The organism is Lysobacter brunescens (assembly GCF_042677005.1).
In the GTDB taxonomy this organism is placed as follows: Bacteria; Pseudomonadota; Gammaproteobacteria; order Xanthomonadales; family Xanthomonadaceae; genus Lysobacter_I; species Lysobacter_I brunescens.
On sequence record NZ_JBHTIF010000005.1, the window covers coordinates 110801 to 223081 of the forward strand.

Sequence of the window (112281 nt, forward strand, 5' to 3'; positions counted from 1 at the left end):
AACCGGGCCTCGCCGAGTTCGCGGCGGGCGATGCGCACGATCCACCACGGCAGCAGGGCGACGATCAGCAGGAACGGCAGGCGCAACGCGAACTCCGAATGCCCGGCCACGGTCTGACCGACGCGCGCCAGCCAGGCGGTGAAGCCCGGCAGGTCGGAATAGGCCCAGGCCGGATGCCGGCTTTCCTGCCAGTAGAAGGCTTCGTCGACGAAGAGCGGCAGGCGCGCGGCGAGCACGCATTTGGCGAGCAGCACGCAGGTCCAGAGTGCGATGAAGGTCCGCCTGCTGCGCATCCCGCCCGAATCCGTTCGCTGCGTCATCCCGTAGTCTCGCTACACTGCCGATTCATTTCCGTTTCTCTCCATCCAGACTGCCGGAGCACGCCTTGTCGACAGCCCTCGAGTGCCGCACATGCTAAACGACGACCTGCACGACGCCCTCAAGCGCGCACAGGCGCAGGTCAACCAGTGGGTACTGGGCAAGCCCCACGAGGTGCGGCTGGCATTCGTGGCCCTGCTGTCCGACGGCCACGTGCTGATCGAGGACCTGCCGGGGCTGGGCAAGACGACCCTGGCGCATGCACTCGCGGCCAGCCTCGGCCTGGGATTCCAGCGCGTGCAGTTCACCTCGGACCTGCTGCCGTCGGACATCGTCGGCGTGTCGGTCTACGACGCGCAGGCGCGCCAGTTCCAGTTCCATCCCGGCCCGGTGTTCACCCAGGTGCTGCTGGCGGACGAGATCAACCGCGCGCCGCCGCGCACGCAGAGCGCGCTGCTGGAGGCGATGGCCGAGCACCAGGTCACCATCGACGGCGTGACCCGCGCCCTGCCCGATCCCTTCTTCGTGATCGCCACCCAGAACCCGGTGGACCTGTCGGGTACCTACCCGCTGCCGGATTCGCAGCTCGACCGCTTCCTGCTGCGCCTGCACCTGGGCTACCCGCCGGAGGACGCCGAACGCGCCCTGCTCGCCGGCAGCGACCGCCGCGACCTGATCGCCAACAGCGAGGCCGTGCTCGATCCCGATCGCGTGCGCGCCCTGCGCCACGCGGTCACCGACGTGCACGCCAGCGAGGCGCTGGTCGCCTACGTGCAGCGCCTGCTCGCACGCAGCCGCCACCACCCGGGCGTGCGCGTCGGGCTGTCGCCGCGCGCGGGCATCGCGCTGCTGCGTGCGGCGCGCGCGCATGCGTTGCTGCTCGGTCGCAGCCACGCGCTCCCGGACGACGTGCAGGCGCTCTTCATCCAGGTGGCCGCGCACCGGCTGGTGGCCGATGCCGATGGCGGCGATGGCGCGACCCTGGCGAAGTCGATCCTGCATGCGGTAGCGGTGGATTGATCCGCCCACGGTCGCCGCGCCGATGAGCCGCCTCCTCGCCCGCATCCGCAGCCGCATCGAAGCCCGCACCGCGACCTGGGCCCGCCCGCGCGCGCCGGAAGTGCTGCCGGTGCGCTTCAACCGCCGGCGCATCTACGTGCTGCCCACCGGTTTCGGCCTGTTCTTCGCTGCGCTGCTGGCCGCGATGCTGCTGGGCGCGCTGAACTACAACAACAATCCGGCCCTGCTGTTGGCGCTGCTGCTCGCCGGCGCGGCGCACACCGGACTGTTCGCCGCGCACCTGCAGCTGTCGGGGCTGAGCATCACCGCGATCGGCGCCGAACCGGTGAGCGCCGGCAAGCCGCTGCAGCTGCGCGTGCATGCGCGCGCCGAGCCCGGGCGCGAACGCCGCGGCCTGCGCCTGGCCTGCGGCGAGCATCGTGCGTCGCTGTCGCTGGACCAGGGCAGCGGCGAAGCGGTCATCGAACTGCCGACCCAGTGTCGCGGCTGGCTGGAACCCGGCCGCCTGCGCATCTGGACCACGCGTCCGCTCGGCCTGGTCGTGGCATGGGGCTATGTCTGGCCCGACGCGCCGCTGCTGGTCTACCCGGCGCCGGAAACGCATGGCCCACCGCTGCCCGAAGGCGGTGGCGACCGCGCGATCGCCCGCGTGCATCCCAGCGGCGACGACGTGCATCACCTGCGCGCCTACCGGCGCGGCGATTCGCGACGGGCGATCGCCTGGAAACCGTCGGCGCGGCGCAACGAACTGCTGGTGCGCGAATACGAACAGCCGATGGGCGCCGATATCGACCTGGACTGGAGCCTGCTGGGCCACCTGCCCTACGAGCAGCGCATCCGCCGGCTCGCGCGCTGGGTGGACGATGCCGAACGCGGCGGTCGTCGCTATCGGCTGATGCTGCCGGGGCAGCCCGCGCTGGGCCCGGCGCAGGGCGCGTCCCACCGCCACGCCTGCCTGAAGGCGCTGGCCTTGCTGCCCGAGGGAGGCGGCCATGGCTGAGACCGCCGCGTCCCGCAGCGCCCCGGCACTGGCCGTGCCTCCTCTGGACCCGCTGTCGCGCCGCTGGGCCCTGGCGGCGGCCCTGCTCTGCCTGCTGCCGCTGCTGCTGCAGATGCCGGGCAGCCTGACCCTCGGCATCGGCGCGGTCGCGCTGGCGGTGCCGCTGCTGGCCCGCGATGGCCATGCGCCGGGCTGGCTGCGCTTCGTGCTGATCGCCGCCCTGCTCGGCACGGTGATGACGCTGTACGGCTTCCGTTTCGGCCGCGACACCGGCTGCGCGATGCTGGCGACGATGCTCGCGCTCAAGCCCGTGGAGATGCGCTCGCTGCGCGACGCGCGCAGCCTGCTGGGCTTCGCGCTGTTCGCGCCGTTTGCGACCTTCCTCCTCGACCAGGGACCGCTGTCGCTGTCGCTGGGCCTGGCCGGCGCGGTGGCGGCGCTGACCGCGCTGCACACGCTGTCGGAGATCGAAAGCGATGCGCGCGCGCCGGCACGCCGGCCGTGGTCGCGGCTGGCGATGGTCGCGCGGATGATCGCGATCGGCCTGCCGCTGGCGATGGTGGTGTTCTGGCTGTTCCCGCGCTTCACCTCGCCGCTGTGGGGCGTGCCCGAACGCGCGCTGGCGAAGCCCGGTCTGTCCGACCGCATGTCGCCGGGCGACTGGATCGACCTGATCGCCGACGACACCCCGGCGCTGCGCGTGACGTTCTTCGGCGAAGCGCCGGCGCAGTCGCAGATGTACTGGCGCGGGCATGTGCTGTGGGATTTCGACGGCCGTACCTGGACCTCGGTGGGCTGGTCGCGCGCGATCAGCCGCGCACGCACGCGCCCCGGCCCGCCGCCGGTGGTCTACGACTACGAAATGGAGATCGAGCCGACCGACCGCAGCCAGCTGGTCGCGCTGGAGATGCCCCTGGCCGCGCCGGAAGGCGCGCATCTGTACGGCGACTACACGCTGGTCAGCCGGCAGACGCTCAATGCCCTCACCCGCTGGCGCCTGCGCTCCGCGCCACAGACCGCGCTGGCCGAAACCGATCTGCACCCGACGCTGCGCAGCCTCGCGCTGCGCCTGCCGCCGGGCTACAACCCGCGCACGCTGGACCTGGCCGAGCGCTGGCGGCGCGAAGCCGGTCCGAGCAACCGCACGAGCGATGACGCCATCGTCCGCCGCGCGCTCGACTGGATCCGCGCGGAGTTCGTCTACACCCTCGAAACCCCGCTGCTCGGCCGCAACAGCGTCGACGAATTCCTGTTCGACCAGAAGGCCGGTTTCTGCGAGCACTACAGCAGCGCCTTCGTCGTGCTGATGCGCGGCGCCGGCATCCCGGCACGCGTGGTCACCGGCTATGTCGGCGGCTACCGCAACCCGGTGGGCGGGTACTGGCTCGTCCGCCGCTCGGATGCCCATGCCTGGGCTGAAGTCTGGATCGAAGGCCGCGGCTGGGTGCGCGTGGACCCCACTGCCGCGATCGCGCCGGAGCGCATCTACGACACCATCGACGACCGCCGCCCGGGCGCGCTCGGCGGGTTCTCGGGGCTCAGCCCGGTGTTCGACGTCGGCGACTGGCTGCGGCGCAGCTGGAACGACTTCGTGCTCGGCTACGACGCGCGCCGACAGCGCAACCTGCTGCAATCCTTCGGTATCCCCGATCTCGACACCGGTGCGCTGGTGCGCCTGTTCGTGATCGCCACGGTGCTGGCGATGGCGGGCATGCTCTGGCTGACCACGCGGCAGGAGCGCGAGCGCGATCCGCTGCTGCGTGCCTGGCGGCGGATGGAGCGCCGCTACCGCAAGCTCGGACTGGGACGGCCGTCGCACGAACCGGTCGGCGCCTGGGTCGAGCGCATCGCCGGCGCGCGTCCGGACGCCACCGCACTGAAGGAACTCAGCGCACGTTTCGTGGAATGGCGGTACGCTCGCCATCATGGCGGCGCCGCCAACCTGCGGGCCCTGCTCCGCGACCTGCGCAGGCACCGCCCTTAGCGCATCGAACAAGCTCGCAACGCATTCCTTCAGGAGATCCGCCATGTCCGCCCGCAGTACCGCCTTCGCAGCAGCCGTCACCGCCCTGGCCCTGTCCGGGTGCGCCACCGTCTCCAAGCCGCTCCAGGGCGAATTCACCGCCATCAGCCCGCACCAGGCCATCGAACAGGACAGCACCGGCACCGCCGTGCGCTGGGGTGGCCGGATCGTCCGCACCGAACCGCTCGCCGACCGCACCTGCTTCGAAGTGCTGTCCTCGCGCCTCGACGCCAGCGGCCGCCCCGCCTGGGCCGGCGCCGACGACACCCACGGCCGCTTCATCGCCTGCCGGACCGGCTTCTACGACCCGGCGCTGTTCACCGACAAGCGCGAAGTCACCTTCACGGGCCGCATCGAAGGCTACGAGAACCGCCGCATCGGCGAGTATTCCTACCGCTTCCCGCGCGTCACCGCCGACGTGGTCTACCTGTGGCCCGAGGAAAGCCGCACGCGCGTGATCACCACGCCGTCGCCGTGGCCCTGGTGGGGCTGGTGGTGAACCACGCCGCCGGAACCGGCGCATGAAAAAAGCGGGCTTCGGCCCGCTTTTTTCATGTCCGCATCGCGCAGCCGTCAGGCCTTGGGCGCGTGCTTGTCGCGGTAGCGGAAAGTCAGCCACAGGCCGACCGCGATCGCGTACGACAGGTTCGGCACGAAGGCCTTGTCCAGCGTGGTGACCTTGGACTGCAGCGCGACATAATTGGTGTATGCGGCCTGCGACAGCGTGAACGCGGCGATCATCAGCACCAGCCGGATCGGCACCGGCATGCCCATCCGCAGCGCGATGATGGTGCCTTCCGAGATCAGCACACCGACCAGGAACGGGAACACCGCGCCGATCACGATCAGCGCCACCGGGCTGTCGGCGGCATGCGTGGCCAGCATCATGTCCGCGAAGGTGACGCCCAGCGCGCGGGTGATCAGGAAGGCGAGGAATCCGGTCGAGAACGACATGATCCGCACGTACTGCTCGGCGCCCTCGGATTTCAGGATCACGGTGATCGCGATCCAGATCTGGCTCGCGATGGTGAGCAGGATCAGGATCTGCTCGAGGATGGTGAAGGCGTCCCACTTCATGCGCGATCGTTCTTCCAGGCCCGCCCGGGGGCGGGCACCGGGCGGGAACATAACACAGCCGCCGCGCCGGCCGTCCCGGCGATCATTTGACGATGCGCAGGTGCGTGCGCTTGCGGTCGCCCTGCGACGGCGGACGCGGCCTGGAGGCGCGGCGCCAGTAGAGGATCGTCAGCCAGCCGAACACCATGCCACCGAGGTGCGCGAAGTGCGCCACGCCCGGTTGCAGGCCGGTGAATCCCAGCAGCAGGGTGATCACGCCGAACAGCAGGACCAGCGTGCGCGCCTTCATCGGCACCGGCGGGATCAACAGCATCACGCGCTGGTTCGGGAACAGCATGCCGTAGCCCAGCAGCAGGCCGAACACGCCGCCGGACGCGCCCACGGTCGGATACGGCGGCTCTCCGGACGACACCGACCAGCTCGCCAGCGCCAGCTGGATCAGTCCGGCACCGGCGACGCAGATCAGGAAGTAAGCGGTGAAACGTCGCGTGCCCCAGGTGTGCTCGAGCTGCGCACCGAACATCACCAGCGCCAGCATGTTCATCAGCAGGTGCGCCAGGTCGGCGTGCAGGAATCCGTAGGTCAGCAACTGCCACGGCATGAAGCCCGGCACTGCGGCCTCGGCCCAGGCCTGCGACAGCCAGGGCCACAGCGCGAGATGTTCGTCGAGGAACGGGCGGAACAGGACGTGTTGCGCGACGAACACCAGCACGTTCGCGATCAACAGCACCTTGGTGGCCGGGGGAAGCCTGGACAACATCCGTGATCCTGCGGGGGAATGGGGGGAGAGACACGCGGACAGCGCGAAGGAAGGCGCTTGCCGGGCGTGCCGCCTATGATACCGGGATGCATTCGCTTCCTTCCCTGAATGCGCAGGATGTCGCGGCCGATGGCGAACGTCTCGCCGACGCGCTGCGCGACCATGGCGCCTGCTGGATCGCCGACTGGCCGCCCCCCGCGCTCCGCGATGCGCTGCGCGACGACCTGCGTCGCCTGCTGGCCGACGGCGGGCTCGCACCGGCTGCAGTGGGCCGCGCCGAGGGCCGCGCGCGTCGAGAGGACATCCGCGCCGACAGCACCTGCTGGCTCGACGATCCGCGCTGCGGCGAGCCTGCGCGCCGCTTCCTCGCCGTCCTCGACGAGGTACGCACGCAGCTCAACCGCCAGCTCTTCCTCGGGCTGCGCAGCGTCGAGGCGCATTACGCCGCCTACCCGCCCGGCGGCGGCTATGCGCGGCACCGCGACCGCTTCCGCGACAGCGACGCGCGACGGGTGTCCTGGGTGACCTACCTCAATGCCGGCTGGAACGACGGGGACGGCGGCGCACTGCGCATCTGGCGCGAGGATGGCGACACCGTCGACCTGCCGCCCGTGGGCGGCAGCGTGTGTTTCCTCAGCGAGCTCGAACACGAAGTCCTGCCCGCAGGGCGCGAACGCCTGTCGATCGCCTGCTGGATGCGCCGCGACTGACCGCGTCGCGCTGTCTGCGGCGATGGATCAGCGGTTCCGGGCGTAGGTCACTTCGACCGCGCGGGCCTCGCGCCCGTCGGGCGCGATGTTGGTCATCACGATGATCAACGCGTCGTCGTCGGGCTGCGTGATCTCGGTTCGCCAGCCCCAGCGCGGACCCGGCGGGGTCTGGCCGTCGCCGTAGCTGCCCAGCACCGAGAAATGCGGCTCGGCGTCCGACCCGGACGAGGTCGAGAACATCATGGCGCTGCCGTTGTGGAAGCTGTCGATCCAGGCGCATTCCCAGCGGCGCTCGTCGACGTGAAAGCCGTACAGCGCCACGCCGGCATGGCTGCGACCGTCGAAGTCCCAAGTGTATTCGTGCAGCAGGAAACGCCCGCCCAGCACCGCGCGCAAGCTGCCCCGTTGCGGGGACTCGGCCGCCAGCATGTCGGGCTCGAACCAGAGGCGGTAGGTGCCTGCCCAATCTCCGGCCATGCGCACCAGACGCTGGTGCGGGCCAGGCCCGGCCTGCGTGCCCGCATCCTCTCGGCTTCCGTCTTCCGTTCCCATGGCGCGCCCTCCCCTCCGGTTTCGGCCAGCGTACTCCACAAGGGCGCTCTGGCGGCAGCGTCGCCCTGCGCATGCGTACGGGTCCGACAAGGCTCGAACCGGGCCGCCGGCCCGGGTCCGGTCGCTAAAAAAATGTTATGAATGCGCCCGGATCGTCTGTACGCACACACGGCGTCCGGGGCGCCAAGGGGAGGCGCTCCTCCGCGGAACACCCATCACAGCTCATTCACGGAAAAGAATTCGGAGGCTCCATGTTCCAATCGAAACTGTCCGCCCGCCGCCCGCGCGTCGGTCCGGTCCCGCGCGTCACCGCGCTCGCCCTCGCCATGGCCCTGACGCTGCCTGCGTTCGCCCAGGACGCGTCGTCGACGGAGGAAGCCTCCGGCGATCTCGACGCCATCACCGTGCTGGGCAGCCGCGCCAAGAACCGCACCGCCGCCGATACGGCCGCACCGGTCGACGTGATCGACAGCGTGCAGCTGGAGCGCACCGGCGCCCGCGAACTGGGCCAGCTCCTGCAGATGCTCGAACCCAGCTTCAACTTCTCGCGCACCACCATCAGCGACGGCACCGACATCCTGCGCCCGGCCACCCTGCGCGCGCTCGGTCCCGACCAGGTACTGGTGCTGGTCAACGGCAAGCGCCGCCACCAGCAGGCGCTGGTCAACGTGCAGCAGACCGTCGCGCGCGGTTCGGCCGGTACCGACATCAACGCGATTCCGATCACCGCGATCCAGCGCATCGAAGTGCTGCGCGACGGCGCCGCGGCGCAGTACGGCTCCGACGCCATCGCCGGCGTGATCAACGTCGTGCTGAAGAAGCAGACCAAGGAGACCCAGGTCTTCTTCGAGGCCGGCCAGACACGCGAAGGCGACGGCACCGTGCTGCACGGCGGCCTCAACCACGGCTTCGAACTCGGCGACGACGGCTTCATCAACCTCAGCGTCGAATACCGCGACCGCGAGGAAACCAACCGCGCCGGCAAGGACACGCTGCGCGTGAGCCCGCCGCGCGTGACCCAGCGCATCGGCGACGCCGATTCCACCGACGCCTACCTGTGGATGAACGGCGGCGTCGGCGTCGGCAGCGGCGAGCTGTACTGGTTCGGCGGCCTCTCCCGCCGCGAAGGCGATTCCTCGGGCTTCTTCCGCAGCGCCGGCGACGGCCGCACGGTGCCCGACCTCTATCCGAACGGCTTCCTGCCCAACCTGATCACCACCGTCGAGGACGGTTCGCTGGCCGTCGGTTACCGCGCCGCGTTCAACGACACCTGGGACTGGGATCTGTCGGTCAACCACGGCCGCAGCCGCTTCGGCTTCCACGAGCGCAACTCGGTCAACGTCAGCTGGTGGTACGAGCCGCTGAACCCGGCCAACCCCGCCGGCCCGCGCTACAACGCCTCGCCCACCTCGGCCGATACCGGCACCTTGAAGTTCCAGCAGACCACGCTGAACTTCGACGTGCGCGGCAGCGTCGACATCGGCGCCAGCGAGCCGCTCAGCCTCGCCACCGGCGTGGAATACCGCCGCGAGGATTACGCCATCGAAGCCGGCGACCCGGTGTCCTACACCTACGGCCGCACCAACAACCCGGCGATCCAGATCCTCAACCAGAACGGCGGTTTCGCCGCGCCGGGCATCCAGGGCTTCCCGGGCTTCTCGCCGAACGAGGAAGTCGACGACGGCCGCAGCAACTACGCGCTCTACGTCGACGCCGAAACCCGCTTCGGCGGCAAGTTCCTGCTCGGCGGCGCGCTGCGCTTCGAGGACTACTCCGACTTCGGCAACACCCTGACCGGCAAGCTGTCGGCGCGTTGGGACATCACCGACACCTTCGCGCTGCGCAGCACGATCGCCACCGGCTTCCGCGCACCGGGCGTGCAGCAGCTGTTCTACAGCCAGCGCTCGACCAACATCGATCCGACGACCGGCCTGCTCGCCGACACCCTGACCGCGCGCCAGGACAGCGCCGTCACCCGCGCCTTCGGCATCGAACCGCTGAAGGAAGAGGAATCGCTGAGCAAGACGATCGGCTTCTCCTGGCGACCGAGCGACAACTTCACGCTCACCGTGGACGCGTTCTGGATCGACATCGACGACCGCATCATCTTCTCCAGCAACATCGCGCCCGAAAGCATCGGCACCAACGGCCTGCCGTGCACGCCGACCAACACCAACTGCCCGATCCGCGCGATCCTGGCGCCGTTCGGCGTGGCCCAGGCGCAGTTCTTCACCAACGCGATCGACACCAAGACCCGCGGCATCGACATCGTCGCCGAGTACAGCACCGAAGCCATCGGCGGCACCCTCGACCTCACCGCGCTGCTGCACTGGAACCAGACCGAAGTCACCGCCCGTCGCTCGCAGTCGGCGATCCTCTCGCCGACCCAGCTGTTCGACGACAGCCAGGTCACGCTGGTCGAGGAAGGACAGCCCGGCGCACGCCACGTGCTGCAGGCGGTGTGGACCCGTGGTGTCTTCGACGGCACGCTGCGCGCGAACTACTACGGCTCGGTCGCCGGCGAAGGCTTCACCCCGGGCTTCAAGCAGACCTGGGACGGCGCCACGCTGTTCGACTTCGCGCTGGGCTTCCAGATCGGCGAAAAGGTCCGCCTGACCCTGGGCAGCAACAACTTCCTCGACACCTACCCCGACAAGTGGGACGAGAACCAGGCGTTCCCGTTCCCGCAGCTGGGCTTCACCTACGGCTGGGAAACGCTGCCGTTCGGCATCAACGGCGCGTACTACTACGCGAAGGTGGACTGGAAGTTCTGACGTCGACGACATCGGTCCCTCCGGATCGAATCGGATCGGAATGTCACGGAAACGGGCGGCGCAAGCCGCCCGTTTCCTTTTGCGGATCCACCATTCGCGCGCCTCCCCCCCGGATCTGCACGACCAGCGGCAACCCCACCCCACGGCATGGCCCGTTCGACCGTGCGCCCACCACGGAGACCGCCCATGCGCCGCATCGCCCGCCCGACACCGCAGCTGCTCGCCGCCGCCATCCTCGCCACGCTCGCGCTGTCCGCCTGCGGCGGACGCCAGGTCTCGGAAGCGCCCCCGGCCGGATCCCGCGCAGGCCAGCTCGCACCGCAGTCCGCCGAAGCCGAATCGGACAAGGCGCTCGACAGCATCGTCGTCACCGGCGCGCGCGTCCGGGAAGGGAATGTCTCCCGACACGCGCGTCGCGTCGCAGCGATCGCACCACCATCGCCGCCCCCGCCTCCGTCCGCACCGCCCCCGGCGCCAATCGTCGCGCAGCACCGGATGGCCTCGCCGATGATCGCCCTCCCGACCGAATCGACCAACACCGAGACCTACGCGGAACGCGAGGACAATCCTGTGAAGCGCGCCAGCGAGGAACCGGTCTCCACCTTCTCCATCGACGTCGATACCGGCAGCTACAGCAACGTGCGCCGGATGCTGCGCAACGGCACGCGGCCGCCTGCGGATGCGGTGCGCGCCGAGGAAATGATCAACTACTTCGACCATGGCCATCCCGGCCCGGCCTCGCTGGCGACGCCGTTCCGCGTCACCACCGAACTGGCTGCCGCGCCGTGGAACGGCAAGCGCCAGCTGCTGATGGTCGGCATCAAGGGCTACGACGTGCCGAAGGCCGAACTGCCGCCGGCGAACCTGGTGTTCCTGATCGACACCTCCGGCTCGATGAACTCGGAAGACAAGCTGCCGCTGCTCAAGCACTCGTTCGCGCAGCTGGTCGAACAGCTGCGTCCGCAGGATCGCGTGAGCATGGTGGTCTACGCCGGCTCCGCAGGCGTGGTGCTCGAACCCACGCCGGGCAGCGAGAAGGACCGCATTCTCGCCGCGCTCGATCGCCTCCAGGCCGGCGGCAGCACCAATGGCGGCCAAGGCATCGAACTCGCCTACGCGATGGCGAAACAGGCCTTCATGAAGGACGGCGTGAATCGCGTCATCCTCGCCACCGACGGCGATTTCAACGTCGGCATCACCGATCGCAAGGCGCTCGAAACGCTGGTCGGCGACCAGCGCAAGCATGGCATCGCGCTGACCACGCTCGGCTTCGGCCAGGGCAACTACAACGACGCCATGGCCGAACGCCTGGCCGATGTCGGTGACGGCAACCATGCCTACATCGACACCCTGCAGGAAGCGCGCAAGGTGCTGGTGCAGGAAATGCAGTCCACGCTGCTGACCATCGCCAAGGACGTGAAGATCCAGATCGAGTTCAACCCGGCCGTGGTCGCCGAATACCGCCTGATCGGCTACGAGAACCGCATGCTGCGCCGCGAGGACTTCGCCAACGATCGCGTCGATGCCGGCGACATCGGTGCCGGCCACGAAGTCACCGCGCTGTACGAACTCACCCTGGTCGGCTCCGACGCCGCGCGCCTGCCGGCGCTGCGCTATGCCGACGCACCGGCGACGAAAGCAGGCACCGCCGGCGAACTTGGACACCTGCGCCTGCGCTACAAGCGCCCCGGCGAGGACACCAGCCGGCTGATCGAACGTCCGGTGTCGCGCCGCGACCTGCGCGCCACGCCCAGTCCCGCGCTGCGCTTCGCCGCCACCGTGGCCGCCTATGCGGACGCCCTGCGCGGCGGGAAGAACATCGACGGCTGGAGCTGGGACGAGATCGCGCGCAGCGCACGGCAGAGCGTCGGCGACGACCCGTGGGCGCTGCGCCGCGAGTTCGTCGAGCTGGTGGACGCCGCGCGCCGCGTCACCGCCGGCGACACGCCGCAGGTCGGCATGATCGCCGACTGACGCGCACCGACCGACCAGACCGAGCATCGCCATGTCCGCCGTCGCCGCTGCCATCGCACCCGCCGCCCGTCGTCGCCTTCGCAGCGCGACGGGCGGCATCGCGTTCGTCTGCGCGGACAACGGCGCGAATGGCTTCACGAATGCCGTCGCACCCCTTAACCTGACCGACATGAACGATGTCGGGGTCGAAATCAGCGACGAACAGCTCATGCTCGCGTACGGCGCGGGCGACGTCGCTGCCTTCGAACAGCTCTACCAGCGGCATCGCGGCAAGCTCTACCGCTTCCTGGCGCGCCAGCTGCACGGCAACGGCGCGCTGGCCGACGAGATGTTCCAGGACGTGTGGCAGCGCGTGGTGTCGGCGCGGCAGAGCTGGAAGCCGGAAGCGCTGTTCACCACCTGGCTGTACCGGATCGCGCACAACCGCCTGGCGGACCACTGGCGGGCGCTGCAGCACCGGCCGCCGGCCCCGGACGATGCCGACGAACGCACCGAACGCGTGCCCGACCACGACACACCGGAACGGCACTTGTCGGAATTCGAGGAAAGGCGAAGGCTTCACCTCGCACTGGAAGAACTGCCGGCGGAACAGCGCGAAGTCGTGCTGCTCCGCCTCGAACAGGACCTGAGTCTGGAGGAAATCGGCGAAGTGACCGGCGTCGGCCGGGAAACGGTCAAATCGCGGTTGCGCTACGCGATGGACAAACTGCGCGCGAGACTGAACCCATGAACCGCCCGAGCGAACCTTTCACCGCGGAAGAACGCGATCTTGCCGAGCGCCTCGCGCGCCTCGGCGGTCCGCGCGAGCCCGCGCCCACGCTCGACGCGAAGATCCTGGCGATGGCGCGCGCGGCGGTCGTCGAGCCCGCAACCGGGCCGGCTGCCGAACCCATCGCCGCGACGACCGCGACGACTGGGGCCGGCGACGACAGCCCGGTGCCGGCGACACCAGCCCCCAGCGATCCCAAGGTCACCCCGCTCACGCCCCGCCCGCGCAAGCCGACGCCACGCTGGCCGCTCGGGCTGAGCCTCGCCGCGTCGCTGGTGCTAGCCGCCGGCATCGGCTGGAAACTGCACGACAACGGTGCCGGCATCGGCGAAGGCGCAGCCGAAACAGCGGTCGCCGCAGCCGAGAGCCCGGAAGCGACGCAGGTCATCATGGTCGAGCCGCCGCTCCAGCGCGAATCGCCGCCGCCCCCGCCACCGATGGAGGCGCCATTCGACAGCGCGATGTCGGCCGATGCCGCCGCGCCGCCTGCGCCCGCCGCACCGGCCGCCCCGCCGCCTCCGGTCGCCAAGCCGGCGCGCGCGCAGGACGCCCCGCAGAACATGGTCTATTCCGCCGAAGCGGCGGCGGACACCCAGCCGCCGGCCGCCATGGCCGCGCCGGCACCGGTCGCCCAGGCGAAGGAAGCGGCGGAGCAGGACAGCTACGACCGCATCGACGTCAGCGGCTCGCGCATCCGCCGCACCGAACGCGAGATCGGCGCCGCCGAGTACACCCGCCGCGAACAGGAGCAGCGCCGTCGCCAGGCCGTGGCGGAACGCGCCGCAGGCGTGGCCGCACCGGTCGTGGCCCCGCCGCCGCCACCGGCGCCCCCGCCGCCGCCCGTCGCGTCGGCACGCGGCAACAGCGGTTTCGTCGGCGATACCGCCGCCACCCGCGACACGCCCAAGACCACGGGCGAGTACGATGATCGCCCGCCGGTTTCCGCAGACTCGCCGGAATTCCGCCAGGCCTGGCTGCAGCGCATCCGCGAACTCCTGGCCAGGGGCGAACAGGCCTGGGCGCGCGAGAGCCTGCGCGAATTCAAGCGTCGCTACCCCGATGCGGAACTGCCGGAAGACCTCAAGCCGCTGGCGGCGACGCTGACCGCGCCCTGAGTCGGGCATACGACACACACCTCGATGCCGCTCGATACCCTGTCCGGCCCGGCCTCGCACCTGCTGGAGGTCAAGCACAGCCGCTTCCTCGCCCAGGCCATGCCCGTGGCCTCGGCCGAAGAGGCACAGGCCGGACTGGCCGCGCTGGGCGATCCGGACGCCACCCACAACTGCTGGGCATGGCGGGTCGGCGGGCAATACCGCTCCAGCGACGACGGCGAACCCGCCGGCACCGCCGGACGCCCGATCCTCGCCGCGATCGACGGCCAGGGCTGCGACCAGGTGCTGGTCGTGGTCACCCGCTGGTACGGCGGCATCAAGCTCGGCGCCGGCGGCCTGGTCCGCGCCTACGGCGGCGCGGCGGCGGAATGCCTGCGCCGCGCCGGGCGCCGGCCGCTGATCGTCCTCTCGGAGTTCGACATCGCCTGCCCCTTCGCCGATCTCGGCGCCGTGCATGCCGCGCTCATCGCCATCGATGCCGCCCGGCTGGACGAGCGCTTCGACGCCGACGGCGCGATCCTGCGCGTGCGCCTGCCTGCGGAACACGCCGACGCGCTGGCGCTGCGTCTGCGCGACGCCACCCGCGACCGCGCACGCCTGTCGCCGGTCATGCCGCCGGCGTAGGATCATTCGCTGCCCCTTCCCCGAGGATTCGACGATGAAACCGTCTTCGCTGCTGCCGCTCGTGCTAGTGCTCGGCCTGACCGCCTGCCAGCAGGCAGAAGAGGCCCAGCCCTCCACCGCCGACACCGCCGCGCCTGCAAACGCGCCGGCCGCACCGGCCACGCCCGCGACCGCGCCGGCGCCCGCGAAGACCGCCGTCGACGTCAAACCCTCGTTCGACTGCGCCGCAGCCGCCAGCGAGGCCGAGAAACTCGTCTGCAAGGATCCGGAACTCGCCGTGCTCGATCGCCGCCTCGCTGAAGTCTTCGCCCGCGCCAAGGCCGCACCGGGCGCCGACCAGGCGCGCCTCGCCGCCGAGCAGCGCGGCTGGGTGAAGGGTCGCGACGACTGCTGGAAGTCCGTCGAACGCAGCCGCTGCGTGTCCGAGGCCTACCTGACCCGCACCGTGCAACTGCAGCTCGACAACGGCGAAACCACCACGCCGGAAGCGACCGCCTACGACTGCGACGACAAGAGCAAGCGCTTCACGGTCGTCTACTACAACGACCTCGACCCGAAGTCCGCCGTCGTCACCTGGGGCGACGACCAGGCCATCGCATTCCCGATGATGGCCGCCAGCGGCGCGCGCTACGGCCGGGAAGGCATGGAGATCTGGGAGCACCAAGGCGAACTGTCGGTCGATTTCTACGGCAACCGCTTCACCTGCCGCGCCGCCGGCAGCACCGCGCCCTGAGTCCTACGGCTTGAATCCGGGTCTCCGCGTCGCCATCCCGCAGACGGCGACGCGAAGACACCTGCGCTCGCAGGCGCCCCCGAGCGGACAGCAGCCCGGACCCTCTCCCCGGGTGGCGAAGGCATCGATCGAATCCTGCCCGTCGGCGCGGATTGGCCGACAATAGCCTGCCCCGCCCTCCCCAACCGCAAGCGTCAAAGGACGCCGCCCCGCTCATGTCCGAACCCGTTCCGTCCTCGGCCAACGCCCCCATCGGCAGCCTGCGCGCGCTGTGGCCCTTCGTCCTCCACCATCGCGCCCTGTTCCTCGGCTGGCTGTGCGCGCTGGCGGTCTCGTCGACGGCCGCCCTGAGCCTGCCGGTGGCGTTCCGGACGATGATCGACGACGGTTTCGTCAAGGGCGCGGCCTCGGACATCGACCGCAGCTTCGTGCTGCTCTTCCTGGTGGCGGTGGCGCTCGCCGTGGGCACGGCCCTGCGCTTCTTCTTCGTCTCGCTACTGGGCGAACGCGTGGTCGCCGACCTGCGCACGCGGCTGTACGGCCATCTCATCAGTCTCGACGCCGGCTTTCACGAGCGCAATCGCAGCGGCGAGCTGGTCTCGCGCCTCACCGCGGACGTCGAGCTGATCCGCAACCTCGTCGGCAGCGCGATGTCGGTCGCCCTGCGCAGTTCGATCACCGTGCTCGGCTCGCTGGTGATGCTGTTCGTGACCAGCCCGCGACTGGCGACCTGGGCGCTGGTCGGCATTCCCGCGACCGTGCTGCCGGTCATGTTCGCCGCACGCTGGGTGCAGAACGCCTCGCGCGGCAGCCAGGACCGCGTCGCCGACGCCAACGCGCTGGCCACCGAAACCCTCGGCGCGGTGCGCACCGTGCAGGCCCACGGCCGCGAAGCCTACGAACGCGGACGCTTCGGCGACGCCGTGATGCGCGCCATAGACGCCGCGCGCCGCCGCATCGGCCTGCAGGCCGGCATCACCGCCGTGATCATCGTGCTGTTCTTCGCCGCGATCACCGTCGTGCTGTGGATGGGCGCGCACGACGTCAACGCCGGGCGGATGAGCCTGGGCACGCTCGCGCAGTTCGTGCTGTACGCGATGTTCGCGGGCGGCTCGGTCGCCGCGCTGGCAGAAACCTGGAACGAACTGCAGCGCGCCGCCGGCGGCATGAGCCGCATCGACGAGCTGCTGGCCGAACGCAACGGCATCCAGCCGCCCGCCTCGCCGGTGACGCTGCCGCCGGCGCTGCGCGGCGACATCCATCTCGATGCGGTGTCCTTCCGCTACCCGCAACGCCCGGACAGGGCTGCGCTGGACGGCTTCACGCTGCACGTGAAACCCGGCGAAACCGTCGCCCTGGTCGGCCCCTCCGGCGCCGGCAAGAGCACGGTATTCTCGCTGCTGCTGCGCTTCCACGACCCGCAGTCCGGTCGCGTGTCGGTCGACGGCATCGACGTGCGCGACTGCGATCCGGTCGCCCTGCGCGAACACATCGCCCTGGTCCCGCAGCAGCCCACGCTGTTCGCGACCAGCGCGCGCGAGAACATCCGCTATGGCCGTCTCGACGCCACCGACGCGGAAATCGAAGCCGCCGCGCGCTCGGCCGAGGCCCACGAGTTCATCGCCGCCCTGCCCAAGGGCTACGAGGAGCAGCTCGGCGAACGCGGCACCACGCTCTCCGGCGGTCAGCAGCAGCGCCTCGCGATCGCCCGCGCGCTGATCAAGGACGCCCCCGTGCTGCTACTCGACGAAGCCACCTCCGCGCTCGACGCACAGAGCGAACGCGCCGTGCAGCACGCGCTGGAGAACCTCATGCGCGGCCGCACCACGCTAGTGATCGCGCACCGGCTCGCCACGATCCTCAAGGCCGACCGTATCGTGGTGATGGACCACGGCCGCATCGTCGCCGAAGGCACGCATGAAGAACTACTCGCGCAGGACGGCCTGTACGCGGAACTGGCGCGGCTGCAGTTCCTGGACTGAAACGCCCTGCATCGCACACGCCCTGTCCACGCACGGAGACCGCTCATGACGCCGGACGACGACAGCACCCGCTACCAAGTCGTGGTGAACCACGAAGAGCAGTATTCGATCTGGCCCGCCGACCGCGCACTGCCCATCGGCTGGCAAGCCGATGGCTTCAGCGGCACCAAGACGGAATGCCTCGCGCACATCGAAGCGGTCTGGACCGACATGCGACCGCTCTCGCTGCGTCGACACATGGAAGAGAACGGCGGACGGTCCTGAGCCCACGCTCGCTGTCTTCGGACATGCAACGCGGCGCCACAACAAACCCGATCTCCGAGGGCATGCAAAGGAAAAAGCCAACCTGCGAAGGCTGGCTTTTCTGTTGCGGGTGGCGCACCCAGAAGGGTGAGGCCACGCTGCTTGCGAAGCGAAGCTTCGCGCGTGGGCGAACGCCCGCCGCGCTGCGGCGGGGCGGGAATTCGAGGGCGCGCGCAAAGAAAAAGCCAACCTTTGCAGGTTGGCTTTTTCTTTGAATATTGGCGCGCCCGGAAGGATTCGAACCTCCGACCCCCAAGTTCGTAGCCTGGTGCTCTATCCAACTGAGCTACGGGCGCGCGGTGAAGAAGCGGAATTGTGCCAACTCGAAACGAATCGGTCAACTCCATCCGAACATTTCAGGATCGAATTCCCTGCTGGGAAACACACTTCGCTACGAGTGCGTGATCGATCCTGACCGTGTGCATGCGCTTGGACGCGTGACGCGGATCCGGGTGAAACAGGGTGGCGGAGAGTGAGGGGTGAGACCGGGGCTGCTGCGGGCCACTGGCCCGTGTCCCGGTCGAACGCCCGCCGCGCTGCGGCGGGCCGGGAATCACCACTCGGCCTTCGCCGGTGAACAACTCACTTGTGAAACAGGGTGGCGGAGAGTGAGGGATTCGAACCCTCGATGGAGCTTTTGACCCCATACTCCCTTAGCAGGGGAGCCCCTTCGGCCTCTCGGGCAACTCTCCGTCGGCGCGCGGTCAACTGCGCGCAGGGTGCAAAGGATACCGGCTCAATCGTCCTGCGGCAAACCCGAATTCGGGCCGTGGCTCGGATGGCCTTCACCGCGCTGGATGCGCTGGTAGATTTCCTCGCGATGAACCGCGACGTCCTTCGGCGCCGTGATCCCGATACGCACCTGGTTGCCTTTGACGCCGAGCACGGTCACCGTGACGGTGTCGCCGATCATCAAGGTTTCGCCAACCCGGCGAGTCAAAATGAGCATTGCAATTCTCCATTGGCCGGCTTCCCCCTCGCCGACACGCTGTCGTTGTTCCGCGACCGATTCTTGTGGGGATGGAATTCCGGAGGCGGACGCAATTGATTTAAGAATACCCGGACACACTCACCGGCGAGAAGCGCCGGTCGTCATGTCGAGCAGGCCAGACGGCCCTTGACCCAATCCTGAACGCCCTCCAGAGCTCCGCGCAGATTCGGGCCATCCTCGCCCCCTCCTTGAGCCATGTCGGGGCGGCCACCGCCTTTGCCCCCGATCTGACCGGCAACGTGCGCCAGCAACTCCCCAGCCTTGACAGGCCCAAGTGCCGTGCCGCTCACCCCCGCAACGAGAGCCACTTTACCATCCGCGGCCCCGGCCAACACGACGACGGCATCACGAAGTTGCTGTTTCAGATGGTCGACGGCCTCGCGCAGGCCCTTGGCGTCCAGGCCCTCGACCCGGGCCGCCAGGACCTTTACGCCACCGACATCGGCGGCGGTCGCAGCGAGGTCGGCCACGGTGGCGGTCGCGGCCTTGGCCTTGAGGGCTTCGATCTCGCGCTCGAGTTTCTTCTGGCGATCGAGCAGGGCGCGCAGCTTGTCGCCGATGTCGGCCGGGTTGCCCCCGAGCAGGTCGGCAGCCTCGTCGAGGCGGCGCTCTTCGCCGGCGATGTAGTCCAGGGCGCCCTGCCCGGTCACGGCCTCGATCCGGCGCACGCCGGCCTGAATGCCGCCTTCGGACACGATCTTGAACAGGCCGATGTCGCCGGTGCGGCGTACGTGCGTGCCGCCACACAGTTCGGTCGACGTGTCGCCCATGCGCAGGACGCGCACGTGCTCGCCGTACTTTTCGCCGAACAGCGCCATCGCCCCGAAATCCAGCGCTTCCTGCATGCCCATGTGGTGCACTTCGGCTTCGCTGTTGGCGCGGATCTCGGCGTTGACGCGGCGTTCGATCTCGGCCAGTTCATCGGCGGTGACTGCCTGGAAATGGCTGAAGTCGAAACGCAGGCGATCCGGCGCGACCAGCGAGCCCTTCTGGGTGACGTGGGTGCCGAGCACGCTGCGCAGGGCGGCGTGCAGCAGATGCGTGGCGCTGTGGTTGAGGATGGTGGCGCCACGACGCGCACCGTCGACCTGGCCCGACAGGCGGTCGCCGCGCTTGAGGCTGCCCGCATCGAGCGTGCCGACATGGCCGAAGAACTGGCCGGCGAACTTCTGGGTATCGGTGACGGCGAACTCGGCGCCCTCGCCCGCCAGCGTGCCGGTATCGCCGACCTGGCCGCCGGACTCGGCGTAGAACGGGGTGCGCGCCAGAATGACGATTGCCTCGTCGCCCGCAACGATGCTTTCCACCGGCGCACCGCCCTTGAGCAGCGCGACGACTTCGAGATCGTCGGCATCGAGGCGATCGTAGCCGAGGAAATCGGTGGGGGTGAGCTGGGCGATGAGTTCCGCCGGCATGGCCACGCCACCGCCGAACTTGCCGGCCTTGCGCGCGCGCTCACGCTGCTCTTCCATCAGGCGTTCGTATTCGGCCGTGACCTCGGCAGACACGTCCGGCAAGCCCTTTTCGCGGAGGATGTCGAGGATCAGGTCCGGCGGGCAGCCATAGGTGTCGTGCAGCTGGAACAGCTGCTCGCCATCGATCGTGCCGGCGCTCTGCGTCAGATAGCCTTCCAGGCGTGCCATGCCCGCATCCAGCGTCTGCGCGAACGCGGCTTCTTCGGCCTTGAGCGCACGCTCGATCAGTGTGCGCTTCTCGACGAGTTCTGGGTACGCCTCGCCCATCGCCTCGATCAACGGCTGGGCCATGCGCCAGAAATTGCCTTCGGCGCTGAGTGCGCCGAGCTTCCAGAAATGACGGATGGCGCGGCGAATGATCCGGCGCAGCACGTAGCCGCGACCGTCGTTCGAAGGCAGCACGCCGTCGACGATGAGGAAGCTGCAGGCGCGGGTGTGGTCGGCGATGACGCGCAGCGACTTGTGTTCGAGGTCGGCGGTGTTCGTGATCGCGGCGGCGGCCTTGATCAGGTGCTGGAACAGGTCGATCTCGTAGTTGCTGTGCACGTGCTGCAGCACGGCTGCGATGCGCTCCAGACCCATGCCGGTATCGACGCAGGGCGCCGGCAGCGGCAGCAGGCTGCCGTCGGGCTGGCGGTCGAACTGCATGAAGACGTTGTTCCAGATCTCGATGTAGCGATCCCCGTCCTCGTCCGGGCTGCCCGGCGGGCCGCCGGCGATGTGGTCGCCGTGGTCGTAGAAGATCTCGGTGCAAGGGCCGCAGGGGCCGGTGTCGGCCATCTGCCAGAAGTTGTCGGATGCGTAGGGTTTGCCCTTGTTGTCGCCGATGCGGATGATCCGCTCCGGCGGCAGGCCGATCTGCTTGTTCCAGATCTCGAAGGCTTCGTCGTCGGTGTGATAGATCGTGACGAGCAGGCGCTCTTTCGGCAATTTCCAGACCTCGGTCAGCAGCTCCCAGGCATAGGCGATGGCGTCCTGCTTGAAGTAGTCGCCGAAGCTGAAGTTGCCCAGCATCTCGAAGAAGGTGTGGTGGCGGGCGGTGTAGCCGACCTGATCGAGGTCGTTGTGCTTGCCGCCGGCGCGCACGCAGCGCTGGCTGGACACGGCGCGGGTGTAGCTGCGCTTCTCGGCGCCGAGGAAGACGTCCTTGAACTGGACCATGCCGGCATTGGTGAACAGCAGGGTCTTGTCGTTGCCCGGGACGAGCGGGCTCGACGGCACCACGGTGTGGCCCTTCGAGCGGAAGAATTCGAGGAAATCGCGGCGGATGTCGGCTGTGGTTTTCATGGCGGGCGGCGAAGATGAGGGGGGCAGTGTCCCCACCCGCGAAGCCGGCACCGTGCCGACGCGGATACGAGCGGACAACCCAAGACCGCCTAGGTTAGCAGGCTGGACAGCCCGATTGACCGTCCAGCGGGGCTTTCGCCGGGAACCACCCGGACCAGCGGCCCCGGAGCGGGCTCAGCAGGCGCCCCGGCGGAAATGGTAATAACCACCCAGCGGCCCCTTCACCAGCATCGTGCCACCGCTCTGGCGAACGATGCGCCAAGTCCGGCCGGCACCGCCGAACAGGGCATGGTCGACTGCGAAGCCGCCCTCGACCCGCTTCAAGGGCATCCAGGGGCCCGCCATCGGTGCTGCCTTGAGCTTGTACTTGACCTGGTTCCCGTTGAAGGTCCATTGCGCGGCGGACGTGGCGTCCTTCTCGCTGTTCTCGTCGATCGACACCGCGTACTCGCACCAGTCGCCGCTCAGGCCACCCCCGGCGCTGGCAGCAGCGCCGCCCTTGATCTGGATGGCTCCGCCCTTGCCGGGCGAGCACGGCTGGTCGCGGTACTCGCTCCCGCCACCGGGAAGGCTGCACTTGTAGACCTCGGCACGGGCCTCATTGGCCACTGCGGTCGCTACGAGCAGAAGACCTGCGAGCATCCGGAACTGTTGCATGTGACGCCCCCCCTGTGGACTTGGAAGGCGTACATGCTGCCCCAGGGAATGACTAAGACAACCCGTTGAAATGTCAGGCGACGTCATCCTCGTCAGGATCGTAGCGGGTCGCCGCGCGGACCTGGTCGCCAGTGAACCCGCGTCGAACCAGGAATTCCGCAGCCTTGCGCTGCAGGGCGCGGTCGTCGAGCGCGCCGGGGAAACGGCGTCGGACCAGGTCGCGGGCGTTGTCGGTCCAGTCGCCGTCGTAGGCCTCGAAGGCGACGGCGACGGCCTCCCGGTCCAGGCCATGGGTCGACAGCTCGGCGCGGATGCGCAGCGGGCCCTGGCCATTGTTCGCCCGGCTGCGAACCAGTTGTTCGGCGAAGCGGTCGTTGCTCTGCCAGCCCTCGGCGGTCATGCGGTCGACCGCCGCCTGCGCCTCGTCCTTGTCGACGCCGCGCGCGGTCAGCTTGCGCGCCAGTTCCTTGCGCGAGTGCTCCCGGCGGACCAGCAGCGACAGGGCGCGCTGCCCTGGGGTTGGTTCGGGACCGCGACGCTTGCGCGGGGCCGGTGCCTTGGCTTCATCGGGTGGATCGATCGACGACATCGCGGTTCGCTCAAGGTGCGGCATGCGCTCGGCGAAAGGCAGAGCATGAAGGGATTTCTGCGGGCATGAAGACGCTTCGGTGCCGCGCAGGGCGATCATGATGCGATCGGCCCTCGCAGAAAGGCCAGGCAACCCCATCCCTGGAGCGACCCGGCGAACGGTCCCACCGGCGAGCGGGGCCGCGATGCGGTGCGGGTTTGGGGCCCCGCGCCGCCGATGCGCCATCCGTGACGCATCGTTGGGGATGGCACGCAGCCATGTGGCTGCGTGGTGCGTCGGGGGCGGGCCGTCCACTGACGAGGTATTCGGGCCCGCCCCCTCTGCGTTCGAACTCAGTCGTCCTGGTCGTCTTCGGCTTCGTTGCGCGGGGCATCGGCCGCCACGAACTGCGAGCGCAGGGCGGCTTCGAGCTTGATGGCGACCGCCGGGTTGTCCTTCATGTACTGGCGGGCGTTTTCCTTGCCCTGGCCGATGCGTTCGCCGTCGTAGCTGTACCAGGCGCCGGACTTCTCGACGAGCTTGGCATCTACGCCCATGTCGATGAGCTCGCCCTCGCGGCTGATGCCTTCGCCATAGAGGATTTCGGTGACGACCTGCTTGAACGGCGGGGCGAGCTTGTTCTTGACGACCTTGACCTTGGTCTGGTTGCCGATGATCTCCTCGCCCTTCTTTATGCTGCCGATGCGGCGGATGTCCAGACGCACCGAGGCGTAGAACTTCAGGGCGTTGCCGCCGGTGGTCACTTCGGGGCTCTGGCCCGGCATCATCACGCCGATCTTCATGCGGAGCTGGTTGATGAAGATGACCAGGCAGTTGCTGCGCTTGATGTTGCCGGTGAGCTTGCGCAGGGCCTGGCTCATCAGGCGGGCCTGCAGGCCGGGCAGCTGGTCGCCCATTTCGCCTTCGATTTCGGCCTTCGGCGTCAGCGCGGCGACCGAGTCGATCACGACGATGTCGACGGCGTTGGAACGCACCAGCATGTCGGCGATTTCCAGCGCCTGCTCGCCGGTGTCGGGCTGCGAGAGCAGCAGGTCGTCGATGTTGACGCCGAGCTTCTGCGCATAGATCGGGTCGAGCGCGTGCTCGGCGTCGATGAAGGCGGCGGTGCCGCCGGCCTTCTGGCATTCGGCGATGGTCTGCAGGGTGAGCGTGGTCTTGCCGGAGGATTCCGGGCCGTAGATCTCGACGACGCGACCCTTGGGCAGGCCGCCGATGCCCAGCGCAATGTCCAGCATCAGCGAGCCGGTGCCGATGGCTTCGACCACCTCGACCGGGCGGTCGCCCATGCGCATGACCGAACCCTTGCCGAACTGCTTGTCGATCTGGCTCAGTGCGGCGGAAAGGGCGCGCTTCTTGTTCTCGTCCATCGTGGAATCCTCGTCAGTGATTGGGTGAATGCTTGGAGTGGGCGCAGGTTAGGGACTGCCCGTCGCAAAACCTGCGACGCCCTGAAATCTAATGGTCAAATCGTTGGCGAGACATCGGACGATGACGCGTCGGGCTGTAGGAATTCCCCGCATCGCGCTCAGCGCGGCATCACACTCAACGATTGGGCCGCACGAGGCCGCAATACAGGCCTTCGATGCTGAAATCCTGGTCCGGCAGGACTTCGATCGGGGCATGGCTGGGATTGCGCGGCAGCAGGCGGATGCGGTCCTTGCCGATCTTCAGCAACTTGACGGTGATCGCGTCGTCGACGCGGGCGACCACGATCTGGCCGGAGCGGGCTTCGCTGGTGCGGTACACGCCGATCAGGTCGCCCTCGAAGATGCCTTCGTCGATCATCGAGTCGCCCTGCACCTTCAGCAGGTAGTTCGGCGCCGGCGAGAACAGCGCACGGTCGAGGAGGATGTAGTCGTCGGAGCGCAGATCGGCGCCGATCGGCAGGCCGGCGGCGACGCGGCCCAGCACCGGCAGGCGCAGGGCCTCGTCGGGCAGCGCGGGAGCCGGCGGCTGGTCCATGGCGTCATTGGCGGCCTCGTGGACGAGGCGGATGCCGCGCGCCTGGCCCGGGATGCGGCGGATGTAGCCGGCCTGCTCCAGGGCTTCGAGGTGGTACTGCGCGGCGCGGACGCCCTTGAAGCCCATGGCATGGGCGATCTCGGTCTGCGAGGGCGAGCCGCCATCGGCGGCGAGGCGCTCGGCGATCAGGGCCAGGATGGCTTGCTGGGTATCGGTCAGGTCCATGGTTAGTAGTATTACTACTAACGCCCTGCCCCGTCAACGTCCGCGCTCGAAGGAGCGGTCCGGCGGGGCACCGGTCAGGGCTTGCCGATCAACGCATCCAGCCCGCGCAGCGCAGCGGCGACCGTCTGGCGGCGGACGGCGTCGCGGTCGCCGTCGAACTGGAACAGCTGGGCATGGGCGTAGCCGCCGCGGCGCTTCCAGCCGATCCAGACGGTGCCGACCGGCTTGTCCGGTGCGCCGCCGCCGGGGCCGGCGATGCCGGTGACCGCGACGGCGATGTTGGCGCCGGCGTGGGTGAGCGCGCCGGACACCATCTCGACCACGGTCTCGCGGCTGACCGCGCCATGGTGTTCGAGGGTTTCGGGGCGGACGCCGAGCATGGCCTGCTTGGCTTCGTAGCTGTAGGCGACCATGCCGCAGTCGAACCAGTCGGACGAGCCGGCGATGTCGGTGACGGTCTTGGCGATCCAGCCGCCGGTGCAGCTTTCGGCGGTGACCAGGCTGAGCCGGGCGGCGCGGAAGCGTTGTCCGAGGGCTTCGGCGTGGTCGCGAAGCTCGGCGTCGGTGGGAAAACTCATGCGGCGGTCCAACCCGGTCTGCACGGGCCGATGCCCGGTGCCGGCATCATACCGATGGCGCGCGCCGGACAGGCAACGGCCCGCGCGAGGCGGGCCGTTGCGGTGGGCTGTCGATGGACCGGATGCGCGTCGCTCAAGGCTTCCCGGGCGCTGCCGTGGCTGCGGGCGCTGCTGCCGGGGCGGCCGGCGGCGGGATCACGCAGTTCTTGCCGCTGTCGTCGCTGCTGAACAGGCTGGTGCAGATGTGGCTCACGTTCAGCGGCTTGGCGGTGTCGAAGTTGTGGCAGCCGAAGCAGTTCGGGACATACGAGCTATCGCCCTGCTGGAAGGTCTCCATGCTCATGTTCGCCAATTCAAGGGAACCGCGCTGCGGACTGTTCGGGTCACCCGGGACGACCTTGCCGCTGGACATGTGCGGCACCGGCGCGTTGCCGGACGAGGCGCCGCCCTTGGTCCAGATGCCGCCGATCATCTCGTAGTGCTTCCAGATCGCCATCGGGTCGGTGTCGGGCAGCACGGTCAGCATGCCCTTGGGTCCGACCAGCTGCTCGTTGAGCTGCACGATCGCATCCACATTGGCCTGGTTGTTGTTGCCGTTGACCGAGGCGCCCTGCTGGTTGCCCCAGGCGTACTGGCGGCAGATGTTGTTCGGCGTGCCGGTCAGCGGCTGCGGATCCTGCTTCTGGTTCGGCGTGTTGAAGGCGAAGCTGCTGCAGCTGGCGCTCGGCGGACCGGAGGTCTTCTGCGGGTTCTGGGTCAGGCAGGTCGCCGCATCGGTGCTGGCGAAGGACCAGCCGGATGCGGGCATCGCACTGGAGCCATCGCACAGTGGCGCGTTGGTCTTGTGCTCGAAGGTGGCCCAGATCATTTCCGGATGGTTCGCGGTCCAGTTGGCGAGGTGGAAGCCGACCATGCCCAGGGTGACCTGCTGCTTCGTGCCCGGCAACGTGGCCTGCATCGAGTAATAGGTCGGATCGGGCTGCGGCAGGACCTTCCAGGCGACCTTGATCTCGAACGTGCCCGAGGCGAAACCTGCCTGGGTGGATTCGCACATCGCCTTCGAGTACCAGGTGTTGTAGACGAGGATGTTGCCGTTCTGGTCGTACAGCGCGTTGCCGTCGGCCTGCACGTCCTCGAAGCCCTGCGGCTTGTCGTCGCGGATGTCGAGCATCAGCGCGGCCTTGGCCTGGCCCATCAGCGCGGGCAGCGAGCACTGGCCGCTCTTGATCTTCGGATTGTGGAGACGGTTGGTCTCGAACACCCGGTTGGCGCCGGTGCTGGTGTCCGCGGCGGGCGAGACCTGGGCGAGGAACCACTGCCACGAGAACTGGTAGAAGTCGCAGAAGCTTTCTGCGGCCGGGACTTCCGCCGGGGGATTCGGGCTGGTGATCCAGCTCTGGCTGGCCTGGCAGACCGAGGGCGGTGCCGGTGGCGTGGCGGCGGCGACTTCGGGCTTGGCGGCGGGCGCCTCTTCCTGCTTGGCGCCGCAACCGGTCAGCGCCAGTACCAGCGCGACGGTGGCGGCGAGCGCATGCGGCGTGTATTTGAGTGAAGCGGATTGCGACGGCGTGGACTTCGACGGCGTGGACATCGAACGTTCTCCCTGGCTGAAAACCTGGCGTTGCGGAAGGCCGGTCGACGGCGCTTCCTCCTCATCGAGTGCACGCGGCGCCTTGCGCGGCGACACCGGATCCCTGCGATGGCCGCATCCGGCGGCGCATCCCCGCGGCGAGGATGCGCGCGTCCACCGGCTCGCGCAACCTGCAAAAACAGACGGCCCGCCGAAGCGGGCCGTCGAAGATGCGGAACAGCATCGTTGGCGGATCAGTGCGGAACCTCTGCGGCATCGATCCGGCATCGCGACCGGATCGACGCAGGATCAGATCCGCATCACTGCCGGATCAGTAGCGCACGCGCATGGTCACGCCGTAGGTGCGCGGCGCGCCGAGGAAGGCGTTCCACGTACCGGTCTGCAGCGGCGCATCGAACGCGACCTGCATGTACTCGGCATTGGTCAGGTTCTGGCCCCACAGCTCGACATCCCAGCGACCGTCCTGGCGACCCAGCACGAAGCGGGCGTTGACCAGGGTGTAGGCGTCTTGTTCCTTCTCCGGATCCAGGTCGGAGCCGGTGTTGTAGTCGGACATGTACTTGGCGCCGATGGTCGCGCGGGCTTCCAGGTTGCTGCCCAGTTCCCACTCGTAGCCGACCGAACCGGTGAGCGACCACTTCGGCGCGAAGCTGGCGCGGCTGCCCGGCAGCAGGGCGAGATCGGTGTCGGGCAGCAGGTCGTCGCCGTACTTGGTGTCGGCATAGGTCAGGCCGGACTGCACCATCCAGCCACCGGTCTTCCACAGCAGTTCCGCGTCCAGGCCCTGCGAGGTCACCTTCGGGATCGAACGGACCACGAAGCTGGTGCCGAGGAAGCTGTTGAGCTGGAAGTCGCTGTATTCCTGATGGAACAGCGTGGCGTTGAGGAGCAGGTTGCCGCCGAGCCAGGTGGTCTTGGCGCCCAGCTCGTAGCTGTCGACGAATTCACCGCCGAACGAGGTGTCGTTGACCGGGATGATGCCCGAGGTGCCGCTGGACAGGCCGGTGTTGGACTGGACGCGATCGAGGTTGAAGCCGCCCGCCTTGTAGCCGCGCGCGGCCGAGAAGTAGCCCATGACGTGCTCGTTGAAGCGGTAGGCCGCCTTGATCGTGCCGGACCATTCCTTCTCGTCGCGGTCCTGCTGGGTGACGCGACCGTTGTGCAGGTTGTTGGTCCAGGGCAGGCAGGCGAAGCCGACCACCTGCGGTGCGGCGGCGGACGCCTGGGCCACGGTCAGGCCGCGTGCGACCAGGGCCGCGACCACCTGGGCCGGATTGGTCCGCATCGCATTGCAGCCCAGACCGCCGTTCGGATTGCTGTAGCGCGACTCCAGTTCCTTGCTCTCGCGGGTGTAGCGCAGGCCGAAGGTGAGATCGAAGGCGTCGGTGACGCGCCAGGTGTTGTTGGTGAACACCGCGAAGGTCTTCGAGTCCTGCTGGTACTGGTCGGACGCGGCATGACCGGCGAACACGGTGCCGAACGGACGGCCCGACGCCTGCGACAGGAACAGCGGCGCAGTCGGGCTGGTGGCGAGCAGCGGGTTGATGCGCGACAGAAGCGCGATCGACAGATACGGCTCATAGGCCGCGCCGATGCGGTAGGCCTCGTTGCGCTGCAGCGACTCGTCGGCGTAGAACAGGCCGACCAGCCAGTCCAGCTTGTCGGTCGAACCGGCCAGGCGGATTTCCTGGCTGAAGGTATCGAACTTCGAGTAGTTGTCGGACTTCTCGGGATTGCGGAACAGCAGGTCGGCGGTGCTGAAGTCGAAGTCCAGGCCGTTGACCGAATCCCACTGGCGCTGCGCGGTGATCGAGGTCAGGGTCGCATTGCTGAACCAGCCGGTGTCCCAGTCGATCTGCAGCGAGCCACCCTTGTCGCCGATGGCCTGCGCGGTGCTGCGGTTGCTCCAGGCACGACGGGCGAACGGATCGGCCACGGTCGCGACGCCGGTGTCGCCCGGGGTCGGGGTCAGCGCGTCGAGGATCGCTGCGGTCGGGCCGCGAATGATGGTCGCGCCGGTGCAGCAGTTCTCGTCACGGTCCGATTCGTCATAGGTGAAGAGAATGTCGAGCGTGTCGGTCGGTTCGAGCAGGAACTGGGCCCGGACGGTGTGGTAGTTCTGGTCGTAGTCCTCGCGGTCGAAGCGCGGACCGCTGCCGGTGACCACGTCCATGAAGCCGTCGCGCTTGCGCTTCGCGCCGAAGATCCGGAACGCGGCGATGTCGCCGATGCCCTGGCTGTAGGAGCCGGACGCGCCCAGCGCGCCGTAGTTGCCGACGGTCAGCTCGGCCTCGGCGGTCTGCTGGTAGGTCGGGCGCTTGGTGACGACGTTGATGACGCCAGCCGAGGTGTTCTTGCCGAACAGGGTGCCCTGCGGGCCCTTCAGCACTTCGATGCGGTCGAGTTCGCCGAGGTCGCCGAAACCGACGCCGTTGCGCGGACGGTAGACGCCGTCGATCACGATGCCGACCGAGGATTCCAGGCCGGCGTTGTCGCCGACCGTGCCGATGCCGCGGATGCGCGCGGTGGTCAGCGCTTCGCTCTGCGTGCTCGTGACGGTGAGGCCGGGCACCAGGGTCTGCAGGTCCTTCACGTCACGGACACCGGCATCGTTGAGCATCTGTCCCGACAGCGCGGTCACGACGACGGGAACGTCCTGCAGTGCTTCCTCGCGCTTCTGCGCGGTCACGACGATCTTGTCGAGCGTGCCGGCTTCGGGGTCCTCGGCTGCGCCGGCGTCCTGCGCCAGCACGATGGGTGCGTGAGCGACGCCCACCAGCGCGATGAAAAGCGCCCGGGCGAGTCGATTGAGTTGCGGTGCACGGTCTGCCATGTGATCCCCTCTTGCCATGTCGTTATTGATTTGGTGTGTGGTGTCGTCTGTGTCCGGCCTCGCCCGCGTCCCGGAGGCCCTGAACGGCCTGGGCGCCCCCGCCCCGAGCCGTCTGGCCGCATGGGGGTTGGCGCCTCGTCGTGCCGTTTCCCCCGAAGTCGCGAACGCAACCGTATGGCGACGGTAGCACAGGAAACGTGACCTGTGACCATGCCTGCGGCATGGCCGGATACGCTGCAGCGCAGCACGAAATCCGGCATGCGCTGGCATACTAGCCGGCCGTCTCCGGCGCCCTGCCGGACCGCTCGAGCCGACCTTGTCCCTGCCGCCTCCCGTGTCCGAATCCACGTCTTCCCCGCGCGCGTCCGCCGAGCAGCATACCCCCCTGATGCGACAGTTCTTCGCCGCCAAGGCGGAGCATCCGGACGTGCTGCTGTTCTTCCGGATGGGCGATTTCTACGAGCTGTTCTACGACGACGCCCGCAAGGCGGCGCGGCTGCTCGACATCACCCTCACCCAGCGCGGCAGCTCGGCCGGGCAGCCCATTCCGATGGCCGGGGTGCCGGCGCATGCCTACGAGGGCTACCTGGCCCGGCTGGTGGCGCTGGGCGAATCGGTGGCGATCTGCGAGCAGATCGGCGACCCGGCACTGGCCAAGGGGCTGGTCGAACGCAAGGTCGTCCGCATCGTCACCCCGGGCACGGTGACCGACGAGGCCCTGTTGCAGGACCGCCGCGACACCCTGCTGATGGCGGTCGCCCGCGGCAAGGCGGGCTACGGCCTGGCCTGGGCCGACCTTGCCGGTGGCCGGTTCCTGGTCAACGAAGTCGCCAATGACGATCAACTGGAAGCCGAGCTGGCCCGGCTCGATCCCGCCGAATTGCTGGTGCCCGACGAGGAGGGCTGGCCCGCCGGCCTGGCGGGCCGGGGCGGCATCCGCCGCCGCGCCCCGTGGCTGTTCGACGCCGACAGCGGTCGTCGACAGCTGCTGCAGTTCTTCAACCTGCACGACCTCGGCGGCTTCGGCATCGAAGGCCGTCACCTCGCCATCGCCGCCGCCGGCGCCCTGCTCGGCTACGTCGAGGAGACACAGAAGCAGCGCCTGCCGCACCTGACCTCGATCCGCGTCGAGACCAGCGACGGCGCGATCGCGATGAACGCCGCAACGCGTCGGCATCTCGAACTCGACACCCGCGTCGACGGCGACACGCGACACACCCTGCTCGGTGTGCTCGACACCACCGTGACGCCGATGGGCGGACGCCTGCTGCGGCGCTGGCTGCACCGGCCGTTGCGCGACCGTCAGGTCGTGACGGAACGCCATGACGCCGTCGAACGCCTGATCGACGCGCGCGCCGACGCGGACGTGCGCGACGCCTTCCGTGGCCTCGGTGACATCGAACGCATCCTCTCGCGCGTGGCCCTGCGCAGCGCGCGTCCGCGCGACCTGTCGACGTTGCGCGACGCGCTGCTGCTGCTGCCGAAGGTGCGCGCCGCGCTGGACGGCATCGATTCGCCTCGCCTGCTGGCGCTGTGCGCCGAACTCGGCGAACACGATGCGCAGGCCGCATGGATGGCGCGGGCGATCGTGGCGCAGCCGCCGCTGCTGGCCCGCGACGGCGGCGTGATCGCGGAAGGTTACGACGCCGAACTCGATGAACTGCGCCTGCTCAGCACCAACGCCGACCAGTTCCTGATCGACCTCGAAGCCCGCGAACGCGAGAGCAGCGGCATCCCGACCCTCAAGGTCGGCTACAACCGCGTCCACGGCTACTACATCGAGATCAGCAAGGGCCAGGCCGACAAGGCGCCGGTGCACTACACGCGCCGCCAGACCCTGACCGGCGCCGAGCGCTACATCACCGAGGAACTGAAGCAGTTCGAGGACAAGGTGCTGTCCGCGCGCGAGCGCGCGCTGTCGCGCGAGAAGCTGCTGTACGAACAGATCCTCGACGAACTCAACCGCGATCTCGAACCGCTCAAGCGCGCCGCCGGTGCGCTGAGCGAACTCGACGTGCTCGCCTGCTTCGCCGAGCGCGCGCGCGAGCTGGACTGGTCGCGGCCGACGCTGGTCGACGATGCCGTGATCCGCATCGAACGCGGCCGCCACCCGGTGGTCGAAGCCGTGCGCGACGCGCCGTTCGAGCCGAACGATCTGATCCTTGACGGGGACGACCGCGAGACCTCGCGCCGCATGCTGGTCATCACCGGCCCGAACATGGGCGGCAAGAGCACCTACATGCGCCAGAACGCGCTGATCGTGCTGCTCGCGCACATCGGCAGCTTCGTGCCGGCATCGAAGGCCGAGCTTGGACCCATCGACCGCATCCTGACCCGCATCGGCGCGGGCGACGACCTCGCCCGCGGCCAATCGACCTTCATGGTCGAGATGAGCGAGACCAGCTATATCCTGCATCACGCTACGCCGCAGTCGCTGGTGCTGATGGACGAGATCGGACGCGGCACCTCGACCTACGACGGTCTCGCGCTCGCCGAAGCCTGCGCGCGGCACCTGGCGCATACCAACCGCTGCTACACCCTGTTCGCCACGCACTACTTCGAACTCACCGCGCTGGCCCAGCCCGGCAGCGGCATCGCCAATGTCCACTTGGACGCCGTCGAGCATGGCGACACCCTGGTGTTCATGCACGCGGTCAAGGACGGCCCCGCCGATCGCAGCTTCGGCCTGCAGGTCGCCGCGCTGGCCGGCCTGCCGAAGTCTGTGGTCCGCGAAGCCCGCGGCAGGCTCGCCGAGCTGGAACAGCGCCGCAACGATCCCGCCCCGGTGCTCAGCGCGCAGACCCTGGACGCACCGCAGCAGTTCGGCCTGTTCGCGCCGAACTCCGCCGCGCTCGACGCGCTGGCCGCGATCGACCCGGACGAGCTCACGCCGAAGCAGGCGCTGGAAGCGCTGTACCGGCTGAAGGCGCTGGAGTGAGCTGAGGCCGCCGCTTTTCTCCTTCCCCCCCGTTCACGGGGGGAAGGTCGGGATGGGGGGCGACGCACACGCATCATCACTCGCCCCCACCTCGATCCTCCCCCGCGCGCGGGGGAGGAAGACAAGCACGCCGCCTATACTGCGTCTCCCACCGCGCATGGCGAGTGCGTTCGCCCAACGGAGATGGACGTGACGGTTGCGATCTTCATCCTCGGCCTGTTCATCGGCATCGGCCTGGCACTGTGGCTGCGCCGCCCGGGCACGCCCCTGCCAACAGCCCTGCCCACGTCTGTCGAAACACCGGCGCTTCAGGCCACGGCCGACGCAGGCAACGACAGCGACACGACGCCCGAACAGCCCGCAATCGAACCGCCGCCTGCAGGGGGCCCGGCGCCGGTCGTCGAGGAATCCCCAGCCGACAAGCTCTACCGCCTGCGCCGCGAAATCGAGGCCGAGGACGAACGCATCCAGCGACCCGAGGACCTGCTGCGGTTCCCGCAGTTCCGCGAAGGCGTGGCCGTGCTGTCGTCGCTGGCGCCGGCCGACCTCCTGTCGCAGCTCGAAGGCGACGGCTACGTGCTCGCCAGCATGGTCTACGTCGCACTGCAGGGCCGCGACGACATTCCCGCAACGGATGCCCTGGCCGCGACGCGCATGCCCGGCCGCTACCCCGCCTGGTACATGGTCGATTACATGCGCTCGCGCCCGGACGCCAGCGCCCTCCCCGCCTTCCTCCGTCTGGTGCGGCAATGGTGGTGGGACGCGCTGCCGCTGCGCCAGCGCATGCGCGAATACCTGCAGTGGGCAGAGGCGAATGCACCGGGCACCGCCGCCATGGCGCTGGAGTCGCTCGAAGAGCACGAGCTGGAGCAGTTGAGCGAAGGCCTGAAGTCGCTGCAGATGCCGATGCTCGCGCCTTACCTGGCGCAGGCGGAGGCCGAACGCTCGCGCCGTCGCGAACAGCGCACGCTCGGCAGCGTCGGCAGGCTGTGGTCGCCCGCCGGGAATGAAGCGGGCGCGGGCATCGTCGACCATCCCGAACTCGATGCGCAGCTGGCGCGCCTGCACGAGATGCTGCACGCCACGCCTGCGGCGTCGATCCTGGTCTCGGGCGAGCACGGCAGCGGCAAGATAACGTTGGTCGATCGCCTGCTCGCGCGCCTGCACGCCGAAGGCTGGCTGTTGTTCGACGCCTCCGCCGCCGAGGTGCTGTCCGGGCAGAAGTACATCGGCGAACTGGAGGAACGCATCGGCGAGATGCTGGCCGCGCTGAACCGGCCGCGCGCGCTCTGGCGCGTGCAGGATTTCCTCGACCTGTTGCAGAAGGGCAGCCACAGCCAGGACTCGCGCGGCATCCTCGACATGCTGCTGCCGGCGATCGAGCGCGGCCAGCTGCGCATGATCGGCGAGCTGCAACCGGCGCAGCTCGCGCAGCTGCTGATCGCGCGGCCGACGCTGCGCCACCTGACGAAGACGCTCACGCTGCCGGCGCCGACCGACGCCGCCTTGCGCGACCTGCTCGTGCGCTGGCGCGACGCGCGCGGCATCGCGCTCGGCCGCGAGGTCATCGACGACCGTGCGCTCGACGAGGCACGGCGCATGGCCACGCAGTATTTTCCCGAGCAGCACGAGCCCGGGCGCACGCTCCGCCTGCTCGAAGACAGCCTGCAGGCCGCCATCGCCACGGAGCCGCCTGCGCTGCCGATCACCCCGGACGCACTGCTGCAGACCATCGCGCGACGCAGCGGCCTGCCGCTCGACGTGATCGACGACCGCAAGAGCCTCGACCTCGACGCCCTGCGCGCATTCTTCCGCAAGCGCGTGATCGGCCAGGATGAAGCCGTCGAAGGCCTGGTCGACCGCATCGCGATGCTCAAGGCTGGCCTCGTCGACCCGGCGCGGCCGGTCGGCGTGTTCCTGTTCGCCGGCCCCACCGGCACCGGCAAGACCGAACTGGCGAAGGCGCTGGGCGAACTGCTGTTCGGCAGCAGCGAGCGCCTGCTGCGCCTGGACATGAGCGAATACCAGTCCGACGACAGCGCCTGGCGGCTCACCGAGGTTTCGCGCGACGGCAGCGCGCGTTCGCTGGTCTCGCGCATCCGCGAGCAGCCGTTCTCGGTGGTGCTGCTCGACGAATTCGAGAAGGCGCACCCGAAGGTTTGGGATCTCTTTCTGCAGGTCTTCGACGACGGCCGCCTCGGCGACCGCAACGGCAACGTCGCCGACTTCAGGCACAGCATCGTCATCCTCACCAGCAACGTCGGCTCGACGCTGGGCCGCAGCGCCGGCCCCGGCTTCACTTCGGTGGCCGGCGGCTATTCGCGCGGCGTGGTCGAGAAGGCGCTGTTCGAGACCTTCCGCCGCGAATTCCTCAACCGCCTCGACCGGATCGTGCTGTTCAACCCGCTCGACCGCAGCCTGATGCGCGAGATCCTGCACAAGGAACTGCAGCGCGCGATGGGCCGCCGCGGCCTGCGCAACCGGGACTGGGCGGTGGAGTGGGAACCGTCCGCGATCGAATTCCTGCTCGACCGAGGCTTCACGCCCGACCTCGGCGCACGTCCGCTGCGCCGCGCCATCGAACAACACCTGCTCGCGCCGTTGGCGCGCAGCATCGTCGAACACCGCACGCCACAGGGCGACCAGTTCCTGTTCGTGCGCAGCGCCGGCGAGCGGCTGGAAGTCGAATTCGTCGATCCGAACGCACCAGCCGGCGGCATCGCGCAGACACTCGCGTCGACCGCCGCATCACCTGCAACGACGAGCGACCTGCGCGCGCTGCTGTGGTCGCCCGACGCCTCGCGCGCCAGCCTCGACACATTGCACGCCACGCTCGACGCGCTGCTCGACACCATCGCTGGCGACGACTGGCAGAACGCGCGCAATGACGACTTCGCCGCGATGAACGCTGGCGATTTCTGGTCGCGACCGGAACGCTTCGACACCCTCGACCGCATCGAACGCCGCAACCGCATCGAAAGCGCGCTCGACACCGTGCAGCGCCTCGACGAACGCCTGGCCCGGGACGGCGGCAACGCGCTCTTCGTCGCCCGCACCGCGCAGACGCTGTGGCTGATCGGCCTCGCCATCGACGCCCTCGCCGAACGCCGCCCGCAGGACGCGCTGCTCTCACTGTCCGCCAGCGACACCGAACTGCGCCGCGACCCCGCACGCACGCGCCTGTGGTGGCAGCAACTACTCGCGATGTACATGGCCTGGGCCGAACGCCGCAACATGCGCGTCGACGTGATCGAACAGAATCCCGACGCCTGCCGCGCCCGCCTCGCCATCAGCGGCTTCGGTTCCCACGACCTGCTGCAGACCGAACACGGCCTGCACGTCCTGGAGCACGATCACGACGGCGACGACGCCCCGCGCCGCTCCACCCTCGCCGTCCGCATCGCCCCCGACCTCCCCGGCCGCACCCGCATCGACCCGCTCAAGACCGACGACGACCTCCGCATCTGCCGCCGCTACCGCGCAGAACCCTCGCCGCTGGTGCGCGATAGTGTGCGCGCCTGGCGCACGGGACGACTGGATCGGGTACTGGGTGGGGAGTTCGATGTGATCGTGGGGGAGTGATCTCGCCTCCCGCGTACGGCAAGTCACAGCGCATCGCAGCACTATCGCGCAAGACGGTTTGCGAGCCAGCGCGCAGCAAAAAGCGGCAGGTCAAACGACCTGCCGCCAAAGCCTGCCCCTGAAACGTCGCGACTGCGACGCGGGTCATTCCGTTACAGGTTGGTGACGCGCACCGTGAAGCCGGCCGTGGTCGCGGTGAGGACTTCGACCCTGTAGCGGCTGCCGGTGGCTTCCGGCGTTGTGTAGGACTCGCCGACCTTGAACATGTTGGTTTCCTGGTTCGAGTAGTCGTGCGGCGGGACGCGCGCATCCACGATGCGGGCCCTGTCCGTGACCCGGTGGATGATCACCGAATCGCCCGGCAGCCTGGAGTCGTAGATCGGACCAGCGGTCTTGCGCACTTCGATGGTGTAGTAGGTGGTGCTGTTCGGCACGATCAGCTTGACCATCTGGACATTGGCCGACCCCTGCAGGCTGGCGCGATCCATGGTGTAGGTGGTCGTCGCGTTGAGGCGGGTGTGGTTGCGGACGCGCGCCGCGTCGAACCAGCCCATGAGATCGCGCTGGTACACGATCGGATTCTGCGGCAACCGGCCGTAGGTCGCGTCGTAGAAGACCTCGTCATAGCCACCGCTCATGATGTCCCACGCGTTGTCGTAGGTATCGCCGTCGCCGTCCATGTTGTCGGAATGCGGCATGCCGAAGGCGTGGCCCATTTCGTGGGCGAGCGTATTGATGCCCTCATAATCGTTCACGACATTGGACCTGTAGGCCCAGGGCGGATTCCAGGTCAGCCCCCAGTTCTTCGTCACGCCGTCGTAGGTCAGGGTCTCGGTGCCGCCGTAGGCATAACCGTCCATGTCGCCATTGAAGATCATGTTGATGCCGAAGAAATTGGCATAGTTGACGTTGGGGTTGGCCGCGCCGAGGCAGTTGTTGCGCAGCTCGTCCCATCGGGGCTCGCCGGTGCTTGGGAAATAGTAGGCGCGGTTCTGCGGCAGCGTGTACCAGCCGGAGGCGGTGCTTCCGGTCAGGTTGATCTTCCCGTAGGACATGTTGCGCCAGTAGTGATCCAGACGGCCGGACGTATTGGCGTACATGTCGACGAAGTAGCTGAGCGGCCGGGGCGTGCTGGTGTTGTCCTTGAACCGGCACATCACCGTCACCCACGCCTTGGTGCCGGTCACCGCGGCAATGGACACGTCGCCCGCGCGGCCCTGCGCAGCGTCGGCATCGAGATCGTCGATCGGCACGATCGCTTCCGCAGTCAGCAGCGGCGCGCTATCGGCGGCCTTGCCCTGGGCAATGGCGGCCACGCTCACGGCGACGCGGCGGTTGGCCAGAAGATGCAGGTCACCGGCGGCGCGCTTCGCGCTCGCCGCGTCGATCAGATGGATGCGGCCGTTGTCCTCGATCAGACGGACGACGGTCTTCGAGGTCCGCCCCGGTCCCGGCCGCCCGTCACCGTAACGGACGTTCAGTCGACCCTGCAGCAGCCCACCCGCCTTGGCGCTGGCCGTATCCGCAGATGCCCGGACGGCGGGCTTGTCGTTGAAGGCCGCCGTCGTGGTGGCGGCAGCCAATGCCGCGACCAGGAACGGCAGCGTGAGCAACTTGATCTTGCCTTGCATGTGAATCTCCTTGATGGATGTGCCGGTGTTGCGCAGCCGTCCCACGGCCGCGTGGCGTTCGAGTGTCCTGCGCCGTACCACATGTCTGCGATGCAGCGCCTGCACAGGGCGGAGTGCCATCTCGCCCACGCCGCCATGCTCCGGTTCCTGTGCGCCAGTTTCATGCAGAAAGCGATCATGAAGTGATCACGAATCGATCAAGCGCAGCCCATGATGCGAGTGGTCGGCATCGTTTCGTGGAAGCGGTCACGGTGAACGAGTCGCCCCTCCCTCCGATGGAAGAAGGGACGCGAGGATGGTCCGCGCCCGATGAAGCCTCACGCAGCAGTGCCGTCCAGAGGCTGCAGCCGGTCGTCTTCGTTGCACTGCAGGCCGCAGATCATCGAGGCCATGCCGCGCAGCACGGCTTGCGGGCTGGCACGGCAGGCTTCACAGAGCGTGATGAAGTGAGGCGGGACTTCAACCAGCAGGATGTTGGACGGCTGGAACTGCGCTTTCGGCTTCGACATGACGGCACTCTGTTTCGCCCGACGCCGGAGTGGGTGCCGTTGGAGATTACGGATCGCATCGCGCGCAAGGTTTGCGCAGCAATTCACCTAGGCTTTGACGCGCCGAACACGGTGCAAGGGTCGGACGACAACGGGACACACCTCACGACACTCTTCCCGCGCAGGCTTTGGCTTTCGCAGAACTGAACCGCCGCAGGCGCCATGCGCGGCCGTAGGTCGTCGATGCCGGGACGCTAAAGAAGGTGATGACGCTTCGCTTGTGGCCCCTATAACGGCAAACTCGTCTTACGAGGTTCCGCCATGCGAATAAGTCTTATGGCTTTAAAGGGAAATCCGCAGACAGAATATCAGCCGAGAGAGCGGAACCCAGCAGCCGAACTGTACGCTCCATATGCGCATCCCAGGGAGAAGAAGAGAAAAAACGAAAAAAAGAACCAGAATGCGCCCGGGTTTTGCCGACGGTCGATGTATACCGCCTTGTCATTCGCGCCCCAACCGATGCAGCCCTCTCGAATGGCGCTCCAGGCACGCCAGCCAAACATTATTGCAAACAGTACCAGCAGGACTGCTGCAAGCTCATGGGGCAATTTCATATTTGTTCTGAAATTTGAATTAGGCCAACCCACGAAACGTGTTGGGCTTGAATGCTGAAGCGGCTCCTATCCACCGGAGCCTGCCGCCATGAATGCTACTACTGCCGCGATCGATCTTGCAAAGCATGCCTTCGAACTGGCGTTCGCTGATGGACATGGCCGACTTAGCAGAGACACCCACAACTCAGACTTCCCCGACACCAGGATCCCCGACACTCCAGCCCGGCTCCGCGCCACTAAGGCATGACCCAGCCTCGCTCGCAGATCGCACAACTGCACGGCCACGACGCCTTCCACTGTATACGGCGCTGCGTGCATCGCGCCTTCTTCTCGGATACGACAGAAACCATACCATCGCGCCAACACACGCGATCATCCAAAATTCCTTCATCCACACCGCAGCTCACGCCTCACCGGCTTCGCCGTCGGCGGGCCCAAGGCCCGCCCTACAAAAGCGGGGCGTGCCTGCATTGTGGGATTGCTGTGTGCAAGCTGCGCGCGTCACGCCGCTTCACGCACCACGACACTGTCCTGCCTCAACGCCTGTTCGAGATCCGCCCACAGGTCGTCGACGTGCTCGATGCCGACGGAGAGGCGCAGCAGGCCGGGGGTGATGCCGCAGCGGTCGCGGGTGGCGTCGTCGAGGACGCGATGGGTGAGGCCGGCGGGATGCTGGATGAGGGTGTCGACGGAGCCGAGGCTCACTGCGGGCGTCATGAGTGCGACGCGCTGCATGGTGCGGGCGGCGGCGATGTAGCCGTCGCGGAGTTCGAAGGCGATGAGGCAGCCGGGGCCGCGCATCTGGGTGGTGGCGAGATGCGCGTTGCGCACGGTGCCGTGGCCGGGGAAGAACACGCATTCGACGGCGGGATGCGCGGCGAGGCGGCGGGCGAGTTCGATCGCGTTGGCCTGTGCGCGTTCGACGCGCAGCGCGAGCGTGGGCAGGCCGCGATGCAGGAGATAGGCCGCGAGCGGGTGCAGCAATCCGCCCGTCGCGGCGCGCACCTGGCGCAAGGGTTTCGCGTTCGCTTCGGAACAGCAGACGATGCCGGCGATGACGTCGCCATGGCCGCCGAGGAACTTGGTCGCGCTGTGGACGACGTAGCTGGCGCCGAGTTCGAACGGCCGCTGCAGGATGGGCGTGGCGAAGGTGGAGTCGACCGCAACCGGCACGTCGCCGGCGGCGGCGACGACGGCCCGGATGTCGACGAGGTCGAGCGTGGGATTGGCGGGGGTCTCGATGAAGATCAATGCCGTGTCCGGGCGGCGGCGCGCGGCGACTTCGTGCGCTTCGACGAATTCGGCTTCGAGCCCGGCAAGGCCGCTCGCGAACAGGTGATCCGAGGTGCCGTACAGCGGGCGCACCACCAGCATGTGCGCGCCGCGCGCGCGGCTGGCGAGCAACAGCGCGGTGATCGCGGCCATGCCCGAGGCGTAGGCGACGCAGGCCTCCGTGCCTTCCAGCGTGGCGAGCGCGCGCTCGACGCGTGCGACGGTGGGATTGTGCAGGCGGGCGTAGATGGGATTGCGGGCGCTGGCATCGCCGCCGACCAGGGCATCGAAGCTGGCGGTGCCGGCGGCGAGGTCGGCGACGGGATAGGTGGTCGACAGGTCGATCGGCGGGGCGTGGATGCCCAGCGCGATGAAGTCTTCGCGGCCGGCGTGGACGGCCCGGGTCTCGGGGCGGGTCGAATCGGGATGAGTCGAATCGATGTCGGTCATGGCGGGGTCCCGTCGGCACTTCATTCGGAAGATGCGGCCGATTCTGGAACCCGATGCGACTGTTAGACTGCGGGCCGAACACTATTTCGCGAACGGGGCCGGATCATGCTGCTCGACCGAATCGACTTCGATCTGCTGCGCCTGCTGCGGAAGAACGCGCGGATGCCGAACAAGGACCTGGCGGAGAAAGTCGGCGTGGCGCCGTCCACGGCGCTGGAGCGGATCCGGCGCATGCGCGAGTCGAAGGCGCTGCTGGGCTTCCACGCCGAGATCGCGCCGGAGGCGATCGGCATCGGCCTGCAGGCGCTGGTCGCGGTGCGGCTGCAGCAGCATTCGCGGACCTTCGTCGAGAGCTTCCAGGCCCACCTGCGCGCCCTGCCCGAGGTGCTGGCCTTCTACCACGTGGCCGGCGCCGACGATTTCCTGGTCCACGTGGGCGTGCGCGACAGCGCGCACCTGCGCGAATTCGCGCTCGCCGCCTTCACCGAGCGGCCCGAGGTGGTGCACATCCAGACCCACCTGATCTTCGATTTCCACCGCAACACCGAACTGCCGGCGCAGCCCTGAAAAAAAGCCGGCGCGCCCCCCGGTCGTCATCGTCGCAGCGCTACAGTAGGCGTCCACACGCGGCCGGGCCGCCTACGCACAGGAACCGCAACATGAGCACGATGACCCAGGACCTCCTCGCCCAGCTCCAAGGCGCGCCGCTGCAGCAGATCTCGCAGCAGCTCGGCATCGACCAGAACCAGGCCTCGTCGGCCGTCGGCGCGGCGCTGCCGCTGCTGATGGGCGCGCTGGGCAAGAACGCGAGCCAGCCGCAGGGCGCGGAGGCGCTGTTCGGCGCATTGCAGAAGGACCATGCCGGCGGTGGCGGCATCGGCGACCTCCTCGGCGCGGTGCTCGGCGGCGCGCAGGGCCGGCAGACCGACGGCGCCGGCATGCTCGGCCACATCTTCGGCGGCCAGCAGGCGCGCGCGGAGCAGAGCCTCGGCGCAGCGACTGGCCTCGGTGGCGATCGCGCCGGCCAGCTGATGAAGATCCTCGCCCCGATCGTGATGGGCTACCTCGCCAAGCGCATGTTCTCCGGCAATGCCAGCGGCGGCGGCAACCCGACCGCCGACATCCTCGGCGCCGTGCTTGGCCAGGAACAGCAGCAGGTGCGCCAGCAGGGTCTCGGCGGCGGTCTGCTCGGCGCGGTGCTCGACAAGGACGGCGACGGCGACGTCGACCTGAGCGACGTGCTGAAGCTGGGTGGTGGCTTGTTCGGCGGGTCGCGCTGAACTTGCTTGGATCGCGCTGACGGCTATCGCGGCATGCCCCTTTGAAAAAGGGGGCGGCGGTCGCGTAGCGTCCGCGGGGGATTTCCGGCCGATCGCCGCTCACGACACGGCAGACGCAACACTCGCGTTCGCAAATCCCCCCGCCGCGCTTTGCGCGTCGGCCCCCTTTGCCAAAGGGGGCGATCAGCAAGGCGATCAACAAGGGACATCTTTAACGATGCGTCTCCTCATCCTCGGCAACTCCGGCTCCGGCAAGAGCACGCTGGCGAAGGCGGTGGCCGAACGCCACGGCCTGCCGCACCTCGACCTGGACATCATCGTCTGGGAACCGGAACAGATCGCGGTGCCGCGCTCGCCCGAAGCGGTGCGCACGGATCTCGACGCCTTCATCGCCGCGCATCCGGGTTGGGTGATCGAAGGCTGCTATGGCGAACTGGTCGAGGCGGCGGCGCCGGCCTGCACCGAACTGGTGTTCCTCAACCCGGGGCTGGAGGCCTGCCTGGCGAACAACCGTCGACGGCCGTGGGAACCGCATAAATATGTGTCGGCCGAGGCGCAGGACGCGATGCTCGACCACCTGCAGCGCTGGGTCGAGGGCTACTATTCCCGGGACGATGCCTGGTCGCTGGCCGCGCATCGCCGGGTGTTCGACCGGCACCCGGGCCGGAAGCGGGAAGCGACCGGGACCTTGTCCGCAACCGACCTGACATGAGCGGGCCATACCTTCGGCTGCATCAATCGATACAGGCAGCGCGATAGACGGTTTGGATAGTCTTGGCCTATCGAAACCGTGGAAACAATCGAATTCTCTTTGATATCCGCTAGGCGTACGTTGTCTCCACCCCGCCACCCGCGCGCAACGGGATCCCCGCTGGCTGCAATGGACCGCCGCTCGCAGGATCGCATCGCCGGGGGCCATCGACCCACAAGGAGAACACCATGTCCAACGAATCGAAGTGCCCCTTCTCGGGCGGCGCCCGCCACTACACGATGGCCAGCGCCGGTCGCGGCAACCGCGACTGGTGGCCCAATCAGCTCAACCTCGACATCCTCCACCAGCACACCGACAAGTCCGACCCGATGGGCACGGACTTCGACTACGCAGCCGAATTCAAGACGCTCGACCTCGATGCGGTCGTCGCGGACCTGAAGGCGCTGATGACCGACTCGCAGGACTGGTGGCCGGCCGACTGGGGCCACTACGGTGGCCTGTTCATCCGCATGACCTGGCACGCGGCCGGCACCTACCGCATCGCCGACGGTCGCGGCGGCGCCGGCAACGGTTCGCAGCGCTTCGCACCGCTGAACAGCTGGCCGGACAACGGCAACCTCGACAAGGCGCGCCGCCTGCTGTGGCCGATCAAGCAGAAGTACGGGCGCAAGCTCAGCTGGGCGGACCTGCTGGTGCTCGCCGGCAACGTCGCCCTCGAATCGATGGGCTTCAAGACCTTCGGCTTCGGCGGCGGTCGCGCCGACATCTGGGAGCCGGAGAAGGACATCAACTGGGGCCTCGAAGCCGAATGGCTGGCCACCAGCGACAAGCCCAACAGTCGCTATTCCGGTGATCGCCAGCTGGCGAACCCGCTGGCGGCGGTGCAGATGGGCCTGATCTACGTGAACCCGGAAGGCCCGGACGGCAATCCCGACCCGGTGGCCTCGGGCCGCGACGTGCGCGAGACCTTCGCGCGTATGGCGATGGACGACGAGGAAACCGTCGCGCTGGTCGCCGGCGGCCACACCTTCGGCAAGGCGCACGGCGCCGGTGACGCGGGGCTGGTCGGTGTCGCGCCCGAAGGCGGTGCGGTGGAAGATCAGGGCTTCGGCTGGCTCAACAAGCACGGCAGAGGCCGTGGCGGCGACACCATCACCAGCGGCATCGAAGGCGCCTGGAAACCCAATCCCACGCGCTGGGACAACGGCTATTTCGACGTGCTGTTCGGCAACGAGTGGGTGCTGACCAAGAGCCCGGCCGGCGCGCACCAGTGGACGCCGAAGGATCCGAAGCCGGAGCAGATGATCCCGGACGCGCACGATCCGTCGAAGTCGCATCCGCCGATGATGACCACCGCCGACCTGTCGCTGCGCTTCGACCCGGCCTACGAAAAGATCTCGCGCCGCTTCCATGCCGATCCGCAGGCCTTCGCCGATGCGTTCGCCCGCGCCTGGTTCAAGCTCACCCATCGCGACATGGGCCCACGCGCGCGCTACCTCGGCAAGCTCGTCCCCGATGAAGTGCTGATCTGGCAGGATCCGGTGCCGGCCGTGGACCACGCGCTGGTCGACGACGCCGATATCGCGGCGCTGAAGGCGAAGGTGCTGGCCTCCGGCCTGACCGTGCAGCAGCTGGTCTCGACCGCCTGGGCGTCTGCGTCCACGTTCCGCGGCAGCGACAAGCGCGGCGGCGCCAACGGCGCGCGCATCCGCCTCGCCCCGCAGAAGGACTGGGCCGCCAACCAGCCGGCCGAACTGGCGAAGGTGCTGTCGACGCTGGAAGAGATCCAGGCAGCGTTCAATGCCGGTGCGAGCGGCGGCAAGCGCGTCTCGCTGGCCGACCTGATCGTGCTGGCCGGCGGCGCGGCGATCGAAGCCGCTGCGAAGCATGCGGGCCACGACATCAGCGTGCCCTTCACGCCGGGTCGCACCGATGCGCGCCAGGACCAGACCGATGTCGAGTCGTTCGCGGTGCTGGAACCGCAGGCCGATGGCTTCCGCAACTACGTGAAGGCCGGGCTGGAAGACGTGGCCGCGGAACTGCTGGTCGACAAGGCGCAGCTGCTCACGCTGACCGCGCCGGAAATGACCGTGCTGGTGGGCGGCCTCCGCGCGCTGGGCATCAGCCACGGCGGCAAGCACGGCGTGTTCACGGACCGCCCGGGTACGCTGAGCAACGACGTGTTCGTGAACCTGCTCGACATGCGCACCGCCTGGTCGCGTTCGGCCAGCGAGCCGGGCGTGCTCGAAGGCCGCGACCGCGCCACCGGTGCAGTGCGCTGGACCGGCACGGTGTCGGATCTCGTGTTCGGCTCCAACTCGGTGCTGCGCTCGCTGTGCGAGGTCTACGCCGCGAACGACGCCAGCGGGAAGTTCGTGCAGGACTTCGTCGCCGCGTGGACCAAGGTCATGAATCTCGACCGCTTCGACCTGGCCTGATCGCCGCGTCTCGCCCCGTCCTACCGGGCGGGGGCGGAAGGGTCCGACGGGCATGCCGGGATTGGCCTGTCGGATCCTGCAGGGTGAAGCGCGGGAACTCCGCGCCACCGGAACGATCTGACCACGGGATCGGCATCCGACTGAGTCCCGGATGCCGATCGGCGCAGCCGCTGGAAGCAGGTGCGCCGGCCCGCAACGGGCACGCTTGGAGACGGTCCGTGTCGATGCGTCATGTGTTTCCCGATCCTCACATCATGTCCCCCACGTCCATATCCTCCACGCCGGTCCCCCACCGGCGTTTTTTTATGCGGACGGTACCCGCGAGGCGCGATTGCCCGATCGCAATTCGTGCATCGCATGGCGCATCGGATGCTGCGCGGACAAGCAAACAACGTCATCCTCGCGCAAGCGAGGACCCGGGCTTGATCGCTGCTGATGCATGGGTCCTCGCTTGCGCGAGGATGACGATGCTGTTGCTGCCCAGGATCGACGGAACATGCACGGCGTCCGCATTCACCCTCACAGCGCGTCGATGTCCCCCAGCGCGCGGATCAGGCGGCGGGCGCGCTTGTCGGGCTTGCTCTCCGGCGGCTGGTAGCCGGCGCGGGCGGCGCGAAGCGAGGCAAGCGTCTCGGCACGGCGCGTCTTCGAGGCTTCGGATTCGGCATACAGCGCCTGGGCGACGCTGGCCGGGCCGCGCTGGTCGCTGAGGCCGCGCACTTCGATCTCGAACAATTCGTCGCCGCGCGCGACGCGCAACGCGTCGCCGATGCGCACGCTGCGCGAGGCCTTGGCGCGCTGGCCGCCGACCTCGACCTTGCCGGTGTCGATCGCCTGCTTGGCGAGGCTGCGGGTACGGAAGAAACGCGCGGCCCAGAGCCAGAGGTCGAGACGGACGGCGTCGGCGGCGATCGGTGCAGTCATGCGGAAGGAAAACAAGGGCGTCGTCCGAAGTGTAGCCCCGGAAAACGCGAACGGCCCGCTTTCGCGGGCCGTCGATGCGCACCGGTGGAGACGCGACCGGTCAGTGCTGGTGGCCGCCGTCGCCGTGCACGTGGCCGTGCTCGACTTCCTCGGCGCTGGCTTCACGCACTTCGACGATCTCGATGTCGAAATGCAGATCCTTGCCGGCCATCGGATGGTTCAGGTCGACATCGACCACGCTCATGCCGACCTTCTCGATGGTGACGGCGCGCGGACCGAAGTTCGTCTGCAGCACGACCTGCATGCCCGGCATCAGGCGCTGTTCGCCGAAATGCTTCTTCGGGATGCGCTGGCTCAGGCCTTCGCGACGCTCGCCGTAGGCTTCGGACGCCGGCACGTCGACTTCGAACTTCTCGCCGGCTTCACGGCCTTCCATCGCCTTTTCCAGACCCGGGATGATGTTGTTGTGGCCGATCAGGATGGCCAGCGGCTCGCCGCCGTTGGAGCTTTCGTTGGCCGGCTGGCCGACTTCGCCAACGGTGTAGTGGAAACGGACGACGCTGTCTTTCTGGATTTTCATGATGGGCTCGGATGATCCTGATCGGGTCTGGGCCGCTTGGGCGGCAGGGGCCGGCGAGTTGCCGGCCGGGAAAGTTGGGGCCAAGATGGCCGCCGATGAGAGCCGCGCATTATCCGTACTCGACCGCCCCGGCGCCATTGTCCCGGCGTCCGTCCATCCGTGTGGCCGGCGCGATGCTGGCCCTGACGACCGTGCTTTCGGCCTGCGGTGGTGGCGGCAACGTCCGCGCCGACCGCCCAGCCCCGCCCCCAGGCCAGCGGAACTGGGCCACCGCCACCCCCAACGATCCGGCCGCGGCCAATACCGTCCTGATGCGCGCGATCGGCCTGGTCGGCACGCCCTACCGCTACGGCGGCAACACACCCGAAAGCGGCTTCGACTGCAGCGGCCTGGTCAACTACGTGTTCCGCGAGACCCTCGACGTCCGCCTGCCGCGCACCTCTCGCGAGCTTGCCTCGATGCAGGGCCCGAAGATCGCTCCGACCCGCCTCGCCCCGGCCGACCTGGTGTTCTTCGGCAAGGGCGGCGAGGTCACCCATGTCGGCATCTACGTCGGCGAGGGTCGGTTCGTCCACGCCCCCCGCACCGGGGGCACGGTCCGCCTGGACCACCTCGACGGCGCTTACTGGCGCGACCACTACACCGGGGCCAAACGGGTCCTGCAGTGACGGATTCGCGAACCCGGTCACTTTTTCCGGGCAGGGTCTAACGAAATCTGAACCCCCCGGCGGCCTCGGTCGTGCAAACTCCGGTCTCCTTTTTGCAAAGTGCATGACGCGTGACGACCAAAGCCACTGGCCCCGGCCGCCCCCTCGCCATCCACCGCGCCCTCCGCGGTACCTCCCGAATCCTCCTCGCCGGCCTCCTGGCCTGCGCCAGCCTGCAGGCCTTCGCCGCAGACCCGGTCACCGCCCGCGACCCGCTGGACCGCTCGCAACCGCTCATGGCGCCGGTCAACGACGCCACCCTGGGCAACCCGCTGTCGCTGCCCGAGCGCACCCTGATCTTCGCCCGCGACATCCACACCATCTTCAATGCCTCGCAGGTTCCCGGCAAAGTCGTCGAGACCGCCGAGGCGCCGAAGGAAGGCCGCATCCGTGGCATGCTCAAGCGCGGCCTCGCCCTCCTCGGCAACGGCCAGTTCCTGCACTCGCCGCGCACCGGCAAGGATGTGGAAGTGGCCAGCCTGACCACCGGCTACTGGAGCCAGCGCTACCTGAAGGGCCGTCGCGTCGTCACCCAGTAAGCCGCTGCGCATCGAAACAACCCCGGAAGGCCGCGCAAGCGGCCTTCCGCGCGTCCGGGCCCGCGCAACCGCTTGCGACGCAGCAGCCACCATCGCATGCTGCGCGCTTCCACATCGCTGCCGGGGACACGTCGATGCTGCGCACCCTCCTTGCCATCGTCGTGGGCGTGATCGCCATGATGATCACCGTCCACGGCATCGAAACCATCGGGCACATGCTCTATCCGCCGCCGCCCGGCCTGGACCCGAACGACCTCGACCAGCTCGACAGCATCATCGCCTCGGCCCCGACCGGCGCCATGGCCATGCTGGTCCTCGGCTGGTGCGTCGGCACGATCGTCGGCAGCGGCCTCGCCGCACGCATCGCCCGCCATCCCCGCGTCGCCGCCTGCTTCGTCGCGCTGGTGGTGATCACCGGCGTGGTCGGCATGGCCGTGCTCCTGCCCTCGCACCCCACCTGGGTCGCCGCGCTGGGCACCCTGCTCCCGATTCCGCTGGCGTTGGGGATGGCGAAGGTGGTGGGGCGACGTGGAGCGCAATGATCCGAACCATGCGGAGCACGGGACTCTGACGGATATCGAAATCCGTCTGCTCAGCAACGTACTCGATGCGCTGGACAGACTCTTCGATGGCGATTCATCGCCGATCGATATCCACGACCTGCTGCTGGCCACGGGCCATGCCCTGAAACATCCTCCGTCGATTGAGTACGTGCTGGATCCCGTACCGGGATTGCAGGCGATCCTTCGCAACAGTGGATCACCCGAGGATCAACAGCAGTTGTCGCTTGAGGCGACCAACAATCTGCGCCATTACCTGGCGGATCTCGACCCGCTCATCTCATCATGGGCCTGCGCAACGGCCCGGCAGTGACTGCGCAAAACGCCAAAACGGGGTCAGGTTCAGTTCTTCGCGAAGAACTGAACCTGACCCCGTTTTGCTGACCCGGATTTTGTTGATCGCGACTCGCGTCGCTCCCACTGAAGCGGTGCGCCGAGGCGCACCCCATGGCAAGACGGGGCATTGCGCGTCAGGTCGCCTTCTCGTCCTCGATCCCGACATTCGTGTCGGGGTTGTCGTAGACCGCGCGGTCGAGCAGGCCGGTCTGTTTCGCGACGAGCACGGGGACCAGCATCTGGCCGGTGACATTGGTCATCGTGCGCATCATGTCGAGCACGCGGTCGATGGCGTAGAGATAGCCGATCACTTCCAGCGGCAGGCCGGCGGCGCTGAGCACCACGGTGGCCATGACCACGGCAGTACCGGGAACGCCGGCGGTGCCGAAGCTGCCGAGCACGGAGGCGATCAACACGATCAGATATTGCTCGGGCGTCAGCGGCGTGCCGGTGTACTGCGCGATGAAGACCGCGCACAGCGCCGGGTAGATCGCGCCGCAGCCGTCCATCTTGATGCTCGCGCCCAGCGGCACCGCGAACGCGGCGTAATCCTTGTTCACGCCGAGGTTGTGCGTGGCGCAGCGGATCGACGAGGGCAGCGAGGCGAAGCTCGAGGAGCTGACGAACGCGACCTGCATGCCCGGCGCGGCGCCCTTGAAGAACTTCAGCGGGTTCAGGCCATGCGCCAGCAGCAGGCCGCCATAGCTGACGACGATGTGCAGCGCGCAGGCGACGTACAGCGCGATCACGAAATTGCCCAGCGGCAGCAGCTTGTCGAAGCCGTAGGCGCCGACGAGGCCGGCGATCAGGCCGAAAGTGCCAATCGGGGTCATCTCCAGCACGAAGCGGGTGAGCTGGATCGCGATCTCGCTGGCCTCGCCGACCAGCTTGCGCGCCAGCGCGACCTTCTCGCCGAGCTTGACCATCGCGAAACCGATCAGCGCGGCGAAGAAGATCACCGGCAGGATCGAGCCCTTGCCTGCGCGCAGCACGGTTTCGCCCGCCGCGTTCTTCACTTCGCCGATGCCGGTCATCGCGTAGAAGGGATTGGAGGGCACCACGCCCAGCAGGACCTGCACCACGTTCGGCACGTCCTTCGCGACGTAGGCGGGATCCGGCGCCAGCGGCACCTGCACGAGGCCCGGCTGCAGGACCATCCCGACCAGCAGGCCGATGCCCACCGCGAGCACGGCGGTGATCGCGAACCAGAGGAAGGTGCGACCGCCGAGCGCTGCGATGGACTTCTGGCCATGCAGCGAAGCCACGGCGTTGATCACCGCGAAGAACACCAGCGGCACCGCGATCATCTTGATCAGGGTGACATACAGGTCGCCCAGTGGCTGCAGCCAGACTTCCGCCGCCGGGCCCATCAGCCAGCCGGCGGCGCCACCGAGGATGAAGGCGCCCAGCACGCGCTGCCAGAAGGGAATGCGGAACCACGCGGCGACCAAACCCATGCAGGACCTCTCCGGCGCAACGTGCGCGGCAATCGGGACAAGCCGGCACGATAGCCCAGCGCGCGACCGCCGGCGAGGCCGGGCCCGCGACGCTGCTTTCCGCCATCCCGCAGGCGGATCGCACCGTGCGCCATACCGTCATGCACGGTGGTCATATCCAGCGGGCATAATCGACGGCTTCGTCGAACCGACCCTGCCCCGCATGCGCCTTCGCACGTCCCTTCGCCTCCTCCCGCTCGTTTCCGCAAGCGTCGCCATCCTGGGTCTGATCGCGACCCCGTCCGCAGATGCCCGCAAGGCGCCGAAAGCGCCTTCGGCGATCGAAGTGCCGCAGATCGCCCATCCGCAGGGCGAGACTCCCGCCTGGTGGTTCCGCGCCGGCGCGGCGCAGGCGGTCGAGCGCGGCGCGATGCAGGGCCAGGCGAAGAACGTGATCCTGTTCGTCGGCGACGGCATGAGCCTGCCCACCGTGGCCGCCGCGCGCATCCTCGAAGGCCAGCGCAAGGGTCAGCCCGGCGAGGAGAACATGCTCAGCTGGGAACGCTTCCCGCACACGGCGCTGAGCAAGACCTACAACACCGACAGCCAGACCCCCGATTCCGCCGGCACCATGACCGCCATGGCCACCGGCGTGAAGACCCGCGCCGGCGTGCTGAGCATCGGTCAGGACGCCGCGCGCGGCGATTGCGCGGGCGCGCTGCGCACGCCGCTGGTGAGCCTGTGGCAACTGGCGGCGGAGACAGGTCTCGCCACCGGCGTGGTGACGACGACCCGCGTCACCCATGCCACGCCGGGCGCGACCTTCACCCATTCGCCCGACCGCAACTGGGAAAACGACGAGGAAATGCCCCGCACCGCGCACGAAGCCGGCTGCCGCGACATCGCCCGGCAGTTCGTCGAAACGCCCTACGGTCGCGGCCCCGACGTGCTGATGGGCGGCGGTCGCGCCAACTTCATGCCGGCCACGCAGCGCGACCCGGAATACGACGACAAGGTCGGCCAACGCCTCGACGGCCGCGACCTCGTCGCCGAATGGAAACAGCGCCATCCCGGCGGTACCTACGTCTGGAACGCGAAACAGTTCGCCGAGGCGCCCGCCGAGGGCCCGCTGCTGGCGCTGTTCGAGCCCAGCCACATGCAGTTCGAACACGATCGTCCCAAGGACCGCGCGGGCGAGCCCTCGCTCGCCGAAATGACCCGCTCCGCCATCACGCGCCTGCAGCGCAACCGCGAAGGCTACGTCCTGCTGATCGAAGGCGGTCGCATCGACCACGCGCATCACTACGGCAACGCCTACCGCGCGCTCACCGACACCATCGCGCTCAGCGAAGCCGTCGCCGCCGCCACCGAAATGACTTCGGCGGACGACACGCTGATCCTGGTCACCGCCGACCATGCGCACACCATGACCTTCGCCGGCTACCCGGTGCGCGGCAACCCGATCCTCGGCAAGGTGCGCGGCAGCAGCGGCGAAGGCAATGATTCCAGCGGCTACGCCACCGACGCCACCGGCCTGCCCTACACCACGCTCGGTTACGCCAACGGCCCCGGCTACGTCGGTGCCACCGACCAGCAGCCCGAAGGCCCGAAGACCTTCCTGCACGAGGTCAGCGGCTACCAGGCCGCGTCAGGCCGCCCGAACCTCGCCGACGTCGATACCGAACATCCGGATTACATGCAGGAATCGACCGTGCCGATGAGCAACGAAAGCCACGGCGGCGACGATGTCGGCATCTGGGCGCGCGGCCCCGGTGCGCACGCGGTGCGCGGCTCGCTGGAACAGAACGCGATCTACCACATCTTCCTGCAGTCCATGCCCGCCCTGCGCAAGCCGCTCTGCGCGCGCAAGCTCTGCAACGCCGACGGCGTGCCGGTGGAATTGCCGAGGCCGGAGATGTTCGCGAAGTGACGACCCGCCCCAATCGCTTTGCAGGGCCTTCAGGCCCGAGTTTTTGATCTTCGGCATGCTGGCCAACCCATCCGGATTGGAGTGCGCGTGACATGAATCGCGGTGAGGTCTATTTCTTGCTGAGCACCCCGGAAGACTTCGACCCGGACATCATCACCGCACAACTCGGCATCGAACCGACCGGCATCGTTCGACGTGCCGAGCCGCGCCCGAGGATGAACGCATGGCGATTGTCGTCCGGTACTGTCCAGGACGATCCGGACAACAACACGTTTGTGGATATCTATCCGATGGCACGCAGCGTGATCGATCGACTCGCGCCCCGCGCCGACACCATCAATGTACTGATGAATCAATATGGGCTCGCAGCGAGGCTGCAGGTGGTGCTGTACATCTCATGGGATGGAGACGATATCCGGAGCGCGCCGCCCATCGGTTTTGACGAGGCCACGGTGGCGTTCCTGGCCAAGGTCGGCGCGTACATTGACGTGGACTCGTACAAGGCGCAGGTCGGGGCCTGAAGGCCGCGGCCATCCTTCCCGTAGAGCGCAGCTTGCTCCGCTGATGCTTTTCCGGGAGGGCATGAGCGGAGCAAGCTGCGCTCTACGGGAAAGCAATGCGTGGCGCGATCAGAACGGCTTCGCCAGCACTAGATAGACGACGGCGACCAGCGCGAACACCGGGATCTCGTTAAACACGCGGAGCATCAGCGGCGAGGGCAGCGACTTGCCGTTCGCAACGCCCTTGAGCCAGCGGCCTGCGACGATGTAGTGCGCGAGCATCAGGGCGACCAGGGTCAGCTTGGCGTGCAGCCAGCCGCCGGCGATGCCGAAGTGCATCCACAGCGTCATGCCGAAGATCAGCGCCAGGCCGAACATGATGTGGCCGAAGCGGTACAGGCGTCGGCCCATCAGCACCAGGCGATCGCGCACCGCCGGCACATCGCCGACCTCGGCCAGGTTGATGAGGATGCGCGGCAGGTAGAAGGCTGCAGCCATCCAGGCCATGACGAACACCAGATGTGCTGACTTTGTCCAGAAGTAGGCGGTCATGCGCTTCGAAGCTCGATTGCGGGCCGTCATCTTATCGAATCGCAGCCTTCGATCGCCGGATGGATGTCGATGACGGGCACAACGCGTCACGGCGAGTCACGCGCCAACCTGTTTGCGTGATGCCGATGACATTCAGCGTCACCTGCTTGTGTGCCTGCCTCGTCACGCCACTGCAACATGAAGAAGGATTCAGCGAAGCCGTGCGTTTTGGGCGACGTTCGTGCACAGGAGACGCACAGGCGCGAAGGCAACGCACGCCTTGGCATGGAAGATGCTTAGGTCGCTCCGTCCCCCATGGAGCCGAGAATGGCAGAGATCGTTCCTCCCGCAGAGCCCGCACAGGCGGCGACGCAGGAAATTTCGCCCGAAATGGTCGCGAGGATGGAGTGCCAGGCGATCCTGGCCACCTTGCTGCAACGTTCCCAGGCCACCCTGTTCGCCTCGATGTCGACGGTGGATGGCCGCAGCTATGCGCATGCCGGCAGCAACCTGAGCAGCGCGAACGCGCAACGCACGGCCGCGATCACCAGTTCATTGATGGGATTGATCGAATCCTTCAGCAGGGAAACCCTCGCCAGCGGCGCGCTGTACAACAGCATCGCCACCGACAAGGGATCCATCGTCATCGTCCGCGTGCCGTCCCGGGCTCGGCTGCATACGCTCTGCGTGTGCACCGACAACACCGCGAACCTCGCGATGACCATCCGCGCCGCGCTCGATACCGCACAGAAACTCGCGGAACGCATCGACGCCCACCGCTGAGACATCCACCGGCCGACGACCGCGCATGCCGCAGGCATCCGCGATCGATCGCGCCGTCCGCACGCATCCAACCCACAGAAAAGAAAGGAGTACCCGATGGCCAAGATTTCCCTCGAAACACTGCGCAGCATCGACGGCTACGTCGCATCCGCCCTGGTCGACATCGACAGCGGCATGCTGCTGGCCGGCGACGGCACTGGCGTCAACCTCGAACTGGCGGCGGCAGGCAACACCGAAGTGGTGCGCGCCAAGCGCAAGGTCGCCAATGCGCTGAACCTCAACGATACGATCGAAGACATCCTGATCAGCCTGACCAAGCAGTACCACATCATCCGTCCGCTGGAATCGAACCAGAAGCTGTTCCTGTACGTCGTGCTGGACCGCGCCAAGTCCAACCTCGCGATGGCGCGCCATGAACTGCGCACCTTCGAGAAGGGCGTGGATTTCTCCTGATCGTCGCGACACCCGCCGGATGCATGCCCACGGTGCATCCGGCGCTTCGCCTATCGCGTATTCCCCCGCTCCAATCACTCTTTCCGAGCCGGCATACATGCCTCGTGCCGATATCACTTTTTCCGCACTCGGCGAACAGGCGGAACAACGTGTTCGACTCGCCGTGCAACTGCTTGCGGCGTACAGGATCCGCGCGAAGATCCGCGCATGGGACGGCACGCGCTGCAGCCTGCTCGTGACCGACCTATCCGATGCCTACGGGCGCAGGACGCACGACCTCGCACGCGCGCGCGGCACGCCGGTGCTGGCCTTCGGCACGGAGGGCGGCGAAGCGGGCGATGGCATCGGTATCGCAGACGACAACAGCCTGGTCCCCGCGCTCGCGCAGCGGATGCGCGAACTGCTCGCGCTCGACGCGCGGGACGACGAACCCGATGCGCAGCCCGAGGCATCGCCCGCGCTGTGCCGCCTCGCGGGCAACGAGTTCAAGGGACTCGGCGTCGACGCGACCTGCAATGGTCGTACCGTGCGGATCCGGCCGGGCGAAGGCCGCGTGTACGCACCGACCCTGAGCGACCTGCTTTCCGCAGTCGACACCTTCTGCACCGCCGACTGGTCGCTCACGCGCAACGACGTGGACGGCCGTCCGCGCGAGGACGGCGCCAGTCGCAGCCTCGAAGCCTTCCTGCTGCAAGCCGCCTTCGCCGCGCGCGACACGCTGCCGCCATTCCCCGAAGGCCGCTACCGCCTGGACTGTTGGCCCGATGTCGGCAGCGCGCCCGAGCTGATCGACTCGCTGAAGATCGCCAAGCGCCTGCTCGACGGCAGCGCGAGCTCCAGCGAGCTGGTCGCCGCCTGCCGCATCGACGCCGCCGACGTGAACGCGACGCTGTGGGCCTACGCCGCCGCCAATCTGCTGGACATGCCCATCGACGCGCTGCCGAAGGAGGAACCGCAGCCACAAACGGCGCGCCCCTTCTCCGGCATCATGGCCCGCATCGCACAGCGTTTCGGCCTGCGCCCCTGACCGCATCCGCATCATCGCCACGCATCGGAGCGGACCGCCGGTTACGCCCCGAGTGAACCCACAGGACAACACCAGGATCGCCGTGTCTTCCGAAAGCGCAAAACTCGTATTCGCCGGGCCCGTCGGCGCAGGCAAGACCACGTCCATCCGCTCGCTGTCGGATACCGCGCCGGTATCCACCGAGATGCCGATGACCGACGGCGCGATGGGCGAGAAGACCACGACCACCGTCGCGCTCGACTTCTCGATGGTCCTGCTCGACGACGGCACACCGCTTCACATCTACGGACTGCCCGGCCAGGACCACTTCTCGCACATGCGGCCGATCGTGCTGGAAGGCGCCGTCGGCGTGATCGTGGTGCTGCCGGGCGATCACGACGACATCGAGGATGCCTGCGAACGCTGGCTGCGCTCGATCCGGGAAATCTCCCCCGGCATCGCCATCGTGATCGGCATCACCCGTACCGACCTGTCGCGCGGCTTCCGCATGGATGCCGTGCGCCGTGCGGTGCAGCGCTGCGGCTCGCCGGTACCGGTGTTCACCTTCGATGCGCGCGACCGCGAGCAGACCTCGCATCTGGTGCGTGCCCTGCTGCTGTCGATCGGGTGAGCGCGACGCCGCACGAAGTCGTCGCTGCGTTCGCCCGCGCCGGGCTCGCGCTGCATGGCCGCCTCTGCGAGATGCTCGACGAGCATCCTTCGCATCGCACCGAACGACGCGGCTGCGGCTACATCCAGGCCACGCGCTTCCTGTCCACGCACATCAACCAGCCGCGCGCGCCGGATTCGGCAGCGGACTTCGCCGTGCTGGCGACCTGGCCGAAAGCGCGCACGGAAGCGCTGGCGCAGCAGGCGATCTCGGCCGGCTGGGCGCAGGGCTGGCGTCGCCTGGATCTCTGCGGGCAGGCCATCGCATCGACGCTGGCCGACGATGCCGTCGCACGCCTGCTGATCGCCCTGCCGCGAACCCTCGCCGCGATCCGCGCATCGCTGCAGCACGAAGAGAGCGGGCTGCTGGCCGATCTGCTGCAGCAGATCCTCGCACCGCAGCCCGGATGCGCACCGACACTGCCGGAGATGCGCGAGAAACCCGAGATCGGCAGCTGCTCGCAGGCCGAGGAATTCTTCCTGGAGATCGCCCATGGCCGCGTCCGTCGCGGCGGTCATGTGAATCTGTTCGTCGACGAGGACGGCCAACCGTTGCTGGTCGAGAAGATGTCGCTCGGCGAGTCGCATTCGGCGATGGCGATCGCGCCTGTCGCCATCGGTGGCGTGCTGCTGTCGCCAGGCGCACTGTTCGCTTTGCGCTATCGCGACGACGCCGAACCGCTGCGCGACACCACCTGCGGACACGTGTTCCGCCTGTCCACGATCGAACAGGCACGCTTCCTGCGCCTGACCACGCTCGCCGTTTCGCCTGCCGCGCGTGCGCGCGCCTTCAGCGCGCAGTTCGAGGCGCAGCAGCGCAACGTCCTGCTGTCGCCGGCGACCACCACGATCGACGACCTGCGCACGTTCGCGCGTACACGGCTGGGCCTCGCATGAACCACGGCACGCGCAGGCCATGATGCGGATTCCCGCCTTCTATCGCCCCGAATACGCGCCTGCCGACGTACCGCTGCTCGCGCGCCTGGAGGCCACCGCGCGCAAGCTCGAACGTCTCGGGCTGGTCGACCTGCATGCGCCACCGATGCTGGATCCTTCACGGCTGACGGGACTGCACGACGAGGCCTACCTCGATGCATTCCTCACCGGAAGCGAGCCGATGGCCTCGCGCCAGGGCATCCCGTGGTCGCCGCGCGTGCGCGACGCCACGCTCGCCATGCTCGGCGGCCAGCTCACCGCCGCCAAGGCCGCACGGCGCCACGGCATCGCGATGAACATCGCGCGCGGCTTCCACCACGCCGCTCCCGACTGCGGCAGCGGTTACTGCCCGCTCAACGGGCTCGCCCTGCTCGCCCATGACGCGCCGGATCAGCGCGTCATGGTGATCGACTGCGACGAACACGGCGGCAACGGCACCGAGGAATTCGCCGCGCGACTGCCCAATCTCTACAACGTGTCGATCTTCGGCACGCGCTTCGGCTGCCGGGGCGGCACGCGCTCGTGGGCGACGCAGGTCCGCGTGCGCGAGCACGGTTTCCAGCGCTACCTCGACGCCCTGGACGAGGCGCAGGCGCTGGTCGACGCGCATCGCCCCGACCTGCTGGTCTACCAGGCCGGGGCGGACTGCCACGAACACGATCCCAAGAGCCAGGTCGGCCTCACCACGGCGCAGATGTTCACGCGCGACCTGTACGTGTTCCGCATGGCGCGCACGCGACGCATCCCGATCCTGTTCGTCGTGGCCGGCGGTTACCAGCAGGCGCAGCGCGTGGCGCGCCTGAACGCGAACACCGTGCGCGCCGCGCACCATGCCTGGCGAGCAGCGGCAGACGATGCGTCGACGGGGAACGCTCCGTCCTGATCGCACGCGCCCCGCCTCGTGTATGGTCGGCGCCATGACCCAATCCACCACCGCATTGCCCGTGCTGTTCCTCGGCCACGGTTCGCCGATGAACGCCATCGAGGACAACGCCTGGTCGCGCGCATGGCGCGCACTGGGCACGCGACTGCCGCGTCCGCGCGCGATCCTCTGCGTGTCCGCGCATTGGGAAACGTCGGGCCCGTGGCTCACCGGCGCCGAAGCGCCATCGACCATTCACGACTTCGGCGGCTTCCCGCAGGCGCTGTTCGACGTTCGCTGGCCGGCACCGGGCGATCCGGCGCTGGCGCGTCGCGTGGTCGACCTGCTCGGCGATGCGGGCGCGCGCATCGATCCCGATCGCGGCCTCGACCACGGTGCCTGGGGCGTGCTGCGCCCGATGTATCCCGAGACCGATGTGCCGGTCGTCCAGCTCGGCATTGATTCGCGCCGTCCGGGCGCGTGGCATGTGGCGCTCGCGCGCCGGCTCGCGCCGCTGCGCGACGAAGGCGTGATGGTGGTCGCCAGCGGCGACATCGTGCACAACCTGCGCCTGTTCGACTGGCGCGATCCCGTGCCGCTGCCGTGGGCGCTGCGCTTCCGCGACCGCGTGAACGCGCTGGTCCGCGACGGCGACCTCGCTGCGCTGGCGGACTGGCCTTCACTGGGCGAAGATGCGCGCCTGTCGATCCCGACGCCCGAGCACTACCTGCCGCTGCTCTACGCACTGGCGCTGGCACGCAACGGCGACGCGATCGAATTCTTCAACGACGATGTGATCGGCTCGCTGTCGATGACCTCCCTGCTGATCGGCCACGCATGAAGACACGACAGAAGATCTACGACCGCGAATATTTCGACCGCTGGTATCGCGACTCCGGCATCGGCGGACGCCAGCGCCTGCAGCGCAAGGTCGCGCTGGCCGTCGCCACCGCCGAATACCACCTCGAACGCCCGATCCGCACTGTGCTCGACATCGGCTGCGGCGAAGGCGTCTGGCGCGCGCCGCTGCTGAAGCTGCGTCCGAAGCTGCGCTACCTCGGCTTCGACGCCAGCGAGTACGCGATCCGCCGCTACGGCGCCGCGCGCAACCTGCATCTGGCCAGTTTCGGCGACTTCGCGCTGCTGCGGCCCTGTGCGCCGGTCGACCTGCTGATCTGCAGCGACGTGCTCCACTACGTGCCGACCCGCGAACTGGACAAGGGCCTGCCCGGACTCGCCGAGCTGTGCGGCGGCATCGCCTTCCTCGAAACCTTCACCGCCGACGACGACATCGAAGGCGACCACGAGGGCTTCCTGCGTCGCCCCGCGCGCTTCTACCGCGACCGCCTCGCCGACGTCGGCTTCGTGCCGCTCGGCTCGCACTGCTGGCTGTCGCCGGCCTTGGCTCCGGACGTGGCCGCACTGGAGATCGGCGGCTGATCCGGTCGCATGTCTCAACGACGACTGCGACCGGGATCCCGGGCCGACCGACCGCTCGTCCGGAGTGCGACCCCGGTCGCAACGTGGCCGGATGGATGGGGTATGCTGCAGCGCCGCAAAAACGCAAGCTGTCACTTTTCAGGGGGAGCGATGCTGCTGTATCAGATGCACGAGCTGGGCCGCGCATGGATGGCGCCGATCACCTACTGGGCCGAGGCCAATGCCCGGATGTTTTCCGCGCCCGGCAGCTGGCTGTCGAGCCTGCCGCATGCGCAGCGCGCCGCCGCCGGCTACGAGCTGGTCTACCGCATCGGCAAGGACTACGAGAAGCCGAAGTTCGGCATCCACAGCGTGGTCAACGAAGGCCGGGAATATCCTGTGGTCGAGCGCGAGGTGCTGCGCACCCCGTTCTGTCGCCTGCTGCGTTTCAAGCGCTTCTCCGATGACGCCGACGGCATCGTCGACCTGAAGGACGACCCGCCGGTGCTGGTGGTCGCTCCGCTGTCCGGCCACCACGCCACCCTGCTGCGCGACACCGTGAAGACCCTGCTCCGCGACCACAAGGTGTACATCACCGACTGGGTCGACGCGCGCATGGTGTCGAAGGACGACGGCGAGTTCACGCTCGACGATTACATCGCGACCATCGAGCAGTTCATCCGCCACATCGGCGCCGAGAAGCTGCACATCATCAGCGTCTGCCAGCCGACCGTGCCGGTGCTCGCCGCGGTGTCGCTGATGGCCGCGCGCGGCGAAACGACGCCGCGTTCGCTGGTGATGATGGGCGGGCCGATCGACACCCGCGAATCGCCGACGGCGGTGAACAATCTCGCGACGCAGAAGCCGCTGTGGTGGTTCGAGCAGAACCTGATCCACATCGTGCCGGCGAACTATCCGGGCCGGGGCCGCCGCGTCTACCCGGGCTTCCTGCAGCACATGGGCTTCATCGCGATGAATCCCGAGCGGCACATGATGTCGCACTGGGATTTCTACCAGGACCTGGTGAAGGGCGACCTCGACGATGCCGACTCGCATCGCCGCTTCTACGACGAATACAACGCCGTGCTCGACATGCCGGCCGACTACTACCTCGATACCGTGCGCATCGTGTTCCAGGAACACCTGCTGCCGCGTGGGCTGTGGGACGTGGCCGGTGAGCGCGTGCGCCCCGAGGCGATCACCGGCACCGCGCTGATGACGATCGAGGGCGAGCTCGACGACATCGCCGGCCTGGGCCAGACCCGCGCCGCGCACAAGCTGTGCACCGGCATCCCCGAGGAGAACCGCGTGCATCTCACCGCACAGGGCGCCGGGCATTACGGCATTTTCAGCGGCCGTCGCTGGCGCGACCAGGTGTATCCGCAGGTGCGGGATTTCATCGCGAAGCACGCGTGACGCATCAGTCCCCGTAGAGCGGAGCTTGCTCCGCTCTGGATTCACCGAGAACGCATGAGCGGAGCAAGCTCCGCTCTACAAAAGCCCGCAATGAAAAGCCCTTCCGTCCTGCGACGGAAGGGCTTCGTGTTTCTGGCGCTTCGGATCAATCGTACTGCGAGGTCTTCACCAGCAGGTGCTTGGCGAACTGGCCGTGCAGGTAACCGATGGCGCGCGCCAGGTGCAGGGTGACGAACAGCAGCAGCACGCCGGCCACGAGCGTCAGCGGCAGCCAGAAGTAGCCGAGCGATGTGCCGAACACGCCGTTCTCGTAGCCAAGGAACATGAAGCCGCCGAAATCGTGGTTCACCACCGCGTCGCCGAACCACACCGCGAACGGCGCGGCGATGAAGCCGGCGGCGGTGGCCAGCAGCGTCACCACCAGGGTGAAATAGATGATGCCCAGCGGCAGCATCAGCAGGAAATACAGCTGTGTCAGCCACGTGCGCGGGTCGGTGAACATCTCACCGATGCGGGCCAGCCAGGGCTTGCCGCGCGTGGCGTACAGCGGGCGGCGCGGCATGCGTTCGCCCAGCATGACCTCGACGATGCGCCCTTCCACCAGCGACAGCACCCGCACCGATCCGAAGTAGAGGATCACGAACGGCACGCCGATGATCAGCACGGCCAGGCCGGTCGACAGCGACAGCCCGGTCACCACCCAGGTGAAGTAGAAGATGCCGGTCGCCAGGGCGAGGACCATGTAGAACAGCGAGGCGTAGGCGCGCGGATCCGCGACGACACCGAAGAACTTGCCGACCAGCGAACTGCGCGGCTTCGGCGTGGGCGCACGCAGGGCGCTCTGCACCTTCACCTCGGTGTCGCGGTAGATTTCGGCGACTTCTTCCGGCGCGCCGTAGCTGGACGCGACCTGGGCGATGACCTCGGCCTCGGTCTTGCCGGGGTTCTCGGCCAGTTCGGAGCGCAGGTATTCCTCGGCGTCGTACAGCGCGTCCTGGATCAGCGCCGGATCGGCGCCGGCCAGCGAGCGCCGCAGGTGTTCGAGGTAGTCGGGAATGTTGGTCGGCAGCGCCGAACTCGGTGGCGAATTTGTGGTCATGACAGGCTCCCCTTCAGAACGGAATCGACGGACGCCCGGGTGGCGTGCCAGGCGGAGGACCAGGCCTCCAGTACCGTGCGCCCCTGCGGGGTGATGGTGTAGTAGCGGCGCGGCGGCCCGCTGATCGACGGCTCGATATGGCTGTCGAGCAACCCGGCCCCTTCCAGGTTGCGCAAGACGGGGTACAGCGCGCTCTGCTTGCCGCTCAGGACCCCGTCGCCGTGGCGCTCCAGGGTCTTGGCGATCTGGTACCCGTACATCGGCTCGGTGGCGGCGCCGAGCACGGACAGCATGACCAGGGAGACGGTGCCCGCCGACAGCTCCTTCTGGAACTTGCGCAGCAGGGCCTCGGTGGCCTCGTCGTGGGGAATGGGCTCGGTCATCTCGACCTCTCTGCAGTGACGGGATTGATATCGTTGAGATCACTCTATTGTGAAGTTAGACATACTGGATGTGCCGGAGGTCATCCCGACGGACATCCGACAGCCGTCGCAGCCAACCGGGCCGACGGGTGGTCGCCGGCCGTCGATCCGGGGCAGAATCGACGGCCGACCACAAGGAGCGTCCCCGCATGTCGTCCCCACGCATGTCCCCCCGCATCGCCCTGCTCACCGCTGCCGTCGTCGCTGGCAGTCTCCTCGCCCAGGCCTCGGCCCAGTCCACCCCGCACAACCGCTACCGCTCGATGCAGGAACTGCTCGACGGCTCCAAGGCCAGCGACTGGCGCGACCTCGACCCGGCACGCACGCTCTATCTCGACCTCGACAGCGGCCGCGTGGTGATCGAACTGGCCCAGGACTTCTCCCCGGCGCACATCGCCAACATCAAGGCGATGGCCAAGGGCGGCTACTGGAACGGCATGAGCATCAATCGCGTGCAGGACAACTTCGTCGCGCAATGGGGCGATCCGGCGGGCGAAGGCGAGCCGCGCAAACCACTGCCGAAAGGCACCAAGGCCAAGCTGCCGGCCGAATTCACCCGCAGCAACACCGGCCTGACCTTCACGCCGCTGCCTGATGTCGACGGCTGGGCGCCACAGGTCGGCTTCAGCAACGGCTTCCCGGTCGGTCGCGACACCAACGAAGGCATCGCCTGGCTGGCTCACTGCTACGGCATGGTCGGCGCCGGCCGCGAGAACGAGGCCGACTCCAGCAACGGTTCGGAGCTGTACGTGGTCACCGGCCAGTCGCCGCGCCAGCTCGACCGCAACATGAGCACCGTCGGCCGCGTCGTGCAGGGCATCGAACTGCTCAGCAGCCTGCCGCGCGGCACCGGTACGCTGGGTTTCTACGAGAAAGCGGAGCAGCGCGTCGCGATCCGTAGCATCCGCCTCGCCGCCGACCTCAAGCCCGCCGAGCGCCTGAAGCTGCAGGTGCTGCGCACCGACACCCCGCTGTTCCTGGAACTGGTCGAAGCCCGCCGCAACCGCCGCGACGATTTCTACAAGCGTCCCGCCGGCCACATCGACCTGTGCAACGTCCCGGTGCCGACGCGTGTCGAGCCTGCACCGGCGGCGAAGCCGAAGCGCTGATCGCGGCTCGACGCAAGCCTACGACCAATCGCCTATCGCCGGCCGCAAGGCCGGCGACTAGCATGGGCGATACATTCCAACGACACGACGCATGCGCATCGCCCTGCTCGCCGATCTCCACGCCAACCGCGAGGCGGTCGAAGCCTGCCTGAAGACCGTGCGCAAGGCCGGCTGCGACCGCATCGTGCTGCTCGGCGACATCGTCGGCTACGGCGCCGACCCGGCGTGGACCGTAGATACGGCGCGCGCGCTGGTCGAGGACGGCGCATTGGCGGTGTTCGGCAACCATGACCAGGCGGCGCTGCGCGCGCCGCGCGAAGATGCCAACAGCGCGCGACGCCACAGCGACGCGCAGGCGGCGATCGAATGGACGCGCGGCCAGCTCGACCATGCGCAGCGCGGTTTCCTCGGTTCGCTCCCCGCCTTCATCGAGGACGACGACCGCCTCTACGTCCACGCCAACGCCTGGGCACCGCTGGACTGGGGCTACATCGGCAACGCGCTGGCCGCCGCGCAAAGCATCGCCGCGACCTCACAGCGCGTGACCTTCTGCGGCCACGTCCACGAACCCGCGCTCTATCACTCGCAGCCGGAAGGCGGCGCCCGCCATTTCGCGCCGCGCCCCGGCGTGCCCGTGCCGCTGATCGCGAGCCGGCGCTGGGTCGCGCTGCCGGGCAGCGTCGGACAACCACGCGACGGCAATCCCGCTGCCTGCTGCGCGCTCTACGACACCGCCACCGACACGTTCACGACGTTCCGCGTGGCCTACGACCATCTCGCCGCCGCGCGGAAGATCATCGACGCCGGCTTGCCGCAGGAACTCGCAAGACGTTTGATCACGGGAGGTTGAGATGCCTGTACGGCTCACACCGGGCCTGGACATCGGCGGTTTCGAACTCATCGCGCCGCTGCACGAAGGCGGCATGGCGACGCTGTGGCGGGTCGCGCATCCCGCGCATGCGATGCCGCTGCTGATGAAGCTCGCGCGCGTGGGCTACGGCGAAGCGGCGACGCAGATCGTCGGCTTCGAAGTCGAGAAGATGATCCTGCCGCGCCTCACCGGCCCGCACGTGCCGCGCTTCGTCGCTTCGGGCGACCATGAGGACCAGCCCTGGCTGGTGATGGAACACCTGTCCGGCGAGACCCTGCGCCCGCTGCTCGACCGCACGCCGCTGCCGGCGTCGCAGGTCGCGATGCTCGGCGCGCTCGCCGCCGACGCCATCCATGCGCTCCACCAGCAGGGCGTGATCCACCTCGACATCAAGCCGAGCAACCTGCTGCGCAGGCCGGAAGGCGCGCCGCATCAAGGAATCGTCGCGCTGGTCGACTTCGGCCTCTCGCACCATGCACACCTGCCCGACCTGCTGGCCGAACAGTTCGACGTGCCGATCGGCACCGGGCCGTACATCGCACCGGAACAGGTGCTCGGCGTGCGCGACGAACCACGCAGCGACCTGTTCGCGCTCGGCGTCACGCTCTACCACCTCGCCACCGGCGAACGCCCGTTCGGCAATCCGACCAGCGACGCCGGGCTGCGCCGTCGCCTGTATCGCGATCCCGTGCCACCACGCGCGCTGCGCCCCGAGATCCCGCGCTGGCTGCAGGAAGTGATCCTGCGCTGCCTCGAAGTCGATCCCGATGCGCGCCACGCCACCGCCGCGCAGCTCGCTCATGACCTGCAGCATCCCGAACAGGTGCTGCTGACCGCGCGCGCGGACCGCAGCCATCGCGACGGCCGCGTCGCCGTGCTCAAGCGCTGGTGGGACAACATGGGTCGCGAGCGCGCACCGCGCGATGCCGTCGGCGACCATCTCGACCATGCACCGCTGCTGATGGTCGCGATCGACCTCAAGCACGAAGACACGGCGTTGTGCGAAGCCCTGCGCGCCAACGTGCGCCGCATCGTCTCGACCTTCCCGCATGCACGCCTCGCCTGCGTCACCGTCATGCGTACCGCGCGGATCGGCCTGGACAGCAACCTCGACGCCGAAGGCCGCAACCGCCACGTCAAACGCCTGATCGCCCTGCGCGACTGGGTCCGCCCCCTCGCGCTCGGCGAGGATCGCGTCACCGTCCACGTGCTCGAACACAGCGACCCCGCCCACGCCCTGCTCGACTACGCCCGCGACAACGGCGTCGACCATCTCGTCATGGGCGCTCGCGGCATCACCGGCGTCCGCCGCCTGCTCGGCAGCGTCAGCGCCCGCGTCGTCGCCGAAGCACCCTGCACGGTGACCGTGGTGCGCGCAGCGGGCGCCCCCACGCTGCAAGACGACGACACCCTGTAACGCAAGCCGCCAGGAACCGGGCTCTCGTGTCTACTGGCCTCCGAACGCATCGAAGCGCATCGGAACAGGCCGCCGCATCACCGACTGTCCAGGGGCCTTGGCAGCCTTCCGAAGCGAAACCAGGAAGGGATCGAGGAATGCAGAATGCCTGGCATAGGGATAGCGCGGCGCATAAGGCCCTGCTGCATTGCAGAAGCCGATCTGGCCGCTTCCCCCTCGCGTGAAAAGAACATAGTAAGCACCGGCAACGAGCGGTATGCCGCAATCGCCGCTTCCATAGCCGGAGGTCAGTCTGGAGATATTGGCCAACGAACCCTTGAAGGTCTCGATCGTCTTGAAACTCGCCGACTGTTTGACGACGCAGGGCCCGTCATCGACGCAGGGCGTGTCCATGATCGGGTGCCCCGACGTCACCCCGGTCGAATTGACACGCACGAGTGCAACATCGTCCGATGCATCCCACCATGTCTGCGTGTCGAGCGGACATGAGCAAGCAATGGCGGAAGACGATGCGAAGAACAGGGACAACAACCAGAGGCTGGTCTTCATGAGAACGGACTCATGCATTGATTGTGCTCCGTGGTATTACCTGATCGTTGAAAGCGGAGATAGCCTGGCATCAGGCCGGGGATCGATCACTCATTCAGCCTGATCCCCTCATCCAGCCGCAGCCAGCGATGCATCCGCTCGCCATAGTTCGACACGGTGGGCGACGGAAACCCTGGATCGGCGAACGCACCGACCGGCACGGCGACCTCGTCCGGCAAGGCATCCACGCGGTAATAGACCGTTGCGCCGCAGGTCGGGCAGAAATGGAACCGCGCCACGCCGCCCTCGTCGCCGGTGAGCGCATATTCGCTGCTGACGCCCCGGATCGTGACATCGGCATTCGCGAACCGCGCCTGCACCGCGAACGCGCTGCCCGAACGCCGCTGGCAGTTCAGGCAATGGCAGACCGAGATACGACTCGGCTCGCCCTCGGCCGTGAGGGCGAGTTGTCCGCAGGTGCAGGTGGCGTGGCGGGTGGTCATGGCGAGGGATTCCCTAATCGAGTGCGGCTGCGATCAGTCATGCCAGAAACCGTCCTTGCCGAGCCAGTCGCAGAAGACTTTCTCCGACCCCTTGGCCTTTGCAGAATTCGCGCCGAATGCGCGACGATCCGCCTGCGCCTGCTCAAGCAGCAAATGTCCACGAATGATCTTGAGCTGGTTCAAGGCGCCGAACCTGTAATCACCATCGACCTCGCCGCGATCGATCATCTGCCGAAGCTTGTCGGTCGCGGCATTCGCCGCCGCCCGATCGAGATCGGACACGCGGACCCGCATATCCGGCTCGATCCTGTTCACCATGCCCTTGCACAGGCCGGAATCGCCGGAAGCGCCGGCAGCCAGTGCGATCGAAAGAACAACCTGCAGGCTCATGAAACGCTCCTTGATGAGAAAGAAACAGGCAAAAGGACGATGCTGACGAGCATGAGAAATCACTCAAGCATCGTCGCTTTCCGCATTGAACGGATACACCGACAGACAAACGGCCACACCCGCCGAACCGCTCAGTGACAGCAACTCCGGCGGGAAGGTGAAGGATGGCCAGCTTGGCCAGGACATCTCGACGCCGAAATCCAAGGTCACGGATTCGACGCCACTTCCCGAAGCCAGGGCCTGCACTGCATCTTGATGCAGCAGCAGGAACTCGACGGCATCCGTGATCTGCCGCCTGAGATCGGAAAAATCCGACTTGCTCACGAGGATGCGAATCCCGGAAGTGCCATGCTTTTCTCCATCCGGATTGGATTGCGGATAGCGCGGCTCGCCTCGTCTCCAGATCGAATGCGGCGTAACGGGAAAGGATGCAACGCACGCATCCACGTCGAAGTCGGTGCCGCCGGCGCGAAGAACGCATGTCATGGTGATCGGTCCGTACGAAATCGCCGAGAAGGTGCCCGCCGATGCGCTACCGCACCATGGCGAGCGCTTCGCCCATGGGCATGCCGTCATACCCCTCATCCCACGGAAAACGATGTTGCCGGTCTGGAAAGAACATGATGACCGCCTCGAAAGGTCTGCCCTGGTAGTAACGCACGGCCGTGCCCAGGTAGTCGTCGAAATGATCGGATCTGATGGACCTGAAGATGACGTTGTATCCACCAGTCAGGATATTGCCATCCTCGACATCCATGCGGATGACGTGGCCTTGCCTGAGCAGCCACGCGCACTGGTTGAGCGCCGCCTGCGCCTTCTCGCGCGACATGCCGAAGATCACAATTTCCGGAGCATTGTGGGATTCGCCGAAGCCGATCGAATAGGTGAAGCTGTCTTGATGCGCTTCGACAGGCAGGACATGCAGGCAGTGCCAGCCATGCGAGCGGATGTTGTCCGCGATGCGCTGGTTCTGCGCCAGGTGCTTATCATTCATCGTCATATGTCGGATCGATAGGACATCAGGGCGTCATGTCGGCCTGACCATGACGGAACCGGAGGATCACACGCTTGATGCCGGAACTGCCGAAGATCAGCCACAGGGCGAGCGCCAGCTGTCCGGCGGTCGCGATCATGTTGGCGATCTGCTCGTGCTGCCACTCGACATGGCCCGCGTCGATCTGGCGGCTGAGCAGCAACAGCGTCAGCCAGTAGATCGCGTCCGGCAAGGCATGCGACAGCACCCAGACGCCCAGCAACGTCAATCCGACCGACAGCGCAACCGAACCGTTCATCGCGCTTTCTGAACGCGGCTCGCGCATCGCAGGCAGCAGCTTCCTCGCGACCGTCAACGGGAAGAACCACAGGAAGGCGCACAAGGCAACGCCGGCTGCCAGAACGGTACCGACCAGCACCAGCGACGGTTTGAGCTCCACCTGGCCGATGAGCGCCATCGCGCTCGGGAACGAACGCACGATGGTGACCAGCAGGAAAATCGCGAACAGCCGAACAGCAACCGCAACCACATCTTCCCTGCTCATGGCGATCCCCTTCTGGCCTGACGACGGACGCCCCCGTGAGGGGCATGGCGCAGAGTGCCATGCCGCCTGTTCCACATCAATGAAACACGATCAATCCGCCGTCGAACGCCCGCGCAGGACCAGATGGAGCAACAGGCCGCACAGGATCATCAACCCGAAGAACGCCAGGCCGATCATCGAATTCTCCGAGCCCAGGTTGCGCAGCAGCCTGACCGCATCGAACGCGATGTACACCGCGTATGCGAGCGCAGGCGCCGACAGCACGATGGATGCGATCCGCACCGGTTTGCGGGATCGCAGCAGAAGCAGCACGCCCAGCACGACGGCCAGGCACAGCAGCATCGGAATGCAGACGACCAGGGTCAGCAGGCCATTGGCGGCGGCGGCGATCCCGGGCCACGCGAGCAACGGCAGCAGCAGGACCGGACGCTTCATCAGCACTACGCGCGGCGCAGCCGGATGGCCGCCAGCGATGTCACCGGCGGTCGCACGAGTTCTTCGGACTGCGACACCGGCCAGATCGATGAGACGGGCTGGCGCGGGAAGTCCCGGATTGAATCGCCATGGGGCGCAACTAGTAGAAAATCCATGGCTTCGGGTGAAGGGATGGCTGAGCGATCATGGCGGCTGTCAAGAACAAGGCAGCGGCGAGTGCGAGCTTGGCCGTCTCGCTGCGATACGAATTGGTGGCCGCCAGCAGCAGGAATGGCATCGGCGCCAGGACATCCATGGTGGTCTGGATCGGATGCCGAAGGTCGAGGGACATGGCCATGTAGATGGTGAGCACCGCAATGCCAAGAAATGCGACTCGCCAGGCCGGAGAGATGCGTGCAGAGGATTGGCATTGATCCGACATGCTGTCCGACACCTGAGTTGGGCCACGCCGCGAAGCGGCACCGGCCTGGATGCTGAAGTGGACTCCCAGCCACTGGAGCCTGCCGCCATGGATGCTACAACCGTGGCGATCCGTTGGCGAATCCAGCCGCATCGCGCGCAGGCGCGTGGATCTTTGGTAGCCCGGGTAAGCGCAAAGCGCGCACCCGGGACGGACGCACACGCGAACGCCGAGGATCCAAGGTGCGGCCTTCGGCCTTATCCGGGCGACGAAAGTGCAATCCGGGCGCGGGAATGACCCGCGCCCGGTGAAGCATCACGCAGCGGCACCGTCCAACGGCACCAACCGGTTGTCTTCGTCGTACTGCAAGCCACAGACCATCGCAGCCATGCCGCGCAGCGCGGCTTGCGGGCTGGCGCCGCTGGCTTCGCACAGAGCGATGAACTGGTGCGGGACTTCGACGAGCAGGACATTGGACGGCTTGAGCTGCGCTTTCGGCTTGGACATGACGGCACTCCGTTTCGCCCGACGCCCGGAGTGGGCGCCGTTGGCGATTCAGAAGCGCATCGCGCGCAGGCGCGTCAAGGTTTGCGCAGCAATTCACCTCGACCTTGACGCGCCGAGCACGGTGCGATGATGGGACGACAACGGGGAACACCTCTCGCCACCTATCCGCGCAGGCTTTGCTTTGTAGGGCGCATAAGCCGAAGGCGTCATGCGCCGAGATGACTTGCCGATAATCGGCGTCTCAAAGAAGGCGCATGACGCTTCGCTTATGCGCCCTACAACAGCGCACATGCCTTACGGCCTTGCAAGTTTGAAAAGCGACCCAGCGTTGGAATTCATCGGCTGCCGCAGGCGGTCCGCTGGAATGAGGTGTTAGCCGACAGGCTACACCCATGGGTTTTCATAGATGGTCCTTCGAAGCGCACGTGCCGCAAAGAGTGCCATGCGTTCAAGCTCCTGCTCGGTTTCTTCGGGGCGCTCGAGGAGATTTGAATCATTCCAGGGCTCATCGACGTGAACCCATTTATTGCGGTACTTCCTCAAGACATGTAGATCGTCCTTGAGACCGGCATCAATACTGGCGCGATTGATTAACTCAACAAGCCGTTCCTTACCAGTTTCGGAGTGCTCGGATCGAAGGTAAGTCTCAATTCCAGATACGGCAGTGAGAATCGACGCCAGATCGGCGCCGGCGGCAAATGCCACATCCGCTTCCCGGACGATAAAGCTACACCACTCAGAAAGAATGACTCCGCCCTTGAGCAGTTCTTCGTCGAGGGCGACTATTTGAGCCCAGCGGTCATCTTGAGTCACGTTGGCTAACGTCTGAATTAACCGGCTGGCGCGGCTTTATCGCGCCAGTCCGTGTTGAATGATGGATTAGGCTTAATGGTCGAAAACCAACAGGTGATCTCTAACATCGCTGTTAGCCAGATATTGCCAAGACATATAGAGAAAGCCTCTTCCGTCCGGAGAGTAGCGAACACCAAATCTTGTATCGCTACCGTCATTCATACGCCCCCATTCGATAAGTTTCTGTGCCTGCTGGATTAGGTGCCTAGTTGGAATGGCTGCAACAGACAAGAGTTGCCCACCTTGCCTGTCTAGAAAGGCTTGCACTGTGAGATGTGGGTATAGAAAACCTTCCTCTGGATTGTTGAGTGCGCGAAGCCGTTTTTGAAATTCCGTTTCAGCACCAGATGGAGTCGTGTATCTAATGGAGAAAGATCGGTAGTTACTTCCCCACTGAACCCTACTGGCTATTCCTCGAACACCTCTGTTATTTTCGACGATCTGCCAAGCATCAATGCCCGCAAGAACATCAAGCTCACTTGCGAACTCATCAGATGAAACGGCCTCAACAGGAATGATTTGGCCTCCGCCGATTCCTTCTGCCGAGGAAATGGACGGCCAAACAATATTGACAAAGTCAGACGCACTATTGCCGAGGCCATTAAGTATGTGTTGCGGATACTGCATCATTAAGCCTAATGCCTGAATTAAGCCGGCCCGCAAAGCGGGATCAGCTTGAATGAATGGTTAGAACGCTGGCCGTTACCAGTTGCCAGATGATTGAGCATTGTTGATGTACGAGTTTAATGCGGAAGAAAAAGCATTTAATGCCTCCAAAGCCGCCGGCTCTATTCGGTATTGGTTTGCCCCTTCAATCCCCCAAGATGTGACAGTGCCATTGCCGTCTACACCGACAATGTTTGTTGCTTGAAGTCGGTAACGACCATCCTTTGCATCAATGATTATTCTTGTTCTGATGGCCGGAAAAGCTGACAGCATTTTTGCTTTTGGGTTTTTGACGATTATGTCTCCTACGATCTTTCCAAGCTCATCATCTCTAAGCTCAATGATGCTTCTAGAAGACTTGAAATGCTCGGCAAGGAAAGCCGCGGCATGGGAAACAATCTCGCGTTTTGAAAGATCAACCGCCTCAATCTTCTCGTAAACGAACAGGCCGTTCTCAACTTTGAACTCAGCAGATTTTGGCTGTTTTGCAAAAACGGACGGTGCGCCAAGCAGCGCGACAGAGAGTAGCAGGGCTTTGAAGGTTCGGATTTTCATTTAGATGTTCCGTTGTGTCCCCAGCGTTCTAACTCTGTTTAGACGTCAAATTGACGCATAACACCGTGCCGCATAGCAAGCACACAGGCGGCGCCCCCAACAGAATCAGATGGATAGGGTACCCGCAGATTCGCAGTGACCGACTGGGGACTTCTTGCACGGCAGCCAGACCGCATAACACCGACCAACCGCCCCTAACACAACCTGTCAGATCCAACAGGCTTCCTTCTTCCCACCTACGAATACTGCCGGAGCTGCAAGCTGGGTCCCTGCTTTCGCAGGGATGACGTGGCGGAGCGCTCTCCGCGCAAGCCGCGCATCCGCGCAGATCGCGCACCCCTACCCCGCCCTCACCCCACCAACCCCCTTAACTCCCTCTCCAGAAACAACCCCAACTCCGCCGGATCGAACTGCCGTTCGAACAGGGGCACGGCGAAGCGGTAGCGGTCGCCGTCCTGGCGGAGGACCCAGGCGAGGCGGAGTCGGGCGAGGGATTGGCGGAGGGTTTCGATGTCGATGCGGGCGCCGTGGGCGTCGAGCAGTTCGAGGAGGTCGGCGACGCGCTGCGTGCCGGTGCTGGCGATGCGGTAGACGATGATGCGGTCGAGGCGCGAGGCGGCGTCGTCCTGGGTGAGGCGCGCCCAGCCGGCGAGTGCGTCCTGCGCGGCCTGCGAGGCGAGCGCGGCCTGCACGTGTTCGTGGCGGATGCGGGCGGTGCCGGGCGGCAGGACCTGCAGGCATTCCTGGCAGAGGATGGCGACGAGGTTGGCGCGTTCGCCGCTGGCTTCGACCACGGCGTCGACCAGCGCGGGCGTCTGGAACGCGATACCGAGGCGTTCCAGCGGCTGCGTGGCGAGCGCGCGGCAGGCGGCGGTTTCGAGCCCACCGATCGTGATGACTTCGCCGAAGTTGCGCAGCGGCGACTGATAGTCCTGCGTGGCGGCCTGGTAGACATCCCAGAAGCCGGCGAGCATGAAGTGGCAGCGGCCTTCCTCGCTGAGTGCGCGCAGGCGCGCGAGTTCGGGGTACTGGTGCGCGGCGTCATGACGCAGGAACAGGTCGGCTTCGTCGATGAGCAGCAGCAGCGCGCGGCCGTCGGACTGCGCGGCGAGCGCGGACAGCGCGACATCGAGATCTGTGTCGGGATCGAGCCCCGCTTCACTGGCGACGCGCGGTGCAAGGCGATGATCGCGCAGCGCGAGGTACAGGCAGCGCACGCGCGGATGCGCTTCGAACTGGCGCTGGATCGCCTTCATCAGGCTGGTCTTGCCGAGCTGGCGGCCGCCGACCAGCACGTAGTTGCCGGGCTCGCGATTCACCACCTGCGCGAGCAGCTGCGCGCGACCGAAGAACGACGAGGGCCGCGAGACGCCACCGCGCGTCTGGTAGGGCGAGATGCGCGTGACCTGCAGTTGCCGCGCCATCGCGCGCACCAGCGCGTCGACCGGTTCGGGGGCGAGCAGCCAGCGCGTCTGTGCGCGGCGGTCCGGCGCGACCAGCAGATTCGCCGGGTCGCGGCAGGCGGGCATGAGATAGCGGTCGGCTTCGATGGACGGGCTGAGCACCAGCAACACGTCCTGGCCAGTGCGCAGTTCGCGCAGCGCGCGCACGATCTCGGCCGGCGTGCGCGCGGGATCGGGCACATACAGCAGGCAGCGCGCGAGGTTGACCGGCAGCTCGTCGGGCATGCGCCATTCGAACAGTTCACCGGGCAACGCCCAGTCGGTGTTGCGGCGCGACTGCGCGCCGATCGCAAGCGCGAGGATCTCGGCTTTCTGCACCGACGATGCGCGGTCGAAACCCAGCACCTGTCGCCACGCATCGGATTCGACACCCACCGCGCGCAACAGCGCATCGCGCTGGCGCAGCCAGCCGAGCGCACGATCGAGCGCCTGCAGGTCGTCCAGCGGCATGTCGAACAGGCGCGCGGGATCGCGCTGCAGCGGCATGAGCATCGGGTTGCGATGGAACAGCCACGCCGCCAGCGCGATCACGGACAGCAGCAGCATCGACAGCAGGCCAATCAGCCACTGCGTGAGCCCCCAGCCGGAGGGCCGCTGGCAGTTCACGGGCAGCAGGCGCGTCGGCAGCACGCTGGCGCGCGCGTCGCAGTCCCAGCGTTGCGTGCGCGGATCGTAGCGATAGCGGATGACTTCGCCCTGCATGCCGGCGCGGGCGGGAAAGGCCTCGGAGGTCATGACCTTCAGCGTCCACGGCTCGGATAGGTCGAAGGTGAAGTAGCCTTCGCCGGCCAGCATTCCATCCTGCGGGAGCGAGGAAGGCCAGCCGTCTTCATCGGCGAGCATGCCGCTGAGCACAGTCTTCGCGTAGGCGGTTTCGTTCCAGCCCTGCCCCACGGCAGCCAGCAGCGTGGGATCGAAACGGAACAGCACGCGCGTCACCGGATTCCACTGCGGCGCGAACACCGCACTGCCGATGAACAGTGCAGCGAGCGCGGCCAGCAGCAATCGCGGCCAGCCGAGCGCGCGCCATTGCCGGGCCAGCAACGATGTCATGCATCCACCAGCACGCTGCGGGCCGCGAGACGTACGGCCTCGCAGCGCCAGGCCAGCCAGCGGCCGTCGGCCTCGTCGCGCGGCGCGAGCAGGTTGGACCAGTACAGGCGACGCAGCAGCGGATCGATCAGGTACGGACGCGCGCGGCCGAGACGATCGGTGTCAAGCAGCGACTGCAGGCGCGTGCGGTCCTCGTCGCGCTCGACCAGCGGCAGCAGCGCCTGCCACAGCAGCGCGTGTTCGGCGAGGCGCGCGGTCGCGGTGGCGTCGTCGATGCCGGGCTCGCTGCGCAGCATGCGCTGCGCGGCGTCGAGCAAAGCGGGATGGCCGCCGCTCAGGCGCAGCAGGCGCGATGCCGTGGCGTCGTCGATGGCATCGCCACTTTCCTGACGCAGCAGCGCACGCAGCGTGGCCGCATCCATCTCCGGCCAGACCTGCACGTCGGCGATGTTGAGCAGCGACAGTTCGCCACCCTGGTATTTCAGATCAGCCAGCGCTTCGCCGCCGCACAGCAGCAGATGCAGGCGGCCGCTGTGGGTCTCGCTGAGGCTGCGCAACACGCCGGCCAGCATCTCGCGCAGCGCGGGATCGCCCTGTTCGAAACGGCTGACGAGGCAGAAGACGCGTTCGCCGCCGGCGAGACGACGGCGCAGCGCGGCTTCGAAGGCGTGGTCGGAATCGACATCCGCCAGACCGCACTGCTCGCCGATGGCGCGGAAGTATTCGGCCGGCTCGACCGCCAGGCTGTACGGCGGCTGCAGGTGCAGCACCGAGGTCGCACCGAAACGTCGCGCGGCTTCGGCGATGAAGGCATCGCGGAACGGCGGCTGGCCCCAGTGCGCCTGGCTGAGCAGCATGAGGATGGGATACGGCATCAATCGATCCATGCGCTCGAACGTCTCGCGCACCGTCGCGGCGAACGGGCCTTCGGCGACCGCCTGCTGCGCGGGGTATTCGGGATCGAAGCCGGCGGCGTCGAGCAACGCATTGGTCTCTGCCTCGGTCAGGCGCAGGTAGGTCGCACAGGCGACCACGCGGTCGCGATGCTTGCCGCTGGGCATGGCATCGCCGTTGCGCCAGTTGTTGACCGACTCGCGACTCATGCCGATCTCGGTGGCGACCGAGCCGGCGCTGGCACGGATGCGGCGCATGTGGGCGGACAGCAGCTGCGAGAAACGCTGATTGGACGGGCTGGGCATGCCGGCGTGGACGACTGGACAGCCGTCCACGCTAGCGCCCGTACCGGTGGTGTCAACCCGTGCAGGCATCCCCTTGCCCCCGCTCAGAGCATGATCCGCAGCGCGAGCAGCCAGACCACGCACAGACCGGCGTATTTCAGGCCGAGGACGACCGGGCTCGGCGGCGCGTACGGACCCGACTGCAGGATGTGCAGGCGCTGCGGTTCCTTGAGTCGGCTGTACAGCACCAGCCCGGCCAGCAGCATGAGGATGCCGCCGATCACGCTCACGCCGGTCGGGCCCAGGAGATCCAGCACGCCGACGAACAGCTTCTTCGTGCCCTGCCGGCGACCTTCGTACTCGATCTCGCCGGCCGCGCGCACCGCGATGGCGGCGCTGCGCGCCATCAGCGTGCCCAGCAGGAAGATCGTCAGGGCCATCAGCGAACCGAAGGCCGCGCGCCAGCGGCTGAAATGGGCCTCATGGGCCGCGAACTGGTCGGCCAGGCGCTCGCGCAGATGGGTATAGATGCGCTCGCGCAGGCCGGGCGTCTCGATGAAGACCGACACCACGCTGTCGTCCTTGCCGTCGCGATGGTGGAACTCGATGTCGGTCTCGTGCTCGTTGTACTGCACACGCGTCATCGCCCGGAACGCGACGTGCTTCGCGTCCTTGCCGAAGACCATCGCCGGCGAGCGACCGCCGTCAAGCGCATCCACCGCCTGCACGGCGGCCTCCTTCGTCATCTTGTCGGCGTAGACGGCCTCGTCGGTGACGACGATCAGCTGCGTCTTCCCGTCCTGCGTATCGATCCAGTGCTGCATGGTGTTCCCCGGTGGTTGCAGGCGACATCGCCCGTGCCGCCAGTCTCGGCGCAGCACCTCGAACGCTGAATCGGGAAAGCGTCAGTCCCGCCGGGGTGGCGGTTGACGATTTGTCAGGTGGGGGACCGGGGCATGCGGCGCGGGTGTCAGACCTCCGCCGCCTGCAGCGAGACCTGCTTGGTGCCCTCCGCGACCCATTGCGTTCCCAACTCGCGGAAGCCGAACCGGTCGTGGAAGGCGCGCGACGCGGGATTAGGCGGATCGATGTTGTACTCGCAGGTGACGGTGCGCACGTCGCTGTCCCGCGCGAACGCGAACAGGTCTTCGTACAGCCTGCTGCCGATGCGCCGGCCCGCGAACCGCGCGCCGACGACGATGCGGTCCACGTAGAGGAATCGCGGGAAACGCGATGCGAACCAATCGTAGTTGTCGTTCCGGTACGGTGCACCTTCGCGCAGCGCGAGCAGGAAGGCCGCGACCTGCCCGCCCACCATCGCCACCTTGCGGTACACCGCCATGTCGACCAGCGACTGCAGCTGCGCCGCATCCATCGGGCTGGTCTGCTGCACTTCCGCATCGTTGAGCGCGATGACGGCGGCGAAGTCGGAAATGGTGATGTCGCGGATGGTGTCCATGAATGACCTGCCGTCGAAAGTGCGCCGGGTGGCGATGCGGAGGAATGCGGGATGCAGCCTGGTGCCGCCCGCCACCCATTGCTTGCCCAGGCGGATCAAGGTTTGCATCGGGTGCGACTGGCCGCTCTGGCTTTTCGTAGCGCCGCGAACAAAGCAGTACGCCGAGGCACAGCCTATCGTGGAATCCGGGTGCGGAGATGACCGCACCCGGTGAAACATCATGCGGCGGCGCCGTCGATCGGCATTAGCTGGTTGTCTTCGTCGTATTGCAGACCGCAGACCATCGCGGCCATGCCGCGTAGCGCAGCTTGCGGGCTTGCGCCGCTGGCTTCACACAGCGCGATGAACTGATGCGGGACTTCGATCAGCAGGACATTGGACGGCTGGAACTGCGCTTTCGGCTTGGACATGACGGCACTCCGTTTCGCCCGACGCCTGGAGTGGGCGCCGTTGGCGAGCCCACACCGCATCGCGCGCAGGCGCGTCAAGGTTTGCACCGCAACTTGCCTCGACCTTGACGCGCCGAGAGGATGGGACGGCAACGGGATCCCGCATCCAAAGCTTTCAAGGCTGGGTTCCGGTCTGCGCCGGGACGACGGTGAAAGATTGCGGATGGCAGTGAATCCATCGTCCATCACCCGCAGACGAGCCAATGCCTGCAATAGGGTGCAGTTCACCGCACCGGCTTTTCGTAGCGCAGCGACCAAAGCGGTGCGCCGAGGCGCACCCTATAGGGGAAACCGGGCGCGGGAATGACCCGCGCCCGAGGAAACATCATGCGGCGGCGCCGTCGATCGACACCAACCTGTCGTCTTCGTCATATCGCAGGCCGCAGACCATCGCAGCCATGCCGCGCAGCGCGGCCTGCGGGCTGGCGCCGCTGGCTTCGCACAGTGCAATGAACTGATGCGGGACTTCGACCAGCAGAACATTGGACGGCTGGAACTGCGCTTTCGGCTTGGACATGACGAACTCCGTTTCGCCCGACGTCCGGAGTGGGCGTCGTTGGCGATTACGGATCGCATCGCGCGCAGGCGCGTCAAGGTTTGCGCAGCAATTCACCTCGACCTTGACGCGCCGAGCACGATGCGAGGATGGGACGGCAACGGGGAACGCCTCACGACACGCTGTGTGCGCAGGCCTTCGCCTTCCGTACAGCCCTACGGCTCCTATGGTCTTCTGCCACATGTAATCGCAGGTACTACCTGCTCGATTACAGAAGGACCACCTTGGCCGTCAAACGAGAACAGCCTGTATTCGACCCGAAGTATTGCAGCGGTGTCCTTGAAAGAAGGCATATCTGCAACGCCCGACGCCCAAGCGTGATGGATCATGTGATCTAGCTCGAAGTCGCAAGAGTCGTAGAAACCCCAGTCGTCAAGCTTGACAAGACTGCCATCTGTGAAAGATGCACTCATGTCGAATTTTCTCAGATACGCAGAAAGACGAAATCCCGCGCCCTTAGCATGGATCATGAAGAAGCTACGCCAGCGAACAGAAACTCGCCCATCGCTTTTTCTGTACAGCCGCAGGGTGGTGTCGGCGAGACGCAGCATTCTTTTGCAACCTAAAAATTGACTAAAACCGTAATCGACTGACACATCCGACTGGGCATCCGCTCGACGCAATGATTAGAAATCATGGACCAATTGGCAGATTCACTAAATCCAAATCGATTGACGAAAGGAGGTTCGCTTGAACGAGCACAAATCGCTCTGGATCAAGCAATTGCGGAGAATCAACGCCAGCATATTTTTTGAACGTCTCACCAATTTTCTTTTGCTTTTTTGCCACCTTCCTTTGCTCGCCGTGATCCACGTCGTGCTGAAGATCAGTTCTGAGAAGGTTCACGTCTACAAATGAGACGGGCATTCGATCAGCCAACCTCTGACCAACGCTTTCTCTAAAGAGAAAGTAGAGGTCATCAATGAACGATACATAGGAAGATAGACTATTTATCGGCCGCCCGAGCCTAGTCAGGGCCTGGGCAGTTTTATTAGTCGCTTTGAACAAATCCTCACCATGTATGTGCGCATAGGCCGTGTTGGTTCGCCCGATCTTTGTCGATACGTCTTCAGCAAGTTCCTTCACGCGTTGATTGACACCACTTGCAGCGACCGCAGCCGGGCTGAATGCTTCAGCAATCTTCGTATCGAATAAGAATGCCTTTCGCAGTAGAACCTCGTGGCGCGTCCGCGCCCCCGTCTTGACGTTAGCGTTGATTGATCGCTGAAACCTGATGTAGTCATAGTCTGTTGCCGATTGCCCCAATTCAACCTGCCCAGAAAGTCCATCCAAGAAGTTCGCAACAAACAGCTGAAATTCACTTGCCAGATCATACTTAGGCTTTGTTTCGACTATTCTGCAGGCAAAAGTTATCAGAGACTGAACGATCGTTCGATTTTTAAGCCTTGCATTCTGCTGTGGAAACGCCTTACTGAGAAAATCCAAGGCAGATTTAAGTCGTTTAGCTACAGCCGAGCTTGATGAGAATGACTTCTGAGAAACAAAAACACGTTTAATATCGTCAAAACGAAGGCCAGCGTCGACCCCCTCCACTTCAATCGCCGTGACCTTTGCAACGATATCGAAGTGGGCGAGTCGTGTATTGGGAACGGAAATTGATTCCGAAAAAAATTCGTGCTTCACGAGCTCCTGACAGAAGTCACGCAACTTACTGTGGACCGAGTTCAGTTTCTCGCTACTTGTAAGCGGCAGCCCTTGCTGGAGTCGCTGAAAGAATTCCTTCAACTCCTCCTCAGATGCATCTTCAATCTCGTCATACTCAATCTCAAAATCGTCAAATGCGTCAGACACCTTTGACTTCAGATCTTTATAAAATGGGCCGCCGAAAGTTGCCGTGGACTCATCTGACAGCGCAAGCGTATTAGCAAAGAATTCGTAAATCGCAGTTAATCTCTGCTGCCCATCGACCACCTCAAAATCCTCATCGTTCAACTTCACAAAGTAGAACTTTGGCAGCTTCCATCCACGCAAGACGCTATCGATAAGCGCCTTCTTCCGAGCTTCATCCCATACTTCTCCACGCTGCCATTCCGGAATATCGTATCGGTCGCGCCGCTTGTAGATCTTGTCGAGAGCGCGTCTGCCGGCGGTCATTTTCATGATCTTCTACTCCTGCAATCTAGATGTATCGGTCGCTGAGATTCTGACGTCTTATTCAGCTTACCCCACAATTGACGCATAACACTTTGTCGCATAGCAAGCGCACGGTTGCGCCACAAAGATGGGCCTACGGCACGCGCCCGACAAAGCTAAATGGATGCCCGTCACCATCCCTCCCACTACCTGTCAGATCCAACAGGTTCCCTGCTCTCCACGCACGCCTCACCTGCAGCCTGGGTCGCTGCTTCCGCAGGGATGACGTGACGGGCACGCGTCCGTGCAGTCCGCGTGATTGCACCCTGTCGATCCGGGCGACAAGCACCCCGCCTTTCGCATTTTTTACACACCCCAAAACAACACGGCCCCGCAATCGCGGGGCCGTGCGAGGCATTACGGGTAGTCGCGAGCGCTTATTTGCCCGCAACCACCTTCACCATTTCGAGGCACTTGGTGGAGTAGCCCCATTCGTTGTCGTACCACGAGACGATCTTGACGAAGGTGCCGTCGAGGGCGATGCCGGCTTCGGCGTCGAAGATGGAGGTGCGGGTGTCGCCGCGGAAGTCGGTGGCGACGACCTTGTCTTCGGTGTAGCCAAGCACGCCCTTGAGCGCGCCTTCGGACTGGGCCTTCATTTCGGCGCAGATCTCGGCGTAGGTGGCGGGATTGTCGAGTTCAACCGTCAGGTCGACCACCGACACGTCGGAGGTGGGCACGCGGAACGCCATGCCGGTGAGCTTGCCCTTGAGCTGGGGCAGGACCACGCCGACGGCCTTCGCGGCGCCGGTGCTGGAGGGAATGATGTTTTCGAGGATGCCGCGGCCGCCGCGCCAGTCCTTGTTGGACGGGCCGTCGACGGTCTTCTGCGTGGCGGTGGCGGCGTGGACGGTGGTCATCAGGCCGCGCTTGATGCCCCACTTGTCGTTCAGCACCTTGGCGATCGGCGCGAGGCAGTTGGTGGTGCACGAGGCGTTGGAGACGATCGCTTCGCCGGCGTAGCTGGCGTGGTTCACGCCGTAGACGAACATCGGCGTGTCGTCCTTCGACGGAGCGGAGAGGATGACCTTCTTCGCGCCGGCGGCGAGGTGCTTCTCGGCAGTGGCCTTGTCGAGGAACAGGCCGGTGGATTCGATGACGATGTCGGCGCCGACTTCGTCCCACTTCAGGTTGGCCGGGTCGCGCTCCTGGGTAAGGCGGATGCGCTTGCCGTTGACGATCAGGGTGCTGCCGTCGACCGAGACCTCGCCCTTGAAGCGGCCGTGGACCGAGTCGTAGCGGAGCATGTAGGCCAGGTACTCCGGTTCGAGCAGGTCGTTGATGCCGACGATCTCGATCTCGTCGCCGAAGTTCTGGACGGCGGAACGCAGCACGTTGCGGCCGATGCGGCCGAAGCCGTTGATACCAACCTTGATCGCCATGGGCGGGTTGCTCCTGAGCAGGGGTGAGGACGGGGAAGCCCGGCATTTTAACGGATGCGCCCGCCCCTCGCCGGCCGGCGCCCCGGGAACCTCGTGGCGGACGCAAGGGGTTGATCGACTGGGGTTGATCGACTTTGGCCACGCAGGCGCGGGCCGCTTGCGGCTGCGGGCAGGCAGCCCCACCCCGGCTCCGTCGAGACTCAGAGAAGGAGCGCAACGTCCAGCGCATGGCCCAAGCCACCCCGTCCCACCCCGCAGGGCCCGGTGCTGACCGGGAAAAACCTCGGGTTGTGACGGCGGACAGCCCCGGACCGTACCGGTGGGGATGCAAATTGTTAAGAAATTGATCATCCTCAAACGGCGCCGGAAGCGCGCAGTTCACACTGGCTCCAGTCCAGCGACACCCGACGACACCAGTCCAGACCCCAGTTCACGCCCAGGAGGCATTTCCATGTTCCGTCGTATCGCACCGCTCGCCCTCGCCATCGCCCTCGGTGGCCTCGCCGCCCCCGCATTCGCCCAGCAGGCCGGGGAATGGACCATCAGCGTCGGTGCCCACCAGGTCAATCCCAAGAGCGACAACGGCAAGCTGGCCGGCGGCACCGTGCCGATCGAAGTCGACAGCAACGTCCGCCCGACCATCACCGCCGAATATTTCGTCCGCGACAACCTCGGCATCGAAGTGCTGGCCGCCTGGCCGTTCGAGCACGACATCAACGTCCCGGGCGCCGGCCGCGTCGGCTCCACCAAGCACCTGCCGCCGACCGTGTCGCTGCAGTACCACTTCGGCCAGGGCACGGTGAAGCCGTTCATCGGCGCCGGCGTCAACTACACCCGCTTCTTCAGCACCGAAACGACCGGCATCCTGGCCGGCACCGACCTGGAGCTGGACGACTCGTTCGGCCTGGCCGCGCATGTCGGCGTCGACTTCGAAGTCGGTGAGAAGGGTTCGATCCGCGTCGACGCGCGCTGGATCGACATCGACACCGACGCCAAGCTCAACGGCGTGGACATCGGCACGGTCGAGATCGACCCGCTGGTGTACGGCGTCGCCTACGTCATCAAGTTCTGATCCTGAAGTTCTGATCCTGCGCGCTTCGTTCGATTCGTTCGATCCGCGCAACACCGCGTGACGGGAACATCGCTCCTTCCGTCATGCGCATCACGGGTCATGTCGGTTACCCTCCCGGCATGACCCGTTTCTTTTTCTCCGCCTGCATCGCCGCGACGCTCACCGTCGCCCTGTCACCGCAAGCCCATGCCTGGGGGCCGCTCGGCCACCGGCTCGTCGGCCATCTCGCCCAGTCCCAACTCTCGCCGAAGGCCCGCGCCGAAGTCGCGCGACTGCTGCAAGGCGAAGCCGATCCCACGCTCGCCGGCATCGCCAACTGGGCCGACGAGCTGCGCGGCAACGACCCCGGCCTCGGCCGGCGTTCGTCGCCGTGGCATTACGTGAACCTGGCCGAGGACGGCTGCCGCTACGAAGCCACGCGCGACTGCGAACGCGGCGATTGCGTGGTCGAAGCCATCCGCCGCCAGCGCGCCATCCTGGCCGACCGCACCAAGCCCGATGCCGCACGCGCGCAGGCATTGAAGTTCCTCGTGCATTTCGTCGGCGATGTCCACCAGCCGCTGCACGCCGGCCATGCCGCAAACCGCGGCGGCAACGACATCCAGATCAACCTCGACGGCAAGGGCAGCAACCTGCACCGGCTGTGGGACAGCGAACTGCTCGCCACCGCGCAGTTGTCCGAACCCGAATGGCTGAAGCGACTGCGCGCACTGCCGTCGCCCAGGGACACCGGCACCGAACCCGCGCGCTGGGCCGAAGCCTCCTGCCGCGTCGTGCTGCGCGAAGGCATGGTGCCGCCGCGCGCGAAGCTCGGCCAGGACTACGTGCTGCGCTGGCGTCCGGTCGCCGAGGACCGGCTGCGGTCCGCCGGCCACGCGCTGGCGACGCTGCTCAACGACACGCTGAAGTAATCCGCACGCATCGCGATGCCCGCGCCCGAACTGATCGCCGCCGCGCTGTTCCTGCTGGTCGCGGTGCTGTATTCGTCCGTCGGCCATGCCGGCGCCAGCGGCTACATCGCGGCGATGACCCTGCTCGGCTTCGCGCCGGAGCAGATGCGGCCCACGGCGCTGGCGCTGAACCTGCTGGTCGGCGCGATCGGCCTGTACCGCTTCTGGCGCGGCGGTCACGTGCGCTGGCGCAACATCCTGCCGTTCGTGCTGGCCTCGGCGCCTGCCGCCTATTTCGCAGCGAAGGTGAAACTGCCGGCGGACACGTATTCGACCCTGCTCGGCCTGGTGCTGGTGGTCGCGGCGATCGGCGTGTTCCGTTCCGCGTCGCGTGCGGAAGCGGAGGACGCGGGGGCGCAGGGACGACGCGTGCCGTGGGCGGCGGGGCTGATCGCCGGCGGCGCGATCGGCACGCTGTCCGGACTCACCGGCACCGGCGGCGCGATCTTCCTCACGCCGCTGCTGCTGTTCGCGCACTGGATGCCGACGCGCGAGGCGAGCGGCACCTCGGTGGCCTTCGTGTGGATCAATTCCCTGACCGCGCTGATCGGCCTGCTGCAATCGCAGCAGACGCTGCCGACGATGCTGCCGCTGTGGCTGGGCGCGGTGGCCATCGGCGCGCTGATCGGCACGCAATTGGGCCTGCGCTGGCTGCCGGTGCGCGCGCTGCGCCATTCGCTCGGCGTCGTGCTGCTGATCGCTGCGGGCAAGCTGCTGTTCGGTTGATTCGCCGGGCGATGGGTTCATCGCACCGCCGCCCTGCGACAGGGCGGCGCAGCGTCCAGGGATGACTCAGTTCGCGGTCGGCGTCGGCGCGACAGCTTGCGTGGCTTGCGCTGCTTCGCGGGCCGCCTTCGCAGCGGCGAGCGCGCGCAGCTGGTCGCGCCGGCGTTCGACGCGCTGCTTGATCGCCTCCAGTTCGGCCATGCGTTGCTCCGGGCTCATCGCGGCGAACCGGGCATGCTCGCGTTCGGCGGTCTCGGAATCGACCGTGAAGGCGATGGCCTTCGCAACGCGCGCCGCTTCCTCGGCGTCGCGTGCAGCGGCGGCGGCCCGTGCGGCTTCCTGTGCGGCCGCCTTGCCGGCCTCGGCATCGGTCTTCGCGCGTTCCGCATGGCGCGCGGCCGCAGCCTGCGCCTCGATCGCCACTGCACGTGCCTGCTCGGCTTTCGCGGCCTGCGCACGCGCGGCCTGTTTCGCATGTTCGGCCGAGATCGGCGCCATCGCTGCCGGCGGCGCCGGCGGCGAAGGCGGCTCGGGGGGAGACGGCGGGGCCGGAGGTGCGGGAGGTGCAACGGCCGACACCGGTGCGGGCGGTGCGGGCGGTGCGGGCGGCGCGGGCGGCGACGGGGGCGCCGGCGGCGCGACGGCTGTGGTCGGCAGCGCGTTCAACATCTTGAGGATGTGCGGGGGCGTTCCGCGATCATCGACGCGCATCGACAGTTCGATGCCATCCAGACGGCCATCGGCATCCTGCTTGCCGATGCTCACCGTACCGGGTGTGTCGCGTACCAGAACCAGCCTCGGCTCGCCGATCGATGTGCCGTTCCGCTGCAGCACCAGGGCGACATCGAAACGGTCCGCGCCCTGGCGACGGATGCGGCCGCCGATGGAGAGCTCGTTGCCTCGCCCGTCGCGATACCTGATGTCCAGGGGCGAATCGAACCGGCCGCCGGCATCGATGCGCGTCGCTGGCTGTTCATCGGTCTTGATGTCGAAGGCGATGGAATAGAGGTCGAGCGCCTGGGCGGATGCCGCAGATGCGGCGGTCGCGGTCGCGGGCGTGGCGACGGCGGGCTGCGCGGGCTGTGCCGGCTGCGCGGACCAGACCGCGAAACCGGTGCCCAGCGCAAGCAGCGCGACAGTGACGGCGCCGATGCGCCGCGTCCACGGACGCGGCATCGGGGATGTGAGTTGCATGACTCGCTCCTTCATGGGATGGGAGAACCCCCAGTGACAGCCCAGCGGCGCCTGCCGGTCTGCCATGAGGGTCTTGAGCATCGCTTCGCCGTACGCGCGTCGCGAATCGGGGTGTGCCGCGATCACCGCCTGGTCGCAGGCGAGTTCCTGATCGTGGCGAAAGGATCGGGCCGCCAGGTGCACCAGCGGGTTGAACCAGAACACGCAGCGCAGCGCGGCCACGGCGAAGTTCGCCAGGTGGTCGCCGCGCCGCCGGTGCGTGCGTTCGTGCGCGAGCATCAGCTGGCGCTCGCGGGCGTCGTAGCGCAGCTGGAAATCGTCGGGCAGCACGATGCGCGCGCGCACCACGCCCAGCAGCGCGGGCAAGCCGAGGCTGGCCTGCGCCTTCCACAGGTCGTCGCGCAGCGGACGCAAGCGGCCGAGGCCGCGCTCGAAGCGACGCTGCAGCCACCACAGGCGCAGCGCCATCGCCAGCGCGCCGAGCAGCCACAGCGCGGCGAGCCAGGGCGTCGGATCGAACGTCGCCACCGGCGCCACCGTCGTGGTCGCGGCAGCGACCGGCATCGCCATCGGCATGACGGGCGCTTCCGGCAACTCCGCGACCGGCGCCGGCAGCAGCAACGCCAGCAACGATGCCGGCACCAGCCACCAGGCGGCGTAGGCGACGCCGGCGCCGAAGCGCGGGCGCAGCCAGCGGGACAACAGGAAGGCGAGGACGACGGCGAGGCTCAGCGCCAGCGTCGCGCCACCAAAGGCATCGAGGAGATCAACGCGGCTCATCGTGACCCTCCAGGCTGTCGACCAGCCTGCGCAGTTCCGCCACGTCGGCGGCGCTGAGCTTGCGGTGCTCGCTGAAGTGCGCGACCAGCGGTGCGACGCGGCCATCGAACAGGCGCGCGAGCAGGCTTTCGCTCTCGCCCATCACCCAGTCCTCGCGGCGCAGCTTCGGCGAATAGAGATAGCGGCGACCATCCTTCTCGGCCTCGATCGCGCCCTTGTTGAGCAGGCGGTTGAGCAGGGTCTTCACCGTGGCTTCCTGCCAGTCCTGGCGGCCGGCGAGCGCGGCGAACACCTCCTCCGAGGTCTGCGGGCTGCGCTGCCACAGCACTTCCATCACGGCGGATTCGGCTTCGCTGATCTGCATGGTCGTCCCGGGATCGTTTACGCGTGTAATTGAATTGCAGATTACACGCGTAAACGATCGAGTCAATACCGCTCGTCGGCGGCCATCGGTCCGGCCCGTCGGCGCGCGCTTTTGACCGGACGCAGGACGCCACCGGCGAAGTCCGCGATGATGTCGGCATGGACCCGCAGACCACCCCGCCCCGCCTCGACAGCCTCGACGACGCCGTCGAGACCCTTCTCGCCAGCATCGACGGCCCGCTGCGCGTCGCGGCGCCGCTGGGCATCGGCAAGCCGCACCGGCTGCTCAACGCCCTGTACGCGCGCTGCGAATGCGACCCGTCGCGACCGCTGCACCTGTACACCGCGCTGTCGCTGGACCCGCCGTCACCGGCCAACGACCTGCAGCGACGCTTCCTCGCGCCCTTCCTGTCGCGCCACTTCGGCGACGACTTCCCCCGGCTGCAGTACGTGACGGCGATCCGCCGCGACGCGCTGCCGGCGCACATCGAGGTGGAGGAGTTCTACATGCAGTCCGGCGCGATGCTGCGTTCGCGCCAGGCGCAGCGCCGCTACGCCAGCCTCAACTACACCCACGTCGCACGCGCCGTGGCCGATCGCGGCGCGAACGTGTTCGTGCAGAAGGTGGCCTCGAACGCCGATGGCAGCCGCCTGTCGCTGTCGTCGAACACCGACCTGACCTTCGATGCGGTCGACGCGATCGTCGCGCGCGGGCTGCCGCGGCCGCTGCTGGTCGCGGAAATCGATCCGGAATTGCCGTGGATCGAGAACGGCGCGTCGGTCGACGCGTCCTACTTCGACCTGGTGGTCACGCCGCCGGGACCGTATCCGAAGCTGTTCGCGCTGCCGCGCCAGCCGGTGGCCGATGCCGAGTACGCGATCGGTTTCCATGCCAGCACGCTGGTGCGCGACGGCGGCACGCTGCAGATCGGCATCGGCGCGCTGGCCGATGCGCTGTCGCATGCGCTGGTGCTGCGCCACACCGACAACGCGACGTACCGGCGCGTGCTGCAGGCGCTGGATCCCGAGATCGAGCGCCATCCGGCGGTGATCGCCAGCGGCGGACTGGGCCCGTTCGAGCAGGGCCTGTACGGCTGCAGCGAGATGATCAACGAAGGCTTCCGCGCGCTGGTGCAGGCGGGGGTGATCCGGCGCAAGGTCGTGGACGACGAAGCGCTGATGCGGCGCGTCGGCGACGGCAGCGCCAGCGAGGCCGACCTCGCACGGCTCGATCGCGAAGGCGAATACCTGCACGGCGCCTTCTACCTCGGTTCGCACGATTTCTACGACTGGCTGCGCACCCTCGACGAGGACGCGCGGCGCAGCATCGGCATGCGCCGCGTGAGCGAGGTGAACGAGCTGTACGGCGGACGCGAATCGCTGGAACGCGTGCAGCGCCGCGAGTCGCGCTTCTTCAACACCTGCATGATGGCCACCGCGCTGGGCGCGGCGGTGTCGGACGCGCTGGCCGACGGCCGCGTGGTGTCCGGCGTGGGCGGCCAGTACAACTTCGTGGCGATGGCACATGCCCTGCCCTGCGCGCGCTCGGCGCTGATGCTGCGCGCCACGCGCGAGGAGCCGGGGCTGCCGGCGATCTCCAGCATCCTGTGGAACTACGGGCACACCACCATCCCGCGCCACCTGCGCGACCTGTATGTCAGCGAGTACGGCATCGCCGACCTGCGCGGCGCCTGCGACGAGGACTGCGTGCGGACGATGGCCGGGATCGCGGACGCGCGTTTCCAGGCGGCCCTGCTGCGCACCGCGCACGAACACGGCAAGGTCGACAGCCCGGCACCCGATCCGCGCGCGCTGGCGCACAACACGCCGGAGCGCCTGCGCGCCGCGCTCGCGCCGTTCCGCGCCGACGGCACCCTGCCCGACTATCCGCTGGGCAGCGATTTCACGCCGGTGGAACAGCGCCTGGTGAAGGCGCTGGGCTGGCTGAAGGCGAATACCGCCACGCGCGGCGCGAAGCTGAAGACGATCGCACGGGCGCTGTTCGCGGAGAAAGCAGCATCGCCGGAGGACATCGAAGCCCTGGCCCGCATGGGTTACGCCTCGCCCACGGGCATGGGCGAGGCGCTGTACGCGAAGCTGGTGGCGCTGGCACTGCGATCCGTGCGTTGATGCACATGGCGCACGCTCCCGATCATGGGCACGTCATCGATGTGGCATCGCGAGAGCGACACCGACAACGTATTACCAACCACTGCCTCCGCCGCCACCACCACCACCACCGCTGCTGCCGTTGCCAGTCGGCGCCGGATCGGGGTTTCGCGGTTGCTTCGGCCTGGGCGTCTTCGACGTGCGGTTGGCATCGTTCGGATCGGTGATCGCGGAAGCCGTGGGCTGGCAAGGCTCGATCACCTCCGCGCCGCGATACGAGGACACCGCCGCGAGGCAGTCGGCTTCCGAGTCGGCGGCGATGGGCAGCATCTGCGGTGCGACGCCGCCATCGTCGTAGGCGATGAGCGCGGTCCATTGCGGACCGGTGGCGAACGTTGCCGGCACCGTCGCGGCGGATGCGGCGATCACCGCCAGGGCGAGAATGTGTTTCATGGCATGACCTGTGAGGGTGGAAGAAGATCGGCCGCTTCCCTGCGGCCCGGCACACGCCGAAGGCGCGTCAGTAGGCGTCGAACCAGCACCAGTCCACGACCGTGACGCCGGGCGTGCCGGTGAGGCTGGCCAGCTGGCCTTCGCAGTAGACCTGCGAGTCGGCGGTGATGTTGATGTAGCTGTACGACGACACGGTGCCGTCGGGGCGCGTGGTCACGTTCACGTAGCGGACCTTCGCGCGCCAGACGCCGGGCACGTAGGGCGTCGGGCCGACCGGATCGAGGGTGCCGGCGCCGATCCGGGCAGCGGAGGCCGGTGCGGACGCGGCGGCGATCGACAAGGTGAGGACGAGGGCGGCGAGGATGGACTTCATCGGGACTCCTGGAAAGCTGCCGTGGTCGGAGGCGTGCGGCGACGACACCCGGACGGCAGGCGGGGCGACGATGCGTTCGGAGCGAACCTGCCTGCGATGCAGGGCGGCACCGGATCAGGCTAGGGACGGCGGCGCGCCGCAGACAGTGCGAAGCGGGGGCATCCGCGGGGCGTCGGCAGGGCGTTTTCCGAAGCGTCCGACGCGCCACCGACACCGGATCGAACGGAAGATCAAGCACTTGGCGCGGATTTCACCCCATGTTCTCCCCGACGCGCGGTGACCCGGCAACCCGGCATGGTCCTAGACTGTGGGTCCACAACGCTCACCGGATCGAGAGACCATGCGCCACGTTTCCCCTCTGTCGTTCCTGCTCTGCCTGCTGGCCGCATCGACGGCCTCCGCGCACGACACCGTGCCCAAGACCTGGTGTCCGACGGGGACCCAGCAGGTGGTCCTCCGGCAGTTCTCGTTCAGCGAACGGCAGCTGGTCGAGTACCGCAACCAGCGCCTGGCCGACGGCTCGGTGCTGGGCAGCGCCTGCAACACCCTCAAGACCTGCGGGATCATCGACGAGTGGTACTGGGCGAACCAGATGGCGCACGAGTTCGCGCTGGGCAGCCTGCTGCGCACGACCACCTCGCTGAGCGAGTCGCCGATGCCGGTGGTGAGATCGCCCCTCACCTTCAATCTCAACGTCGACCTGAAACCGGTCAACGGCATCCTCGACCACCATGACCAGTACCGCTTCAGCCAGGGGCTGGCCGGCGATGTCGTGGCGTGCCGCGCGATCGCGACACCGTTGCCGTCCGGCACGCAGGTCAGGACGCGCTGATCGCGCGGCCAGCGGGAACCGGCGCCGGCATGCGCCCGGCGGGGGACGATCAGACCAGCGCGTTGCGCCGGGTGTAGGCCAGCACCGCGTCGACCTGGCGCTGCAGGCGCTCGCGCACTTCGGGCTCCATCGCGCAGTGTTCCAGCACGTAGTAGCCGGTGCGCACCACGTCGCGCCAACGCGGGTTCTGCGGCAGGCGCGCGAGGCCGAGATAGCGTTCCATGGCGCGGGCGCGGACGCGACCGTCGTCGACCGCGACGCGCCAGATGCGGCTCTTCTCGGCCAGTTCCAGGCGCCCGGTGCCGGTGGCGCGCTCCCAGGCTTCGAGGGAAGACAGCATCAGTTCGACGAGTGAGCGGCGGAACTCCTCGCGGACGCGGGAGTCGTGCATCGATGCGCCTTCTGAGGCAGCCGTGTCCACGGCCTCGTCCGGTTCGGTCGATGCCTCACGCTCGGGCGCTGCGGGAGTAGGTGGCGCATCGATCGTTTCGGCGTTCGCGGGCACGGACAGTTCGCAGACGATCAGGCCGTCGCCCTGCGGCCACTGGCTGAGCCGGGCGCGCAGGCGCCGGGCATCGTCGAGAACCAGGTCGAGCTGCTGGTCCGTCGCATCTTCCATGCGCTCGAGTGCGGCGCGCAGCGGATCGCCCTCGCCGCTCGGCAAGCGTTCCGACAGCGGCGCGCCGACGAGCCCACGGGATTCGACGCAGAGCGCGATGCACGCGGCGCGGTTCGCGGCCAGCACCACGCCTTCGGCATCGAGCAGGCAGACCGCATCCTCGCGACTGTCGAGCAAGGCCTGCAGCAGTTGCCGGTCCTCGGCCAGCGCACTGGTTTCGCGGCGGTAGCGCACCAGCGCTTCCTCCTTGCGCGCCAGCCGCGCCGCTTCGACCAGGCGCTCGCGCTGGCGCCTGCGCTGCAGCATCAGCCAGCCGCCGAGCATCGTCGCCACCGCGATCGCCACGGTCAGCCACAGCAGCAGGGTGCGCTGGCGGACTTCGGCCTGGCGTCGCTGGTTGTCGCTTTCGAGCCGGGCGATGGTGCGGTCGCGCTCCGCGGTCTCGAACATCGTCCGCAGCCAGCCCAGTTCGGTGTCGTACTTGGCCTTGGCGGATTTCTGCGCCAACGCATGCGCGCGGCGCAGGGTGTCGAGCGCGGCGACGCGATCGCCCAACGCTTCCTGCGCCTGGGCCAGTTCCTGCAGCAGTTCGACATGCTCGGTTTCGTATTCGCCGACGTTCGGCAGGGCGCTGCGCAGGCGCACGACCGCAGCCGAGGGATCGCCGGAGACCCGATCCAGCCGCGCCACCTGCCACTGGAACACCGCTGGCAGCGGGTCCGCGTACGATGCCGCCACGGCGAGTCCGGACGCCTTCCAGCGCTGCGCGGCGGCGATGTCGCCCTGCGCGAGCGCGGCCTGGATCAGGCGGCCGGTTGCGCGCAGTTCGTATTCGTGCGGACCGGTCTCGCGATAGATCGCCAGCGCGTCCTGCAGCGAGCCTGCCGCTTCGCGCGGCCGGCCCTTGGCCATTTCGACCACGGCCATGCTCTCCAGCACATGCGCCGACTGCCTGCGGTTGCCGTCGTCGAGGTAGATCCGACGGGCCTCGCGGTAGTAGCGAAGCGCGTCGTCGTGATCGCCCCGTTCGCGGTAGACGTCGGCGATGTTGTTGTACAGGCTCGCGCTGACCTTGCCTTGCGCGCGCTGCATGTCGAGGCTGCGCATGAACGCGCGCAGTGCGCCCTGGTAGTCGCCGAGACGGCGCAGCGTGGTGCCGATGGCATTGATGTCGCTGGCGATGGCCTCCCGATCCTCGGCCGCCCGGGCCAGCGACAGCGCGCATTCCAGGTGCGCCCTGGCTTCCGGCATCTTGTCCAGGACATAGGACAGATTGCCGCGCTCGCGGACCAGCGCATGACGCGCGCTCGCGGCGCCCTGCCCTGCCAGCACCGACTCCGCGCAATCCAGCGCCTCTTCGGCCGCCGCATGGTCCTCCGCCTTGCGACGCGATTTCGCCAGCACCACCAGGGCCTCCGCACGCTGGTCGGCGCTCGCGTCCGCAGCCAGGCGCAGACCCGACAGGCTCTGGCAGGCGGCCGGATCCGGCAAGGCGCGCGCCGGCATCGCATCGCAGCGCACATCCCCGGCGTCGGCAGCGAGCGCGGCACCGGGAACGGCGCAGAGTGCCGTCCACAGCAATGCCAGCGTCGGAAACAGGGGGCAGCGGCTCATTGCGATCGAGTGTACCCGAAGGCCGGGACGCCTCCGCGCCATCGCGGGCGCGCGGGGAAACGACAGAAAGCCGGGCGGACATTGCGTCCGCCCGGCCGTGCCGGCCATCCCTGGCCAACGTCCCTGTCATCCTCCCGGCATCGGGATCAGTACACCTCGATCTCGTTGATCCGCACCGTGCCCGGTTCCTCGAAAGGTCCCTGGAACACGAGCACGCGCAGCTTCGAAGTCTGGAACTGGTTCGGCATGAACGTGTGTTCCATCAGGCTGTCGGTATTGCCGCGCACGATGGCGACCTTCACCCACACGCTGCCGTTCCAGTATTCGATGTCGTAGTCGAGCGGACCATTGCCCCATCCCGCATCGCTGTGGATCTTCATGCTGGTCACGGGCACCGGTGCGGTCCAGCGCAGTTCCAGCCACTGCGGTGCAGCAGCGGTGATCCACGCGCTGTTCATCCAGGCGGTGGTCAGGTTGCTGTCGCGGACGAACTTCGGCGAATTGCAGGTGAGCTGCGAACCGTCGGTGATGCGCATCGTCGTGCGCTTGCGCGCGGCGATCAGCGGGGCAGCGCTGAGGTCGCAGTACGTGCTGGACGCGTAGGCGGTCGCCGTCGGCGCCTTGTTGACCGGAATGAAGACGATGCTGGCAGCCTTGGTGGTCGTGCGGCCGCTGCCGAAGACGCGGCCGTGCGCGTCACGGAACGCCGTCAGGCTGAGGTTGGCATTGCCCTGCGTGCTCCAGGTGTGGCTGGCCGTGGCGGGCGCGCCGGTGTGGCCACTGATCGCGCCATCGCCCCAGTTCATCGAGTAGTCGACCGCATCGGCATACGGCCAGCACGGACGCATGCGCAGCTTGAAGTTGACCGGCGTGTTCTGCGGGAAGATCGCGTTCGTCCCGAGGTCGCCCATGACCCGCGTGCGCTCGATCATCGGCGTCAACGCACTGCCGCTGTCGAGCAGCCAGAAGCCGATGTGGTACTTCTGCGATTGCCAGATCGTGCCCTGCCAGGCACTGGTGAAGAAGGTGTCGGCCTTGCCGGTGATGGCGAGCTGCCAGTCGAGGTCGAAGGTCAACGCGTTGACCGTTTCGAAGGTGCCGTCCTGGTTCGCATCGCCGCAGGTGTTGCCGTAATAGCCCCACAAGTCACCGTGCAGCAGGCCGCGCACGCCGACCTGGGCATAGGCGACGCTTTCGCTGTACAGGTAGCCGCGCACGCCGACGTCGGCATACACGGTGGGCTTGACGCGAACGGAGGCGCCGAGCCCGACCGGGTTGCTCACCGGATTCGTCTGGGTCTGCACGATGTTGTTCCAGCCCGTGCAGTTGTTGGTCGTGCACAGGTAATCGAAGCTGCCGGACAGGCGATGACCCGCGCGGTACTGCAGCTGCGCCGTTGCGCTGGCTTCGAGCTTGGCGCCGACCGTGATCGGCAGGTTGAAACCGATGTACACCGGGATCGGGCCGATCCAGAAGCTGAATCCACCGAGGTTCGGCTTGGCGATCTGGTAGTCGAACAGGTTCGGGTTCGCGTAGTTGATCGTGCCGTTGAGGGTGATCTCCTCGTCCAGCGACAGGTTGCCGGTGGCGCGCACGTGGCCCATGCGGACACCGTACGGGATGCAGACCCAGAACACCTTGGTCCGCTTCAGGTTGACCTGGACCTGGCCGATCGCGTTCACGCTGCTCGAACCGGTGACCGACACGGTGCCGGTGAAGCCATTGCCCAGGTTGGTCGAGTGGCTCAGCGGCGTCGCGAACTGGAACGTCTTGCTGCGGCTGTAGGTCTTGTCGCTGCAGCTGCCGAAGGGGCCGCGGGCGTTCGGATCGGATTCGAGCGTATCCAGCTTCGAATAGGCGATCAGCGCATCGGTCGGTTCGCCCAGTTCCAGCGACTTCTGGATCTCGTCCATGATCGGTGCGTTCAGTGCGAAGGTGACGTCCTCGCCTTTCTCCGCAGCGGCCAGCTCGGTGATCAGCTCCTCGCGGATCTGCTCGGGGATCGGCGCCAGCGCGACGCCCCGCTCGCCGGTGATCTGGTAGATCTCGGTGCTGAAGTCCTTGCCCGTGTCGTCGTCCATCGCCGTGATGGTCGTGCGCCTCCAGCCGAGGGCGGGATCGCCCTCTTCCTTGGGATCATCCACGGTTTCGCCTGCGGCCCTCAGCTGCCTTGCCTCGGGTCCTGCGGCCTGGGCCTGCAGCGCGGTGATCCCCAGCAGGGCGATCGCCACTGCGCAGGTGGTGTGCGCGAAATGCCTGCGCCACGACCTTCGGGGGATGGGTAATGCCAGTGTCATGGTGCGTCTCCTGTGCGTCATGAACGGATGCAGCAAACGGAAACCCGGCGGGCGCTGCGGCGATGCCGCGCGCAGCCCGCCGGGAGTGGCGCGCGACGGCTTACCAGTCCGGGTTCTCGATCGACTGGCAGGCTTCGCGGACCAGGCGGCGGTAGGACGTGGTCGAGCCGTAGTCGATGCGCTGCACGTCGCAGGCGCTGCCGTTGGAGATCACGCGGACGCCGGCTTCCTGGGTCATCGCGGCGTTGGTGTAGTACTGCCAGTACAGGATTTCGTTCTCGCCGCCGGCCGGCAGCGCGATCGCCGAGATGGCGTAGACGGAACCGGCGAGCAGTGCGCCGAGGGCGAGCATGGATTTCTTGGGCTTCATCGGGAGTGATCCTGTTGCAGAGGGCTGGGCCGGGGCTGCCGGCGATCGTCCGGGGAGGCCATGCATGCGGCCTCGCCGGTGGTGGGTCGGCATGTCGCCGGCCCTCGACCACGGTAGGCATCGCGTCTCGCTGCGGTAAGGACGAAGCCGGGCCACGCCGGGAACGAATCGGGACATCAGGTGGCACGGCCGCTGTCGGCGCATCGGGCCGGCGGCGCAGCGAAGCGCGGCAGGTGGCTCGCCAGGCGGCTCGTCAGGCGTGATCGCCAAGGCAGGGGCGCGCACTTGGCCGGACAAGGCCGACAATCCATTGTAAATCAATGCTTTGCGCCCGTTCGTTCCCGGTTTGTTCCACCAAAATGGCTGGCGGACGATCGCGAAGGGCGCATAAGCTGCCGCCTCCCCCGTGACACGAGAAGCGCCCGCATGTCATTCGCACCTCGCAGAAGCCTCCCCGTCTGGTTCGCCTGCCTGCTGGCGGCTTCGAGTGCGTCCGCCCACGAGACCCTGCCGGAGACCTGGTGCGTGGAGGCGGGCACGACGCCGGTCATCGTGAACAAGTTCGACTTCGACGGCCCGGCCCTGCGTTCGTTGGTCGACAAGTGCGGGATCATCGAAGCGATCAAGCCGCAGGACGACTGGACGGCGGTCGCCGGCACCCTGGGCATGTACTGTGCGACCCAGGACGGCGGCAAGAACCTGGACACGCCGATGCCGTTCATCACCGGCCCGGACGAATACGCCGCGAAAGACCACCACGAGACCTACCGCATCGACCAGGGTGTCGCAGGCAGCTGCGTCGTCTGCGTACGACTCAAGCCCAAGCGCTGAGGGCCGGCACGCCGCCACCGGCGCCCAGCGCCGTGGCATCACATCACGGCATCACATCACACGGCGTCACACCATGGCGTCGCGGCGGGTATAGGCCAGCACCGCATCCACCTGCGCCTGGAGCTGGATGCGGACGTCCTCGCGCATCGTCGTGCACTGCCCCAGGACGAAATAGGCGGTCCGCAGCACGTCGCGCCAGCGGGGGTTGCGCGGCAGCTTCGCCAGGCTGAGGTAGCGTTCCATCGCGCGGGCACGCAGGCGGCCATCGTCGATGTTGACCCGCCAGATCCGGCTCTTCTCGGCCAGTTCGATGCGATTGCTCGCGGTCGCGCTTTCCCAGGCCTCGACCGCGCCGAGCATCAGGGCCACCAGGTCGCGGCGGAATGCATCGCGCATCTCCGCATCGCGCGCGGGCGCATCCACAATCTCGCCGAGCGCTTCCAGGCGCGCCGTCCCGGCCTCGCCTTGCACGGAAGCGGTCTCCGGGCCCGGGGCATCCGGCTCCGACAATTCCAGCACCAGGCGGCCACTGCCGCCGCTCCAGGGCGTCATCCGCGCGCGCAGCACGGTACGGTGCACGCTCATCGCCTCGATGGTGCAGGACGCGCTGTCTTCCAGGCGTTCGAGCACGTCATCGAAGCCGGCCTCGCCGATCGCTTCGAGGCAGGACGACACCGGCCGCCCGACCAGCGCCTCGCCCTCCTCGCCGATCAGGCGACACGCCGCACGATTGGCAGCCAGCACGATCCCGTCCGCATCCAGCAGGCAGGCGGCCTCTTCGCGCGTGTCGAGCAGCGTCTGCAGCAGCGCGCGGTCTTCGGCCAGGGCATCGGCCTCGCGCCGGTAACGGTCGAGTTCCTGCTCCCAGCGGACCCTGCGCGCCTCGGCGATCAATCGCCGCCGCTGCCGTCGCCGCTCCATCACCAGCCATGCGCACAGCCCGAGGGCGAGCACGGACACCACGACGCCCCACAGCTGCAGGGTGCGGATGCGGTTGCGCTGTTCCAGCGCCGCGATCACCCGATCGCGCTCGGCGGTCTCGAAGCGGATCCGCAGCCATTCGAGCTGGCGGTCGCGCTGCGCACGGGACACCGCATCGGCTTCGACGCGGGCGCGGCGCAGGCTGTCGTTCGCATCGGCATGGCGACCGGCGTCGATCTGCGCGGCCGCCAGCTCTTCCCACAGCCCGACCCGATCCGGGTCATGCTCGGCCGAGGCCGCGAGCGCCTCGCGCGCCCGCGCGGCCGCCTGGTCCGGCGCACCGGACAGACGTTCGGTGCGGATGATCTGCAACTGCAGGCCCAGCGGCAGCGGCAGGTCGCGCTCCGAGGCGATCGCCAGCGCGGCCCGGGTCCAGTCCCGGGCCGCGGCGAGGTCGCCACGCGCAAGCGCCGCCCGGGTCAGACCGTCGTGGACGCGGAGTTCGCCGACGCGGCTCTCCTGCTCGCGGTAGGTGGCCAGCGCCTCCTTCAGCCAGGTCTCGGCGCGCGCGGCATCGCCCAAGTCGAGTGCCTGCTCAGCCATCGATTCCAGCACGTGCGCTGCCTGCAGGGTCACGCCCTTGGCGCGGAACGCCGCGAGGGCCTCGCCGTAGAGGCGCATCGCCGAGACGGGGTCTTCCAGCTCGCGATGGACGTCGGCCAGGTTGTTGTAGACCGCCCCTCCGACATCGCCGGTCATCCGCTTGAGTTCGAGGCTGCGGGTCAGCGCACGCAGGGCGCCCTGGTAATCGCCCAGCCGTCGCAGGGCCACCCCGACATTGTTCAGGTCGCGCGCTTCGTCCTTGTGCACACCGCGCGCCTTCGCCAGCGCCGCCGCGCACTCGAAATGGCGCAGGGCCTGGGGGGTGCGTTCGCGCCGGAACTCCAGGTTGCCGTGGCTTCGCATCAGTTCGTTGCGCAGGGACGGGTCGTCGCCGCCCACCACTTCGGCACAGGCCAGCGCGCGGAGCGCGGTGTCGAACCGACCGGCTTCGATCCGTTCCCCCGCCTTTTCGACCAGGGCCCGGAAAGCGGGCTCTGCGGGCGACACCGGCAAGGCAACACCGGCTTGCCTGAGGCAGAGGCCGGGATCGGCCGGCAGTTGCTGCGACAACGGCGCGGCACAGCCTGCGGACGTGTTCGCATGGGCGTCGTGCAGCCATCCCGGCAGGACGATCAGCACGAGGAGGGCGGAACAAAAGGGTCTGATCATCCGCGCCAAGTGTAAGACAGCCGGCAGGCCTGGACCCCGGCTGCCACCTCTGGCGGTGGATCCGTCGGGGTTCACCTCGACCCGGACCGCAAGATCAATGACTTGCACGGATTGTTCCCCGATTTGTCCCCGGGATTGTGGACGGATCTCGATGGACCATGGTGCGTCCCGCACCTAAGCTGGCGCCCTCCTCCGTACCGACAGACTTCGCCATGCGCCCGATCCCGGCCCTTTCCATGCTGTGCCTCCCGCTGCTGTTCGCCGCCGCCCTGCCGGCGACGGTCCGCGCCCACGAGACCATGCCCGCCAACTGGTGCACGAACCCGGACGCCAAGCCGCAGATCGTCGCGACCTTCAACTTCAGCCGCCAGGAGCTGCGGGCGATGGCCCGCCAGGTCGAACTGACCCTGGGGCCGGAGGGGCTGATCGCCGAAGGCCTGGCCGAACGCGAAGCGGACGGCCGCTGCGGGATCGTCGACCGCTGGAACATGGCCACCTACATCGCCCAGCACTACTGCGGCGCGGCCGGCGGCAACCCCGATGTGATCATCAACATCACCGCGCCGTCGGCCTACAACTCGCCGCAGCACCACACCGCCTTCAACTACGAGAACGGGCTGCAGGGTTCCTGCGCGGTCTGCACGGTCTCGGAGTGAACCCGGCCCTGCCCGGTCGCGATGCGCAAGGACCGGTTCGCCGGTCCCGTCGCGCCGATCCGGGCACTCATCCCAGCGCGTCGCGCCGGGTCATCGCCAGGATGCCGTCGATGCGCTGCTGCAGCGCGTCGCGCATCTCCGGCGCCAGCTTCTCGCAGTGGCCCAGCACGTAGTACGCCGAGCGCAGCACGTCGCGCCAGCGCGGGTTCTGCGGCAAGCGCGACAAGCCGAGATAACGCTCCATCGCGCGGGCGCGCAGCCGCCCGTCGTCGATGCCGACGCGCCAGATCCGGCTGCGTTCGGCCAGTTCGATGCGGTTGAGCCCGGTGCTGCTCTCCCAGGCATCGACCACGGCAAGCATGAGTTCGACCAGTTCGCGGCGGAAACGCTCGCGGCCGGCGTCGGCCGGAGGTGAGGACGGCGGGGTCTCGCACGCTTCGACCGGAACCGGGGCGTCTGCCTCCAGCGCCAGCACCACCAGGCCATCCCCGTGCTCCCACGGCCGCAGTTCGACACGCAGCGCCTCTCCGTCCACGCCCAGCGGCAGGCGCAGCGACTGGTGCTGGGCATCCTCCATGCGATCCAGCGATTGCCGGAACGCGAGTGCGTGCTCGCCGGACAGCCGCTCCGGCAGCGAGGACACGTTCTCCGCGCCGGGCGCGACGCCGAGCAGCGCGCACGCCGCGCGGTTGATCGCCAGCGTGCGGCCTTCGGCATCGAGCAGGGCCAGCGCTTCCTCGCGGCTGTCGAGCAGCGCCTGCAGCAGGCGGCGATCTTCGGCCAGCGCATCCGCCTCGCGGCGGTAATGCGCCAGCGCTTCCTCGTAGCGCGCACGACGCGCGGCTTCGGCGAGTCGCGCGAGCTGCTGGCGGCGCAGGAAATACAGGCTCAGCAGCGACAGCGCGGCGATCGCAGACACCGCGGTGAGCCAGAGCATCAGCGTGCGTCGGCGATTCTCGGCCTCGACCTCGGCGATGCGCCGGCGCGATTCGTTGAGGTTGAAGCGCGCGTTCGACCACGCCAGGCCGCGATCGCGCTGCGCGCGCAGGTCCGCGACCTCGCGCGCATGCGCATCGCGCAGCGCGGCCAGCGCTTCGGCGCCGCGCCCCATCTCTTCCAGTGCCTGCGCCGTCTCGCGCAGCAAGGCCGCCTGCATGCCGGGGGCGTCCGGGCGCGCGGCCAGCGCTTCGCGCAGGCGTGCGAGCGCGACCTCGCGTCGTCCCGACAGGCGATCCACGCGCGCGGCTTCCAGTTGCAGTTCCGCCGGCACCGGCAAGGCATGCGCCGATGCCAGCGCGAGGCCTTCGTCGACATGCGCGCGCGCGGCAGGCAGGTCGTCGGCGGCGATCGACGCGCGCGCCAGTCCGGCGAGCAGCATCAACTGGTAGCGGCGCGCGCCGTCGTGGCCCGGCTCCTGCGCGCGCAGTTCACGGAGTCCGTCGCGCAGCAGCGCACCGGCCGCAGCGGCATCGCCGCGTTCCAGCGCGATCTCGCTCAGGCTGTCGTGGACATGCGCGGCCTGGATCGCATCACCCGAGGCACGGAACGCGCGCAGGGCGTCGCGATAGTAGCGCTCGGCATCGTCCGCCTGCTCCATGTCGCGGTAGACATCGGCGATGTTGTTGAGCACCGGCCCGGTGGCCGGGTCGCCGGCTTCGCGCTGCATGCGCAGACTGCGCGACAGCGCCTGCATCGCGCCGGCATAGTCGCCGATCCGGCGCAGGCTGCTGCCGATGTTCTTCCACTGCTTCGACGACGCGGCGCGATCGCCGAGCGCGTCGGCGAGGCCCTGCGCGCACTCGAAGCGCGCCAGCGCTTCGGCAGGACGATCGCGGCTGTAGTCGAGGATGCCGGCGCGGCGCACCAGTTCGTAATGCGCGCGGACATCCCCGGCGGACAGCACGTGGCCGGCCGCGCAGCCGAGCGCGCGCTCCGCGCCGGCCAGGTCGTCGGCCGCGCGCAGCGCATCCACCCGGGCGAACCAGTCCCCCGGTGCACGCGCTTCGCAACGCGCCGGCACGACCGGCGCGAAGGCCTGACGCACGCAGTCGACCGGCGCAGCGGCGTGCGCGGCGGACACGCCGGCGAGCGCGCACGCCAGCGCGAGGCTGCCCGCGCCGACACGGATGCAGGCAGCCCGCCTCATGCGCATGCCACGCGCGACCGGCGCCACGGGACGAGGGGCCGGATCAGCCCAGCGAACGCGCCGCCGCCACCACCGCGTCGACGGTGATGCCGAAGTGCGGATACAGCTTCTCGGCCGGGGCCGAGGCGCCGTAGGTGTCGATGCCGATCACCTCGCCGTCCAGGCCGACGTACTTGCGCCAGAAATCGCGCACGCCCGCTTCGACGGCGACGCGCTTGCGGCAGGCCTTGGGCAGCACGGATTCGCGGTAGGCAGCATCCTGGCGGTCGAACACGTCGGTCGAGGGCATCGACACCACGCGCGCGCCGTCGCCGAGCTGTTCGGCGGCCTGCATGGCGAGGCCCACTTCCGAACCGGTGGCGATCAGGATGAATTCCGGCGCGCCGACGCTGTCCTTCAGCACGTAGCCGCCACGACGGATGTCGGCGACCTGTGCTTCGCTGCGCGCCTGGTGCGGCAGGTTCTGGCGCGAGAAGATCAGGCAGGACGGGCCGTCCTTGCGCTCGATCGCGGCGCGCCAGCACACCGCCGATTCGACCGCGTCGCAGGGACGCCACACGTCGTTGTCGGGGATGTAGCGCAGCGAAGCGAGGTGCTCGACCGGCTGGTGGGTCGGGCCGTCTTCGCCGAGGCCGATGGAATCGTGCGTGTAGACGTGGATCGCCTGCGCGCCCATCAGCGCGCTCATGCGCACCGCATTGCGCGCGTAATCGCTGAACACCAGGAAGGTGGCGTCGTACGGCAGGAAACCACCGTGCAGGGCCAGGCCATTGCTGATCGCGGTCATCGCGAATTCGCGCACGCCGTAATAGACGTAGTTCGCGTCCGGATCGCTGCCGGCGACCGACTTGCTGCCCTTCCACAGGGTCAGGTTGGAATGCGCGAGATCGGCGGAACCACCGACCAGTTCCGGCAGCAACGGCGCGAAGGTTTCGATCGCCATCTGCGAAGCCTTGCGCGAGGCCACGACCGGGCCCTCGGCCTGCAGCTTGGCGATGTAGGCATCGGCGTTCGCGGCGAAATCGGCGGACAATTCGCCGGCGAGGCGGCGATTGAACTCGGCGGCGGCCTCGGGATGCGCGGCAGCGTAGCGGTCGAACAGGTTCGCCCAGGCGTGTTCGTTCGTCGTGCCGGCCTCGCGCGCCGACCAGGCCTTGGCGACGGCCTGCGGGATCTCGAACGGCGCATGCGGCCAGTGCAGTGCGGCGCGGGTCGCGGCGACTTCGTCCTTGCCCAGCGGTGCGCCGTGCGAGGACTCCTTGCCAGCCTTCGCTGGCGAACCGAAACCGATCGTGGTGCGGCAGCAGATCAGCACCGGCTTGTCCGAACCCAGCGCGCTGTCGATCGCGCCCTTGATCGCAACCGGGTCATGGCCATCGACGCCGCGCACGACGTTCCAGCCGTAGGCCTCGAAGCGCGCCGGGGTGTCGTCGGTGAACCAGCCCTGCACCTGGCCATCGATGGAGATGTTGTTGTCGTCCCAGAACGCGATCAGCTTGTTGAGCTTCCAGGTGCCGGCCAGCGACGCGGCTTCGTGCGAGACGCCTTCCATCAGGCAGCCGTCGCCCATGAACACCCAGGTGCGGTGGTCGACGATGTCGTAGCCGGGACGGTTGAAGCGCTGCGCCAGCAGCTTCTCCGCGAGCGCGAAACCGACGGCGTTGGCGAAGCCCTGGCCGAGCGGACCGGTGGTGGTCTCCACGCCCGGGGTCATGTGGTTCTCGGGATGTCCGGCGGTCTTCGAGCCGAGCTGGCGGAAGTTCTTCAGCTCGTCGATCGACAGGTCGTAGCCGGCGAGGTGCAGCAGGCCGTACTGCAGCATCGAGCCATGCCCGTTCGACAGCACGAAGCGGTCGCGGTTGGCCCAGTGCGGGTTGTTCGGGTTGTGGCGGTAGTAGTCGTTCCAGAGCACTTCGGCGATGTCGGCCATGCCCATGGGCATGCCGGGATGGCCGGAGTTGGCGGCCTGGACGGCGTCGATGGCGAGGAAACGGAGGGCGTTGGCGAGGTCGCGGCGGCTGGGCGTCGTCATGGGAAGCGGGATGGAGGTCGGCGGCGCCCGGCGGTTCGCGGGCCGCCCATTGTCCCATCCCGGGCCCCCGGAGGGCCAACATCGCCGACGGACGTGCGGCGAAAAGGCAGGAGGGCCTTCAGGCCCGAGCTTTTCCCTCCGAGAAGCTCGGGCCTGAAGGCCCTCCTACGGGATCCGTCGCTTACTTCTTGCGTGCGGAATCGATCACTGCGCACATCGACTTGATCTGGGTTTCCTTGCCCGAGGCGTAGCCCGGCGGCGTGGACTTGCTGACCGTGACCTTGGTGTCCTTGCCGGCGCCTTCGATGACGATGTTCCAGGGCAGCTGGATGGTCTGGCCCTTGTGTGCGGCGTTCTGCTCGAACGACAGCGTGCCCGAGCCCTTGTCGGACGAGGCCACGCGCAGGCCGGACTTCAGGCCGTCGGCCTGGATGCGGCTGAAGGCTTCCGACGGCTTCACGCCGGGGACAATCTCCCAGGTGCTGAAGCTGCGGCCGCTGAGGAAGCTGCCGCCCTGCTGGTAGTTGCTTTCGCAGGGGCGGGCGTCGGCGGCCATCGTCGGGGCAGCGAAGGCCAGCAGGCCTGCGGCGATCCACAGCGTCGTCTTCATCGTTCGGTTCTCCATCGTTGCGACGCCCCGGCGGGCGTCCATGTGCCAGGTGGTGGGTGGGCCGTCGCGCACGGGGGTGCGGCGACGGGCGCAAGCGTAACCCATGCCCGGCGATGCGGGCGTGAACGGCGTGGCTGTCCGAACCTCGTGCGTGCGGGTTGGCGCGGAGAAGCGCCCGATCAGGCCTTGTCGGGCGTCTCGTCGCTCTCGCCGTGGGCGACCATCGCAGCGATGCCGAGGTCGCCGGTGACATTCACCGTGGTCCGGCACATGTCGAGAAAATGGTTCACGCCCAGCACCAGGCCGATGCCCTCGGGCGGCACGCCGACCATGGCGCAGATCAGCGCGATCACCGGCAGCGAGCCGGACGGCACGCCGGCGGTGCCGATGCCGCCGAGGATGCAGACGAACATCACCGTGACCTGCTGCGCGAGACTCAGCTCGATCCCGAAATACTGCGCGAGGAACAGCACGGTCACGCCTTCGAACAGCGCAGTGCCGTTCTGGTTGGCGGTGGCGCCGACGGTCAGCACGAAGCGCGACACGCGCCTGGGCAGCTTCAGCTTCTGGTCGGCCACGCGCAGCGCGGTCGGCAGGGTGGCGTTGCTGGACGCGGTGGAGAAGGCCATGAGCATGGCTTCCTGCACGTCTCGGAAGAAACCCAGCGGCGAGCGTTTCGCGATCAATGCGATCGCCGCCGAATAGACCACGAACTGGTGGATGGCCAGGGCGAGCAGCACCACCAGCACGAACGCACCGAGGCGCACCAGCAGGTCCCAGCCGAACTGCGCGACGAGGTTGAACATCAGGCAGAACACCGCGTACGGTGCGAGCTTGATGACCAGGCCGATCAGCGTCATCGACACGTCGAACAGGCCCTCGATCGCGCGCTTGAGCGTGCTGGTCGATTCACTGCGGGTCAGCACGAGGCCGATGCCCAGCATCAGCGCGAAGAACATCACCGCGAGGATGGTGTTGTCGGCGGCGGCCTTGACCACGTTGTCCGGGACGATGGCGATCAGCATGTCCAGGCCCTTGGCCTGGGTATTGCTGTCGCTGACGATGGCCTGCGCACGCTCGGCGCTCTCGCTCATCATCCGCGTGGCCTCGGCGCTGTCCACGCCGACGCCGGGCTTGAGCCAGTTCACCAGCAGCAGGCCGATCAGCACCGCGATCGCGGACAGCACGGTGGTGTAGGCCAGAGTGCGCCAGCCGATCCGACCGAGCGCGCGCACGTCGCCCATCTCGCCGATGCCGACCACCAGCGCGGAGAACAGCAGCGGGATCACCAGCATGAAGATCAGGCGCAGGAAGATCTTCGAGAACGGCGTGGTGACGTAGTCGATGAAGCCCTTCACCCAGGCGTGGTCGGTGCCGACGAAGGCGTAGACCAGCATGCCGAGCGCGATGCCGGCGGCGAAGCCCAGGGCGATCTTCCAGTGCATGGGCATGCTCGGGGACGCGGCGGCGGTCTCGGTGCTCATGAAGGCTCTCTCAAGGTGACGGGGAAGGATATCAGGCGAACCGAGGCTGTCCCGGCGGGTCGGGCCTGCCGGGGGTGTCCAGCCACGCGGGCCTTCTCAATCGGGATACAGCGGCGGCAGTGCGGCATCGCCGGGCCTCGCGGCCGATGCGGCGCGCCAGCGCGGACCGGACGCGAACGCGGTGCGTGCGGTCGCCACGGCGGCGGCGCGGTCGCCGTCGCCCCAGCACGCGCGCTGCAGGCCGGCGACGGCCTCGCGCTGCGCGGGATCCGCCAGGCGTTCGCGGAGGGCGTCGGCATCGGCGGCCGCCGGCGAGGCCAGTGCGCAGAGCGCGCGCAGGAGCAGCGCCGGATCGCCTTCGGCGAGCGCGCGCGACCAGTCCGGCGTCGAAGGTGCCGATGCCGGTATCGATGCCTGCGCCTGCAGGGTGGCCCCGTGGGTGTCCCCGGGCATCGCCGAGGGACGCCCGGCGGCGGCGTCCTGCTGCGCGCGATGGCGCATGAGCAGGCGCCAGGCCCACCACACGGTGCCGATCCAGAGCAGGACGAGCACGACCGTGGCCACCAGCCACGCACCGCGCGGCAACCATCGCGGCCAGTCGCTGGCGCGCGGATTGCGGGCCTGGGCGGATTCGGTGCTGCCCGCCGCCGTCGTGACCTTGCCCGGGGCGACGTCGAGCACGATGTCCGGCAGGCTGGCGACGCGGGCGACGCCGGCCTGGGCATCCCACCAGGTAATGCGCGGCGCGGACACGCGCAGGGTGCCGGCGCGCGAGGACAGCACGGCGAACCGCCGCGTGATCGTGCCCAGCGGCCGGCCTTCGAGGAAGCGGTCGTTGCGCCGGGCCTGATCGGGAAACACGCGCGCGCCCTCCCCGGTCTTCAGCTCCAGCGCCGGCAGCTGACTGGTGGTCGCGCCATCGGCATGCAGCTCGACGGTGACCGTCGCGCTCTCGCCGGCGCGCAGCGACCTGGGCGTTTCCAGGTAGCGCAGGCTCAGCGCGCGCAGCGGCAACCACGGCTGCGGCGCGGCGGGCGGGATCGGCTTGACCTGCAGGGTCTGCGGACGGCCGCGCGCACGCACTTCTTGGCGCGCGGTGTCGAAGGGATCGCCGAACACGCCGAGACTGCGTCCCTGGAAGCGCGCGGGCGGCACGGTCAGCGTGCCGGGGCGCTCCGGAATCAGCAGGTAGCGACGTTCCAGCACCTTGTAGAAGCGGTCGCCGACACGCAGGGTGTGCTGCATGTCCTCGCCGAGCTGCTGCAGGCTGGCGCCGTCGGGGGCGTCCTGGTCCAGGCGACCGTCGATCAGGCTGCCGGCCTCGTAGTACAGGCGCACGGTGTAGCCGACCGTCTGCTGCACGTAGGGCGACGGGGTGTCGAGCTTCGATTCAAGGAACAGCGGCTGCGCGGCCAGGGCGGGATCGTCCGGCGCGACCGCCTTCGGCACCGGGGTCTTCGGCGGACCCACCACCAGCCGCAGCGGCGGCGTCGTGCCGTTGCCGATCTGCAGGATCGGCACCTGCAGCACGCCTTCGCGCCGGGGCTGCAGGCGCATGCGCATGATGATGCGCAGGTTGAGCTGGCCGTTGGACAGATCGACCTGCTGCGCGACGCCCTGATCGAGCACGCGGAAGTCCTGGCTGAGCAGGGACAGGTCCGGCAGGCCATGGGCGCTGATGCCGTCGATCTCGATGCTCAGTTCGGTCGTTTCGTCGAGCGCGATGCGGTCGGGTTCCAGCCAGGCACGTACCTGGGCCTGCGCCGCCGTCGTCCAGGCCAGCGCCAGGCACAACAGCAGCGCGATCCCGGCAAGCCGGCCGACACGCTGCGGGCAGGCGCGACGCATCAGCGATCGTCCTCGCGGCGACGGCGGCGCTCTTCGAGCTTGAACTTCTCGCGCAGCAGGCCGCCCGGGTCGTCGGGCACGCGGCGCAGCCAGGCCTCGTTGGCGAGGCGTCGCCCGCCGGGCGCCGCCTGGCCGGATGGCACGGTGCCGGGCGATGGCGCGCCTGCGGGCGGCGTGGTCGACGGGGATGCGCCCTGCGCGCGGCGCATGCGTTCGCGCTGCGCGGCATCGGCCTGGCGCTGCGCGGCGATATCCGCAGGCGTCGCGGGTCCGGACGGACGGGTCGTGCTCTGGGCGGGCGTCGGTGCCGGCATCTTCTGCCCTGCCTGCGCGGGGGTCCGGGGCATTCCGGTCCCGGGCGAAGGCGGCGGCGTACCTGCCTGGCGCTGGCCTTCCTGCCCGATCTTGCCGGCCTGATCCTTGCCCTGCTGATCCTTGCCCTGCTGGTCCTTGCCCTGCTGATCCTTGCCCTGCTGATCCTTGCCCTGCTGATCCTTGCCCTGCTGGTCCTTGCCCTGCTGGTCCTTGCCCTGCTGGTCCTTGCCCTGCTGATCCTTGCCCTGCTGGTCCTTGTCCTCCCCCGCCTGGTCTTTCGAGCCGGGCTGCGGCTTGCGCTGCGCCTGCTGCTGCCGCGCGGCGGACGCCACGCGCCGGTTCTCGATGGCATCCGCCATGCCCGGCTGCAGGCGCAGGGCGCGGTCGTATTCGGCGATGGCCTCGTCGTAGCGCCCCTGCCGCGCCAGCGCGTTGCCGCGGTTGTAGGCGGCATCGGCGCCGGGCAGGTCGGCCCAGTGCGACATCGCCGCCTTGTAGTCGCCTGATCGATAGGCCTCGACACCACGTTGCAGCCGCGCGTGCTGCGCCTGGTCGCGACGTTGCCAGAGCGTGCCGTCGTCGGCATGGACCACCTGCCACGGCAGGCACAGCGCCAGCAGCGCGACCGCCAGCACGCCGCGCCGGAATGCGAACAGCGCGAGCAGCAGCAGCGGCGGCAGCAGCCAGAAGCCTTCGTCGATCGCCAGCGCGCCGCGCCTGCGCTCGTCGGCGACCGCATCTTCCACGCGGTCGGCACGCAGCACGCCGAGCGCGCGCAGATCGCTGTCGTCCACCGACGCCGGCACGAAGCGGCCATCGCCGGCATCGGCCGTCGCGCGCAGGCCGTCGACATCCAGCGCCGTGCGCTGGCGACGTCCACGCCTGTCGACGTAACTGCCGCCTTCGGCCGTGCCCAGGCCCAGCACCGACACACGGAAGCCGGCGGTGCGGGCCTCGCCCGCCGCGCGGCGCGCGCTGGCATCGGCACGATGGGTCATCAGCAGGATGTCGCCGCGCGGGAAACCGGCGCGCTCGAGCAGCAGCACCGATTCGCGGATCGCGCGCTCGGCACGCTGGCCGTCGTCGGGCATCACATCGGGCGACAGCGCATCGACGAACAGCTCGATGTTGGCGGCGTCGTCGGTGAGCGGCGACACGATGTAGGCATCGTCGGCGAACGCGACCAGCGCGATCTGCCCGCCGCCGCGCTCGCGCAGCAGACGGGTGAGCTTGGCGCGCATCTGCAGCAGGCGCGACGGCGGCAGATCGGCGGCGGTCGAGGCTTCGGACAGGTCCACCGCGATCACCAGCGGCGTGCGGTCCTGCCACAGCGGCTGCGGCAGGCTGCGCCAGCTCGGGCCGGCCAGTGCCAGGACGGCGAGGATCAGGGCGAGCGTGGCCAGCACGTGCCCGCGCGCGAGGCGGCCGCCCTCGCCGGCGTCGCCGCCTTCGATGAGGTGACGCAGCAGGTGCGCATCGACCGCTTCGCGCCAGGCATTGCGGCGCCGGCGCTGGCGGTGCAACCACCACGGCAGCACGGGCACCAGGAGCAACGCGAGCAGCCACCACGGCCGCACGAACTGGAAGCCTGCGACGAAGGCCTGGATCGACTCGGGCATCTGCGCCACGCTCATCGCGACGCTCTCCCCGGCACTCGCACGCCCGCCTGGCCTGCGGCGCCCAGAAGCAGCATCAGCGCCGCGCACAGCAGCGCGCCGGCCAGCGGCCAGGCAAATCGCTCGATGCGCGGACGCAGGCGCAGGCCCGGATGCTTCACCGGTTCGATGCGATCGATATCGGCGTAGATGCCCAGCAACTGGTCGACATCGCGCGCGACGAAGGCGCGACCGCCGGTGGTCTGCGCGATGCGCTGCAGCGTGGTCTCGTCGGTCTGCTGGGCCTGGCCGGGCATGCGGATCGGCACGCCGAACACCGACAGGCCGGCGCCGTAGCCGCCGAACGCGATGGTGTGGATGCGCACGCCGTCGTCGCGCGCCAGCTCCGCAGCCTTCAGCGGATCGAGGATGCCCGCGCTGTTCACGCCATCGGTGAGCAGGATCAGCACGCGTTGCCCCGGCGGCTGCTTGCGCAGGCGCTTGGTCGCCAGCGCGATCGCGTCGCCGATCGCGGTGCCGCCGCCGGCCAGCCGCGTGACCGTGCCGTCGAGCTGCTCGCGCACGGTGTCGAGGTCGCGGGTGAGCGGGGTCAGCGCATAGGCGCGTTCGCCGAACACGATCAGGCCGACGCGATCGCCTGCGCGGCGCTCCAGGAAGTCGGCGATCACCGCCTTGCCGGCGGTCAGCCTCGACACCACGCGACCGCCAAGTTCGATGTCGCGTTCCTCCATGCTGCCGGACAGGTCCACGGCCAGCATGAGGTCGCGTCCGGTCTGCGGCGGCTGCACCACGTCGCCCAACTGCTGCGGGCGCGCTGCCGCCACGACCAGCAGGCACCAGGCCAGCCAGGCCAGCGCGGGAATGCCGCGCGCGCGCACTGGCCCGGTGTTGCCGGCGAGCGCGCCGAGGCGGTCGCCGTAGGGCACGCGCAAACCCGGTGCGCCGGCATCGCGCCCGGGCAGCACGCGCCGCGCCAGCCACGGCAGGGGCAACGCAAGCAGCAGCCAGGGCCACGCGAACGCAGCGAACAGCGGCGCGAACAGTTCGGCGAGCGTCATGCGCGCCTCCGCAGCCGGGGCAGGCGCCAGCGTCGCGGCGCACCGCGCATCAGCGCGACGAAACGCGCGCGCGCCACCGGGCGCAGTGCGGCGACCGCCGAAGCATCGACCTCGCGCCGGAAGCCGCCGTCGAGCAGCACGCCGCCCACGTCCGCGAACGTCGCGGCACCACGCGCACGCGGCCCCTCATCGAGGAAATGCAGCCAGTCCGCACCCTGCAGCCGGTCGGCGGAGGGATCGCGCCGGCGCGCGGCGCGGCGCAGCAGTTCGGACATCGCGGCGATGCGCGCGACCTCGCTCGGCGCGGCATCGACCGTCGCGTCGAACAGCGCTTCGGCGGCGATGCGGCGACGACGCGCATGACGACGCCACAGCAGGAGGATGAGCAGCATCAGGGCGACGGCAATCGCAACCAGCCACCAGCCCATCGGCGGCGGCCACCAGCCGGGCGCCTCGGGCAGATGCGCGTCGCGCAGCGGCAATGTCGCCGGATTGGTCGCCGGATCGATGACGGCTTGCGACATCACGCGCGACAGGAGGCCGGTCATGCGCCGCGCGCTCCAGCCAGCAGCGACAGCCAGCCGTCGCTCGGCGCTTCGGACGACAGCACATGGCAACGGATGCCGCTGCGCGCCAGCGTGTCCTGGGCCTGCTGCAGCGGCGCGACGAAGGCCTCGCGCCAGCGCCGGCGCAACGCGTCGCCGCCGAGATCGAGTTCGACACGCCGCAACACCGAAACGCCGGAAGCGGCCATGCGTTCGACGAGGAAAGGCAAGCGCGCGGCAGGCGGCTCGCGCTCCAGCGGATCGCTCAGCAGCAGCACGATGACTTCGCGATGCTGGGCCAGCGTGGTCCAGCGGGTCTGCGCGATGCCGGCCGCGCTCAAAGGATCGGCCAGCACCACCAGCCGCGTGCCCGGTCGCGCGAGGCGATCGGCATGGTCCAGCGCGACCGCGAAGCCATCGTCCTGAGCGGGCGCGCGCGCGTACCAGCGCACCATCGCATCGAGCACGCGCAGCGCACCGCGCACGCCCGAGACCGGCACCACCGGCGCCTCGCTCGAACTCCCGCGCAGCGCGGCGATGCGGTCGCCGTCGCGCACCGCCACCCAGGCCGCCAGCGCGCCCGCACGGGCGGCCTGCACCGACTTGAAGCGCACCCGCGTGCCGAAATACAGGGTCGGCGCGGTATCGGCGACGATCAGGGTCAACCGTTCGCGCTCGGCCTGGAACAGTTTCGTATGCGGCTTGCCGGTGCGCGCGGTCAGTCGCCAGTCGATGTGCCGCGCGTCGTCGCCGATCGCGTACTCGCGCGATTCAGCGTACTCCATGCCGCGTCCGCGCACCGCCGACGGCGCCTGCCCGCTCAGGCCATGGTGGCCACGGCGCGGCGGCCGACGACCGACCACGGCACGGCGCAGCGCCACCAGTTCATCCAGGCTCGGCGTGATCCCTTCGCTCATCGCGTGCTCCGCGTGTCCTCAGCGCCGGCTCGATACAGCGGTGGTCAAGGCAGCGGCACCTTGTCGAGCAGCGCCTGTACCAGGCGTTCGCCGTCCCAGCCTTCGGCCACGGCTTCGTAGCTGGGCAGCACGCGATGACGGAGCACATCCAGCGCGACCGCGCGCACGTCCTCCGGGGTCACGAAGTCGCGACCGGACAGCCAGGCGCGCGCACGCGCGCAGCGCTCCAGCGCGATCGAACCGCGCGGACTCGCACCCCAGCCGATCCGGCGTGCGAGCGCGGCGTCGTAGCGCCGCGCATCGCGCGAGGCCAGCACCAGCTCGATCAGGTAACGCTCCAGCGCGGGTGCGACATGCACGTCCAGCACTGCGGCGCGC

Annotated in this window: 107 protein-coding genes and 2 tRNA genes (2 of these 109 only partly in view); 44 read left to right on the forward strand and 65 right to left on the reverse strand. The window is 67.8% G+C overall.

Annotated elements, in window-relative coordinates:
• Positions 1–320, reverse strand: the beginning of a protein-coding gene (locus ACFQ0E_RS17420; RefSeq protein ID WP_386826006.1) for an ArnT family glycosyltransferase. 1567 nt of this gene lie to the left of the window's left edge; the window shows 320 of its 1887 coding nt (coding positions 1–320); it begins with the start codon at positions 318–320; its stop codon lies off the left edge, out of view.
• Between the two features lie 91 nt (positions 321–411).
• On the opposite strand from ACFQ0E_RS17420, the gene ACFQ0E_RS17425 reads away from it, so the two are divergent.
• Genes ACFQ0E_RS17425 through ACFQ0E_RS17440 form a run of 4 tightly spaced genes read left to right on the forward strand, consistent with a single transcriptional unit; the run spans position 412 to position 4860 of the window.
• A complete protein-coding gene (locus ACFQ0E_RS17425; RefSeq protein WP_386826008.1) occupies positions 412–1338 on the forward strand; it encodes an AAA family ATPase in 927 nt (308 codons plus the stop codon).
• Between the two features lie 22 nt (positions 1339–1360).
• On the forward strand, positions 1361–2338 hold the full coding sequence (locus ACFQ0E_RS17430) for a DUF58 domain-containing protein (protein ID WP_386826009.1): 978 nt from the start codon (positions 1361–1363) through the stop codon (positions 2336–2338).
• Positions 2331–4322 (forward strand): transglutaminase TgpA family protein, encoded by a 1992-nt coding sequence (locus tag ACFQ0E_RS17435; protein WP_386826011.1) that lies wholly within the window; start codon positions 2331–2333, stop codon positions 4320–4322. Before ACFQ0E_RS17430 ends, ACFQ0E_RS17435 begins: the two co-directional genes overlap by 8 nt.
• Positions 4323–4365: 43 nt before the next feature.
• Positions 4366–4860 carry a Slp family lipoprotein gene (locus tag ACFQ0E_RS17440; protein WP_386826013.1) on the forward strand — a complete coding sequence of 165 codons (495 nt, stop codon included), beginning with the start codon at positions 4366–4368 and terminating at the stop codon, positions 4858–4860.
• 74 nt (positions 4861–4934) lie between these two features.
• Here ACFQ0E_RS17440 and ACFQ0E_RS17445 read toward each other — a convergent pair whose 3' ends face one another.
• Positions 4935–5438 (reverse strand): hypothetical protein, encoded by a 504-nt coding sequence (locus ACFQ0E_RS17445; RefSeq protein WP_386826015.1) that lies wholly within the window; start codon positions 5436–5438, stop codon positions 4935–4937.
• 82 nt (positions 5439–5520) lie between these two features.
• Positions 5521–6198 carry a rhomboid family intramembrane serine protease gene (locus tag ACFQ0E_RS17450; RefSeq protein WP_386826017.1) on the reverse strand — a complete coding sequence of 226 codons (678 nt, stop codon included), beginning with the start codon at positions 6196–6198 and terminating at the stop codon, positions 5521–5523.
• 86 nt (positions 6199–6284) lie between these two features.
• Here ACFQ0E_RS17450 and ACFQ0E_RS17455 point away from each other — a divergent pair, with 86 nt between their 5' ends.
• A complete protein-coding gene (locus ACFQ0E_RS17455) occupies positions 6285–6908 on the forward strand; it encodes a 2OG-Fe(II) oxygenase (protein WP_386826019.1) in 624 nt (207 codons plus the stop codon).
• Between the two features lie 27 nt (positions 6909–6935).
• Here ACFQ0E_RS17455 and ACFQ0E_RS17460 read toward each other — a convergent pair whose 3' ends face one another.
• Positions 6936–7460 carry a DUF1579 family protein gene (locus ACFQ0E_RS17460; RefSeq protein ID WP_386826021.1) on the reverse strand — a complete coding sequence of 175 codons (525 nt, stop codon included), beginning with the start codon at positions 7458–7460 and terminating at the stop codon, positions 6936–6938.
• A 251-nt stretch (positions 7461–7711) separates the two neighbouring features.
• Here ACFQ0E_RS17460 and ACFQ0E_RS17465 point away from each other — a divergent pair, with 251 nt between their 5' ends.
• The 8 genes from ACFQ0E_RS17465 (at position 7712) to ACFQ0E_RS17500 (ending at position 17695) form a co-directional block, all read left to right on the forward strand.
• Positions 7712–10234, forward strand: coding sequence for a TonB-dependent receptor plug domain-containing protein (locus ACFQ0E_RS17465; RefSeq protein ID WP_386826023.1), 2523 nt, complete (start codon positions 7712–7714; stop codon positions 10232–10234).
• Positions 10235–10420: 186 nt separating this feature from the next.
• Positions 10421–12208, forward strand: coding sequence for a vWA domain-containing protein (locus ACFQ0E_RS17470; RefSeq protein ID WP_386826025.1), 1788 nt, complete (start codon positions 10421–10423; stop codon positions 12206–12208).
• A gap of 169 nt (positions 12209–12377) precedes the next feature.
• Complete coding sequence (locus tag ACFQ0E_RS17475; protein ID WP_386826269.1) at positions 12378–12938, forward strand: RNA polymerase sigma factor; 561 nt, start codon at positions 12378–12380, stop codon at positions 12936–12938.
• Positions 12935–14092, forward strand: a complete 1158-nt coding sequence (locus ACFQ0E_RS17480; RefSeq protein WP_386826026.1) for a hypothetical protein — start codon at positions 12935–12937, stop codon at positions 14090–14092. The genes ACFQ0E_RS17475 and ACFQ0E_RS17480 overlap by 4 nt, the downstream gene beginning before the upstream one ends.
• 24 nt (positions 14093–14116) lie before the next feature.
• Positions 14117–14716, forward strand: coding sequence for an IMPACT family protein (locus tag ACFQ0E_RS17485; protein ID WP_386826028.1), 600 nt, complete (start codon positions 14117–14119; stop codon positions 14714–14716).
• Positions 14717–14750: 34 nt separating this feature from the next.
• Complete coding sequence (locus ACFQ0E_RS17490) at positions 14751–15449, forward strand: MliC family protein (RefSeq protein WP_386826030.1); 699 nt, start codon at positions 14751–14753, stop codon at positions 15447–15449.
• 215 nt (positions 15450–15664) lie between these two features.
• The gene (locus tag ACFQ0E_RS17495; protein ID WP_386826032.1) at positions 15665–17431 is read left to right on the forward strand and encodes an ABC transporter transmembrane domain-containing protein; all 1767 of its coding nucleotides are present in this window, start codon (positions 15665–15667) and stop codon (positions 17429–17431) included.
• A gap of 45 nt (positions 17432–17476) precedes the next feature.
• A complete protein-coding gene (locus tag ACFQ0E_RS17500; RefSeq protein ID WP_386826033.1) occupies positions 17477–17695 on the forward strand; it encodes an MbtH family protein in 219 nt (72 codons plus the stop codon).
• Between the two features lie 258 nt (positions 17696–17953).
• Here ACFQ0E_RS17500 and ACFQ0E_RS17505 read toward each other — a convergent pair.
• The 12 genes from ACFQ0E_RS17505 to ACFQ0E_RS17560 form a co-directional block, all read right to left on the reverse strand.
• A tRNA-Arg gene (locus ACFQ0E_RS17505) sits at positions 17954–18030 on the reverse strand.
• A 303-nt stretch (positions 18031–18333) separates the two neighbouring features.
• A tRNA-Ser gene (locus ACFQ0E_RS17510) sits at positions 18334–18426 on the reverse strand.
• Positions 18427–18470: 44 nt separating this feature from the next.
• The gene (gene csrA / locus ACFQ0E_RS17515) at positions 18471–18683 is read right to left on the reverse strand and encodes a carbon storage regulator CsrA (protein ID WP_137853054.1); all 213 of its coding nucleotides are present in this window, start codon (positions 18681–18683) and stop codon (positions 18471–18473) included.
• Positions 18684–18826: 143 nt separating this feature from the next.
• Positions 18827–21487 (reverse strand): alanine--tRNA ligase, encoded by a 2661-nt coding sequence (gene alaS, locus ACFQ0E_RS17520; protein WP_386826036.1) that lies wholly within the window; start codon positions 21485–21487, stop codon positions 18827–18829.
• Between the two features lie 174 nt (positions 21488–21661).
• A complete protein-coding gene (locus tag ACFQ0E_RS17525; RefSeq protein WP_386826038.1) occupies positions 21662–22144 on the reverse strand; it encodes a hypothetical protein in 483 nt (160 codons plus the stop codon).
• A gap of 73 nt (positions 22145–22217) precedes the next feature.
• The gene (locus tag ACFQ0E_RS17530) at positions 22218–22733 is read right to left on the reverse strand and encodes a regulatory protein RecX (protein ID WP_386826040.1); all 516 of its coding nucleotides are present in this window, start codon (positions 22731–22733) and stop codon (positions 22218–22220) included.
• A gap of 332 nt (positions 22734–23065) precedes the next feature.
• Positions 23066–24100 carry a recombinase RecA gene (gene recA, locus ACFQ0E_RS17535; protein WP_386826041.1) on the reverse strand — a complete coding sequence of 345 codons (1035 nt, stop codon included), beginning with the start codon at positions 24098–24100 and terminating at the stop codon, positions 23066–23068.
• Positions 24101–24275: 175 nt separating this feature from the next.
• Positions 24276–24920 (reverse strand): transcriptional repressor LexA, encoded by a 645-nt coding sequence (lexA, locus tag ACFQ0E_RS17540; RefSeq protein WP_137853058.1) that lies wholly within the window; start codon positions 24918–24920, stop codon positions 24276–24278.
• A 74-nt stretch (positions 24921–24994) separates the two neighbouring features.
• Positions 24995–25498, reverse strand: a complete 504-nt coding sequence (locus tag ACFQ0E_RS17545) for a CinA family protein (RefSeq protein ID WP_386826042.1) — start codon at positions 25496–25498, stop codon at positions 24995–24997.
• A 133-nt stretch (positions 25499–25631) separates the two neighbouring features.
• The gene (locus ACFQ0E_RS17550; protein WP_386826044.1) at positions 25632–27089 is read right to left on the reverse strand and encodes a hypothetical protein; all 1458 of its coding nucleotides are present in this window, start codon (positions 27087–27089) and stop codon (positions 25632–25634) included.
• 61 nt (positions 27090–27150) lie between these two features.
• Entirely contained in the window at positions 27151–27312 is a 162-nt protein-coding gene (locus ACFQ0E_RS17555; protein WP_386826045.1) for a hypothetical protein, read from the reverse strand.
• An 87-nt stretch (positions 27313–27399) separates the two neighbouring features.
• Positions 27400–29922: a TonB-dependent receptor gene (locus tag ACFQ0E_RS17560; protein WP_386826046.1), complete on the reverse strand. Its 2523-nt coding sequence runs from the start codon at positions 29920–29922 to the stop codon at positions 27400–27402.
• A gap of 388 nt (positions 29923–30310) precedes the next feature.
• On the opposite strand from ACFQ0E_RS17560, the gene mutS reads away from it, so the two are divergent.
• Both mutS and ACFQ0E_RS17570 read left to right on the forward strand, forming a co-directional pair.
• Complete coding sequence (gene mutS / locus ACFQ0E_RS17565; protein ID WP_386826048.1) at positions 30311–32860, forward strand: DNA mismatch repair protein MutS; 2550 nt, start codon at positions 30311–30313, stop codon at positions 32858–32860.
• Positions 32861–33043: 183 nt separating this feature from the next.
• Positions 33044–36442 (forward strand): AAA family ATPase, encoded by a 3399-nt coding sequence (locus ACFQ0E_RS17570; protein WP_449284343.1) that lies wholly within the window; start codon positions 33044–33046, stop codon positions 36440–36442.
• A gap of 152 nt (positions 36443–36594) precedes the next feature.
• On the opposite strand, the gene ACFQ0E_RS17575 is transcribed toward ACFQ0E_RS17570, so the two are convergent.
• From ACFQ0E_RS17575 to ACFQ0E_RS17590, 4 genes are all read right to left on the reverse strand, one after another.
• Positions 36595–38178, reverse strand: coding sequence for a hypothetical protein (locus ACFQ0E_RS17575; protein ID WP_386826052.1), 1584 nt, complete (start codon positions 38176–38178; stop codon positions 36595–36597).
• A gap of 212 nt (positions 38179–38390) precedes the next feature.
• Positions 38391–38582, reverse strand: coding sequence for a hypothetical protein (locus ACFQ0E_RS17580; protein WP_386826054.1), 192 nt, complete (start codon positions 38580–38582; stop codon positions 38391–38393).
• Between the two features lie 347 nt (positions 38583–38929).
• A complete protein-coding gene (locus ACFQ0E_RS17585) occupies positions 38930–39175 on the reverse strand; it encodes a hypothetical protein (protein ID WP_386826056.1) in 246 nt (81 codons plus the stop codon).
• Positions 39176–39676: 501 nt separating this feature from the next.
• Positions 39677–40897 carry a trans-sulfuration enzyme family protein gene (locus tag ACFQ0E_RS17590; protein WP_386826058.1) on the reverse strand — a complete coding sequence of 407 codons (1221 nt, stop codon included), beginning with the start codon at positions 40895–40897 and terminating at the stop codon, positions 39677–39679.
• 105 nt (positions 40898–41002) lie between these two features.
• Here ACFQ0E_RS17590 and ACFQ0E_RS17595 point away from each other — a divergent pair, with 105 nt between their 5' ends.
• The 4 genes from ACFQ0E_RS17595 to katG all read left to right on the forward strand — a co-directional run bounded on the left by ACFQ0E_RS17595 (position 41003) and on the right by katG (position 45327).
• Positions 41003–41464, forward strand: a complete 462-nt coding sequence (locus ACFQ0E_RS17595) for an Lrp/AsnC family transcriptional regulator (RefSeq protein ID WP_386826060.1) — start codon at positions 41003–41005, stop codon at positions 41462–41464.
• Positions 41465–41556: 92 nt separating this feature from the next.
• A complete protein-coding gene (locus ACFQ0E_RS17600; RefSeq protein WP_386826062.1) occupies positions 41557–42177 on the forward strand; it encodes a DUF937 domain-containing protein in 621 nt (206 codons plus the stop codon).
• 217 nt (positions 42178–42394) lie between these two features.
• Positions 42395–42889 carry a shikimate kinase gene (locus ACFQ0E_RS17605; RefSeq protein ID WP_386826063.1) on the forward strand — a complete coding sequence of 165 codons (495 nt, stop codon included), beginning with the start codon at positions 42395–42397 and terminating at the stop codon, positions 42887–42889.
• A gap of 227 nt (positions 42890–43116) precedes the next feature.
• Positions 43117–45327 carry a catalase/peroxidase HPI gene (gene katG, locus ACFQ0E_RS17610; protein WP_386826065.1) on the forward strand — a complete coding sequence of 737 codons (2211 nt, stop codon included), beginning with the start codon at positions 43117–43119 and terminating at the stop codon, positions 45325–45327.
• Between the two features lie 519 nt (positions 45328–45846).
• Here katG and ACFQ0E_RS17615 read toward each other — a convergent pair.
• Together ACFQ0E_RS17615 and ACFQ0E_RS17620 are read right to left on the reverse strand one after the other, a co-directional pair.
• Positions 45847–46251 (reverse strand): RNA-binding S4 domain-containing protein, encoded by a 405-nt coding sequence (locus tag ACFQ0E_RS17615; RefSeq protein ID WP_386826066.1) that lies wholly within the window; start codon positions 46249–46251, stop codon positions 45847–45849.
• A gap of 100 nt (positions 46252–46351) precedes the next feature.
• Positions 46352–46831 (reverse strand): FKBP-type peptidyl-prolyl cis-trans isomerase, encoded by a 480-nt coding sequence (locus ACFQ0E_RS17620; RefSeq protein WP_386826068.1) that lies wholly within the window; start codon positions 46829–46831, stop codon positions 46352–46354.
• Positions 46832–47004: 173 nt separating this feature from the next.
• Here ACFQ0E_RS17620 and ACFQ0E_RS17625 point away from each other — a divergent pair, with 173 nt between their 5' ends.
• The 4 genes from ACFQ0E_RS17625 (at position 47005) to ACFQ0E_RS17640 (ending at position 48950) form a co-directional block, all read left to right on the forward strand.
• Entirely contained in the window at positions 47005–47499 is a 495-nt protein-coding gene (locus tag ACFQ0E_RS17625; protein WP_386826271.1) for a C40 family peptidase, read from the forward strand.
• 110 nt (positions 47500–47609) lie between these two features.
• Positions 47610–48077: a hypothetical protein gene (locus ACFQ0E_RS17630; protein ID WP_386826069.1), complete on the forward strand. Its 468-nt coding sequence runs from the start codon at positions 47610–47612 to the stop codon at positions 48075–48077.
• A gap of 134 nt (positions 48078–48211) precedes the next feature.
• On the forward strand, positions 48212–48619 hold the full coding sequence (locus ACFQ0E_RS17635; RefSeq protein WP_386826071.1) for a hypothetical protein: 408 nt from the start codon (positions 48212–48214) through the stop codon (positions 48617–48619).
• Positions 48606–48950: a hypothetical protein gene (locus ACFQ0E_RS17640; RefSeq protein ID WP_386826072.1), complete on the forward strand. Its 345-nt coding sequence runs from the start codon at positions 48606–48608 to the stop codon at positions 48948–48950. Before ACFQ0E_RS17635 ends, ACFQ0E_RS17640 begins: the two co-directional genes overlap by 14 nt.
• Before the next feature lie 157 nt (positions 48951–49107).
• On the opposite strand, the gene ACFQ0E_RS17645 is transcribed toward ACFQ0E_RS17640, so the two are convergent.
• Positions 49108–50430, reverse strand: a complete 1323-nt coding sequence (locus ACFQ0E_RS17645) for a dicarboxylate/amino acid:cation symporter (protein ID WP_386826074.1) — start codon at positions 50428–50430, stop codon at positions 49108–49110.
• Positions 50431–50632: 202 nt separating this feature from the next.
• Between ACFQ0E_RS17645 and ACFQ0E_RS17650 the strand changes: the two genes are divergently transcribed.
• Entirely contained in the window at positions 50633–52339 is a 1707-nt protein-coding gene (locus tag ACFQ0E_RS17650) for an alkaline phosphatase (protein WP_386826076.1), read from the forward strand.
• Positions 52340–52431: 92 nt separating this feature from the next.
• Positions 52432–52860, forward strand: a complete 429-nt coding sequence (locus ACFQ0E_RS17655) for a DUF4279 domain-containing protein (protein ID WP_386826078.1) — start codon at positions 52432–52434, stop codon at positions 52858–52860.
• Between the two features lie 108 nt (positions 52861–52968).
• Here the strand turns inward: ACFQ0E_RS17655 and ACFQ0E_RS17660 are convergent, their stop codons facing one another.
• Positions 52969–53391, reverse strand: coding sequence for a CopD family protein (locus tag ACFQ0E_RS17660; RefSeq protein WP_386826080.1), 423 nt, complete (start codon positions 53389–53391; stop codon positions 52969–52971).
• A gap of 306 nt (positions 53392–53697) precedes the next feature.
• Here ACFQ0E_RS17660 and ACFQ0E_RS17665 point away from each other — a divergent pair, with 306 nt between their 5' ends.
• From ACFQ0E_RS17665 to ACFQ0E_RS17705, 9 genes are all read left to right on the forward strand, one after another.
• Positions 53698–54153: a roadblock/LC7 domain-containing protein gene (locus tag ACFQ0E_RS17665; RefSeq protein WP_386826082.1), complete on the forward strand. Its 456-nt coding sequence runs from the start codon at positions 53698–53700 to the stop codon at positions 54151–54153.
• A 96-nt stretch (positions 54154–54249) separates the two neighbouring features.
• Positions 54250–54606, forward strand: a complete 357-nt coding sequence (locus ACFQ0E_RS17670; RefSeq protein ID WP_386826084.1) for a roadblock/LC7 domain-containing protein — start codon at positions 54250–54252, stop codon at positions 54604–54606.
• Positions 54607–54703: 97 nt separating this feature from the next.
• Complete coding sequence (locus ACFQ0E_RS17675; RefSeq protein ID WP_386826085.1) at positions 54704–55633, forward strand: hypothetical protein; 930 nt, start codon at positions 54704–54706, stop codon at positions 55631–55633.
• Between the two features lie 82 nt (positions 55634–55715).
• Complete coding sequence (locus ACFQ0E_RS17680; RefSeq protein WP_386826086.1) at positions 55716–56243, forward strand: GTP-binding protein; 528 nt, start codon at positions 55716–55718, stop codon at positions 56241–56243.
• Positions 56240–57178 carry a hypothetical protein gene (locus ACFQ0E_RS17685; RefSeq protein ID WP_386826088.1) on the forward strand — a complete coding sequence of 313 codons (939 nt, stop codon included), beginning with the start codon at positions 56240–56242 and terminating at the stop codon, positions 57176–57178. The genes ACFQ0E_RS17680 and ACFQ0E_RS17685 overlap by 4 nt, the downstream gene beginning before the upstream one ends.
• A gap of 19 nt (positions 57179–57197) precedes the next feature.
• Positions 57198–58100 (forward strand): hypothetical protein, encoded by a 903-nt coding sequence (locus ACFQ0E_RS17690; RefSeq protein ID WP_386826090.1) that lies wholly within the window; start codon positions 57198–57200, stop codon positions 58098–58100.
• A gap of 34 nt (positions 58101–58134) precedes the next feature.
• Entirely contained in the window at positions 58135–58920 is a 786-nt protein-coding gene (gene ygiD, locus ACFQ0E_RS17695; protein WP_386826092.1) for a 4,5-DOPA-extradiol-dioxygenase, read from the forward strand.
• On the forward strand, positions 58917–59519 hold the full coding sequence (locus ACFQ0E_RS17700) for a class I SAM-dependent DNA methyltransferase (RefSeq protein ID WP_386826094.1): 603 nt from the start codon (positions 58917–58919) through the stop codon (positions 59517–59519). Before ygiD ends, ACFQ0E_RS17700 begins: the two co-directional genes overlap by 4 nt.
• 153 nt (positions 59520–59672) lie before the next feature.
• Positions 59673–60914, forward strand: coding sequence for a polyhydroxyalkanoate depolymerase (locus ACFQ0E_RS17705; protein ID WP_386826273.1), 1242 nt, complete (start codon positions 59673–59675; stop codon positions 60912–60914).
• Between the two features lie 145 nt (positions 60915–61059).
• On the opposite strand, the gene ACFQ0E_RS17710 is transcribed toward ACFQ0E_RS17705, so the two are convergent.
• Together ACFQ0E_RS17710 and ACFQ0E_RS17715 are read right to left on the reverse strand one after the other, a co-directional pair.
• Positions 61060–62013: a sensor domain-containing protein gene (locus ACFQ0E_RS17710; RefSeq protein ID WP_386826096.1), complete on the reverse strand. Its 954-nt coding sequence runs from the start codon at positions 62011–62013 to the stop codon at positions 61060–61062.
• Positions 62010–62396 (reverse strand): PadR family transcriptional regulator, encoded by a 387-nt coding sequence (locus ACFQ0E_RS17715; protein ID WP_137853738.1) that lies wholly within the window; start codon positions 62394–62396, stop codon positions 62010–62012. Before ACFQ0E_RS17715 ends, ACFQ0E_RS17710 begins: the two co-directional genes overlap by 4 nt.
• A 188-nt stretch (positions 62397–62584) precedes the next feature.
• Here ACFQ0E_RS17715 and ACFQ0E_RS17720 point away from each other — a divergent pair, with 188 nt between their 5' ends.
• The 3 genes from ACFQ0E_RS17720 to ACFQ0E_RS17730 all read left to right on the forward strand — a co-directional run bounded on the left by ACFQ0E_RS17720 (position 62585) and on the right by ACFQ0E_RS17730 (position 65832).
• Positions 62585–63544 carry a peptidylprolyl isomerase gene (locus ACFQ0E_RS17720; protein WP_386826097.1) on the forward strand — a complete coding sequence of 320 codons (960 nt, stop codon included), beginning with the start codon at positions 62585–62587 and terminating at the stop codon, positions 63542–63544.
• A 91-nt stretch (positions 63545–63635) separates the two neighbouring features.
• Complete coding sequence (locus tag ACFQ0E_RS17725) at positions 63636–64394, forward strand: metallophosphoesterase family protein (RefSeq protein WP_386826099.1); 759 nt, start codon at positions 63636–63638, stop codon at positions 64392–64394.
• Position 64395: 1 nt separating this feature from the next.
• The gene (locus tag ACFQ0E_RS17730; protein ID WP_386826101.1) at positions 64396–65832 is read left to right on the forward strand and encodes a serine/threonine protein kinase; all 1437 of its coding nucleotides are present in this window, start codon (positions 64396–64398) and stop codon (positions 65830–65832) included.
• Between the two features lie 30 nt (positions 65833–65862).
• Here ACFQ0E_RS17730 and ACFQ0E_RS17735 read toward each other — a convergent pair whose 3' ends face one another.
• From ACFQ0E_RS17735 to gap, 21 genes are all read right to left on the reverse strand, one after another.
• Positions 65863–66381, reverse strand: coding sequence for a hypothetical protein (locus ACFQ0E_RS17735; RefSeq protein WP_386826103.1), 519 nt, complete (start codon positions 66379–66381; stop codon positions 65863–65865).
• Positions 66382–66467: 86 nt separating this feature from the next.
• Complete coding sequence (locus ACFQ0E_RS17740) at positions 66468–66863, reverse strand: GFA family protein (protein WP_386826105.1); 396 nt, start codon at positions 66861–66863, stop codon at positions 66468–66470.
• Positions 66864–66896: 33 nt separating this feature from the next.
• The gene (locus ACFQ0E_RS17745) at positions 66897–67253 is read right to left on the reverse strand and encodes a hypothetical protein (protein ID WP_386826107.1); all 357 of its coding nucleotides are present in this window, start codon (positions 67251–67253) and stop codon (positions 66897–66899) included.
• 63 nt (positions 67254–67316) lie between these two features.
• A complete protein-coding gene (locus ACFQ0E_RS17750; RefSeq protein WP_386826109.1) occupies positions 67317–67739 on the reverse strand; it encodes a hypothetical protein in 423 nt (140 codons plus the stop codon).
• A gap of 46 nt (positions 67740–67785) precedes the next feature.
• Positions 67786–68253, reverse strand: a complete 468-nt coding sequence (locus ACFQ0E_RS17755) for a DUF4262 domain-containing protein (RefSeq protein ID WP_386826111.1) — start codon at positions 68251–68253, stop codon at positions 67786–67788.
• Between the two features lie 19 nt (positions 68254–68272).
• The gene (locus ACFQ0E_RS17760) at positions 68273–68791 is read right to left on the reverse strand and encodes a hypothetical protein (RefSeq protein ID WP_386826113.1); all 519 of its coding nucleotides are present in this window, start codon (positions 68789–68791) and stop codon (positions 68273–68275) included.
• Between the two features lie 90 nt (positions 68792–68881).
• Entirely contained in the window at positions 68882–69226 is a 345-nt protein-coding gene (locus ACFQ0E_RS17765; protein WP_386826115.1) for a hypothetical protein, read from the reverse strand.
• A 139-nt stretch (positions 69227–69365) separates the two neighbouring features.
• Positions 69366–69647: a hypothetical protein gene (locus tag ACFQ0E_RS17770; protein WP_386826117.1), complete on the reverse strand. Its 282-nt coding sequence runs from the start codon at positions 69645–69647 to the stop codon at positions 69366–69368.
• Between the two features lie 294 nt (positions 69648–69941).
• Entirely contained in the window at positions 69942–70133 is a 192-nt protein-coding gene (locus ACFQ0E_RS17775) for a hypothetical protein (protein WP_386826119.1), read from the reverse strand.
• A 384-nt stretch (positions 70134–70517) separates the two neighbouring features.
• Positions 70518–70946, reverse strand: a complete 429-nt coding sequence (locus ACFQ0E_RS17780) for a hypothetical protein (protein WP_386826121.1) — start codon at positions 70944–70946, stop codon at positions 70518–70520.
• Between the two features lie 72 nt (positions 70947–71018).
• The gene (locus tag ACFQ0E_RS17785) at positions 71019–71615 is read right to left on the reverse strand and encodes a hypothetical protein (protein WP_386826122.1); all 597 of its coding nucleotides are present in this window, start codon (positions 71613–71615) and stop codon (positions 71019–71021) included.
• Between the two features lie 72 nt (positions 71616–71687).
• Positions 71688–72206, reverse strand: coding sequence for a DUF4468 domain-containing protein (locus ACFQ0E_RS17790; RefSeq protein ID WP_386826124.1), 519 nt, complete (start codon positions 72204–72206; stop codon positions 71688–71690).
• Between the two features lie 350 nt (positions 72207–72556).
• On the reverse strand, positions 72557–74722 hold the full coding sequence (locus tag ACFQ0E_RS17795) for an AAA family ATPase (RefSeq protein WP_386826126.1): 2166 nt from the start codon (positions 74720–74722) through the stop codon (positions 72557–72559).
• Positions 74719–75921: a hypothetical protein gene (locus ACFQ0E_RS17800; protein ID WP_386826128.1), complete on the reverse strand. Its 1203-nt coding sequence runs from the start codon at positions 75919–75921 to the stop codon at positions 74719–74721. Before ACFQ0E_RS17800 ends, ACFQ0E_RS17795 begins: the two co-directional genes overlap by 4 nt.
• A gap of 83 nt (positions 75922–76004) precedes the next feature.
• Positions 76005–76724, reverse strand: a complete 720-nt coding sequence (locus ACFQ0E_RS17805) for a hypothetical protein (protein WP_386826130.1) — start codon at positions 76722–76724, stop codon at positions 76005–76007.
• 146 nt (positions 76725–76870) lie between these two features.
• Positions 76871–77467 (reverse strand): GNAT family N-acetyltransferase, encoded by a 597-nt coding sequence (locus tag ACFQ0E_RS17810; RefSeq protein WP_386826131.1) that lies wholly within the window; start codon positions 77465–77467, stop codon positions 76871–76873.
• A 110-nt stretch (positions 77468–77577) separates the two neighbouring features.
• A complete protein-coding gene (locus ACFQ0E_RS17815; RefSeq protein ID WP_386826133.1) occupies positions 77578–77769 on the reverse strand; it encodes a hypothetical protein in 192 nt (63 codons plus the stop codon).
• A 364-nt stretch (positions 77770–78133) separates the two neighbouring features.
• Entirely contained in the window at positions 78134–78325 is a 192-nt protein-coding gene (locus ACFQ0E_RS17820; RefSeq protein ID WP_386826135.1) for a hypothetical protein, read from the reverse strand.
• A gap of 203 nt (positions 78326–78528) precedes the next feature.
• Positions 78529–78915 (reverse strand): hypothetical protein, encoded by a 387-nt coding sequence (locus ACFQ0E_RS17825; protein ID WP_386826137.1) that lies wholly within the window; start codon positions 78913–78915, stop codon positions 78529–78531.
• A gap of 82 nt (positions 78916–78997) precedes the next feature.
• Positions 78998–80485, reverse strand: a complete 1488-nt coding sequence (locus ACFQ0E_RS17830; protein ID WP_386826138.1) for a DUF262 domain-containing protein — start codon at positions 80483–80485, stop codon at positions 78998–79000.
• Positions 80486–80895: 410 nt separating this feature from the next.
• Positions 80896–81900, reverse strand: a complete 1005-nt coding sequence (gap, locus tag ACFQ0E_RS17835) for a type I glyceraldehyde-3-phosphate dehydrogenase (RefSeq protein ID WP_386826140.1) — start codon at positions 81898–81900, stop codon at positions 80896–80898.
• A gap of 451 nt (positions 81901–82351) precedes the next feature.
• Between gap and ACFQ0E_RS17840 the strand changes: the two genes are divergently transcribed.
• The 3 genes from ACFQ0E_RS17840 to ACFQ0E_RS17850 all read left to right on the forward strand — a co-directional run bounded on the left by ACFQ0E_RS17840 (position 82352) and on the right by ACFQ0E_RS17850 (position 84648).
• Positions 82352–82972, forward strand: a complete 621-nt coding sequence (locus ACFQ0E_RS17840) for an OmpW/AlkL family protein (RefSeq protein ID WP_386826142.1) — start codon at positions 82352–82354, stop codon at positions 82970–82972.
• A gap of 119 nt (positions 82973–83091) precedes the next feature.
• Positions 83092–83883, forward strand: a complete 792-nt coding sequence (locus ACFQ0E_RS17845) for a S1/P1 nuclease (protein WP_386826144.1) — start codon at positions 83092–83094, stop codon at positions 83881–83883.
• Between the two features lie 15 nt (positions 83884–83898).
• Positions 83899–84648, forward strand: a complete 750-nt coding sequence (locus ACFQ0E_RS17850) for a sulfite exporter TauE/SafE family protein (RefSeq protein ID WP_386826146.1) — start codon at positions 83899–83901, stop codon at positions 84646–84648.
• Positions 84649–84714: 66 nt separating this feature from the next.
• On the opposite strand, the gene ACFQ0E_RS17855 is transcribed toward ACFQ0E_RS17850, so the two are convergent.
• Both ACFQ0E_RS17855 and ACFQ0E_RS17860 read right to left on the reverse strand, forming a co-directional pair.
• The gene (locus tag ACFQ0E_RS17855) at positions 84715–86622 is read right to left on the reverse strand and encodes a M56 family metallopeptidase (protein WP_386826148.1); all 1908 of its coding nucleotides are present in this window, start codon (positions 86620–86622) and stop codon (positions 84715–84717) included.
• Positions 86609–86986 carry a BlaI/MecI/CopY family transcriptional regulator gene (locus ACFQ0E_RS17860; protein WP_386826150.1) on the reverse strand — a complete coding sequence of 126 codons (378 nt, stop codon included), beginning with the start codon at positions 86984–86986 and terminating at the stop codon, positions 86609–86611. Before ACFQ0E_RS17860 ends, ACFQ0E_RS17855 begins: the two co-directional genes overlap by 14 nt.
• A 158-nt stretch (positions 86987–87144) precedes the next feature.
• Between ACFQ0E_RS17860 and ACFQ0E_RS17865 the strand changes: the two genes are divergently transcribed.
• Positions 87145–89115, forward strand: a complete 1971-nt coding sequence (locus ACFQ0E_RS17865) for an acetyl-CoA hydrolase/transferase C-terminal domain-containing protein (RefSeq protein ID WP_386826151.1) — start codon at positions 87145–87147, stop codon at positions 89113–89115.
• A 72-nt stretch (positions 89116–89187) separates the two neighbouring features.
• Here ACFQ0E_RS17865 and ACFQ0E_RS17870 read toward each other — a convergent pair whose 3' ends face one another.
• Positions 89188–89547 (reverse strand): hypothetical protein, encoded by a 360-nt coding sequence (locus ACFQ0E_RS17870; RefSeq protein ID WP_386826153.1) that lies wholly within the window; start codon positions 89545–89547, stop codon positions 89188–89190.
• 67 nt (positions 89548–89614) lie between these two features.
• On the reverse strand, positions 89615–89920 hold the full coding sequence (locus tag ACFQ0E_RS17875; protein ID WP_386826154.1) for a hypothetical protein: 306 nt from the start codon (positions 89918–89920) through the stop codon (positions 89615–89617).
• A gap of 340 nt (positions 89921–90260) precedes the next feature.
• Between ACFQ0E_RS17875 and ACFQ0E_RS17880 the strand changes: the two genes are divergently transcribed.
• Entirely contained in the window at positions 90261–90752 is a 492-nt protein-coding gene (locus ACFQ0E_RS17880; protein WP_386826156.1) for a hypothetical protein, read from the forward strand.
• 49 nt (positions 90753–90801) lie between these two features.
• Here the strand turns inward: ACFQ0E_RS17880 and ACFQ0E_RS17885 are convergent, their stop codons facing one another.
• The 3 genes from ACFQ0E_RS17885 to ACFQ0E_RS17895 form a co-directional block, all read right to left on the reverse strand.
• The gene (locus tag ACFQ0E_RS17885; RefSeq protein ID WP_386826158.1) at positions 90802–92985 is read right to left on the reverse strand and encodes a tetratricopeptide repeat protein; all 2184 of its coding nucleotides are present in this window, start codon (positions 92983–92985) and stop codon (positions 90802–90804) included.
• A gap of 146 nt (positions 92986–93131) precedes the next feature.
• Positions 93132–95282, reverse strand: coding sequence for a hypothetical protein (locus ACFQ0E_RS17890; RefSeq protein WP_386826160.1), 2151 nt, complete (start codon positions 95280–95282; stop codon positions 93132–93134).
• Positions 95283–95382: 100 nt separating this feature from the next.
• Positions 95383–95652, reverse strand: a complete 270-nt coding sequence (locus tag ACFQ0E_RS17895; protein ID WP_386826162.1) for a hypothetical protein — start codon at positions 95650–95652, stop codon at positions 95383–95385.
• Positions 95653–96078: 426 nt separating this feature from the next.
• Here ACFQ0E_RS17895 and ACFQ0E_RS17900 point away from each other — a divergent pair, with 426 nt between their 5' ends.
• Positions 96079–96483 (forward strand): hypothetical protein, encoded by a 405-nt coding sequence (locus tag ACFQ0E_RS17900; protein WP_386826163.1) that lies wholly within the window; start codon positions 96079–96081, stop codon positions 96481–96483.
• Between the two features lie 66 nt (positions 96484–96549).
• On the opposite strand, the gene ACFQ0E_RS17905 is transcribed toward ACFQ0E_RS17900, so the two are convergent.
• The gene (locus ACFQ0E_RS17905) at positions 96550–98676 is read right to left on the reverse strand and encodes a tetratricopeptide repeat protein (RefSeq protein ID WP_386826165.1); all 2127 of its coding nucleotides are present in this window, start codon (positions 98674–98676) and stop codon (positions 96550–96552) included.
• A gap of 212 nt (positions 98677–98888) precedes the next feature.
• On the opposite strand from ACFQ0E_RS17905, the gene ACFQ0E_RS17910 reads away from it, so the two are divergent.
• On the forward strand, positions 98889–99332 hold the full coding sequence (locus ACFQ0E_RS17910) for a hypothetical protein (protein WP_386826167.1): 444 nt from the start codon (positions 98889–98891) through the stop codon (positions 99330–99332).
• Positions 99333–99399: 67 nt separating this feature from the next.
• Here ACFQ0E_RS17910 and ACFQ0E_RS17915 read toward each other — a convergent pair whose 3' ends face one another.
• The 10 genes from ACFQ0E_RS17915 to ACFQ0E_RS17960 all read right to left on the reverse strand — a co-directional run.
• Positions 99400–101478 (reverse strand): tetratricopeptide repeat protein, encoded by a 2079-nt coding sequence (locus ACFQ0E_RS17915; RefSeq protein ID WP_386826169.1) that lies wholly within the window; start codon positions 101476–101478, stop codon positions 99400–99402.
• A 43-nt stretch (positions 101479–101521) separates the two neighbouring features.
• On the reverse strand, positions 101522–103510 hold the full coding sequence (gene tkt, locus ACFQ0E_RS17920; RefSeq protein ID WP_386826171.1) for a transketolase: 1989 nt from the start codon (positions 103508–103510) through the stop codon (positions 101522–101524).
• Positions 103511–103691: 181 nt separating this feature from the next.
• On the reverse strand, positions 103692–104120 hold the full coding sequence (locus ACFQ0E_RS17925; RefSeq protein ID WP_386826173.1) for a hypothetical protein: 429 nt from the start codon (positions 104118–104120) through the stop codon (positions 103692–103694).
• 179 nt (positions 104121–104299) lie between these two features.
• Positions 104300–105604, reverse strand: a complete 1305-nt coding sequence (locus ACFQ0E_RS17930; protein ID WP_386826175.1) for a dicarboxylate/amino acid:cation symporter — start codon at positions 105602–105604, stop codon at positions 104300–104302.
• A gap of 96 nt (positions 105605–105700) precedes the next feature.
• Entirely contained in the window at positions 105701–107452 is a 1752-nt protein-coding gene (locus ACFQ0E_RS17935) for a BatD family protein (protein ID WP_386826177.1), read from the reverse strand.
• Positions 107452–109401, reverse strand: coding sequence for a tetratricopeptide repeat protein (locus ACFQ0E_RS17940; protein WP_386826179.1), 1950 nt, complete (start codon positions 109399–109401; stop codon positions 107452–107454). Before ACFQ0E_RS17940 ends, ACFQ0E_RS17935 begins: the two co-directional genes overlap by 1 nt.
• Positions 109398–110441 (reverse strand): vWA domain-containing protein, encoded by a 1044-nt coding sequence (locus ACFQ0E_RS17945; protein WP_386826181.1) that lies wholly within the window; start codon positions 110439–110441, stop codon positions 109398–109400. The genes ACFQ0E_RS17940 and ACFQ0E_RS17945 overlap by 4 nt, the downstream gene beginning before the upstream one ends.
• Positions 110438–110989: a DUF4381 domain-containing protein gene (locus tag ACFQ0E_RS17950; RefSeq protein WP_386826183.1), complete on the reverse strand. Its 552-nt coding sequence runs from the start codon at positions 110987–110989 to the stop codon at positions 110438–110440. The genes ACFQ0E_RS17945 and ACFQ0E_RS17950 overlap by 4 nt, the downstream gene beginning before the upstream one ends.
• Positions 110986–111903, reverse strand: a complete 918-nt coding sequence (locus ACFQ0E_RS17955; RefSeq protein WP_386826185.1) for a DUF58 domain-containing protein — start codon at positions 111901–111903, stop codon at positions 110986–110988. The genes ACFQ0E_RS17950 and ACFQ0E_RS17955 overlap by 4 nt, the downstream gene beginning before the upstream one ends.
• A gap of 44 nt (positions 111904–111947) precedes the next feature.
• A protein-coding gene (locus ACFQ0E_RS17960) for an AAA family ATPase (RefSeq protein WP_386826186.1) crosses the window boundary here: on the reverse strand, positions 111948–112281 show its final stretch. Its footprint extends 722 nt past the window's final position; 334 of the gene's 1056 nt are visible here — the last part of the coding sequence; its start codon lies off the right edge, out of view; the stop codon is at positions 111948–111950.

Bases quoted from the DNA above. Each gene is read 5' to 3' on its own strand.
- lexA (WP_137853058.1), bottom strand. From the start codon at position 24,920: ATGGACCTGACCGATACCCAGCAAGCCATCCTGGCCCTGATCGCCGAG.
- ACFQ0E_RS17465 (WP_386826023.1), top strand. From the start codon at position 7,712: ATGTTCCAATCGAAACTGTCCGCCCGCCGCCCGCGCGTCGGTCCGGTC.
- ACFQ0E_RS17770 (WP_386826117.1), bottom strand. From the start codon at position 69,647: ATGTCGGATCAATGCCAATCCTCTGCACGCATCTCTCCGGCCTGGCGA.
- gap (WP_386826140.1), bottom strand. From the start codon at position 81,900: ATGGCGATCAAGGTTGGTATCAACGGCTTCGGCCGCATCGGCCGCAAC.
- ACFQ0E_RS17890 (WP_386826160.1), bottom strand. From the start codon at position 95,282: ATGACACTGGCATTACCCATCCCCCGAAGGTCGTGGCGCAGGCATTTC.
- ACFQ0E_RS17875 (WP_386826154.1), bottom strand. From the start codon at position 89,920: ATGAAGTCCATCCTCGCCGCCCTCGTCCTCACCTTGTCGATCGCCGCC.
- ACFQ0E_RS17785 (WP_386826122.1), bottom strand. From the start codon at position 71,615: ATGATGCAGTATCCGCAACACATACTTAATGGCCTCGGCAATAGTGCG.
- ACFQ0E_RS17430 (WP_386826009.1), top strand. From the start codon at position 1,361: ATGAGCCGCCTCCTCGCCCGCATCCGCAGCCGCATCGAAGCCCGCACC.
- ACFQ0E_RS17555 (WP_386826045.1), bottom strand. From the start codon at position 27,312: ATGCTGTTCCGCATCTTCGACGGCCCGCTTCGGCGGGCCGTCTGTTTT.
- ACFQ0E_RS17545 (WP_386826042.1), bottom strand. From the start codon at position 25,498: ATGAGTTTTCCCACCGACGCCGAGCTTCGCGACCACGCCGAAGCCCTC.
- ACFQ0E_RS17750 (WP_386826109.1), bottom strand. From the start codon at position 67,739: ATGACATGCGTTCTTCGCGCCGGCGGCACCGACTTCGACGTGGATGCG.
- ACFQ0E_RS17445 (WP_386826015.1), bottom strand. From the start codon at position 5,438: ATGAAGTGGGACGCCTTCACCATCCTCGAGCAGATCCTGATCCTGCTC.
- katG (WP_386826065.1), top strand. From the start codon at position 43,117: ATGTCCAACGAATCGAAGTGCCCCTTCTCGGGCGGCGCCCGCCACTAC.
- ACFQ0E_RS17915 (WP_386826169.1), bottom strand. From the start codon at position 101,478: ATGAGGCGGGCTGCCTGCATCCGTGTCGGCGCGGGCAGCCTCGCGCTG.
- ACFQ0E_RS17665 (WP_386826082.1), top strand. From the start codon at position 53,698: ATGGCAGAGATCGTTCCTCCCGCAGAGCCCGCACAGGCGGCGACGCAG.
- ACFQ0E_RS17825 (WP_386826137.1), bottom strand. From the start codon at position 78,915: ATGCTGCGTCTCGCCGACACCACCCTGCGGCTGTACAGAAAAAGCGAT.
- ACFQ0E_RS17490 (WP_386826030.1), top strand. From the start codon at position 14,751: ATGAAACCGTCTTCGCTGCTGCCGCTCGTGCTAGTGCTCGGCCTGACC.
- ACFQ0E_RS17475 (WP_386826269.1), top strand. From the start codon at position 12,378: ATGAACGATGTCGGGGTCGAAATCAGCGACGAACAGCTCATGCTCGCG.
- ACFQ0E_RS17720 (WP_386826097.1), top strand. From the start codon at position 62,585: ATGTCGTCCCCACGCATGTCCCCCCGCATCGCCCTGCTCACCGCTGCC.
- recA (WP_386826041.1), bottom strand. From the start codon at position 24,100: ATGGACGAGAACAAGAAGCGCGCCCTTTCCGCCGCACTGAGCCAGATC.
- ACFQ0E_RS17455 (WP_386826019.1), top strand. From the start codon at position 6,285: ATGCATTCGCTTCCTTCCCTGAATGCGCAGGATGTCGCGGCCGATGGC.
- ACFQ0E_RS17710 (WP_386826096.1), bottom strand. From the start codon at position 62,013: ATGACCACAAATTCGCCACCGAGTTCGGCGCTGCCGACCAACATTCCC.
- ACFQ0E_RS17440 (WP_386826013.1), top strand. From the start codon at position 4,366: ATGTCCGCCCGCAGTACCGCCTTCGCAGCAGCCGTCACCGCCCTGGCC.
- ACFQ0E_RS17655 (WP_386826078.1), top strand. From the start codon at position 52,432: ATGAATCGCGGTGAGGTCTATTTCTTGCTGAGCACCCCGGAAGACTTC.
- ACFQ0E_RS17495 (WP_386826032.1), top strand. From the start codon at position 15,665: ATGTCCGAACCCGTTCCGTCCTCGGCCAACGCCCCCATCGGCAGCCTG.
- ACFQ0E_RS17625 (WP_386826271.1), top strand. From the start codon at position 47,005: ATGCTGGCCCTGACGACCGTGCTTTCGGCCTGCGGTGGTGGCGGCAAC.
- ACFQ0E_RS17570 (WP_449284343.1), top strand. From the start codon at position 33,044: ATGGACGTGACGGTTGCGATCTTCATCCTCGGCCTGTTCATCGGCATC.
- ACFQ0E_RS17775 (WP_386826119.1), bottom strand. From the start codon at position 70,133: ATGTCCAAGCCGAAAGCGCAGCTCAAGCCGTCCAATGTCCTGCTCGTC.
- ACFQ0E_RS17500 (WP_386826033.1), top strand. From the start codon at position 17,477: ATGACGCCGGACGACGACAGCACCCGCTACCAAGTCGTGGTGAACCAC.
- ACFQ0E_RS17585 (WP_386826056.1), bottom strand. From the start codon at position 39,175: ATGAAATTGCCCCATGAGCTTGCAGCAGTCCTGCTGGTACTGTTTGCA.
- ACFQ0E_RS17865 (WP_386826151.1), top strand. From the start codon at position 87,145: ATGGACCCGCAGACCACCCCGCCCCGCCTCGACAGCCTCGACGACGCC.
- ACFQ0E_RS17725 (WP_386826099.1), top strand. From the start codon at position 63,636: ATGCGCATCGCCCTGCTCGCCGATCTCCACGCCAACCGCGAGGCGGTC.
- ACFQ0E_RS17935 (WP_386826177.1), bottom strand. From the start codon at position 107,452: ATGCGTCGCGCCTGCCCGCAGCGTGTCGGCCGGCTTGCCGGGATCGCG.
- ACFQ0E_RS17425 (WP_386826008.1), top strand. From the start codon at position 412: ATGCTAAACGACGACCTGCACGACGCCCTCAAGCGCGCACAGGCGCAG.
- ACFQ0E_RS17905 (WP_386826165.1), bottom strand. From the start codon at position 98,676: ATGATCAGACCCTTTTGTTCCGCCCTCCTCGTGCTGATCGTCCTGCCG.
- ACFQ0E_RS17730 (WP_386826101.1), top strand. From the start codon at position 64,396: ATGCCTGTACGGCTCACACCGGGCCTGGACATCGGCGGTTTCGAACTC.
- ACFQ0E_RS17855 (WP_386826148.1), bottom strand. From the start codon at position 86,622: ATGAGCCGCGTTGATCTCCTCGATGCCTTTGGTGGCGCGACGCTGGCG.
- ACFQ0E_RS17615 (WP_386826066.1), bottom strand. From the start codon at position 46,251: ATGACTGCACCGATCGCCGCCGACGCCGTCCGTCTCGACCTCTGGCTC.
- ACFQ0E_RS17860 (WP_386826150.1), bottom strand. From the start codon at position 86,986: ATGCAGATCAGCGAAGCCGAATCCGCCGTGATGGAAGTGCTGTGGCAG.
- ACFQ0E_RS17460 (WP_386826021.1), bottom strand. From the start codon at position 7,460: ATGGGAACGGAAGACGGAAGCCGAGAGGATGCGGGCACGCAGGCCGGG.
- ACFQ0E_RS17925 (WP_386826173.1), bottom strand. From the start codon at position 104,120: ATGAAGACGACGCTGTGGATCGCCGCAGGCCTGCTGGCCTTCGCTGCC.
- ACFQ0E_RS17605 (WP_386826063.1), top strand. From the start codon at position 42,395: ATGCGTCTCCTCATCCTCGGCAACTCCGGCTCCGGCAAGAGCACGCTG.
- ACFQ0E_RS17810 (WP_386826131.1), bottom strand. From the start codon at position 77,467: ATGCAAACCTTGATCCGCCTGGGCAAGCAATGGGTGGCGGGCGGCACC.
- ACFQ0E_RS17830 (WP_386826138.1), bottom strand. From the start codon at position 80,485: ATGAAAATGACCGCCGGCAGACGCGCTCTCGACAAGATCTACAAGCGG.
- ACFQ0E_RS17620 (WP_386826068.1), bottom strand. From the start codon at position 46,831: ATGAAAATCCAGAAAGACAGCGTCGTCCGTTTCCACTACACCGTTGGC.
- ACFQ0E_RS17930 (WP_386826175.1), bottom strand. From the start codon at position 105,604: ATGAGCACCGAGACCGCCGCCGCGTCCCCGAGCATGCCCATGCACTGG.
- ACFQ0E_RS17740 (WP_386826105.1), bottom strand. From the start codon at position 66,863: ATGACCACCCGCCACGCCACCTGCACCTGCGGACAACTCGCCCTCACG.
- ACFQ0E_RS17840 (WP_386826142.1), top strand. From the start codon at position 82,352: ATGTTCCGTCGTATCGCACCGCTCGCCCTCGCCATCGCCCTCGGTGGC.
- ACFQ0E_RS17595 (WP_386826060.1), top strand. From the start codon at position 41,003: ATGCTGCTCGACCGAATCGACTTCGATCTGCTGCGCCTGCTGCGGAAG.
- ACFQ0E_RS17870 (WP_386826153.1), bottom strand. From the start codon at position 89,547: ATGAAACACATTCTCGCCCTGGCGGTGATCGCCGCATCCGCCGCGACG.
- ACFQ0E_RS17675 (WP_386826085.1), top strand. From the start codon at position 54,704: ATGCCTCGTGCCGATATCACTTTTTCCGCACTCGGCGAACAGGCGGAA.
- ACFQ0E_RS17955 (WP_386826185.1), bottom strand. From the start codon at position 111,903: ATGAGCGAAGGGATCACGCCGAGCCTGGATGAACTGGTGGCGCTGCGC.
- ACFQ0E_RS17950 (WP_386826183.1), bottom strand. From the start codon at position 110,989: ATGACCGGCCTCCTGTCGCGCGTGATGTCGCAAGCCGTCATCGATCCG.
- ACFQ0E_RS17910 (WP_386826167.1), top strand. From the start codon at position 98,889: ATGCGCCCGATCCCGGCCCTTTCCATGCTGTGCCTCCCGCTGCTGTTC.
- ACFQ0E_RS17690 (WP_386826090.1), top strand. From the start codon at position 57,198: ATGATGCGGATTCCCGCCTTCTATCGCCCCGAATACGCGCCTGCCGAC.
- ACFQ0E_RS17755 (WP_386826111.1), bottom strand. From the start codon at position 68,253: ATGACGATGAATGATAAGCACCTGGCGCAGAACCAGCGCATCGCGGAC.
- ACFQ0E_RS17435 (WP_386826011.1), top strand. From the start codon at position 2,331: ATGGCTGAGACCGCCGCGTCCCGCAGCGCCCCGGCACTGGCCGTGCCT.
- ygiD (WP_386826092.1), top strand. From the start codon at position 58,135: ATGACCCAATCCACCACCGCATTGCCCGTGCTGTTCCTCGGCCACGGT.
- ACFQ0E_RS17485 (WP_386826028.1), top strand. From the start codon at position 14,117: ATGCCGCTCGATACCCTGTCCGGCCCGGCCTCGCACCTGCTGGAGGTC.
- ACFQ0E_RS17800 (WP_386826128.1), bottom strand. From the start codon at position 75,921: ATGCCCAGCCCGTCCAATCAGCGTTTCTCGCAGCTGCTGTCCGCCCAC.
- ACFQ0E_RS17880 (WP_386826156.1), top strand. From the start codon at position 90,261: ATGCGCCACGTTTCCCCTCTGTCGTTCCTGCTCTGCCTGCTGGCCGCA.
- ACFQ0E_RS17700 (WP_386826094.1), top strand. From the start codon at position 58,917: ATGAAGACACGACAGAAGATCTACGACCGCGAATATTTCGACCGCTGG.
- ACFQ0E_RS17590 (WP_386826058.1), bottom strand. From the start codon at position 40,897: ATGACCGACATCGATTCGACTCATCCCGATTCGACCCGCCCCGAGACC.
- ACFQ0E_RS17525 (WP_386826038.1), bottom strand. From the start codon at position 22,144: ATGCAACAGTTCCGGATGCTCGCAGGTCTTCTGCTCGTAGCGACCGCA.
- ACFQ0E_RS17715 (WP_137853738.1), bottom strand. From the start codon at position 62,396: ATGACCGAGCCCATTCCCCACGACGAGGCCACCGAGGCCCTGCTGCGC.
- ACFQ0E_RS17550 (WP_386826044.1), bottom strand. From the start codon at position 27,089: ATGTCCACGCCGTCGAAGTCCACGCCGTCGCAATCCGCTTCACTCAAA.
- csrA (WP_137853054.1), bottom strand. From the start codon at position 18,683: ATGCTCATTTTGACTCGCCGGGTTGGCGAAACCTTGATGATCGGCGAC.
- ACFQ0E_RS17645 (WP_386826074.1), bottom strand. From the start codon at position 50,430: ATGGGTTTGGTCGCCGCGTGGTTCCGCATTCCCTTCTGGCAGCGCGTG.
- ACFQ0E_RS17670 (WP_386826084.1), top strand. From the start codon at position 54,250: ATGGCCAAGATTTCCCTCGAAACACTGCGCAGCATCGACGGCTACGTC.
- ACFQ0E_RS17820 (WP_386826135.1), bottom strand. From the start codon at position 78,325: ATGTCCAAGCCGAAAGCGCAGTTCCAGCCGTCCAATGTTCTGCTGGTC.
- ACFQ0E_RS17470 (WP_386826025.1), top strand. From the start codon at position 10,421: ATGCGCCGCATCGCCCGCCCGACACCGCAGCTGCTCGCCGCCGCCATC.
- ACFQ0E_RS17635 (WP_386826071.1), top strand. From the start codon at position 48,212: ATGCTGCGCACCCTCCTTGCCATCGTCGTGGGCGTGATCGCCATGATG.
- ACFQ0E_RS17735 (WP_386826103.1), bottom strand. From the start codon at position 66,381: ATGAAGACCAGCCTCTGGTTGTTGTCCCTGTTCTTCGCATCGTCTTCC.
- alaS (WP_386826036.1), bottom strand. From the start codon at position 21,487: ATGAAAACCACAGCCGACATCCGCCGCGATTTCCTCGAATTCTTCCGC.
- ACFQ0E_RS17845 (WP_386826144.1), top strand. From the start codon at position 83,092: ATGACCCGTTTCTTTTTCTCCGCCTGCATCGCCGCGACGCTCACCGTC.
- ACFQ0E_RS17660 (WP_386826080.1), bottom strand. From the start codon at position 53,391: ATGACCGCCTACTTCTGGACAAAGTCAGCACATCTGGTGTTCGTCATG.
- ACFQ0E_RS17900 (WP_386826163.1), top strand. From the start codon at position 96,079: ATGTCATTCGCACCTCGCAGAAGCCTCCCCGTCTGGTTCGCCTGCCTG.
- ACFQ0E_RS17805 (WP_386826130.1), bottom strand. From the start codon at position 76,724: ATGCAGCACTGGATCGATACGCAGGACGGGAAGACGCAGCTGATCGTC.
- ACFQ0E_RS17450 (WP_386826017.1), bottom strand. From the start codon at position 6,198: ATGTTGTCCAGGCTTCCCCCGGCCACCAAGGTGCTGTTGATCGCGAAC.
- ACFQ0E_RS17895 (WP_386826162.1), bottom strand. From the start codon at position 95,652: ATGAAGCCCAAGAAATCCATGCTCGCCCTCGGCGCACTGCTCGCCGGT.
- ACFQ0E_RS17760 (WP_386826113.1), bottom strand. From the start codon at position 68,791: ATGAGCAGGGAAGATGTGGTTGCGGTTGCTGTTCGGCTGTTCGCGATT.
- ACFQ0E_RS17580 (WP_386826054.1), bottom strand. From the start codon at position 38,582: ATGTCGAAGCCGAAAGCGCAGTTCCAGCCGTCCAACATCCTGCTGGTT.
- ACFQ0E_RS17480 (WP_386826026.1), top strand. From the start codon at position 12,935: ATGAACCGCCCGAGCGAACCTTTCACCGCGGAAGAACGCGATCTTGCC.
- ACFQ0E_RS17850 (WP_386826146.1), top strand. From the start codon at position 83,899: ATGCCCGCGCCCGAACTGATCGCCGCCGCGCTGTTCCTGCTGGTCGCG.
- ACFQ0E_RS17945 (WP_386826181.1), bottom strand. From the start codon at position 110,441: ATGACGCTCGCCGAACTGTTCGCGCCGCTGTTCGCTGCGTTCGCGTGG.
- ACFQ0E_RS17940 (WP_386826179.1), bottom strand. From the start codon at position 109,401: ATGAGCGTGGCGCAGATGCCCGAGTCGATCCAGGCCTTCGTCGCAGGC.
- ACFQ0E_RS17560 (WP_386826046.1), bottom strand. From the start codon at position 29,922: ATGGCAGACCGTGCACCGCAACTCAATCGACTCGCCCGGGCGCTTTTC.
- ACFQ0E_RS17885 (WP_386826158.1), bottom strand. From the start codon at position 92,985: ATGAGCCGCTGCCCCCTGTTTCCGACGCTGGCATTGCTGTGGACGGCA.
- ACFQ0E_RS17745 (WP_386826107.1), bottom strand. From the start codon at position 67,253: ATGAGCCTGCAGGTTGTTCTTTCGATCGCACTGGCTGCCGGCGCTTCC.
- ACFQ0E_RS17815 (WP_386826133.1), bottom strand. From the start codon at position 77,769: ATGTCCAAGCCGAAAGCGCAGTTCCAGCCGTCCAATGTCCTGCTGATC.
- ACFQ0E_RS17530 (WP_386826040.1), bottom strand. From the start codon at position 22,733: ATGTCGTCGATCGATCCACCCGATGAAGCCAAGGCACCGGCCCCGCGC.
- ACFQ0E_RS17650 (WP_386826076.1), top strand. From the start codon at position 50,633: ATGCGCCTTCGCACGTCCCTTCGCCTCCTCCCGCTCGTTTCCGCAAGC.
- ACFQ0E_RS17790 (WP_386826124.1), bottom strand. From the start codon at position 72,206: ATGAAAATCCGAACCTTCAAAGCCCTGCTACTCTCTGTCGCGCTGCTT.
- ACFQ0E_RS17600 (WP_386826062.1), top strand. From the start codon at position 41,557: ATGAGCACGATGACCCAGGACCTCCTCGCCCAGCTCCAAGGCGCGCCG.
- ACFQ0E_RS17765 (WP_386826115.1), bottom strand. From the start codon at position 69,226: ATGAAGCGTCCGGTCCTGCTGCTGCCGTTGCTCGCGTGGCCCGGGATC.
- ACFQ0E_RS17795 (WP_386826126.1), bottom strand. From the start codon at position 74,722: ATGACATCGTTGCTGGCCCGGCAATGGCGCGCGCTCGGCTGGCCGCGA.
- tkt (WP_386826171.1), bottom strand. From the start codon at position 103,510: ATGACGACGCCCAGCCGCCGCGACCTCGCCAACGCCCTCCGTTTCCTC.
- mutS (WP_386826048.1), top strand. From the start codon at position 30,311: ATGCGACAGTTCTTCGCCGCCAAGGCGGAGCATCCGGACGTGCTGCTG.